Here is a 115,343-nt window from a genome sequence, read left to right on the forward strand (position 1 = left end):
ATTTGTACTGCAGGATTCTTTTCTATTCCAAGGGACCATCCGTGAGAACATCCGCTATGGAAGGATGGATGCAAGTGATGAGGATGTGGAGATGGCAGCAAGGGAAGCGAATGCTCATTCGTTTATCATGAAGCTGCCTGACCAGTATGATACGGTTCTGTCACAGGACGGCGGCGGGATCAGTCAGGGCCAGAAACAGCTGCTCTCCATTGCAAGGGCTATTCTATCCGATCCTTCAATGCTGATTTTGGATGAAGCGACGAGCAGTATCGATACCGTTACGGAAGTGAAAATCCAGGAAGCACTGCAGAGGCTGATGAAAGGCAGAACAAGCATTGTCATCGCCCACCGTTTGAACACCATTCAATCGGCTGACCAGATCCTCGTTCTGCAAAGCGGCAGGATCACGGAAAGGGGATCACATAAGGAATTACTGGAGCAAAAAGGCTTCTACTATGAACTTTATAATAGTCAACTGAGGGAAATTAGTTGAAAAAAAGGGTGTTCAACAAGACGTTGAGCATCCTTTTTGCTTTATAACCGGTGGGTGGCCACGCCGAAATCATGCCAAAGCAGGAACCAACATATCTATTAAAGAGGAATCTGAAAGATAAAGGTGGTTGGTTCGGAATGCTGCTTGCCGGCAAAAAAATTTATATACGCACCCTTGATGAAGGGGATGCTGTTGAATTGGCTGAATTGCTGAAGCGGAATAAAACCTTTTGGGGAGAAACAGAACCTGATTGGGAGGCAGGATATTCTCAGATTAGAAACCAGTTGCACAACATTCACTACTTCCGGGAAGGAATGACTCGAGGCGATCTCTATACATTTGGCATTTACAACAGGAGAGACAATAGGCTGATAGGCATCATCAACCTTTACGACATTAAAAGAGGACCATTTCAATCAGCGTCAGCAGGGATCGCGATAGACAGTAACAACAATTCAAAGGGAGTGGGAACGGACAGTCTCAAGCTGCTCCTTTCGTTTGGCTTCGATACTTTACATTTGAACAGAGTTTCGGCAGAGGTCATGCCAAGGAATGCTGCATCCGTCAGGGTATTGGAAAAGGCAGGTTTCCAAAACGAAGGACTCAAGCGGGATAATATCCTCATCAACGGGAGATGGGAAAGTCATCTGCAGTATGCCCTTTTGAGAAAAGAGTGGAATGGATTGTCAGGTAGAGGAGAATGACCACTTAAAGGATGAAGGCGGGTGAGATGATGGTGATGTTGATCGGCGAACGGGTTTTTTTACGGCCATTTGAAGATGGGGACGCGCGGGCGCTCGTGAAAATCATTATACACAACAGACCATTTTGGGGGAGAACCGAACCGGATTGGCCCGAAAGTTATTATACATTCGAAGGGCAGATTCAAAATATAAGGTTTTTCCGTGAAGGAATTCAAAAGGGACAGCATTATTCATTTGGCATATTTGACAAAAGTACGTACAGATTGATTGGTCTTATCAACCTTTATGACATTAAATGGGGCCCGTTTCAATCAGCTGTGGCCGGCTATTCGCTCGACAAGGAGCATAATGGGAAAGGTTTGGGGACGGAAAGCCTGAGGGTGATCCTGCACTTTGCCTTTAATGCTTTGAAGCTGAACAGGGTGTCAGCGGAAGTGATGCCGCGGAACATCCCTTCCATCCGAGTATTGGAGAAGGCTGGGTTTAAAGAGGAAGGGCTCAGGCGGGAGAGCACTCTCATCAAAGGTATTTGGGAAACACATCTTCAATATGGTCTTTTGAAAAAGGAGTGGGATAAATTGCAGCGTAAATGACTATCCTGAGGTTTACATTTGTAAGGGAGCGTAAATGGATGAAAAGTGTAGAGCGAAATAATATTTCCCATCCAGTCTCCCCGGTTGTTTTAAGAACAATCAAGACAATGCAGCATCATTCAATGGTAAACGGTCAGCCAGCTCAACAAAATACAATTCGTTGAAAAAAGTTTTGGCAGAAAAGTTAAACCAATCAAACGAATCCTGCTGACTCATGTCTGGAGACCATGTTGGTGCCCATGATGAAGTTATGTCCTCGATACTGGTAAGTGATGTCAAGACCCCGATAAAAGGGCGGCAAACCTAAACCTCAAAACAATGGCGGGGAGCACGCATGGGTGAAGGTGATCAAATGGGGACTTTGTTTGCCATTGAGACCACTGGTCACACGCCTGGATTGATATCTTTATATGGGCAATCATCGCAGGAGTTGCGTTTCAAACAAGAGGATGAATAGCCATTACGATCCTTCCCTTTTCCTGCCCTGAGGGAACAAAGAGGCGGCGATTCTAAGTGCCGAAAAGATCAAAAACCATAACCCTTCCCTTCAAGCTGCCGGATATGGCAGAATGCTTGAAAACCCGTATAATGAAATGGCAGAGGCAATTGAAATTATAAAGTGAGCAACAGGAAGGAAGGGGATCTCATGTCACCAAGAATGGGACTAACACGATTGAAAATAGTGGATACAGCAGGAGAAATGGCTGATCTCAAAGGAATTGAATATGTGACCATTGCCAATTTAGCGAAGGAACTGAAAATCCGCCCACCTTCTTTATATAACCATATCAAGGGATTTAATGAATTGAGGACAGAAATGGCTGTTCAGGGGTTGAGAGGTCTTTTTCATGAGATGAAATTAGGTACAGAAGGAAGAAAGGAAGAGGATGCAGTTCAGTCTTTAGGGGCATCTTATATGGATTTTGCCCGCAGGCGACCTGGTTTATATGAATCTGCCTTGCTGGCACCTGATTCAAAGAATCCTGGAGTTCAGGAAGCTGGCAACAAAATTGTCGGCCTGTTGCTGGAGAAATTGGAATATCTAAACCTCTCACAAATAAATGCGCTTCATGCTGTAAGAGGGCTGCGCAGTATGTTGCATGGGTTTGCGGCTTTGGAGCAGAAGAGCGGGTTCGGAATGGACTTGAGTGTAGATGAAAGTCTGAGGAAAATGATCACCGCATTTTTGCTTGGTATAATGGCCTAATATTTTGGCAAAATGAAAAGAACGTCAGAGAAGGCAACTGGTTTCTCAACGTTCTTTTTTTGCGATAAATACATGGTGGAAACCGTACATCAGCAATGATTTGGTTAAAAACACCATCAGCAGCTGCAGTTGATTCATCCTCAGAAGTTTCCAGACACCCAGTTTCTTGAACCATGTATAAAAAGGAAAAACAAAAAAGGCATCCACAGCCAGGTTTAACAGTACAAAGAGAGGAAATCTTCCATAAGTGTATTTTAGAATGAGAATGCTCCCGGTAAAGAACGGCCCGACTGCAAAGGGGGTCATACCGCTGATTTTGGAAGAGAGGTTCGGGTATATTACCCACCATTTAAACTTGGTTGCAATTCGGTCCTCAATCAATAGAAAAATACACATAAACAGGGAGGCCGGTGTAAATCGTTTAACAGATCTCCATCCAGCAAGTGGCAGCATCACCCAGGAAAAGGCTACTAATAGCAGTATGAGAATACGCGACAGTTTCATCATTCATCCATCCTCCTTGGACTTAATTTGTCTTAAACAGGAAGGAATATACATAAGGAAGATAAGCGTAAAAAACAATCCGGGTCCAAACTGCTTGTTTTTCATTCCCAACAGGAAGCCTTATTTCGTCCGATTCGACCGTTCAGTGCGGCATCCTAACGAGAACTCGATATCCCCGGCCCATTTGCGCCCTAAATGGTCCATCACCCCGAGGAGAACTCGATGTTCCCGGCCCAATTCCGCCCTAAATGGTCCGTAATCCCGAGGAGAACCGGATGTTCCCGACCCATTTGCGCTCTAAATGGTCCGTCATCCCGAGGAGAACTCGATGTTCCCGGCCCATTTGCGCCCTAAATGGGCCGTCACCTCGAGGAGAACCGGATGTCCCCGGCCAAATCCCCCCTAAACGGTCCTTTATGGCCAAACACCAATTTACTACCCCTTTAAAGAAAATGAAACGGACATTCGCCCTACCCAGTGGGAAACTATGGAAATCCGAATTGGTTTATTATATCGGCAGAAGGGTAAATTTTTTGTATAAACCTAATCTCAAGCAACATGCTTGCAAGGAGGTAGAACTTGATGGAAAAAAGTATTGTAGGCGCCTATGACTCCACAGCAGAGGTAATGGATGTCATTAACAGCCTGACAAAAGACGGCTATACAGAAGATGATATCCTTGTCATTTCAGAAAGGAAAGACATTGATACATTGGACAAGACTACGGGGCTTCATATAGAGCATCCTGAGGGTCATCATGAAGAAAGAAGCCTATGGGAAAAGATTAAAGATTCATTTGCCGTCCGTGAACATGAAGGATCCAATAATGACTTGTCTCAGTATGAAATACCGCTAAGTCAAGTAGGAACCTACCAATCCAAGTTAGATGATGGAAAAATTCTGGTTGCTGTAACAGAAAAAGATAAATATGTTCTCAACCATGGAGGACATGTGGTGGAAGAGGGAGCGAATATTAAGAGGGCTTCCAATGAGAAAGGAATTTTTGAAGAAGAAGGAGCCAAGGGAGTGAGCGAGGGCAGGACCCAAACCTCCTTAGAAAATGAATTCTTCTCTTCTAAGGAAGGCAAAACTGCTGGCACACATGGTTCAGAACCCGATGAGATAAATAAGGTGAATGAGTTGAGGAACCAAACATCCACCGAAAATTTCAAGAGTTCTCCTACAGTTGATAAGAGTGTTGGAAACCATGGTGCTGAACGTGACGATCTCCGGTCAGGGAATGTCGATACAACCGAAGATACTCTCGGCGGAAATGTCGGGAATACACTTGGAGGAAAGCTTGGAACCGCCAAAAGGCAGTCGACCGGACAGGGTGGACTGGAAAATAGTTCACGCAATCAGACTGAGAAAGAACATCAAGACGAAAAAAATGCTGAACACCTTAAAGAGGAAGAGCAGAAAGAACGATTCAAAGGAAATGATTATAGAGGAGATTTTTAATCTGACAATGAGCCCACTGCTTTAAAAGCAGGGGCTTTTTTTATATCAGAAAATCATATGGGCAACCAGATTTTTCCCTTCATCAAAAATTTTACAAAAAAAGATTGTCTAAAGGTCCAATTATGAAATATAATTCGAATAGAAACAAAATTCAGAATTTAGTAGGGGGAATATGGTTGGAGACAATTGTTAATTGGCTCAATGGGGTATTATGGAGTTCGCCTGTTATTTATTTGATTCTGGCAATAGGACTTGTTTTTTCGATTATGACTCGTTTTCTGCAAGTAAGGCATATCAAAGACATGTTTAAGTTGATGTTCCAGGGCAAGAGTTCAGATGCAGGGGTATCATCTTTTCAGGCTTTGGCACTTTCGTTATCAGGACGTGTAGGTACAGGTAATATCGCCGGTACGGCAACTGCCATTGCGTTTGGCGGCCCGGGAGCTGTTTTTTGGATGTGGACAATCGCCTTTATCGGGGCAAGCTCTGCCTTCATTGAATCGACTCTGGCGCAAATCTATAAAGTAAAGCAGGATGGACAGTACCGCGGGGGTCCTGCCTATTATATTGAAAAAGGCATGGGCTGGAGATGGTATGGCGTCATTTTTGCGGTTGCCTCCATTTTAGCGATGGCCTTACTGATGCCGGGTATTCAGTCCAATTCAATTGCCCTTGGTCTTGAAAATGCATTTGGCCTCAATAAATGGATAACCGCCATTGTTCTAGTCGTACTGCTGGGCGTCATCATTTTTGGGGGAGTAAAACGTATTGCCAAGGTTGCACAGTATGCAGTTCCATTCATGGCAGTGGGGTATATCTTTATGTCACTGATCATTGTCATTATGAATATTGCAGAACTGCCAGGTGTCTTTGCTCTTATTTTTAAAAGTGCATTTGCTCTAGATTCGGCATTTGGCGGGATTGTCGGAATGGCTGTTTCATGGGGAGTGAAACGAGGAATCTATTCAAACGAAGCCGGCCAGGGAACGGGTCCACACGCAGCAGCAGCTGCTGAAGTTTCACATCCTGCCAAGCAGGGGCTGGTCCAGTCTGCATCTGTTTATATCGATACGCTGCTTGTTTGTTCGGCTACAGCATTCATGATTCTATTTACAGGAGCGTACAATGTTGAAAAGGCGGACGGCACAATGATCGTGAACAATCTTGAAGGGATCGAAGCAGGTCCTGGATATACACAAGCTGCCATTGAAAATGTCCTTCCTGGATTTGGTGCAGGGTTTGTTGCGGTCGCACTATTCTTCTTTGCTTTTACAACCATCATGGCCTATTATTATATCGCTGAGACAAATGTTGCCTATATTCTCAGAGGAAAAAATAATAAATGGGCGCTTCCAGCTTTAAAAGTTGTCCTGCTTGGGGCTACTCTGTATGGTGCAGTGAAGACCGCCAGTCTTGCATGGGCGATGGGTGATGTAGGACTCGGAATCATGGTATGGCTGAATATGGTCGCCATAGTCCTGCTTTACAAGCCAGCTTTAAAAGCATTGAAAGATTATGAACAGCAGAAAAAGCAGGGACTTGACCCAGTGTTTGACCCAGTCAAACTTGGAATCAAGAATGCGGATTATTGGGAAAATGAAGCAAAACCAGATCACGAAAAAGTATCTTAATAACCTTAAATACTGTAAAGGGCCTTTTATCTCCGGGGCCCTTTTTTATTATAGGAAACTATAAAAGCCTTAATGCTGATAACAAAGCTTAACTTCTGCATCCAGCTTCAGCATCTCCGCTCAGATAACAAACCGGCTTGTTTAATGCCTGCAGAGGCAGAACAAGGTGTTTTCGCTTTAGTTCTGAGCTTGATTGTTAGTGCTTTAAGAGAGTTACTGCGAAAAAATGTAATTATCAGCAGGTAATTGCCAGAAGTTGTCGTATCTTATGAGTATACTACTAGAGATGAGGAAGATCAGATGCTTGCTGAAAAACAGCTTTTACATGTATTTGTCATATTGGCCCCTATCTTGGTCTACGCCTCCTTCTTTGAAAATCGCCGCATTGGGCGATCTCCGTATTTTATAGGATTGATGTATGGTATATCAGCGATTCTATGTCTCTCAGTCTCTTACTATAGCTATGGTCTTTATTGGGATCACCGTTATGTACCGCTAGTGTTGTCTTTCTTATATGGCGGACCAATAGGACAGTGGATTACCTTCTTGTCCATGATCGGGGCTAGAACCTTCATGAGCGGGGATGCTCTTATGTTTGGGTACATCAGTATTGCCCTGGCTGCTTCCGTTCCATTTTTATATGTTAAGCGTTTTTGGAGGCTGCAGTCGAAGAAAAGAATTATTACGGCGATCTGGCTTGGGATATGGCCATCGTTCATCCTCCAAAGAGGAGAACATACAAAATCAATTCACTCATGTTACGCTTAGACAGCTGGAAAATAATCTTAAAAACGAGAGAAACCCGATTGAACTATAAATAAAAAGGAGCAGGAATTCCTGCTCCTTTTTGCTGCTTCACCGCACTAACGCAGTGGGGGACAGTCCCTCACTGCGTTAGTGCGGTAAAGGATTCATGCTCCCGCTTTGTCCTCTGCTTTGTTTTTCATGAACATATAGAATGAAGCAGCAAAGATGATGATATACCCGGCGATGCTCAGCATGTCAGGGATCTGTCCGAACAAGACGATGCTGATGAGGGCTGAGTATACAACCGTCGAATAAAAGAAAATTGAAATTTCCTTTGCAGGCGCATATTTATAGGCGATGGTGATGCCGAACTGGCCAAGGGTGGCAAAGATACCGGCTAGAATCAGGTAGATAAGCTGTTCCGTTTCCATGGGCTCATAGAACATAATGACAAACGGAAGCATTGCTACTGTTGAAAAGAAAGAAAAATAGAATACAACCGTGTAGAACTTTTCTTTCTGCCCAAGGACCCGTAAAACCGTATAGGCCCCTGCGGCAAAGACAGCCGATAAAAGCCCGGCAAAATAAGGAATGACATCTACTGAAAACTGCGGTTTAATGATGAGCAGTGTTCCAAGGAAAGCAATTACAATTGCGATGATTTGGAACGAGCGGGCCCTCTCTTTCAGGAAAATAGCTGAAAAGATGATTGTCAGGAACGGACTTAATTTATTGAGCATGTCCGCATCTGATAAAACAAGTTCATCAATCGCGTAGAAGAAAAATACAATCCCCAGGGTGCCGAGGGCCGACCGCAAAAGCAGGATCTTCTGATTTTCCTTTTTACCAAAGAGTCTTTCTTTATAGTACATAACAAAACCAAATGAAATGATGGCGGAAATCAAATTCCGGAACAATGTTTTTTGAACGGTAGGCAAGTCGCCTGAAAGTTTCACAAAAGCGGCCATCATGGCAAAGCCGAACGATGAAACAAGCAGGAGAAGGATGCCTTTATTTCTATTTGTCATGGTGTCCTCCATACTCTTTTTATATTCGACGTTTGGGTTGGACCCAAACAGATAGCAAAAGAAACTGCCATTCCAGGCAGTTTCCAATAGTGCTGTAATTACCAAAAACCACTATATCAAATGAATTACTTAAAAGAAAGCTTCTCGCTCCAGCCCTGAAGCAGCTGTTCAAATTTGGGAAAGAAGAACTGCACGATGGATCCTAAAGAGAGCGTAACAATAATGGTGCCGATTCCAACCGCTCCCCCGAAGGCAACAGCGAGCGCAAGTGCCAGAGCTTCACTGATCAAGCGTGAGCTCCTCAAACTCAATCCAAATCTTGCAGAGATTGCCACCATGACTGTATCCATCGGACTGGATGGAAACCTGGCTTGCAGGTACAAAGCAATCCCGACACCGAGTGAAATGATTCCCACAGCCAGCGTTGCGGACTGGACCCCGATATGAATGGGGGCGAAGTCCTTCAGACCAATCAGCAGCCAGAAATCAATCATCAATCCGATGATAAATATGGAGAGGGCTGCAAGGATTTCCGGGCTCTTTTTTAACAAAAATGCATTAATAGAAATAAGGATGATGCCATTGAAAAAGACACAGGTTCCGACGGTGATTCCAAATGTAGTGGCTTCACCGACTGCCAATGCGTCCCAGGAAGATGCGCCCAGACCCGCTTTGATGATGAGGGCAACCCCCAGCGTCAAGATCATTAACCCGACAAAGAAAAAAACCATTCGCTCTTTCATATATTCATTCCTTTATTAATTATTTTTACCTTTACATGAAAAATGCGATAATAAAGAAGCCATGTGGATATGGAAACCGATATTTTAGCACTTTAAAGCGATGGGGGACTGTCCCCACATGCTTTAAAGCGTTAAAGTGGAGGGTTACACTTGTCCCTCTCTGTGAAATATATGTAGTAGCAGGGAAATTATACGAAGGATAGGATGAAATGATGAACGAGTTGATATTGACGGTAAATCAAAAGTTTGAAGATAAATTCAAAAAAGGCTATCCCCTGATCAGTGCTGAGGCTCTTGCCTCTACGGCTGGCCTGGAAGAAGAGGGAAGCATCATCAAGCTTGTAGACCAGCGTAAGCAGTTTATCGCAAGAGGCTATTACGGCAGGCAAAATAAAGGGTTAGGCTGGCTCCTCAGCTGGAAGGAGCAGGAACGCATCGATCAAAGCTTTTTTGAGAGGAAGCTGAAAAATGCCATCAACCAAAGGCTTCAATTCTTTCAGAGTGATGATACGACGGCTTTCCGCGTATTTAATGGAGAAGGAGACGGTATAGGCGGGCTGACCATCGATTATTTTGACGGTTACTATTTGATTAACTGGTATAGTGAGGGAATCTATCAATTCAAAAATGATATAGTCCTCTCGCTCCAGCAGCTGGCAGACATTAAAGGTGTTTACCAGAAGAAGCGGTTTGCGCAAAGCGGCAAATATATCGAAGAAGATGATTTTGTTATGGGAGAACGCCCCGAGTTTCCACTCATCGTAAAAGAAAATGGGGTGAACTTTGCCGTTTATTTAAACGAAGGAGCAATGGTCGGGGTCTTTCTTGATCAGCGCGATGTCAGGAAGCTGATCCGTGACAAGTATGCAGAAGGAAAGACAGTTTTAAACACCTTTTCCTATACAGGGGCATTTTCAGTCTTTGCGGCGGCCGGAGGTGCGGCCAAGACGACAAGCGTAGACCTTGCCAACCGAAGTGAAGCCAAGACCATCGAACAGTTCAGCATCAATGGAATTGATTATGAAGAACAGGATATCATTGTCATGGATGTCTTCAACTATTTTAAATATGCTGTAAAAAAACAGTTGAAATTCGATATGGTCATCCTGGATCCGCCGAGCTTTGCCCGTTCAAAGAAGCATACCTTCTCGGCTGCCAAGGGTTATAAGGATCTGCTTAAGCAGGCCATTGCCATTACGGAGGAGAATGGTGTTATAGTAGCCTCTACAAATGCCAGCAACTTTGACATGAAAAAATTTAAAGGTTTCATAGACAAAGCATTTAAAGAAAGTGGAAGTTCATATAAGTTGATGGAACAGTTCTCACTTCCGGAAGATTTCCGGACAATCAGCCAGTTCAAACAGGGGGATTACCTGAAGGTGGTTTTTATCCGAAAGACTGGTTGATGGTAGGACGTTAGGTGGATTTTTTTAGAAGGCTGATTTCGCTACAATGTTGCTCTCGGAAAAAACCCTATAGCCGGCTTTTTCCCAAGATGCTAAAAGTTTTATTGCTCATCAGGGAGAGCAAAGGTTTTCAGATGAATCAAGGATAGATCCTTCGAAACTGGCATTAATCGCAACAAAGCTCACGAAAAGAGCCTTTAAGAAAAAGGGGGGGAACGTTATGAAGGAAGTTAAGGTATCTGTCAGGAACCTGGTGGAGTATGTCTATAAGAGCGGCAGCATAGATCAGAGGTTCCAGACAACCTCCTCCATGACGGAAGGGACCCGGCTTCATAAAAAAATTCAAAAGACCTACAAAGAAGGAGATCTGGCGGAGGAATACCTAAGCCGGGAGCTGCCTTACGAAGATTTGGTTTTTACGGTCGAGGGGAGATGCGACGGCCTGATATTCGAGGAAGAAACCATCATGATTGATGAAATCAAATCGACCCGCTCTTCCTTGGCAGATCTTCATGAGGAAGCTTATCCTGTCCATTGGGCACAGGGAAAGGTTTATGCATACCTATATGCAAAGGACCACGGTTTGGAAAAGATCACTGTCAGGCTGACGTACATTTCAGTGGATACCGAAGAAACGCTTCACTATCTCAAGTATTTCACCATAGCCCAGCTTGAGGAATTTGTTCTCACAACAATAAAAGAATATTACCCATTCGCCAAATTGGTCACAGACCATAAAGAAAAAAGAAATCAAACTGCGGCGGAGATTGGGTTTCCATTCAGTGAGTACAGAAAAGGCCAGCGAAACCTGGCAGGGGCTGTTTATAAGACAATAACGGAAAAGAAGACCTTATTCGCCAACGCTCCGACAGGTACGGGGAAGACGATTTCAACGATATTTCCCAGTGTGAAGGCGATGGGGGAAGGATCGGTTGATAAACTCTACTACTTAACAGCCAAAACAATAACAAGGACCACTGCTGAGGAAGCTTTTGAACTGTTGGAGACTACAGGCTTAACAGCCAAGACTCTTACCATCACGGCTAAAGATAAGGCTTGTTTAAAGGATGAGACGATTTGTCACAGCGATGTCTGCGAATTTGCAAATGGCTATTATGACAGGGTCAATGGAGCAGTATTGGATATCCTTCGAAATGAAACGCGCCTTACCAGGCCGGTCATTGAAAAATACAGCCGGAAGCATCGCGTGTGCCCTTTCGAATTTTCCATCGATTTATCCTATATTGCGGATGCCGTCATTTGCGATTACAACTATGTCTATGACCCGCGGGTGTCCCTCAAGAGATTAACAGATTCCCAGAAAAAGAGGACGGTCCTTCTTACGGATGAAGCACATAATCTTGTTGACAGGGGACGGTCGATGTTTTCAGCAGAATTGAATAAATCGGCCTTTCTGGAAATCAAGCGCAGTTTCAAGGATAAAAATAACGAAATATACACAAGTGCAAATGATATCAATCGTTATTTCATTGAGTTGCGAAAGCAAGGTGAAGAGAACGGAACAACAGTTTATAAAGAGCAGTTCCCTGAATTGATGGATGTCTTGCAACGATTTTTAGCGGCTGCTGAAATGGAACTATTGGGGCAGAGCGGGGACAGTATCCTGCTGGAAACGTACTTTGCCTCCCATAACTTTGTGAAAGTTGCTGCTCTTTATAATGAAAATTATGTAACCTATGTGGATGCAGGAAGAAGGGATATGGTTATCAAGCTATATTGCCTGGACCCGTCTGATTTGATAAGCCAGACGAGCAGAGGATTTTCATCTGCTGTTTTCTTCTCGGCGACTCTCCTTCCATTTCACTATTATTTTGAATTGTTGGGCGGCCTCTCCGATGATTATCGATTTAAAATTCCTTCTCCTTTCCCGCATGAGAATTGGGAAGTGTTTGTAAAACCGATGTCCACAAGGTATAAGGACAGAGAGAAAACCATTGTGCCCCTTGTGAAATTACCGCAAGAATTGTTAAAGAAGAATCCTGGCAATTATCTGTATTTCTTTCCGTCCTACCGCTATATGAACGAGGTTTATGACGCTTTTATGGAAGAGCTGCCGCCAGATACCGATGTCCTTTTGCAGGCTCCCAACATGACGGAAGAAGAACGGGAAGGCTTTTTGAAGGCATTTCAGCACAATCAGGAAAAATCCCTGATTGGCTTTGCAGTCCTCGGCGGAATTTTTTCAGAGGGAGTCGATCTAAAAGGTGACAGGCTTAACGGTGTCATTGTGGTTGGTGTGGGTCTTCCTCAGCTGGGAGCTGACCGCGATATTATTAAAGACCACTTTAATGCTGCTGGAAAAAACGGGTACGATTATTCCTATGTGTTCCCAGGAATGAATAAAGTACTGCAGGCAGGGGGCAGGCTGATTCGGACTGAAGCAGATACCGGGGTGATTGTCCTGGTGGATGACCGATATCTGACCCAGAAATACAGGGCAATGCTGCCAGAAGAGTGGGAGGATTTCACGGTAATCCAATAACCTTATTTGACCTGAATAAAAGGCTTTCACCCAAAAATAGGGAAAGCCTTTTTCAATTCTTATTGAAATGCAGGATCCATGAGCATGCGGTCCAGTTCTTCCATGTGATGAGTTTCATCAGAAATAAGGTCTTCAAGTTTCACGACCAATTCAGTGTGCCCTAATTCTTCTGCCAGTTCCTTACGTTTTTTATAGCGGTCAATGGTTTCTTTTTCAGCTTGGCGTGCTTCCTGAAGCATCTCCTTGACATTATCAGTCTGCCTAACAGGGGCTGGTGTGGTTGTTGGTGTACCGCCAAGTGTTTTAATTTTTTCTGCTAGGTATAGGGCATGTCCCTGCTCATCTCCGACTTCTCCTTCAAAGAACGGCTTCAACACTGCACGGTGCAGACCGGATACGACTGCAGCATAGTTTGTGTACATGATTTGTGCTGAATATTCATTCGCTAAGTCTTCGTTTAAACCATCAATAAGTTCTTGTGATTTTTGATCCATCTAAAAATCCATCCTTCCAATTTGTCTCTGATACTTTATTAATACCCTTTTGGATAGGGTTTAAACTCCTTCTTCTCATCTGAAGAAATCACTAATATTACATGAAGAAATGGCAAAGACTAAGGCCGGTTATCTAAAAAGCAGTAGTGAGGAGGAAAGGACATGAGCAAGCCGGGCAGAAAAAATCTCGAGCAAACGTCCAAACAGCTGGCTAAGCAAAAAGGAAAAAACGATGTAGAATTCAGTGCAGATGATTTCCAAGTTGGAAACAGCCAGAATCAAAGCCAAAAGAAAAGCGGCAAACAAAAAAACAAAAAATAAAATGAATACCATTGCCAACGATAGAAAATCCTATGAGTATGCTAAGGAGGTGTGGAAACATGTCAAGAATTGGAGTAGAAGAATCTCTTCAAAATGTGGTACAAGCACTTCGTGAAAAAGGCCATGATGTTGTTGAATTGAAGCAGGAGTCTGATGCGCAGAATTGTGACTGCTGTGTTCTAACAGGACTGGATTCCAATGTAATGGGGATCGCAAATGTCGTAACACAAGGGTCTGTCATTGAGGCAGACGGACTAAGCGCTGATGAAGTATGTCAGCGAGTTGAGAGCAAATTGCAATAAAAAGCGGAAGCGGCCGTTCAGCACCGTACGGATTGGAGGGCATCCGCATGAGATAAAGGAATCACGAAGAGCGTCAGCGATTCGATGATGACTTATCGCAAGGAGGGAGCCCGAAATCCGCTAGGAGCTGGTCGTTGGAGCTGGATTGGATAAAAAGCGGAAGCGGCCGTTCAGCACCGTACGGATTGGAGGGCATCCGCATGAGATAAAGGAATCACGAAGAGCGTCAGCGATTCGATGATGACTTATCGCAAGGAGGGAGCCCGAAATCCGCTAGGAGCTGGTCGTTGGAGCTGGATTGGATAAAAAGCGGAAGCGGCCGTTCAGCACCGTACGGATTGGAGGGCATCCGCATGAGATAAAGGAATCACGAAGAGCGTCAGCGATTCGATGATGACTTATCGCAAGGAGGGAGCCCGAAATCCGCTAGGAGCTGGGTGCTGGAGCTGGATTGGATAAAAAGCGGAAGCGGCCAAACAGAAACATATGTATTCCTGGACGCACTATTGGCTAAATCAAAAGCGAAATCAGAGGAGACTTTATCTAACCTTTGATTTCGCTTTTTTATTGTGGATGAACTCTTCGGTCTCAGGTGCAAAAGCCGGATTTGCACCTGAGACAAATTCATTCACATTATTAATATATCAGACGCTCAGCGAAAACTGTTCCTGCTGTAAATACTCCATCAACAAATCAGGAGCAGACAGGTAAAGGAGACCGTTTCCTTCAAGTGACTTCGGATAACCGAGTGGGATTGTCCTTTTTACGAGCTGGGCATATAGCTCGCATTCCGACAGCTTCCGGTCAAAGCTGGACTGCTCCAAGAGTTTAATTAAAGCTAAGGCCCCGGAGACGTGAGGGGCGGCCATGGAGGTGCCGCTGAACTGGGCGTACTTTCCACCCGGGATCGTGGAGAGTATCTTTTCACCAGGAGCCACGAGATCGACTTCATTATTGGAGTTGGTAAAGTAAGATGACTTTCTGTCAAAATCAATGGCCCCGACGGAAATCACTTCGTTATAACAGGCGGGATAGGAGAATTCATCAGTTTCTGCATCTTCATCCCCCTCATTGCCAGCTGCACAGACAACAGAGATGTTCTTGGAGACAGCTTGCTTGATGACATCATTTAGCGGCGGATGATCGGCGGGTCCTCCAAGTGACATGGAAATGACATCCACTCCCTGATCGATGGCATATTGAATTCCATTGACAATCCATTCATATTTTCCGCTGCCATACTCACCAGCCAGGACTTTTATGATCAGCAGGCTTGCTTCCGGAGCCACTCCGACAACACCCCCGCCATTTTCATTTGCAGCGATAGTGCCGGCAACATGGGTGCCATGGCCGTTGTAATCAGTGACATTTTCTTCAGCACCATCATCATCATCTGTAAAGTTCCGCTTGCCGATGATTCGTCCTTTTAGATCTTTATGCTCAAAGTCACAGCCTGTGTCAAGGACAGCAACTTTGATGCCTGCACCTTTCACACCTTGTTTCCACATATTCGGTGCTTGTACCAGGTCCACCCCTGCAGGCATTTCCGAGGCCGTTTCCAATACTTCTTCTTTGACATAAGGAATTAATCTTACTGTACCCTTCATAAGCTTTCCTCCTAAAGTCGTATTAAAAAACTGAACTTTCTGAAAATATACCATAGATTCCAACAAGTTAAAAGAGAGAAAAGTAGTGGTTTTCCAGGTTAGCAGATTTTTTAAAAAGGTTTTTTTGGCTGGTGAGGGAAGAGGTGAAAAGATTTATTGCGTTCCTGTCTTTTCGTCTAACAAGCTCAAGGAATGCACCAAATTCTTGAGCTGCATAGGCTTTTTTGGTGCAATACACGAAGGAATGCACCAAAATCAGACAGGCACTCCGAAAAATTGGTCGATTTCTCGCAGGAATGTACCAATTTTTAACCGGAGGTAAGGGATTTTGGTCTATTACTAAAGGGAATGGGCCAATCATTAAGAGGAAGCAAGTATATTTGGTCTAATAGTAGATGGAATGCACCACATCCTGCAGAGATGCTTAATCTTTTGGTGTAAAACAGAAAGAATGGACCAAATTCTTGAGCTGCATAGGCTTTTTTGGTGCAATACACGAAGGAATGCACCAAAATCAGACAGGCACTCCGAAAAATTGGTCGATTTCTCGCAGGAATGTACCAATTTTTAACCGGAGGTAAGGGATTTTGGTCTATTACTAAAGGGAATGGGCCAATCATTAAGAGGAAGCAAGTATATTTGGTCTAATAATTTGATAGAATGCACCACATCCTACAGTGACACAAAACTTTTTAATCCAATACTTGAAAAACTTCACCGAGACAGTCATTGAGTGCACTTTCTTAATCAAGTGATTGAAATGTATAAGGCTAACCGATATATTGTAGAGAAAAGGTGTTGCATAAGAGATGATTAAACGGTCCATTACAATATTCCCAGAGTTCCAGGATGATAACTCTATACAGGAGCTTAGGAGAAAGTATGATCCGCTGCATAATTTGATACAGCCGCACATTACACTGGTTTTTCCTTTCATAAGCAAAATTACCAGGGAGCAGTTGAAAGAGCATATGGAGGAAAAATTATTCGGGGTGAAACCGTTCGCAATCAGGCTAGAAGAAATAACAGGCGAAAAGGATGAATACTTATTTTTGAATGTAAAAGAAGGAAATGACATCCTCATCAGAATCCATGATTGTTTATACAGCGGGATATTAAAGGAATTCTTAAATAGAAGAATCAGCTATACCCCTCACTTAACAGTTGGGCGGCTTGTAAATAATCAAGAATTTGATGATGCCTTAGAACATACAGAAAAATTTAATGAGGAGTTCAGTGCGGTTATCAATAAGATTACAATCGAAATCATCGAGGAAGACGGCAGATCAAATCCAGAGCTTTGTTATAATTTAGGGTCTTAATCTCGAAAAGCGGTATGGTCTTGCGTTATAATAGAAAGGAAGACTAGCAACTATTTCGAAAGAGAGTGGAAAATATGGGTCGTAAATGGAATAATATCAAGGAAAAGAAAGCCTCAAAAGATGCAAATACGAGTCGTATCTATTCTAAGTTTGCGAAGGAAATCTATGTTGTCGCTAAACAGGGCGAACCGGATCCGGAATCCAATCAGGCATTGAAGTTCGTGCTGGAACGTGCCAAGACATATAATGTACCGAGAAATATCATTGATCGTGCAATTGAGAAAGCAAAGGGCGGAACCGAAGAGAGTTTTGATAATCTCCGCTATGAAGGGTTTGGCCCGAATGGTTCCATGATCATTGTTGATGCCTTGACAAACAACGTTAACCGCACAGCATCCGAAGTCCGTGCTGCTTTCGGTAAAAATGGCGGGAATATGGGTGTCAGTGGATCGGTAGCCTACATGTTCGATTCCACAGCTGTCATTGGCATCGAAGGCAAGAGTGCTGAGGAATCTCTTGAAATCCTGATGGAAGCAGATGTTGATGCAAGAGACATCCTTGACGAAGATGATGCAGTCATCATCTATGCCGAACCCGATCAGTTCCATGCGGTTCAGGAAGCGTTCAGAAACGCAGGGATCACAGAGTTCACCGTTGCTGAATTGACAATGCTTGCTCAAAGCGATATTAGTCTTCCTGAAGATGTTCAGGAGGAATTCGAGAAGCTGATTGATGCGATTGAGGACCTTGAAGATGTACAGCAGGTCTACCATAATGTTGATTTAGGATAATGCCTCTAACAAAAATGCCTCTCCCGTTTCGGGAAAGGCATTTTCTGCTTATAGGTCCAGAACTTTTGGTTCCTCTCCGTTTTTATTCATCAAACGGTATTGGGAAGGATGAACCTCCAGGACAATCAGATCGGGATCATCGGGTCCCTTGAACCATTTTTTCATCTGGTCATTCCAAAGCTTTTCCTTTAAGCTTTCATCTTTGCTTATTTGTACTTTACCTTCAACTTCTACATATGAATCTCCATAGCCTTCACCATCGTAGCCGAGCAGGACATGCACATTGGGATTTTCTTCAATTTCATCCGCTTTATGCGTTTCACTGCTTGTCGGTGTATAAAGTGTGAGGTCATCATTGAAAAAAGTCATGTAACGGGAATGAGGTTTATTCTGCACAACAGTAGCGAGTGTGCCAACCATACTGTTTTCAAGGACTTTCAGAATGTTTTGCTTTAGTTCTGTCTGTGACAAAAATCTCATCTCCTTATAATTGAATTCATTGTATTAATTCCTTTATAGCGGCTCTTCTAAACATCCGGATGTGCCAATCAGAAAAAGGAGCCAGGTACAAAAACGGTGTTTTGTACCTGGCTCCTTTTGGATGAGGGGTTATTGGAGAATGTTTTTCACTCTCCCGACTTGGCCATCTGCCAGGCGGACTTTGATTCCGTGTGGATGGGTTGCCGAGTTTGTCAGGATATCTTTTACCGTGCCCCTTGTCGTGCTGCCTGTTCGCTGGTCTTTTTTCAAGACGATGTCTACTTCAATTCCTAGTGTAATGTTGCTTCGCTGCTTTCCGTCCATTTAAATCCCCGTCCTTTTCTTCTGGTTGTTCGGTTTCTTGGTCAGCTGGTTCTTCAGTGGCTGTGTTGATTTGACGAGCCGATTTTGCTTCCCATTTGATTGTTGTTGCTTTTGCTGTGCAAGTTTTTCTTTCATTGCTTCCGCCAGATTGATTTTCTTTTTTTCTGCTGATGACATAGAAGTCTCTCCTTCAACTGTTTTCTCTATTATAGGCTAAACTTCACGAAGAAGTAAGGGATTCACGCAGCTGGGCGTTTCTACATAGGATAGTTGGCAGAAGCACAAGTGAAGGAGTGATGTAATATGACTTATTATTATGGTTCACAGCAGGGCTATTATTATGGGTATCCGGAATACAGAAATGTCCCTGCTATCTCTTATGCCCAATTGGAAGGAGGTCCCTTGGCGACTGGCCTTAAGGGATACGTCATTTTCAGGGAAGTTCCAAATGGGACGGAGGTGCATGTCGAGGTGAATGGACTTCCGGAGTTCAAGCCAGCTAAAGGAAATCAAGCACCAATCGGGCCGCACGGTTTCCATCTCCATGAAAATGGGAGTTGTGAAATCGGAGATGAAAAAGAGCCTTTTAAAGCGGCAGGTGGACATTGGAATCCAACCGGTCAGCCTCATGGAAATCATGCCGGAGATTTTCCAGTGCTGTTTTCGAACAACGGGTATGCAAGGATGACGTTCTTTACCAATAAATTCAAACCGCAGGATGTAGCGGGAAAAGCGGTCATTATCCATCAAAGTCCGGATGATTACCGGTCTCAGCCTGCAGGGGATGCAGGTAAGCGTCTCGCATGCGGGCTGATAGTCAAATATCAGTGAGAAGGAAAGAGTACATCCGTACTCTTTTTTTAGTGAATTTTATTGAAGGAACTTGAGGAATTTGAAATAATTGGCAGCGAGTTCGATTCTGTGATATTTTGATACTAAACTCCACATGGAAAGGAGAAAGGTATGAAGAAAGTGGTAATCTTCCTAGTCAGTTTCATTGTCATTTATCTTGCTTTGCAGATTGGTTCAGGTCTGGTCCTTACAGCGTTGTATACTCCTGACTGGGAGGCTGCCTGGAAAACGGGGATTCCGTTGTCCCGCGAGGCTGTGCTTCACAGAAACATTACCTACTTAAGTGTGTTCATGTTTCTTATAGCGGGAACAGTCTCTTATTTCATTCTCAGGATATTCAGGACGAGTGCTGATCGATAATGTAAAAAAAGCTCAGCCAAGAGGCTGAGCTTTTATTGCACTAACAACATAATCATCATCAAGCTGATCACAGAAACGGTTAAAGAGGCGACGAATCCTGCAATCAGCGGTTTGAAACCGAGTTTGGCGAATTGCTTCAGGTTCACCTGAAGACCTACCGCTCCCATCACCATGATGATGATGAACTTCGCTATATCTGGTAAGGTCTCTTCAAGTACTGAAGGAATGATTCCAAACGAGTTAACGATGCTTACTCCTAGAAAAAGGAGCACAAACCAGGGAAATGCCTTCCTTGCAGCTTTTGGACCATCCTGTTTTTTGGTTTTTAACAAAAGGGGAAGCACCATGATCAACGGAAGCAAAAACAATGTTCTCGCCAGTTTTACGGTAGTGGCGACTTGGCCGGCATCATTTCCATATACATATCCGACCGCAATGGAGGATGATGTATCATGAACCGCAGTACCGGCCCAAATCCCAAAGGCTGTTGCATTGAGATCAAGGACGTGCCCGATCACGGGATACGTGAAAAAGGCTATCAGATTGAAAAAGACAATGATTGAAATAGCGTAGGCTGTTTCGTTATCATCGGAGTCAATAACCCCTCTCACAGCAGAAATGGCCGTTGCACCGCAAATGCTTGTTCCAACTCCAATGAGCAGGGCCAGTTTACGGTCCATCTTCAACAATCTCCCGAACCACACTGTCATCACAATTCCCAAAATCACAGAGGCGAGAATGATGAAGAGTGATTGGCGTCCGATGTGAAGGATATCCGCAACGCTGAGGCTGACACCAAGCATGACCACAGCTGCCTTTAAAAGTTTTTTCAATGTCAGGGAAATCCCCGGCTGAAATACTTCATGTACCCCAATGGTGTTATTAATGATGATGCCGATTAAAATGGCAAATAGTATACTTCCTATCAGAGGGAAAAGTGTGCCGAGATACTTGGCCGCCCCTGCTATGATGAATAATAATAGTACGCCGCTGCTCCATTTTGGAATCCGGGCAGCCAGCTTGTTTGAAAATACATATTGCACCTTATTCACTGCTCCTCTTCGCTGCTAAACAATCGAACTTTCTAGAAATTCTACACTAGTATCTTAACAGAAGTAAGTGGAAATTAGTTCAATTTCTTGATGTCCGAAATGATTTCTTCAAAAGGGGGGGCACTGACACCTTCGTATTGTTTCAACACTGTTCCCTTATCGCTGACTAAGTAAAAGGATGTTCCATGGATGAATTGATCTGAGCCTTCCACTTTGGCAGCGGGAGAATTGAAAGACCGGTTGGCAAAAAGTTCGACTTCCTCCTGTTTATATCCTGTGAGGAAATCCCATTGCTTTAAATCAGCCTCGTAACGCCCGCTGTATTCTGTTAAGGCTTCAGGTGTATCATTTTCCGGATCGATACTGAATGATATCAGCTTTACATCATCAGCAAGATCATTATCCTTCAGCATCTTTTGCAGCTGAGCCATGTTTGCGGTCATAGGAAGACACACAGTGTCACAGTTGGTAAAGATGAAATCAGCGATCCAGATGCTGCCCTTGAGATCGTCCAAATTTACATTTTCGCCATCCTGATTGACTGCTGAGAATTCCCCTACTTCCATACTCATTGGAAAAGACTCCTCAATTTCCTCCTGGCTTGAACAGCCAGTGAACAACAGGCAGGTCAGCAACAGGAATCCTATCTTAAACCATTTCATATTTTGTCCCTCCATTAAAAACGGCTGATCCGAGTTGTGGATCAGCCGCTGAGTATTATTGAATGAACTGCTTATCGATCAAGTCAGAGAAGTCTGGTTTTTCTTTAAGGAATTTGAGTTCATAAGAAGAATCTGCAAAAGCCTGGATTGCGTCTGAATCCACTTCATACGTAAAACCGATTCTTTCCCAAGCATTGTCAACTACTTCCTTGCTCAGATCCTGTTTTGTAACTTCTTTTACATCTTTGATTGTAATTTGTTTTGCTTCTTCAGGATTTTCCTGGATGAATTCTGTTGCTTTCTTATGGGCGTCGACGATGTTTTGGATACGCTCAGGGTTGTTCTCGATCATTTCGCCGGATGCAACCAAAACAGATGCAGGAAGTGTTTCACCAAAAGAAATTTCATCGGCATTGATGATGACCTTCGCGCCGGTTTCCTGCTCAAGGACAGCTGCCCAAGGCTCTGGTGCAACTGCAATGTCGACTTTGCCTGTTTCAAACATTGCTTGATACTGGGCAGGGTTGCCAGTGATATGTTTCATCGTACCGCCGATTCTTTCAGAAGTGATGCCCATATCCTTTAGGAATGTTTCAACCTGAACGTCATGTGTACATCCTACACGCGGTGTAATGAATGTCTTGCCAGGGAAGTCTTCCACAGATTCAATCCCGCTGTCTGCACGGGCAAGGACCACTGTCCCGCCAGTAGAACCTCCGGCAATGATCTTCACGTCAGCACCAGTAGAGTAGTTGTTCATAGCAGGTCCCGGGCCGACAAGTCCGGCGTCGATATCACCTGTTTTGAGAGCTGTCATGAAGGAAGCGCCATCAGGAAACGTTTTGTATTCTACAGTTGTTCCGTCGCCAAGTTCTTCTGCATAGTAACCTTGATCTTTGGCAATCATTGCAGGGACATGATTGATATTAGGGAAGTAACCAATTGTCACGGTTTCTTTTCCGCCGGATTCACTTGAACCACCGGCTGAGTTTGATGTACCGCACCCAGCAACTAGCCCGGCGAATGTAAGTAGTACGGTGAAAAATAAGAGTATTTTTTTCATAGTTGTACCTCCTGAATAGTAAAGTATTTTGAAAGAAGTTTGATTTCTGCTGCAGGTGGCCGACTCCGCGGGGAGGGCGGTCACCTAAAAAGCGAGAGCGGCCGTTCAGCGACCGACGCGTTGGATGTCTCTCGCATGAGATAAAGGAATCACGACGAACTGGTGAGCCGATGATGACTTATCGAAAGGAGAGAGACTGAAATCCGCTAGTCGCTGGAACTAGATAAGACTCATAGGCTGTGCCCTGTGGGGTTACGTTCCGGTGGGGATGTAACCTTGGTCTCGCCTGTCCGGCTTATACCGCAGGAATTCGTACACCATCTGATCCAATCGTCCTTAGAACTTATAAAAGACCAGATTTGTTATTACGATTGAAGCCCCCAGCGTCTCAACACGGATTTTTCTATACGTGAGAAAATCAGCTGGTCGACGATGGCACCTATGACCCCGATGATGATCATGACGCCGATAACAAGGGACATGTCTCCGAAGTCTGAAGCATAACGGAGCGTGTACCCAAGACCAGGACCGGTACTTAACAGTTCACCTGCCATTAAAGCTCTCCAGGCAAATGCCCAGGCAAGTCTTGCACCTGTGACGGCATAAGGGACGGAAGCGGGGAGTGTCACCCGGATGAAAAGGTCAATCCCCTTAGATCCCATGGTCTGTGCGGCGCGTGTAAACAAAGGCGGCACATTTTTGATCCCCGTACGGATGTTAAGGGCCATGACGAACGTTCCGCCAAGCACGACAACAAAAATGACAGCTGTTTCATTCATTCCAAACCACATGATCGCCAATGGCAGCCACACAATACTTGGCACGCTTTGGAATGCGAGAAGCAGGGAACCGAGTGTGTCATCTGCCGTTTTGGATTTGGCTAGGAGGACACCTATAGAGGTTCCAATCAAAAGGGCGATTCCGAGACCGATAAACAATCGTCTGAAGCTGGCGATCAGGTCATAGACAAGCGTCATGTCGGAGAAACCGATTCTTAATGATTGATAGACATCGGTTGGAGCAGGAAGGATGATTTTCGGCCACAATCCTAATCGTGCACCGCCTTCCCAGAGCAGAAGGACCACTGCAAAGAATATGATTTTTTTAACTATTGGCTTCATAGGCTAATTCCTCGCTGACTACTTTATCGATTTCTTTCTTGAGATGGACCATGATTTCTTCCTCGATTGCGATCATCTCTTCTTTGTGATCTTCACGCGGACGAGGAATATCCACCTTAATATCGGCGATGATTGTTCCCGGGCGGGTCCCCATGACAATGATCCGGTCTGAAAGCTTGATAGATTCAGAGATGCTGTGCGTTACGAACATCACGGTTTTCTTTGTATCCACCCAGATTTGTTCAAGCTGCTGATGCAGTCGTGAACGCGTCTGTTCGTCAAGAGCTCCGAATGGTTCATCCATCAGAAGGATTTCCGGATTCATTGCCAGAGCACGGGCAATGGCGACACGCTGCTGCATCCCGCCGGAAAGTTCATGCGGATAATGGTGAAGGTAGTTGCTCAGCTGCACCATTTTCAAGTATTTTTTTGCCTGTTCTGCCGCGTCATTTTTAGACAGCTCTTTCTTAAGGGGGAACGTGACATTATCCAGAACATTCAGCCAAGGAAATAAAGCCGCTTGCTGAAAGACCATTCCTCTGTCATTGCCTGGTTTTTTAATGGATTGTCCCGCTGCTTCGACAACACCGGATGAAGCGGAAGTCAGCCCCGCAACAATATTCAAGAGGGTGGATTTACCACATCCTGACGGGCCGAGAATGGAAACAAATTCGCCTTTCTCAATGGTCAGATCGATGTCCTTCAGGACTGATATCGGCTGGCCATCCTTATCATGGAATTGCTTATTGAGGCTTTCTATATTTATAAACATATCAATCACCTATTCTTATAATTCATATAAAAAAAGTCGGAATACAAAGGTTAATTATATTCTATTCTTCATGATTGTCAAGGATAGCCTATTTTCCAGGTCGGAAGTCCTTCCTTAAATTGTGAGGAGGAATCCTGTATAATGAAGATACTATGCGTTCATTCGCAAAGGAAAGGATTGTTTTGATTGAGTAAAACATTAGTCTTAGCTGAAAAACCGTCAGTCGGCAGGGATATCGCTGCTGTGCTGAATTGCCATAAAAAAGGAAACGGCTTTATTGAAGGAGATAAGTACATCGTGACATGGGCATTGGGCCACCTGGTCACCCTTGCTGAGCCGGATGCCTATGACAGCAAATACCAGACATGGAGAATTGAAGACCTGCCAATGATGCCGGATAATCTGAAACTCGTCGTCATCAAGAAAACGGGCAGACAGTTTAACGCGGTGAAAAGCCAAATGACCCGCCAGGACGTGAAAGAGATTGTCATAGCGACAGATGCTGGCCGTGAAGGGGAGCTCGTCGCCCGCTGGATCATTGAAAAGGCGCGTGTTAACAAACCGGTTAAGCGCTTGTGGATTTCCTCTGTCACCGATAAGGCGATAAAGGAAGGATTCCGCAAACTGAAGAGCGGGAAAGAATATGAGAATCTTTTTGCCGCTGCCCAGGCGCGGTCCGAGGCAGACTGGTATGTCGGGATGAACGCCACGCGTGCTTTGACAGTGAAGCATAACGCCCAGCTCTCCTGCGGCAGGGTCCAGACGCCGACCCTTGGAATCATTGCCCAGCGTGAAGAGGAAATCAAAAACTTCAAGCCAAAACCGTTTTATGGAGTGAAGGCGAAGAGCCGTGACCTAACTCTGACATGGCAAGACCGCAAAACGAATGAATACCGTACTTTTTCCAAAGACTTCATGGAAAAAGTACTGGGGAACCTGAAAGGCGAGAAGAAAGCTAATGTGACTTCCGTCGATAAGAGTTTGAAGAAAAGCTACTCTCCCCAGCTGTATGACTTAACAGAGCTGCAGCGGGATGCCCATAAAATCTTCGGCTATTCTGCTAAAGAAACACTGTCAATCATGCAGAAGCTGTACGAGCAGCATAAGCTGTTGACTTATCCGCGGACAGATTCACGCCATCTTTCCAGTGATATTGTTGATACACTGAAAGACCGCATCCAAGCGGTTTCCATCAAACCATACAACCAGCTTGCCGCTAAAGCGATGAAGAGTACAGCGAAGTTAGGAAAAGCATTCGTTGATGACAGCAGGGTGTCCGATCACCATGCCATCATTCCGACTGAGCAGACAGCCTTCTTAAATTCATTGAGCGACAAGGAACGGAAAATTTATGACCTGGTGGTTAAACGGTTCCTTGCCATGTTCCTGCCGCCTTTCCAATATGAACAGACTACCATCGAAGCAGAAATCGCCGGGGAGAAGTTTGCCGCAAAAGGCAAACGCATCATCGAGCAGGGATGGAAGGAAATCTTCGACCGCCAAACTGTCAGCGAAGATAATGGAGAAGGACTGGCGGACCAGACTTTGCCTAAGATTGAGAAAGGCGATGTGCTGCCTGTTTCTTCTATTGAAAGAACAACAGGGCAAACCCAGCCGCCGGGCAGGTTCAATGAGGGGACACTTCTATCGGCCATGGAGAATCCAAAGAAATATATGGCTGGTGAAAATCAAGACCTCCTCAAAACCATCAGTTCTGCTGGAGGACTGGGAACAGTCGCTACCCGTGCAGATATCATCGAGAAATTATTCAACTCCGGGGTGATTGAAAATAAAGGGAAGTCAATCATGATCACCTCCAAAGGAAAACAGCTATTGGATCTGGCACCGGATGAATTGAAGTCGCCTGCCCTGACAGCCGAATGGGAGCAGAAGCTTGAAGCTATATCAAAAGGCAAACTGAATAAGAATGCTTTTATTAGTGAAATCAAGGATTATACGAAAAAATCCGTTCATGAAATCAAAAACAGCACCAAGAAGTTCGCTCACGATAACATAACAGGAACCAAATGTCCGGACTGCGGCAACTTAATGCTGGAAGTGAAGAATAAACATGGCAAAAAGCTTGTATGCAAGGACAGGGAGTGCGGCTACAGAAAGAACGTCAGCAAGAAAACCAACGCCCGCTGCCCGAATTGCCACAAGCGGCTGGACCTTCGCGGCGAAGGAGATGGCCAGATGTTCACATGTGTCTGCGGCCACAGGGAAAAACTTTCGACATTTAATGAGAGAAGAAAGAAAGAAAAGAACAGCAAGGTCTCCAAACATGACGTCAATAAGTACATGAAGAAGCAGGATGACGCACCGGTCAACACCGCACTTGCGGATGCGCTTGCTAAATTGAAATTGGATAAATGATCGTTTCTGTCCCCAGGCTTTGGCCTGGGGGTTTTTTCGGGTTGCGGTGGCGGGTTAGGTGCGGCGTGGAGTGGTTGTCGAAACCTGTCGCTTGGTCGAAAAATGACATAGTTGGGTCGATATTCGACAAAGAATAGTTGAAATTCGACAGTATTTGGTTAAAAAACGACAATTTTTAGTCGTAATACGACATGAACCAGTTGTTAAAAAAGAAATCTCATATCTAACAACGAATAATAATAAGCAAATAGAAAAGGAGTGGTGCAATGATCGTTAAACACAGAGAGATACCTATGACAATAGTGCAAATGGAAGCATTAGATCGCCGTCTTCCAGTTCATCATGTGAAAAAGGAACTTGTAGCTCAGCACCTGTTGAACAGATGGACAGGCTTCAGGGGAGAACAAAGTGTCGATTATGCTTTGGGTTTTCTGGCGGAAGAAGAGTTTTATATCTTTCAAGGTATCCGCTTATTCGACGGCCGTCACTATTTTCAGATAGACAATTTGCTTGTCTCCAAATGGTTTATCTTAATACTCGAAGTAAAAAGAATAGCCGGGATTCTACAATTTGATCCCGATTTTAATCAGTTTACCAGAATTACAGAAGACAACTTGAAACAACCCTTCTCTGACCCCATTACTCAGGTGGAAATGCATAAAAACCAATTGACTGCCTGGATCAAGTCCCATAGTGTGAATCTATTGCCTATAGAAACACTCGTTGTAAGTACTTCCAGTAAAGCTATTCTACAAACTTCCCCTGGTGATAAGACAATTCCTGAAAAAGTAATCCACAAAGATTCCCTCTACTTTAAAATTTCCGAACTAAAAAAGAAATATCCCCATGAACGTACGAATGAATCACAGCTTCATTATTTATCTACTTTGCTTCTTCAATCCCATTCCACATTAGTAACAGATATTCTTAAAAGGTATGGGATTCCAAGAAAAGATGTATTAACTGGAGTGCAATGTCAGAGTTGTAAGCATGTTCCTTTAATTAGAAAAAAAGGAGGATGGAGTTGCAGCAAATGTAATAGAACTTCGAAGACTACGCATCTGCAGGCATTAAAAGACTTTTCTTTGCTCATTAATAATAAAATTACAAATAAAGAGGCAAGAGAATTTTTGAATATTAAATCTCAGTCTATTGCCAAACATCTTCTTAGGAGTTCGTGTGCAGGTTCAATTGGAGACACAAAATCCAGGATATATATAATTAATAGCATTTGATTCGAATAGATTTGTTGACCCTGGCTGAAGCCAGGGTTTTAACTTTCTCGTAGTAAGATATAGGCAGCAGCTTACCCGTTTTGTCGATATTCGACATAGTTTAATCGATATCCGACAAACAACAGTCGATATTCGACATAGCTTGATCGATATCCGACAAACCATAGTCGATAAACGACAAACCATGATTGATATTCGACATCGGACACCGCCCGCCTCCGCCTCTCAAACCAAAAATTCACGTTTGCCCATTTGTCATTTTGTGGTACTTATAAGAATAAAGATGATTAAAGGACGGATAGTAGAAAGGGGTCGGTTGATTGATGGCGATGTGGATTTGGATAGCGGTGGCAGCCGTGGTTCTGCTCGCAGTGGTAGAAGAAGTGATTTATTTTGTGTTAAATAAACAGCTGGGATTGGAACGGGAATCGAAATGGAAAAAATGCAAACGCCTCTTCCAAAAAGGAGCGTCCTTTTTTAAAAGAGAGAAAAAACGGCAGGACAGCCAATCGGCATAAAAAAGCTTGAGACCTAGTCTCAAGCTTTTATAATGTCATTTTCATAAATTTGCTGACATCCTGGAATCCCATTTTTGCATACAGCCTCATTGCTTTTTCATTATGTGCGTAGACATTCAGCCTGACGTCATGGTACCCGTTGTCTTGGAACCTTTTAAATGCCTCTTTGATGAGCAGCTTGGAGTATCCTTTCCCGCGATAGTTCTGCTTCACGTACAGATCATTAATCCAGCCGACTTCATTTCCCGTGAGGTAGTCGAATGCTTTGTCTATCATGACCCAGCCAAGGAGATCATCACGTTCTTTTAAACAGAGGAAATAAGCATTGTGCTTCAATGAATGCTCGTAGGATTCTATCATTTTCTGCCGGTTATCTTCTGCATCGATGTTTACAGCTTCTCTCCTGTTATCGCCTGCCAGTTCATATATCTCTTCTAATTCAACTTCGGTTGCCTCTCGAAATTCCATGGTAGCAGTCTCCCAATGTTTTATTTAGATTTTAACATAAGTTTCCTTAATATAGGTGAGCTGGAATCCTTCGCTGCCTGCTGAATGGATAATTGTGCCACTCCGCCGAGAAAGAGTAAAAGGGCTGAAAGTAAAAACAAGACAGCGCCGCCCCATTCCATCAGTATCAATCCTCCCAGGAAAGGTCCTGCCATCCGGGAAATGTCCCAATGAGTGCCATATATCGCAAAGTAGAGGCCGCGTTTAGTAGAAGGGGCTATTTCCGATATATGATTAAGCAATCGGTTTAAGCCAATGCTTTCTGCGATTGTCACAATTAACTGTGTCAGAATGAGGAGCAGCAGGGAAGTTGAAAAGCCGTATGATAAAGCGGCAATGAAATAAAGACTGTAGGAAATGATCAAAATTTTGTTCAGTGAGAATCTATTGCTCCACCTTACCAGGGGGATTTCAAGCAGTATGCACATAACAGCTTTGATGGAAGCGAGAATTGTAAGGACTGCCAAAAATTCAGGAAACAATTCTTCTAGGTATATTCGATAATTGGTTTCTGTTTGTGCATAGAAAAAGCTGATCGGCAGACTGAAAGCCATCAAGCTCAATACATAGGTATGTTGAGATAGAAAAGTCCTCAATTTGATTCTGCCGTTTAGAGTGCCGGTTTCTCCACTTTCAACAGGGATTGTTTCCGGAAGTTTGAAACAAACAACAGCCAGGTAGATGGTCAGTGCCGCAGCCTGCAGTCCAAAGATGATCCCAGGCTCCTGAGTATAAACGAAGTAACCAATCACCGGCCCAAGCGCCATCCCTGCAGCGCCTACCGTATTGATTAAAGCAAAAACCTCAGAGCGAATGCTGTTTTCAACCGAGTCGGCGATTTGTGCCCGTTGTGCGGGGATATATACAGAACGGCCGGCACCATTCAGGATATAGAGTAAGGCAAACAGCCAGACTGATTCAGCAAAGATAAACCCTGCCATTGCTCCTGCCTGCAGGGCAAGGCCAGCAACGATAATTTTTTTCCTCCCGATCCTGTCGGTAAGACCGCCTCCTAAAAAGGTGATGATGATTTCTGAAAGTGGCTGCAAGCCGACAATCACCATCGGCAGCAGTATATTTCCGTCAAGCTTGTCGTAAAGGTAGATAATCAGAAATGGGGCCAGCATGGATCCCGTTATACTGGTCAGCATTTCGCCGAAAACCCGGATCCAAACCAACCCTGGGTAGCGATTCAAAAACTTCCGCATCATAATTCATCAGTCCTTTCTTGTAGATTTATTTTAGTAAGAAGGAAAAAGATGAAAAAGGGTAGAAATACTGTATGAAGTACTTCATCTTTTATGGATGCTCCGCAGAGACTGTTGCTTTCAAACAGGCTCCAAGAGGTTTTTTCTTTCAACAGGGAGAACAGATTTTCTTGCTTACCAGGGTATTTTAGATGAATTATTTTTTGGGAATTGCAGTAAGCAGCAGCAAAGGCTGAGAAAAGCTCCTTTATGAAAGGAAGTTTCCATGACGACATTAGAGCATTATGTACGATTATTTTTATCTTTAAAGACAGAATTGAAAAAGGAAAATGAGATTTCTCTCTCGGGTGTTTCTGAGGTATTGTTTTGTACGCCAAGGAACAGCAAGCTGACTATAGGAAAATGGGAGCAGGAAGGATGGGTGGAGTGGTCCCCCGGCAGAGGGAGAGGCAATAAATCCACCCTGACATTTTTGAAAGAGCCGGCAGATCTCTTGTTTGATGAAAGCAAAACCCTTGTGAAAAAAGGGAAGCTCGCGGGGGCCAAGGAATTGATTAGTGAATACAGCAGGGAAATCAGAGGCTTGAAGGAACAATTCGAGCTCTGGCTTGAAACGCTTTTTGGTTACAGTGCCGAGTCAAAAAATAACAAGCCCCGGGATGTACTGAGGATGAAATATGGAAAACAGCCATTTTTACCGCTTGATCCCATGCTTGCAACCCTCCGATCAGAATGCCATATCCTTAAGCATGTTTGTGACACGCTGGTTTTTTATAATGAAGAAAAAGAGTTGGTTGAGCCCCGTCTCGCCTTTCATTGGGAGCATAATCAAACAGGAGATGAATGGCTGTTCTATATCCGCAAGGGCGTGAAGTTTCACGATGGAACCCGGCTGACCTCTGTGGATATACAGTACAGCATACACCGCTTTCTTTCATATGAGGATAATCCTTATGGATGGATGCTTGCAGATGTAGAAGAGGCGGTTGTCATAAATGAGTATTGCATCAAGCTGAAGCTGAACCGTCCCAACTTCCTGCTTCTTCACATTATGAGCGATGAGCACTTATCCATCATAAGCAAGAGTGCATGCAGTGAAATCTTTCAGCAGTCACTGGTTGGGACAGGCCCATTCCGGCTGGTGAAAAATGATGGTTCGATGCTGGTACTGGAAGCGAATGAACATTACTTTAGGGAGCGGTCATTCCTGGACGCTGTCGAGTTCTGGAATGTTCCGGATGAGCTCAGGGACAGGACACCAGGAAAAACAGAGGTGGAGTTCGGCTACTACCGGGAAAAAGGGAAGGATGACAAAAGCAGAAAAAGGGTAAAAAGGATGGAAAGGAATGTGCAATTCCTGTCATTGAACAGCAGGAAATCAGGGCCGATGGATGATCCTTTGTTTCGTCTTGCTTTTAAAGCAATAGTGGACCCTTCACTTCTGGTGGAGGAACTTGGAGAGTTTCGTCAGGAGGCTGCATCTTGCTTCTTACGGGCTAATTTAGATTTCAGCACCCATCTGGGAGGGAAGGAACTGCTGGACCAAAGTAATTACGATGGAGAGGATTTGATTTTGTATACGTTCCAGGACAGGGATCATGTAGAGGATTCAGAATGGCTGAAACAGAGGTGCAGTCGATTCGGAATCAACATTAAAAATGTCTTTCTTCCTGCAGAGGAGCTTTTAAAAAAGGAGACCATGGAAAAAGCCGATATCATTCACGATAGTGCCACTATCACTGAGCAGGAGGAATTTAGCTTTCTCCAATTGCTTTTTGCTGAAACAAGTCCGGTTTGGCATCACCTCCCCGAGGAGCAAAGAGAGATGGTTTTGAAAGAGGCAGACCACCTAAAAGCGATATCCAACCCAGAAGAACGGATGAAACAGCTCTATATAATAGAAGAAAGAGTACTGAAAAACTATCAGATGCTTCCGTTGTATAAAAATATGTCCGAGTTGGAAAGCGATGAGAGCATCCAGCAGGCATTGATCAACTCGCAGGGCTGGATCGATTTTTACGGTATTTGGTTTAAACGAAAATGAGGATATGCGGGCGATATTGATCGCCTGTTTTTTTATTGATTTAAATTGTGGAATACGCACTAAAGGCTTCCCGTTCCAACGGAGCAGCCATGGAAGAGTCACATTGAACCGTAAGGGAAGACAAGAGGATGTTGGCTCAAAAAGGGAGTAAATAGGACAATGAGAAAGGGGAGCCAAAGGGATGTTGGCCCAAAAAGAGAGAAAATAGACCAATGAGAAAGGTGAAACGAGAAGGTGTTGGTCCATAAAGGATGTAAATGGGCCAATGAGAAAGGTGAAGCGAGAAGGTGTTGGTCCATAAAGGAAGTAAATGGGCCAATGAGAAAGAGAAACGAGGCGAATATAGGCCCTCGATCGAACCCTCACTACAAGATCCCTCCACATCGTCCATAACTCAATGGAAAAACGCTGAAAAAATATAATTTTCAGAAAATATATTGACATTTCAAGGGTTTCACGTTATCTTTTAAATGTAGTTATATAACAAAATAAACATATTACGAATAAAAAGCGTTATACAAAATAGAAGATAAGTAAAGGGAAGAGGGTCATGGTCAAATAAAGGGGGAAACAGTGAGTGATTTTACATGAAATTGAAACCGCTTGCAGGAGCGAGATTGAAAAGATACAGCTTTCGCGTTTGCGGCAGACAGTAAGAAATGTGTACTCTAATGTCCCGTTTTACAAAGAACAGTTTGATCACAGGGGGATGAAACCGGATGATGTTCAATCTTTGGAGGATATTAAGCTTCTGCCTTTCACCACTAAAGCTGATTTGCGGCAGCATTATCCGTTCGGTCTCTTTGCAGTACCCCAGCATGAACTTGTAAGGGTTCATGCTTCTTCGGGGACAAGCGGCAAACCGACTGTTGTCGGCTATACACAACGTGACATCGATATGTGGAGTGAAATCGTCGCGCGTGCAATTGCGATCGGCGGCGGGAAGCCAGGTGAATTCCTGCATAATGCCTATGGCTATGGATTATTCACCGGAGGGCTCGGACTCCATTATGGCAGTGAGCGTCTCGGTTTGGTAACGGTGCCTGTGTCGGGAGGGAATGCGGAAAGACAAATAACCCTCATCGAAGACTTTAAGCCGGCGGTCATTTGCGGTACGCCTTCCTATATTCTCAATATCGCAGAAAAGATGGTAGAGCAGGGGAAGGATCCTGCCAAAACATCTGTTAAATATGGCATCTTCGGCGCTGAACCATGGTCTGAGAAGATGCGGCAGAAAATTGAAGAGAAATGGAACCTTAAAGCCTGTGACATCTACGGACTAAGTGAAGTGGTCGGTCCTGGTGTGGCGATGGAATGCCACGAAGATCAATCAGGACTGCATATTGCAGAGGATCATTTCATTCCTGAGGTCATCAACCCTGTTACACTGGAATCGTTACCGCCCGGTGAAGAAGGAGAGCTGGTTTTTACCTCCCTGACAAAGGAAGCGTTACCGATTATCCGCTACAGAACAGGAGATGTCGCTTCTTTGTCATATGGTAACTGCTCATGCGGCAGGACAACCGTCAAAATGTCCCGTGTGAAAGGACGGGTGGATGATATGCTGATCATCCGCGGAGTGAACGTTTATCCTTCAGAGGTTGAGCATTACCTTTTGACCGTTGAAGAGCTGTCGCCCCATTATCAGCTCCACCTGACTCGTCAGGGAACGCTGGATTCCGTCGAGCTGCATGTGGAAATAAAGGAAGACGTGTTTATTGGTCTTCAACAAAACATGGAACACGAAACCATCTTCCTCCTCACAAAAAAGATAGAGGAAATCATGAAAAGCAGCTGTCTCGTTTCGATGGATGTAAGAATAAATCAGCCAAATTCGATTCCCCGCTCTGAAGGTAAAGCCGTAAGGATACTGGATAAGCGGGAGAGCGAAATTGAAGTGTGAAAAAAATTTGAATTTAAATAGTATCACAACATAAACACACAACGTTGGAAATACGTTATTCAAGGAGGGTTTTACATGAGTGATACAGCATCATTTACCGCGTTGACTGAAGACGAAAAGATGACGCACTTTATGAAGCGGATTGAAGCAGGGGAGAAAATTGAAGCAGATGACTGGATGCCCGATGAGTACAGAAAGACATTGATTAAATTGATTTCCATGCATGGAATCAGTGAAATAATGGGCGCACTTCCGGAAAAAGAATGGGTGCCGAAAGCCCCTACGCTTGGAAGGAAGCTCGGAATCATGGCCAAGGTGCAGGATGAAATGGGCCATGGGCAGCTGCTTCTACGTGTTGCCGAAGATTTAATGAAGCCGTATGGAAAAACTCGAGAAGAAATCATGCAGGATTTATTTTCCGGGGATTTGAAGTTTCATAACGTATTTCATATGGAGGCCCCTACATGGGGAGACGCCGGTTTGATCGGCTGGCTGGTCGATGGTGCTGCCATCATTACGCAAACCAACATGTTGGGGGCGTCTTATGGACCCTATGCAAGAGCGTTGAAACGGATTTGCGCAGAGGAAGTATTCCACGCCCAGCATGGTGAAGCCATCATCATGGCACTGGCAGAAGGAACTCCGGAGCAGAAAACCATGGTACAGGAATCCGTTGACCGCTGGTGGGAATCACTGCTGATGTTCTTCGGTCCTGGAAGTGCGGCTACCACAGGTTCTTCCAAACAGGATATTACCATTAAGTATGGAATCCGTACAAAAACAAATGAAGAGTTGAGGCAGGACTTTTTCTCAAAATACGTACCTAGAATCCTTTCGCTCGGACTGACACTTCCGGATGAAACGATGTACTTTGACAAAGAAAAAGAAGAGTGGATATATCAACAGCCTGATTGGAGCCGATTCAAGGAAATCGTGAAAAATAATGGTCCCAAATCAAAAGAGAGATTAAATCTGCGGAAGATTTCTTATGAAAATAACGCCTGGGTCCGTGAAGCACTGAGCGGAGATACTGCGGCAGGATAAAAGGGGGACGGTGTACATGTCTGATAAGAGCAGGAATTTTTACCAGGAGTATGAAGTATTCAGCAGGAGGACCGATAACGCCCCGATGCAGCATCAGTTCAGCCTGCTGGCACCCAATCAGGAAATTGCGCTTGTGATGGCACAGGAAAATTTCTTGAGAAGGGAGCCTGCAACGGATATCTGGGTTGTGAAGAGAACCGATATCAGAAAGATGGACCAGGAGGAAAAGGAAACGCTTCAGCGTCTGGATAACAAGGATTACCGAAATGCCAAAGGCTACGGATATTTGAAGAAAAAGTGGCGTCAATATGAACAGGAAATGCTGGATGAGAAAGAGATCTTATCCTGGGAAGGGAAGGCGAAGAAATCATGAAGGTGGGCAGTGCAGCGGAAGTGAAAGATCAAGCATACAAACAGGCACTGGTTGAGCTTCTGTATCAATTGGCAGATGATGATTTCATCATTGCCTACCGAGGTTCGGAATGGCTGGGGCTTGCTCCCCATATCGAAGAGGATGTCGCATTCTCATCCATCAATCAGGATACCATGGGGCATGCGGCTATGTTCTACAGGCTGCTTGAAAATCTAGAAGAAGGAGAAATGAACAGCCTGGCCCATGCCAGAGGAGCAGAGGAACGACGCAATGCCATCATTTTAGAAGAAGTCAATGGCCCGGGAACCTATCTGATGGAGCCGAATTACGATTGGGCCTTCGCAGTGGTCAGGAATTATTTCTATACCCAGGCAAAAAAGGTCAAAATCGAATCATTGAAGAATTCTTCTTATCAGCCTTTGGCTGAGGCAGCAGTCAAGGTGAACATGGAACTCTATTATCACCTGCTGCATTGGAAGACATGGTTCTCCCAGCTGATGAATGCGGGCGGTGAAGCAAGAAAACGCATGATGGATGCAGTTGAAAAGACAGCAGCAGATTTTGCAGGAGTCCTGTCCTTGGGAGACCAGGGAGAAGAGATGGCGAAAGCAGGATTGATTGAAGGCGGGGATATGCTCATGGTCCGGTGGAAAAATGCTGTGGAGCCAATTTTTGAATCTTGCAATCTTTCAATTCCCCAACTGGAAATGAAGAGAGGGAACGGCCGGAACAAGGTGCATACACCGGACCTTGAACAGGCCATCGGCACATTGAGCGAAGTCTACAACTCAGATCCAGCAGCGGCCTGGTAAAAGGGAATGATTCAATTGACCGTAAAAGATGAACGCATACTAAACATACTTCAGCAGGTGAAAGACCCTGAGATCGATTCAATCAGCATAGTCGAATTGGGAATGGTTGAACAGGCTGAATTCCAGGGCGGCAAGGCATCCGTAAGAATGCTGCCGACATTCATGGGGTGTCCAGCATTGGAAATCATCAAGGCCAATGTCGAAAAAGCCTTGCTGGCGGATCCAGGAGTCACGGAGACAGATGTGGACTTCCTATTCAGTCCTCCATGGACATCCGACCGGGTAACCGTGGTTGGCAGGGAGAAACTCAAAGAATTCGGCATCGCACCGCCGCCGGAGAAACTGGACGATGACGGCGGGTGGAAGGTTGATTGTCCATATTGTAATTCACCTTACACAACAATGGATAACATCTTCGGCCCCACCGCCTGCAGAAGCATCCTGTACTGCAAACAGTGCAAGAACCCATTCGAAGCAATGAAACCGATATCTACTATTATGTGAAACAGTGCTTGATATCATGGGCTTTTCTAAAGGTTACTTGGTTTTTAAGTAAGAGTTGATTGGAGCGGAAGGTGAGTGATCTCCTGCGGGAGAAGCGGGACAGGTGAGACCCCGCAGGCGCAGCCGAGGTGGCCGGGCGCCCGCCCCGTGGAGTCACTCGCCTGGAGTGGAAATCAACGGTTATTTTCTAATAAAAAGGAGAGATTTCAATGGTAAAACTAATCGCACTTTACAAACATCCTGAAAACAAGGAGCAATTTGACGAGCATTACTTCAATACGCATGCACCGATCACAGCTAAGATCCCCGGTTTAAGAGAAATGAAAGTGACTAAGATTGTCGGCTCGCCAATGGGCGGAGAAGGCAAATACTATCTTATGTGTGAAATGTTTTATGACAGCCATGACGCCTTGAAGACGGCTTTGAAAACTGATGAAGGTAAAGCTTCCGGAAAGGATCTTATGTCTTTTGCCGGCGATCTCGTTACATTGATGATCGGTGAAGAAGTGAATGAATAGGACGTTTGAGCATATCAATGTCGGTGTCGAGAATGGCATTGGTTTAGTCGAACTGAACCGCCCTCAGGTACTGAATGCCATCAACAGGCAAATGGTGTCGGAGATTCTCACGGCCTTTGAACAATTCGACCGCGATCAAAATGTCAAAGTCATTCTTCTCTCAGGTAAGGGGAGGGCCTTTGCAGCCGGAGCCGATATTGATGAAATGGCCAATGACAGTGCCATCGATTTTGAACTGCTGAACCAGTTTACAGACTGGGACCGGATTGCGGCTGTGAAAAAACCTATAATTGGAGCTGTACAAGGCTTTGCATTGGGCGGCGGTTTTGAAATGGCCTTGTGCTGTGACCTCTTGTTTGCTGCCGATGATGCAGAGTTTGGGTTCCCAGAGGTCAATCTGGCCGTGATGCCCGGCGCGGGTGGAACTCAGAGGCTGACCAAGCTTATCGGCAAGACGAGGGCAATGGAATGGCTCATGACCGGTGACCGGATACCTGCCCGTGAAGCCTATCACTTAGGGATCATTAACCGTGTCGTAGCCAGGGAGCTTTTATTGGAAGAAACAAAAAGGTTTGCTGCCAAACTGGCCAAACAGCCTCCTTTATCAATCCGCTTGATAAAGGAGTCTGTCCATAAGGCTGTAGACTACTCGTTATATGAAGGAATGCAGTATGAACGCAAGAACTTCTCCCTGCTCTTCGCATCTGAAGATCAAAAAGAAGGAATGAAAGCGTTCATTGAAAAGAGAAAACCGGACTATAAAGGGAAGTAAAGGAGGGATCAACATGTTTGAGACGATCCTCTATGAAGTCAGCAATGGAGTGGCCTGGATCAAGATGAATAGACCTGATAAACTCAATGCCTTCATTGCACAAATGAACGCCGAGATTGCCAAGGCGCTAAAGCAGTCTTCCCGCGATGAAGCGGTCCGTGCTGTTGTCATTACAGGGGAAGGCAGGGCATTCTGCTCCGGGCAGGACTTAAGCGAAGTCAGTGAAGACATGGATCATGGAGAAGTCCTTAGGAACCATTATGGCCCGATGGTCAAAGAATTGGCTGCCTTTGAAAAACCGGTCATTGCCGCGGTCAATGGGGTTGCGGCCGGGGCGGGAATGAGCCTGGCGCTTGCCTGTGATTTCCGTTTGTTATCAGAGAAAGCCAGTTTCGTAGAAGCCTTCATTCATGTAGGGCTCGTACCGGATTCAGGTAACCTGTATTATCTGACCCGCCTGGTCGGCCATGCCAAAGCATTGGAACTTGCTGTATTCGGTGAAAAAATCTCAGCCGAAAAAGCAGAGGAGCTGGGCCTGGCTAATAAAGTCATCAGTCTTGATGATTGGGAGAACGAAGTGAAAGACTACGCTGAAAGACTTGCCAATATGCCAACCAAAGCAATCGGCTTGATAAAAAGGTATCTTAATGAGAGCTATGATTCCAGTTTGGAAGAGTATCTGGATAAAGAAGCATACGGCCAGAGAATTGCAGGCCAGAGCAGCGATCACCGAGAGGGTGTAACGGCATTCATGGAAAAAAGAAAGCCTGTATTCCAGGGTAAATAAAATGTCTTTCAACTAAATATTGGTGCTTTCACACTGATTCTTCTGGAGTAACATACGAAAGGTTGATTGGAGTGGAAGGTGTGCGATCTCTTGCGGGATTAGCGGGACAGGTGAGACCCCACAGGCTCACCGCCCGCTCCGCGGAGTCGCGCACCTGGAATGGAAATCAACTCTCTCATTAAAAAGTAACAATACGGAAATGATCTAATAAAATTGAGGAGATGAGGAAATGGCGACTGTAAAAGAACAAAATTTCGAAGTCCTTGAAACAAAACGTGAACATTATGGAATGGTAATCAATGGTGAAAGAACAGATAGTTCATCAGGAGAAACATTCACTACATATAACCCGGCCACTGGCCAAGCCATCGCTACTGTCGCGAAAGCAACAACGGAAGATGCAGAACGTGCAGTCCAGGCAGCAAGGGATGCATTTGATAATGGGAAGTGGAAAAAGTTCCCTGTAAACAAACGACAAAGAATAATGATGAAAATTGCCGGCATAATGAGATCCCGTTTTAATGAATTGGTTTCATTGGAGATTATGGACAGCGGTAAATCGTTATCCGCAGCACATGGCCAGGTTATGCAGGCAATCGAAGACTTTGAATTCTATGCCGGTGCAATTGTAGGCCACCGAGGCACAGTAAACAATGTACCAGGTCAGTTCCAGAATGTTGCAGAGAAAGAGCCGGTAGGTGTCTGTGCACAGATCATCCCTTGGAATTATCCAATGATGATGGCTGCTTGGAAGATTGCCCCTGCCATTGCTGTCGGATGTTCCGTTGTCGTAAAGCCGGCATCACTTACACCGCTGACAGCCCTTGTTCTTGGAGAAATCTGTGTTGAAGCAGGTGTTCCTCAAGGGGTTGTCAACGTCATCCCTGGATCAGGATCCACCATCGGGAACTATCTCGTAGAGCATGACCAAGTCGATAAAGTTGCATTTACAGGCTCGACGCCAATCGGAAAAAATATCATGGAAAGAGCTTCCCAGACGCTGAAGCGCGTAACATTGGAGCTTGGCGGAAAATCTCCTAATATCGTCTTTGAAGACGCGGATGTGGATGCAGCTGTGGATGGCTCACTGTTCGGAATTTTCTACAATACGGGTCAATCTTGTGAAGCTCGTTCAAGGTTGTACGTCCATGAGGAGATCTATGATGAGTTCATGGATAAGTTCGTTGAAAAAACAAAGCAGCTTTCGCTTGGAGATCCATTTGATAAAGGAACACACATCGGTGCCATCATTGATGATAGCCAGGTGAAAACAATTGATGGGTATGTTCAGTCTGCCAAAGAAGAAGGAGCGACAATCCTTACCGGCGGGAAACCGGCATCTGTTGAAGGCTTCGAAAATGGGCACTGGTATGAGCCGACCATCATTACTGACGTTAATCATGAGATGAAAGCCGTACGTGAAGAAATCTTCGGTCCAGTCGTTGTTGTCATGAAGTTCGGCAATGAGAAGGAAGCGATCAAACTGGCCAATGATACTGTTTATGGTCTTGGTTCTGCACTTTGGACGACTGATTATGCCAAGGCGACAAGAGTTTCTAAAGCGATCCAAGCCGGTATCGTCATGGTCAACTGCCCGTTCTCTGCATTCCCTGGTACTCCATTCGGAGGCTACAAACAGTCCGGATTCGGCAGAGAGCTTTGTATCGAAACACTTGACCTTTATACAGAAACAAAGAGTATCATATCCTATTTCGGAAGCCGTCCATTAAACCCATTCGGCTTGTAAAATAATCCAGCATTTCTCGGGACTGAGGGTCCATCCGGTTCATCCGGATAGGCACCAGTCCCTTGATGCTTATATTAATGAAGAAACTCGATTTTAGAGGAGGCGGAATGATGAAAAAACTGGCTGTAGTCGGTTCCGGCGTAATGGGAAGAGGGATTGCATATGTCAGTGCAGTCGGCGGATTTCAGACAACGCTTGTTGATGTTGAACAAAGGCAGCTTGACAGTGCTCAAGGGGAGATCCTATCTATTTTTGAAAAAGGAGTGGGCCGCGGGAAAATCTCTAAGGAAGACAGCGTTTCTGCACAAGAAAGATTAACGTATTCAACGGACATGGCCCAAGCTGTTAAAGAAGTAGACCTGGTGATTGAAGCTGTCCCTGAAAAGACGGAAATCAAAAAGTCGGTGTTCGAAAGAATTGATGAGTATGCAAGCGATTCCTGTTATTTTGCCACAAACACTTCAACCATGAGTCCAACGGAGATCGCTTCATTCACAAAGCGCCCCGAAAAAGTCATTGCGATGCACTTTTTTAATCCTGTACATAAAATGCCGTTGGTAGAAATTATCCGCGGTTTGGAAACCAGTGATGAAACAGCCCGTTTTGTGGAAACAGCAGCTAAGCAAATGGGAAAGGAGACCGTTGTAATCAATGAGTTTCCTGGATTCGTCACGAGCCGGATATCGGCCCTTGTCGGTAATGAAGCCTTCTATATGCTGCAGGAAGGACTCGGCACACCTGAAGAAATTGATAAGGCGATCAAATTGGGGTTGAATTACCCGATGGGTCCGTTTGAGTTAGGAGATCTTGTAGGACTTGATGCAAGGCTCAATAACCTGAAATATCTTCATGAAAAGCTTGGGGAGAAATATCGTCCTGCTCCATTGCTTGAGAAATATGTCAAAGCAGGAAGGCTCGGAAGAAAATCAGGGCGCGGAGTCTATGACTACACAAAGTAATAAAGGAGGATCCGCAATGAAAGAAGTAGTGATTGTCGATGCAGTCCGCACACCCATCGGAAAATATAAAGGTGCACTGAAGAATATCCGTCCTGATGATCTTGGTGCAGTTGTCATTAAGGCATTGATGGACAGAAACCCTGGGCTGCCGGCGGAGCAAGTTGAAGAAGTGGTCCTTGGAAATGCCAACGGTGCAGGAGAAGATAACCGTAATGTGGCAAGAATGTCGGCTTTACTGGCAGGTATGCCGGTTGAAACAGGTGCAACCACTATCAATCGTCTATGCGGGTCCGGCCTCGATGCGGTTAACTATGCAGCTAGGGCCATCCTCGCAGGTGAGGGGGATATCTTCATTGCAGGCGGAACCGAGAGCATGACCAGGGCACCATTTGTCATGGCCAAACCCGAAAAGGAATTTCCGCGGGGAAATATGGAAATGTTTGATACAACGATCGGCTGGAGATTCGTCAATTCCAAATTTGCCCAAAGATATGGAACGGACAGCATGCCGGAAACAGCGGAAAATGTTGCTAGGCAATTTAACGTATCAAGGCAGGAACAGGATGAGTTTGCCCTTCACAGCCAACTGAAGGCGAAGGAAGCAATGGAATCCGGAGTCTTTAATGAAGAGATTGTTCCTGTCGTATACAAGGAACGGAAGGGAAATGAAATTACGGTTGACCGGGATGAGCATCCCCGCGCAGATTCCAGCATGGAAAAGCTCTCTAAATTGAGACCGTTATTTGAAAATGGAACTGTGACAGCCGGGAATGCCTCAGGTGTCAATGACGGAGCTTCAGCGCTGCTTTTAATGAGTGCTGAAAAGGCCGGCGAACTAGGGATGAAGCCAATGGCAAAGTATGTCGTATCGGCCACTGCCGGCCTGGAACCATCCGTTATGGGGCTTGGTCCTATATACGCTGCCAGAAAGGCCATGAGCAGGGCGGGGATGAATAAAGAGGATCTCGGTTTGATAGAATTGAATGAAGCGTTTGCCTCTCAGTCCCTTGCTTGCATAAGAGAGCTTGGGCTTGATTCAGCGCGGGTCAATGTCAATGGAGGTGCCATTGCTTTCGGGCATCCGCTTGGAGCAAGCGGTGCAAGAATAATGACCACCCTTTTATATGAAATGAAACGCAGGAAAGTGAGGCATGGACTGGCAACCATGTGTATTGGAGTTGGCCAGGGAATCGCCACAATAGTGGAACGGATCGAATAGTTTCGTCCATAGTATTCCATGGAGGCAGCATGTCTTTATGGAATTTTTTCAATATAATACTCACCCTGCCTGGCAGCATGATATGAGTTTTCATAAAAGTGATAAAAGTCACGCTTTTAAGTTTAAAAGTGACGTTCTATTATGATAGAATAATGGTCAACGTAAATTTGACGTCACAAAATAATTATTTTAACAGAATGTCTTGTTAGGAGTAAGAAAGAGGCGAACAGGTTGAATACAAGATCGATGATTTTCACTTTATATGGAGATTATATCCGCCACTATGGCAATAAGATTTGGATAGGAAGCCTCATCAAGCTTTTGAGGGAATTCGGCCATAACGACCAGGCTGTCAGGGCGGCGATTTCCAGAATGAACAAGCAGGGATGGGTACAGTCCGAAAAGCAGGGAAACAAGAGTTATTATTCATTGACTGGTAGAGGCCTGAAACGGATGGAAGAAGCTGCACATCGTATCTTCAAACTGCAGACCGAAACGTGGGATGGCCAATGGAGAATCCTCATGTATACGATTCCGGAAGAAATCCGCCATGTCAGGGATGAACTCCGGAAGGAACTGGTTTGGAGTGGTTTTGGCACGCTTTCCAACAGCTGCTGGATTTCACCGAACAAACTGGAGAAGCAGGTTTATGATCTGATAGATAAATATGACATCAAGCAATATGTCGACTTTTTCATCGCCAAGTATGATGGCCCCAACGAAGATCAGCGAATCATCAGCAAGAGCTGGGATCTGCAGGAGATCAATGAACGCTATTCGGACTTCATTTCCGAGTACAGCCAGAAATTCATCATTGATAAAAGTAAAATTGAAAAAGGGGAAATGACGGAGGCCGAATGCTTTGTGGAAAGAACCAAACTGGTGCATGAATACCGGAAGTTCCTCTTTGTGGATCCCGGTCTCCCGGAAGAACTGCTGCCGGAAAAATGGCTCGGAGGACATGCAGCCTCCCTTTTCGGAGAGTATTACAAAATTCTCGCGAAGCCTGCCTCCCACTTTTTTGAAGAAGTCTATCAAGAAGGAAATGAACTGACAAATAAAGATCAATCTTATAACATGTTTGATCACCCATTGATATTAGATTAAGCTGCCGTATAGATTGTTAATTTTGAAAGTATCCATCGTACTGGGGGGCCCGCACGAGCCTTTCTTGCTTATCCGCATTTTTCAGGTGGATTACAGTTTTAGATATGTATTAATAGCAGCAAACTTTACTAAAAAGCCTTAGATTGAAAGGTGGCAAAGTACAATGAGCAGCCTAACCGCCATCCTCGGCATTAAGTATCCCATCTTGCAAGGAGGGATGGGGAATATAAGCAATGCGCTGCTTTCCTCAGCTGTCTCGGAAGCGGGCGGCCTTGGCACTATCGGAGCTGGGACAATGTCTGCTGAAGAGGTTGAAGGAATTATTTTGGAAACGAAAGCGCTGACCAAAAAACCGATTGCCCTTAATATTCCCATTTCGGTAACAGCTCATTTAAAAGAAATGGCGGGACTTGTATTAAAGCATGAATTGGAAGCTGTTTCTCTATCTGCAGGCAATCCGGCTGGGCTGGTTCCTCTGTTTAAAGAAAAAGGAATCAAAGTCATTTGTGTTGTCGCTTCAGCAAAGCAGGCTGTAAAAGCAGAAAAAGCAGGAGCGGATATCATCGTTGCGGAAGGGTATGAAGCGGCTGGGATTAATTCCAGCCTTGAGATGACGACTCTGACTTTAATACCGCAAGTTCTTCAGGCCGTTACTGTTCCAGTTGTTGCCGCAGGAGGAATTGGCAGCGGAGGAGGCCTCGCGGCAATGCTTGCCCTTGGTGCTTCTGGTGTGCAGATGGGCACCAGGCTGATTGCGACGAAAGAAGCTCCTTTTCACGTTAACTATAAGAACACTTTATTGGAAGCGGATGATAAAGGGACTGTAATAGTCGGCAGATCTGTGGGACGAGTCCGCAGAATCATGAAAACGGCTTATGCAGAGAAACTCTTAACACATGAACGGGAAGGGATGGCTCCTGAAGATTTTGCGAAGATCACTTCGGAGGACCATCACAAAATTGGCGCACTTGAGGGTAAACTTGAGGAAGGCTTCATCAACGGAGGCCAGGTAAGCAGCCTGATTGCAGATGTACCTTCTGTTAAAGAGTTATTTGAGAGAATGTTGGCAGAAGCAAAGGACTGTTTGGCTGCGGCAGCAAAAATAACAGATTAGAAGGCGGGCCGTTGAGCTCGTCTTTTTTAATTATATCAAGAAAAAAGACGTAGAATTAACTAAGGAAACATTATATAATAATACTGATTTTTAAATTTTCCGAATATTGTTGACTTTCCCACAGCTTCGGTGATACTATAACGTTGTAATTACGCGGAGGTTATTTTTCATCACACTAAAGCGCTGAAGCAAGGAAGTCGGGCCATTCAAGTGAGCGAACCTTATGATCAACAATTCGTCTTTTGCAAAATTTTTTTGATATAGAGGGGTACATGCTCCTGTATATAAATATTAGTGGATAGAACAAAGGGGGATTTCAGTTGAGAAAGAGTTTGCTGTTATTAAGTTCTGTTTTAGCAGGGTCATTGATGCTTGCCGGGTGTTCAAGTGAAAAGGATGCAGCATCGGGGGATAAAACGTACACCATCGGAGTAACCCAGATTGTTGAACACCCATCATTGGATGCAGCTTATGAAGGTTTCAAAAAGGCACTTGCTGAAAACGGATACAAAGAAGGGGACAATGTGGAGTTTGATGTTCAGAATGCACAAAATGATCAAAGTAACTCCCAGAGTATCGCCAAAAAGCTGGTAGGTGACAAAGTGGACTTGATCTTTGCGAACTCGACTCCGAGTGCATTGCATGTTCTGAATGAAACAAAGGAAATCCCTATCGTGTTCACTTCCGTAACTGATCCTGTAGGAGCCGGATTGGTGGAAGCATTTGATAAGCCAGGCGAAAACATAACTGGTACTACAGATACGAACCCTGATGCCATTCCTCAGACAGTCGGCTTCATGGTTGATGAAGCAGGAGCTAAGACCATCGGGGTCATTTACAATTCCGGTGAGCAGAACTCAGAAGTGCAGGTGAAGCAAGTAAATGAAATTGCGAAAGAAAAAGGGGCTGAAGTGGTAGAGGTGTCCATCTCTTCTTCTGCTGAAGTCAAACAGGCAGCCGAGTCACTTGTCGGGCGTGTGGATGCCATCTATATCCCTAAGGACAACACTGTAGTATCGGCTCTTGAATCTGTTATATCTGTAGCTAACGACAAAGATATTCCACTTTTCGTGGGTGAATTGGATTCCCTTAAGCGCGGCGGGGTCGCAGCAAGCGGATTCAACTATGAGGACCTTGGGTACCAAACAGGCTTGATGGCTGTAAAGATTCTGGATGGGGAAAAGAAGCCATCGGAAATCGATATTGAAACTCCTGAAAACGCTGTCTTGACTTTCAACAAGGCTGCAGCAGAGGAGCAAGGGTTGGAGATAAAGGATGAGTGGGCTGATCTGGTAGATTTTCTAGAATAGGCTGTCTTTTATAAATTGTTATTTTTGAAAAACACAAAAGCCGGATTTTTCCCGGGATAAAAAGACTCTCTTTGAAAAGGGGGAGTAGCTCTTTTCTTGCTCCCTTACCAAGACCTTTCCAGGTAATCAGGGTGATGTCTTTAAACATTCTTTTTAGACACAAAGCTTAAGAAAAGGGCCTTAGAATAGGGAAGGGTGATACAACATGTTTACCGCAATTTTTGGTTCCGTTGAATCGGGAATCATTTACGCCATCATGGCACTTGGAGTATATCTTTCTTTCCGGATACTGGACTTTCCAGACTTGACTGTGGATGGAAGCTTTGTAACGGGGGCGGCAGTTGCTGCCACCCTTGTTGTCAGCGGAGTGAACCCATTTACAGCAACCCTCGTATCTGTGTTTGCCGGGTTTGCCGCAGGCTGTATTACAGGAATTCTTCATACCTTTGGAAAAATCAATGCGCTTTTATCCGGGATATTGATGATGATTGCCCTTTACTCGATTAACCTGAGGATCATGGGGAAATCGAACGTGCCGCTCTTGAACCAGGAAACTGCTTTCACACATGTAGAAGGTTTCTGGGCGAAGCTTGGGGTTGATTCTGCAATTGAAAATATGTTCACTGCTATTGGTTTAGGCGGTTTCATCCCGAGTACATGGGGAATCCTTTTCTTCATGGTTATCGTAACATTCCTGATTAAGTTCCTGACAGACCGATTCCTGAAAACGGAGATAGGATTAGCACTTAGAGCAACTGGCGATAACCAGAGGATGATCAGGAGCCTTTCTGCCAATACCAACACACTGATTATATTGGGATTGGGAATTTCGAATGCGATGGTTGCACTTTCTGGAGCGTTGATTGCTCAGTATAGTGGATTTGCAGATGTCGGCATGGGCATTGGAATGATCATCATCGGTTTGGCATCGGTTATTATCGGAGAAGCTTTGTTTGGCACAAAGACAATTGTCCGGACGACACTTGCTGTCATCGGCGGTGCCATTATCTACCGTATTGTTGTCAGTATGGCCCTTAGGGTGGAATTCCTCGAAACAGGTGACATGAAATTGATTACAGCTACCATCGTCATCCTTGCGTTAGTTATGCCAAAGGTCATGGACCGGTATAAAGAGAAGAAACGTAAGGCTGCCAAACAAGCCCAGCGACTCCAGGAGCTTGCGCTTACTCCAAAGGGGAAGGATGATAGCAGTGTTACAATTAAATAGAATTCATAAGATCTTCAATGAAGGCACACCCGATGAAAAAGTGGCCCTAGGCGATGTAAGCCTGATAATGAATCCCGGTGATTTTGTAACGGTTATCGGAAGTAACGGGGCGGGAAAGTCGACTTTGATGAACATGATTTCCGGAGTGCTCACACCTGATACAGGAGAAGTCATCATTGATGACAATGATGTCACCAGGGTATCGGAATTCAAACGTTCCAGGCTGATCGGCAGGGTGTTTCAGGATCCGATGGCAGGTACTGCCCCGACTATGACCATTGAGGAAAACCTGGCTATGGCTTATGCACGAAACAAGAAAAGGACACTGAAAAGCGGTGTGACCAAAAAACGCAGAGAGTACTTTAAACAAGTACTGGAATCGCTGCACCTCAACTTGGAAGACCGCCTGAATGCGAAAGTGGGGCTGCTGTCCGGCGGAGAACGACAGGCACTTTCCCTCCTGATGGCTACATTCACAGAACCGTCGATCCTCCTGCTGGATGAACATACAGCTGCATTGGATCCATCACGGGCAGAACTGATTACCAACCTGACTAAGGAAATCGTTGATAAATATAATTTGACGACACTGATGGTCACCCATAACATGCAGCAGGCGATTGATCTTGGCAACAAGCTGATCATGATGGATAAGGGCGAGATCATTCTGGAAGTGAACGAAGAACAGAAAAAAGATTTGACCGTCGAGGGCTTGTTAAAAGAGTTTCAACGTATCAGAGGAACCCAGATGGCAAGCGACAAAGCGATACTTGCTTGAATGGAAAAAGGATGGAGACCCCATCCTTTTTTATTATGGTGATTTTTAATTTTTAGAGCTGGTGAGGGTCTTGGCTATATTGTTCATTGGGGCCAATGGGTACTGCGAAGTACTTCGAAGGCAGCCAATATGGGAATCGGCCGCGTCATAGAGTGCCAATAGAAATCAATAATGCAAACTCAACAGTCTATTCCTTAGTATTATCTCATAAACTGCCACTGATATATTCAAAACCTGCAATCTAGTGTTCCCGAGTTTGTTAATTTAAGCAACACTACCATCAACCTACTAGTGTATGTTTCAGAAAAAAGATTATTAATGTTTTAAATTTTTACAATTTATTGACTATTCATAATACAAAATGTTATTATATCGTTGAATTAACGTTATATGTTTTTTGTTTTTTAAAGGCTGTTTTCGCATTAATTGTTGCTTTCGGAAAAATGCCAAGAGCCGGATTTTTCACCTGTATTCCATGGATTTCCCCTCTGAACAGGGAGAGCAGCTCTTTTATTTCCTGTTTTGCAGAGGTTATAAGGTGAATGACCAAAATAGTATTTGATATTCCTATTGATAGCAACAAAGTTTACGAAAAGAGCCTTTTTAAAAGGTTTTGAAAAGGAGGGGGCAATTTGAAGTCTGGCATGATGGTGGGGCAGACAGCATCTGTGACTGCCACTGTTACACCTGATATGTTTGCCCAATTCGAAGGGCAAGTTGTCCACCCGGTCTACTCGACAGTTTCAATGGTCTATCATATGGAATGGGCTTCAAGGAAGATCATCCTGCCCTTTTTGGAAGAAGGAGAAGAGGGGATGGGAGGAGCCGTGTCGATGAAGCACATCGCTCCCAGTGGTGAAGGCACGATTGTTACCATAACCGCAACGCTAACCGAACTGCGGTCAAATGTTGTAATGACAAAAGTCGAGGCAAGAAATGAAAACAGACTGATTGGAATAGGTGAAGTTAAGCAAGTGATCCTACCAAAAGAGAAAATCAATAGGATGGGAAAAAAGGGAGAAGAATGAACCCTGTCAAAATTTATCAGAATTTGTAAGCGGTTTCAACTAAGTATGAGGAGATGATTTCATGGATATGTTTGAAAAAATTCGTGAGCATGAACAAGTGGTTTTCTGCAATGATGAGGAAACCGGTTTAAAGGCAATCATAGCCATACATAATACAACGCTTGGCCCTGCATTAGGAGGCTGCAGGATGCGGCCGTATAAGTCTGTAGATGAAGCATTGGAAGATGTCTTGAGGCTGTCAAAGGGGATGACTTATAAGTGTGCTGCAGCCGATGTTGATTTTGGCGGAGGGAAAGCGGTCATCATCGGTGATCCGCAAAAAGATAAGAATCCTGAGCTGTTCCGCGCTTTCGGTCAATTCGTAGAATCATTGAATGGGAGATTCTATACAGGAACGGACATGGGAACCACACCGGAGGATTTTATCTATGCATTGAAAGAGACAAACTGCATAGTTGGTGTAGATGAGGAATATGGCGGAAGCGGGGATTCATCCGTTCCAACGGCAATGGGTGTCATTTACGGGCTGCAGATCACCAATAAAACAGTATGGGGAGAAGAAAATCTGGGAGCAAGGAGCTATGCCATCCAGGGGCTTGGAAAAGTTGGCGTGAAAGTGGCTGAACGCCTGATGGATGAGGGAGCGGAATTGTATATTACAGATATTAATCAACATGCGATAGACGACCTTGTTTCAAGGGCAAACGAGAAAGGCGTGGCCATCAAAGTGGTGTCCGGCGAAGAAATTTATTCGGTCGAAGCAGATGTCTTTGTTCCTTGTGCCATCGGAGGCATCATCAATGACGACACAGTCGAGCAGCTTAAAGTCAAGGCAGTCGTAGGGTCAGCAAACAACCAGCTGCTGGACACAAGACATGGAAAAAGGCTGCATGAACGAGGAATCCTATATGCGCCTGATTACATTGTCAACGCAGGCGGCCTTATCCAGGTGGCAGATGAATTGTATGAGCCCAATAAGGAACGGGTCCTGCAAAAGACACGGACGATTTATAATTCCTTGCAAAGGATCTATGCTCAGGCAGAAAAAGAAGGAATTACATCAGAAGAGGCTGCGAATCGTTACTGTGAAAACCTTATTCAAACACGGTCCCGACGGAACAGCTTTTTCTCCCATATGAAACGGCCGAAGTGGTCAGTTCGGACATAACCATCATTCCAGTTTAGAGATAGAGGTGAAGAAATGGAAGAACAGTTTCCGATTTACAGGATAATAGATAATGACGGCAATCTTCTTGGCAAACAAGACACTGGCATCACCGAATCGCTGGCAAAGGAATTTTATCGTCACATGATCAGGATCAGGACATTTGATAAAAAGTCGATCAGTTTACAGAGGCAGGGAAGAATCGGAACTTATGCCCCGTTCGAAGGTCAGGAAGCTTCACAAGTCGGCAGCTCCGTTGCCCTGCAGACTGATGACTGGATGTTCCCATCTTACAGGGACCATGGTGCAGCGATGACGTTCGGCCATTCACTTAAGAACATCCTGTTGTTTTGGAAAGGCAGAAACGAAGGCTGCGTTCCGCCTGAAGGCAAAAAGATTTTTCCGCCGGGCATCCCGATTGCTACACAGCTCCCGCATGCAGCAGGGGCCGCATACGCAGAAATGCGAAAAGGGACCCTGAATGCTGCCATTGTTTACTTTGGTGATGGAGCAACATCGGAAGGGGACTTTCATGAAGGCTTGAATGTCGCAAGTGTCCTTAATGCCCCTGTTGTCTTTTTTAATCAAAATAATGGTTTTGCTATCTCTGTACCCGTCAAAAAACAGATGAAAACCAAAACGATTGCGCAAAAGGCACTTGCTTATGACATACCGGGAGTCCGCATAGACGGAAATGACATATTCGCTGTTTACTTTGAAACCCTGAAAGCGTTGGAAAGGGCCAGGAATGGAGAGGGCCCAACATTGATTGAAGCAGTGACGTGGAGATACGGTGCCCATACGACAGCTGACGATCCGACAAAATACAGAAATCAGTCTGAAAGTGATGAACGCAGAAAGCTTGGCGACCCGATTGCCCGCCTTCAGCGATTCATGGAGAAGCAAGGCTGGTGGGATCAGGAGTGGGCGGATTCTGTGAAAAAAGAATATACAGCAGAAGTGGACCAGGCAGTAGAGGATTTAGAGGTCTATCCTGAAGCAGATCCCGAAGTGATTTTTGATTATGTATTTGAAAAGCCGACCTGGACAATTTCTGAACAGAAAAACCTGCTGCTTCAGCAGTTAAGGGGTGAAGAATGATGAAAACGGCTGTGAAAACGAATAAGCTGACAATGGTTGGTGCCATCACGGATGCCATGAGAGTCATGCTTAAAGAAAAAGAGAATGTCCTGCTTCTGGGAGAAGACATTGGTACCAACGGAGGGGTTTTCCGGGCTACGGATGGTTTGCAGGAGGAGTTTGGAGAGGACAGGGTAATGGATACACCCTTAAGTGAAGCAGGTTTTATCGGTGCCGCCATCGGCATGGCAGCGAATGGCTTCATACCGATAGCAGAAATTCAGTTCCTCGGCTTCATCTACCCTGCCTACGAGCAGCTGATGACCCATGCATCCCGCTTGCGGGCAAGGACCATGGGACACTTTACATGTCCGCTTGTCGTCCGTGCCCCATACGGAGCGGGAGTCCGCGCTCCGGAAATCCATTCCGACAGTACCGAAGCCATATTCACCCATATGCCGGGACTTAAGGTGGTCTGCCCTTCCAATGCGTACGATGCAAAAGGATTGCTGATTGCAGCGATTGAAGATCCGGATCCCGTCCTTTTCCTCGAGCCTATGCGGATTTACCGGGCAGCAAAACAGGATGTACCGGAAGAAAAATATTCCATTGAACTTGGCAAGGGAAAGATTGTCAAGGAGGGAGAAGATGTCACGATCATTGCTTGGGGGGCAATGATCCCAGTGGCATCGCAGGCGGCAAAAGCAGCGGAAGAAAAGGGAATCAGCTGCGAAGTGATCGACCTTCGGACACTTTATCCGATTGATAAAGATATCATTGCGGAATCGGTACAAAAAACAGGAAGAACCGTGATTGTCCATGAGGCCCATGCGACGGGAGGGGTCGGAAATGATGTCCTGGCCATCATCAACGATACATCCTTCCTGTATCAGAAAGCACCAGTTGAGAGGGTAACCGGATTTGATACGCCTGTACCATATTTTGGTTTTGAAGATTACTATCTGCCTACTGCAGAAAGAGTTTTGAAGGCAGTTGAAAAGGCAGCGGACTTTTAGGAGGTGAAGAGGTTGGAAGTTAAACTGCATGATATCGGTGAAGGAATGACAGAAGCGCATGTCAGCCATTTCTTCGTTAAAGCCGGTGACTCCGTAAAAGCGGACCAGCCATTAGTCGAAGTACAGACGGACAAAATGACAGCTGAAATCCCTTCTCCTTCTGAAGGGACAGTCAAGGAGATTCTGGTGTCAGAAGGGACCACGATTGAAGTGGGAACCGTTGTGCTGCTTATGGAGGCTGCAGGAAAGAAATCTGCAGAAAGGGTAGAAAAGGCAGAACCAGTTTCAGCCGCGCTCTCCAAGTCAACTGCACCTGATGTTACACGGAATCGAAAAAGAATCCTTGCCTCTCCGTATACAAGAAAAATCGCCAGGGAGAACGGCATCGATATTACAGAGGTAGAAGGAACAGGTGCAGCAGGCAGGATAACAGATGAAGATGTTACAAGATTCATAGCCGGCGGAAATACAATCCATCCTCAAACAGCTGAGAAAGTAACAAAAGTATCTGCACCAGAAGAGCAAGCGGAGACTGCAGCCATTCAAGAAAGCATCCCTTTCAGGGGCAGACGCAGACAAATCGGGATGAAGATGAAATCTTCGCTTATGACGATTCCTCACTGCACTCATTTTGAGGAGATCGATGTTACGAACTTGGTGGAATTGAGGTCTCAACTGAAACGAGTGGATACGAATATTTCCGCATCTGCTTTCTTTGTGAAAGCCCTTTCCATTGCCCTGAAAGAGTTTCCGGTTTTCAACAGCAGGGTGGATGAAGAAAAGGAACAAATCACGTTTATTAAGGAACACCACATAGGGATCGCAACCGATACCGAAGAAGGGCTGATAGTCCCTGTTGTAAAAAATGTTGAGAAAAAATCCTTAAAGGCTATCCATTCTGAAATGAAGGAGTACACCTTAAAAGCGAGAGAAAACAAGCTTTCCTCAAGGGAGGTGACAGGCGGCACTTTCACAATTTCCAATGTAGGACCGATGGGCGGTTCGATCGGGGCAACACCGATCATCAATTACCCGGAAGCGGCACTGGTTTCCTTCCACAAAACCAAGAAAAGACCGATGGTTAATGAACATGATGAAATTGTCATCCGGTCGATGATGAATATTTCCATGTCATTCGATCATCGTGCGGCTGACGGAGCAACAGCAGTTGCCTTTACCAACCGGTTTGCCGAGCTGGTCGAAAATCCAAATCTGATGATCGTGGAGTTGATGTAAATGGTAGTGGGTGAATTGGCAGAAGAAGCTGAGCTGGTCATCATCGGAGGCGGCCCTGGAGGTTATCACGCTGCCATAAGAGCAGCTCAGCTTGGGTTGTCTGTCCTGCTGATCGAAAAAGAAGAACTTGGCGGTGTCTGCCTAAATAAGGGGTGCATTCCGTCAAAGGTCTTTACACAGCTGGCAAAGAAGCACAAAGAACTGGATCACTATCGGAAAATGGGCCTGGATACAGACTCTGTTTCTGTGAATCTACCAAGACTCCAGGATTACAAAACAGGGTTGATTGCGCAATTGAAAAAAGGAGTAGATTCGCTATGCAAGGCCAATAAAGTCGAAGTAGTAAAAGGGACAGCTTCATTTCTGGCCGAAAATAAAATCGGTGTGGAAAACGGACATCAATTTACGGTATATTCTTTCCAATCTGCCATCATTGCAACCGGAGCGCAAAGAGAGGCTCCGCCATTCCTTTCCGGGTACAGCGGCAGGATGTTGAATGAGTTTTCCATCTATGAACTGAGTGAACTGCCCCAGGAGTTAATTATCTATGGAAGCAGTTACATTGAACTTGAAGCTGCCTCCAGCTTTGCTGCACTAGGGACCAAAGTGACGCTTGTCATGAAGGGGGAGCTTCCGTTCGATGAATCGATCAACAAAGAGCTGGCCAGGGTGTTGAAAAAAATGAAGGTCAAGCTGATGGCCGGCTTCCAACCTGAAGGAGTAACCGAATCAAGCGCGGGAGTATCAGTTACCTTTGTAAAGGAAGACGGAGATTCTGTCACACTCGAAACTCCTTATTTTTTCATCACAACCCGCCCAACGGCCAATATCGCCGAATTAGGAATAGACCGTTTAAAGATGAGCCTTACGGAAGATGGATTCATTGAAATTGATGAATCCTGCAGGACGTCCCTTCAGGGCATTTATGCCATCGGTGACGTGACAAGCGGTCTGCCTCTTGCTGTCAAAGCGATCAGGCAAGGAAAGGTGGCCGCAGAGAATGCTGCGGGTGTTTCGGCTGAATATGACGATTCGCTCCTGCCTGTCATCGCCCAAACGATTCCGCCGATTGCTTCGATTGGAATGACGGAAAAGGAAGCATCCCGGGACCATGAAGTGTCCGTAAGCAGTTATCCAATGGGCGGCAACGGATTCGCCCAGCTTGCTGGCGAAAGAGAAGGGGTTATAAAAGTGGTCGCCGACAACGAAAGTGATTTGATTCTGGGAATCCACATCATGGGAAGCGGTGCCGTCGAAATGATCCCAGGAGCAGCAGTAGGAATGGAAATGGCAGGGAGGGATGAAGATTTCTCTTATCCATATTATCCACATCCGAATACAAGCGAGAGTCTCCAGGAAGCGATGGAATCATTAAAAGGCAAGGCGGTGCATCTTCCGCCGGTAAAGCAAAAGCAGCGAGAGGTTTCGAAAGGTTAAATGCTTTACCGCGGTGATGCGTTTCTGCTTTAACTCCCGCTCTTGAGAAAAGATTACTCAGAAACTATTATAATATTTAGAATAGTAAATAAAATATAATGGAGGTTGTTATTATGCAAGGTAAAATGGCTGAAGTAAATCAAGGACAAAAGGTAGAAGATTTCTTTCCGGTAAGAGACGTAGACTTTCTGGAATATTACACAGGAAACGCGAAACAGGCAGCACACTATTTCTGTACGGCATTCGGATTCAAGATTGTTGCTTATTCGGGACTGGAAACAGGAAATCGTGAAACCGTGTCTTATGTGTTACAGCAAAACAAAGTCCGTCTTTTGATTACAGGCTCTCTTAAAGAAAGCACACGTGTAGCGGTCTTTGTCAAAAAGCATGGAGATGGAATCAAAGATATTGCCCTTGCTGTTGATGATGTTGAAAAGGCTTACAGTGAAGCTGTTGCCCGCGGTGCCATTGAAATAAGCCCTCCAATGACATTGTCCGATGATAACGGAACAATCAAAAAAGCGGTCATCGGTACATACGGCGATACCATCCATACACTTGTAGAACGCAAAGACTACAAAGGTGTGTTCATGCCTGGTTTCGAAGCAATGGAAATGAACATCCCCGTTAAGGATGCCGGCATCATTGCCGTTGACCATGTGGTAGGCAACGTTGAAAGAATGGAAGAGTGGGTTTCCTATTATGAAAAAGTAATGGGCTTCAAAGAAATGAGACACTTCACAAATGATGACATCAACACTGAGTATTCAGCACTGATGTCCAAAGTTATGCACAACGGTGGAAGAGTTAAATTTCCAATCAATGAACCGGCGGAGGGCAAGCGTAAATCACAAATCGAGGAATACCTTGAATTTTTTAACGGACCTGGTGTCCAGCATATCGCCATCCTGACAGAAGATATCGTGCAGACGGTTGCTATCCTGAAGGAAAATGGTGTCGAATTCCTTGACACGCCTGACACTTATTATGACATGCTGTCAGAACGCGTAGGCGAAATCGATGAAGAGATTTCCAGGATTAAAGAGTTGAAGATTTTAGTTGATAGAGATGATGAAGGTTACCTTCTGCAAATCTTTACAAAACCTGTAGTAGACAGACCTACATTTTTCATTGAAGTGATCCAGCGCAAAGGGGCTAGGGGCTTTGGTGACGGTAACTTCAAAGCACTGTTTGAATCTATCGAACGTGAACAGGAACGCCGCGGCAACCTATAAAAATAGTCTGAGACGCCCTTTAGAAGAGGTGTCTCCCCATAAAGGGACGTCCCAAACAAGGAGCGGAGTCACACTGAAATCCTTCAGAAGAAGAGTGGGGCCTTGAGGGACGCCCTTTTATTAAATATAGCATTAGTAATGACACGGTATTTCTTTAAGGATTGGCAGTCCATACATCATACATTTAGCTTTTGACATTTGCACTAGGTTGATTGGAGACGAAGGTACGCGATTGATCTCCTGCATGATTAGCGGGGCCAGCCGAGTTTCAGCAGCCTGCAATTAGCGGCTTTTGGGCTCCTTCCCAACGGTCCGCCATTTACCGGCAGCTCCCACATTGGGCAGGTGAACCCCGCAGGCGCAGCGGAGGAGGCTCAACGCCAGTACCGCGGAGGCATGCAACCTGGAGTGGAAATCAACCGACACGTTTCAATAAAGATGTTACAGAGAAAGCGGGGGTCAAAGGTGGTCGTGAAATTTAAAACAAGAAAACGAGTCGAAGAAATAGCACCCTATGTCCTGGGAAAAAGCATAGAGGATATCAAAGCAGAACTCGGTCTCTCGGAAATCCGCAAACTATCGGAAAATGAAAATATATATGGATGTTCACCGGGAGTCAAAACGTATCTCCGTACAGGCGGTGCTGATATATATCTCTATCCTGACGGCATGGCCAAGGAATTGAAAAATAAAACCAGTGAATTTTTGAAGGTCAGGCAGGAACAGCTGGTATTCGGAAATGGATCGGACGAAGTCATCCGTCTGCTGACCAGGGCTTATATCAATGAAGGCGACGAAGCAGTCATGGCAGATGTTACGTTTCCAAGGTACCAAACCAACGTATTCCTTGAAGGAGGGTCGCCAGTCAGTGTCCCACTGATTGATGGGGTCCACGACTTGAAAGGGATGCTCGATAAAATTACAGACAAGACGAGAATGGTATTCGTCTGCAATCCTAATAATCCAACGGGAACGATTAATGGAAAAAAAGAGCTTCTTACATTTTTGGAAAGTGTCCCTTCTCACATTTTGGTCATTGTAGATGAGGCTTATGTGGAATATGTGACGACGGACGACTATTTACATTGCATTCCGCTTCTCGAACAGTTTGATAATCTGATTGTTCTGAGGACATTTTCGAAAATTTACGGACTGGCTGGCCTCCGTGTCGGTTTTGGTGTGATGAATGAAGAGATTGCAACACAGCTGACAAAGGTAAAGGATGTTTTCAATGTCAGCAGGCTGGCACAGGGAGCAGCCATCGCCGCAATGGAAGACCAGGAATTCATAAAGCAATGTGCTGCCATGAACGAAAAAGGCAGGAACTACCTTCAATCTCAATTTGTAAAGATAGGATTATCCTATTTTCCTTCTCAATCCAACTTCATCATGGTGGATTGCGGAATTCGTGGAGATATTGCCGCAGCAGGACTGTTAAAACATGGAATTATCGTCCGTGCTGGTACCTTGCTTGGATACCCGACAACGGTGAGAGTGACAATCGGTACGGAAAAAGATAACCAAACATTCATCGAAGGCTTGAAACAGGTTATTGCAGAAGTGAAGGAGGGATTTCATGGAGATTAAACCGGATACGCTTGAGTGGAAGGAGGCCTATAAATTACTGGTGGGATCAATCGTTCCCCGTCCGATAGCATTCGTCTCCACTATAGATCATAACGGAAAAGCAAACCTCGCCCCTTTCAGTTTTTTCACGGCCATCAGCGCCGACCCGATGCTCGTCTGTTTTTCGCCGATGAGACGGGGAACCGACGGAAGCAAGAAGGATACACTCCATAATATTGAGGAAACGAAGGAATTCGTGATCAATGTCGTCAGTGAAGAGTTTACGGAACAGATGAATAACACGGCCATCGAATTTGAAGCAGGTGTCGATGAGTTTGAGGAAACCGGTTTGACCAAACATGATTCTGTCATGGTGGCTCCTCCAGCTGTAAAAGAAAGTAAAGTCAAGCTGGAATGCACCCTCCATCAAGTCCTTCACTTTGGGGAAGGTCCCGGTTCCGGAAGTCTTGTCATAGGGAAAGTCGAGTATGTAAGAGTGGCTGATGAGCTCTACTTCAATGGCAAAATCGATTCAGAACAATTGAAACCAGTGGGAAGAATGGCCGGCCAGATGTACACCAAACCGATGGCAGATACATTTGAAATGGTCAGGAAAAGGTGATTCTATGAAGTTCATTACTTATCAAGACCAAGCAGGAAAAGGAAGGCTCGGTTATCTGCAGGATGAACACACAGTAGTGGATGTGCATGAAGCAAGCGGAGGGTCACTGCCCGATAATATCCTTTCTTTTTTGGAAAACAGTGACGATAACATGAAGTTGTTAAAGGGGATGGAAACTGGGGGTGAAGGCACCTATTCCGTTAATGATTTATCCATTAAAGCACCGATTCCACGCCCGGTGAGTGTCAGGGATTTTTATGCATTTGAAGACCATGTCAAAACAGCCAGAAGCAATCGCGGGTTGACTGTTGTTCCAGAGTGGTATGAAATGCCGGTTTTTTATTTTACCAATCACCTTGCAGTAAAAGGTGATGGCGACTCCATCCAGCGGCCGGCAGACTGTAAGTGGCTGGATTATGAATTGGAAATCGCCTGTATCATTGGGAAGGAAGGACGGAATATCAGTAAAGAAAAGGCTGATGAGTACATATTCGGCTACTGTATTATGAATGATTGGAGCGCCCGGGATATTCAGCGGGAAGAAATGAAAGTCGGATTGGGACCAGCGAAAGGAAAGGACTTTGCCACCTCGATCGGACCTTATATTGTAACGAAGGATGAACTGGAGCCTTACCGTGAAGGTAACCGCTACAATCTGCGTATGACTGCGAAAGTCAATGGGCAGCAGTTATCTTCAGGGAACTTCAAAAGTATCCATTATACATTTTCTGAAATGATAGAGAGAGCATCCGCCGATGTAACCTTATATCCCGGTGAAGTCATTGGGTCCGGAACGGTTGGCACAGGCTGTATCCTGGAGCTCGGAACGGATGTCCACCGCTGGCTGGAGCCGGGAGACGTTGTGGAATTGGAGATTACCGGATTAGGACTATTGAGAAATAAAATCAGGGAAGGAGGAGTTTAATGTATTACCGCACACTGGGGAAAATCCCGCATAAACGACATACGATGTTCAAGAAAGAGGACGGAAGCCTGTTTCGTGAACAGGTAATGGGGACGAAAGGATTCTCGGGTACGCAATCCATTTTGTATCATCATCATATGCCGACAGAGGTGGCAAAAGCTGAACTGATCGGTTCTTATCTCCCGGAGTATGAGGAAAGTCAGGAGCTGAAGCATAGGCACCTGCTGACAGATAATGTTTCAAAGTCAGGAGATGCCTTAAACGGAAGAGAATATCTGCTGGGTAATGAAGATTTGCTGATTGGCACCGTCTTTGTTACAGAAAAAATGGAAAACTACTATCGTAATGGTGATGGCGATGAAATGCTCTATATCCACCGTGGAAGAGGAATCGTGGAAACCATGTTCGGTACCTTGACGTACCGTCCTGGAGATTATGTCGTCATCCCAATCGGCACCGTCTATCGAGTCATCCCTGAAGAAGACACCAAAATCCTGTTCATTGAGTCCTTCAGCCAGATTACCACACCAAGACGGTACCGCAATGAGTATGGACAGCTGCTGGAGCACAGCCCATTTTGTGAACGTGATATCCGGGGGCCGGAAAAACTCGAGACGCACAGCCAAAAAGGGGAATACGAAGTCATCACCAAATCCAGGGGATTGTTGAATTCACATGTGTTGAATCATCACCCGCTTGATGTCGTGGGCTGGGATGGCTATCTTTATCCTTGGGTTTTCAATATTGAAGATTTTGAGCCGATTACGGGACGTGTCCATCAGCCGCCTCCGGTCCATCAAACTTTCGAGGGTCATAACTTTGTTGTTTGTTCGTTTGTGCCGCGCCTGTATGATTATCATCCTGAATCAATCCCGGCTCCGTACTACCACAGCAATGTAAACAGTGATGAACTCCTCTATTATGTAGAAGGGAACTTCATGAGCCGCAAGGGAATCAGTGAAGGATCTATCACCCTTCACCCAAGCGGGATTCCTCATGGGCCTCACCCTGGTACAACGGAAAAAAGCATCGGTAAGAAAGAAACCTTGGAGCTGGCGGTCATGATCGATACTTTCCGGCCTCTGAAAGTAGTAAAGAAAGCGCACGACGTTGAAGATGAAAAGTACATGTACACGTGGATGGAATAACCGATAAGGAGGGATGGGCGAAAGCAGCCTGTCCCTTTTTTGATGTAAATAAAAGGGATAATGGATAATACCTTGAATATGGTTAGTAAGAGAAATTTAAGGAGTGACAACATGCTGGGGTTTAAAAAGAAAACAGAAGGATTTTTTTGGAGTAAGGCCTTACATGGAAATGGGATCGAGGTATTGAACATTGATACCTCCTCAACAGAGATCGATATTTTCACAGGTTCTGCTGATGACATACAAATTGAATTGAAAGGTGAAATAAGCAGCAAGCTGAAAGAAAATGTCCAGGTTGAAGCAGTCATAAACGGGAACACATTGAGTGTAAAAGTGAGTGTGGAACGAAACAGCAGTTTCAGTATGGGGATCGACGTCATTAAACTGGCACTGAGTGTCGAAGTGCCTCAGAAGCTGTATGAAAAGGTCAATGCTGAAACTTCTTCCGGCGGGATTGCTGCCAGGGACTTGGAAGGAAAAGAAGTTCATTTCAGAGCGGGCTCTGGAGAAGTGGAAGCCTCCGGAATAAGAGCACATAGCGAATTTAAAAGCAAAACCAACAGCGGCAGTATTGAACTAAAGAGAATTGAGGCACCTTCCATTTATGCGAAAGCTAACAGCGGGACACTCATACTGCAAAATCTAGTGGCGGAAAAGATTCAAGCGAAAGCAGCCTCAGGGAATATTATTGCCAAGAAATGGAGGGGAGATTTCTTGGCGGAAACCAATTCAGGGGAAATCGAGCTTCATGCACCTGCACTCACCGGAAATATTGATGTTGAAGCCTCCAGTGGAGATGTCATGCTTTACTTCGATAAAAAACCGGAATCGTTCAAATTGGATTTTACAGGAAATTCTGGGGAAGCCAGACTGGATATGAACGATTTACAGTATCAGGAAAGGGGTGATCACCGGGTTCTGGCAGAAGAAGGTGACGGAAAGTATGCCATCACAGTAAAAACCTCTTCCGGGGATTTAGATTTTAGTTCCAAAGGCCTGTAAACCGAAAAGCCGTCTGGCAATTTTCAAAAGAACACAAAAAGCCTATGAAGGACAGTTCATCCCACTTTTAAAGGGACTCCCCGGCAAGGAGGTCCCTTTTTACATAAGACTGTTTTCGCATATATTGTTGCTTCTGGAAAAATCCTAAAAACCAATTTTTCCCCCTGCATACTACGTTTTTCGCTCTTGCCAAACAGGTTTTTTTTCCGGCTCATTACTCCACTATCAGATAGCAACAAAGTTCACGAAAAGAGCCTTATATAAACAGATTTCCTCAAAGCTAATCTGTAATATCCACAAAGATTTCTGCAGGCTTAACCTTCTCTGTCAACAGTCCGGTTTCTTCAAGCCAGGCTGCGGTTTCCTGCCAGGACTCATCACTCTGGCTTCCAAACGGTTCGCCGTCCATTTCCATTTTCGGCAGCAGGATCTCCAAGCTTTTCTGTTCCACTTCCTCAACAAGCGGGAAATTGGCTTCATCCTGGTTGGTCAACAAAATCTGCAGGGCTTCATCAGGATTTTCCTTCATGAATTCATAGCCTTTTGCAGCAGCACTCCAGAAAGCACGGATGTTATCTTCTTTTTCATTCCATGTTTCATCATTTGTAACTAATACCAGCTCGTAAAAATTGGGAACTCCATAGTCTACCGGATTAAAATGCCGGGTTTGATAGCCTTGATTAGCGAGTACAGGTACTTCATGATTGAGGAAAGCGCCGATCACTGCGTCTGTTTTTTCGCTTACAATAGATGAACCAAGCTCAAAGCCGACATCGATTGTATTCAACCTTGCAGGGTCGCCGCCATCCGCTTTCACCATTGTCTCTAAGAGAGCTTCATTTAATGGAATTCCCGGATACCCGACTGTTTTTCCTTCAAGATCCTTAGGTGATTGGATTGGACTATCTTTCAAAAAAATAAGATGGTTCAAAGGGGAACGGACAATGGCTGCAACAGACTTAACTGGAATATCTTCGTTTGCCCTCGCCATGATGACATCAGGCTGATAAGAGATACCGAGATCAATCTTGCCGGCGGCAGCAAGGTTGATAGGATCAGTAGGATTGGCAGGAAATTTTATTTCTACATCCAACCCCTCTTCTTTGAAATAGCCTTTATTTTTTGCTGCATAAAGATAGCTGTGTACCGCATTGGGATACCAATCCAGCATAATCGTCATTTCTTCGAGATCAGTCTCTTTGACTTCTATTGCATTCTCCTGTTGGGAGCAGCCGCTTATCACGAGAAGAAACAGACTGAGCAGGAAAAGAAGTATTTTTTTCATAAGGATTTCCTCCATTTAAAAATGATATTTTCTAACCATGTAACGAACAGAAATAACGATATTCCTGCAATGGATAAGAGGACGATCGGGGCAAAGACAGCTGCACCATTAAATTGTGTCATCATCCTGCGGCTGAAATACCCCAGTCCGGCTTCGGCTCCCAGCCATTCACCGATAGCAGCACCAATCACACTCAAGGTAACAGCTACCTTCAATCCTGCGAAAAAATACGGAAGTGCGGAGGGAATGCTCAACTCCCGCAAAATATGCCGTTCACGAGCACCCATCGTCAGCATCAGCTCCTTTAGATCCTTATTAACGGACCTCAGGCCATCAAAAGTACTGACCGTAATGGGGAAGAAGGTAATAAGAATCGTTACCGCTACCTTGCTCCAGATGGAGTAGCCAAACCAAAGGACGAATATCGGCGCCAGGGCGATGATGGGGATGGTTTGTGATGCAATCAATATCGGATAAAAAGTCCTTTCAATGGCTTTGCTGTAATTCATGGACATGGCAAGGGAAACCCCCAGAATGATAGACAAAGCCAAACCGATCAAAATGATGAAAAGAGTGGCCGGTAGGTGTTTGCCAATCAAGATTCCTTTGAGCTCCCAAAGTTCTGCAAGGATACCACCGGGAGTCGGCAGGATGAACGGTTTGTTATATGAGTTTGCTCCAATCTGCCAGACGGCCATTACAGAAACAATCATCAGACTTGAAGCAATATAATTTTTCCACTTATTCATGAAAGAGACACCAGTCTTCTTAACTCCGAAATCAGGTCAGTTTTAATCGTTTGTACGCCTGCATCTGTTAAATCCCCAAACTTTCGGGGACGGGGAAGCGGAACCTTTATTTCCTTTAGAGATGTTACGGGCATTTGGCTGAAGATCAGGATGCGGTCTGACAGGAATAGTGCTTCTTCCACATCATGGGTGATGAATAAAATCGTCTTTTCCCGCTTGGTCCATTGATCCAAGAGCCATTCCTGCATGGAGAGCCTTGTGATGGCATCCAATGCACTGAATGGTTCATCCAGAACCAGGAGGTCATTCCCGCTTGTAACAGCCCGCAAAAAGGAGACTCTTTGACGCATGCCGCCGGATAAATTATGTGGATATCTGTCTTCGTAACCTTTCAGGCCAAACTCCCCCAGCAAACCACGAGTCTGATCTTCGGCTTTTTCTTTTTGGACTCCCTGAAGCTGGAGGGGAAGAATTGCATTTTCCATCACGGTCCTCCATGGCAGCAAAAGGTCCTTCTGAGGCATATATCCCACATGTCCAAGCCGGTCCTCGATGGCTTCTCCTTTCAAAAGGATTCTGCCTTCAAGTGGTTGTTCCAAGCCGGTGATCAGCCGGAATAATGTGCTTTTGCCCGAACCGCTCGGACCGATGATCGTAACAAATTCTTTCGGTCTGATAGAAAGAGATAATCGTTCAAGTACTGGAACTGAGTGTGGTATCTTGTCTTGCGGATAAGAAAATGAAATATCCTCGAGTTGGAGCAGGCCGCTATTCATCTGTCGGCCACATCTCTTCTTTATGGACCATATCCCAAAACATGTATTCAAAACGGCTTGTGTTAAGGAAAATCTCTTCAAGGCGGTTCAATTCAGCATCGTCTTTTCCAACGGTTATTTCATTGAGCAGAGCAATAAGCCAGGTTGAAAGTGAACCAAATTCATCTGAGGAATACATCGAAACCCATTCCCCGTAAAATTCATGATTTATGGCTCCCTCCATTTTGCTTAATTCTTTTCCGATTTCCCAATAACTCCACATGCAGGGAAGAAGGGAACAAACCAAATCTGCGAGAGTGCCATTTTCAGAGACGTGCAGCATGTAGTGTGTATAAGCCAGTGTCACAGGAGAAGGCTTTGCATTTTCCAAATCATCTGCAGAGACTCCGAGCCTCTCAGTATATTGACGGTGAAGCGCCATTTCTTCATTCAGTGTGGAATCGAGCAACTTTGCAAATTTCCCCATTGTCCTAGTATCCTTCGCTTTGACAGATCCCAATGCAAACAGTTTAGAAAAGTCCTTTAAATAAACATAATCCTGCACCATGTAAAAACAGAATTTATTCTGGTCGAGTGTTCCTCGCCCGATCCCCTGAACAAAGGGGTGCTGATGGCTTTTTTGCCAGATGGGTTTTGCCTTTTCAAACAATCTGCCGGTAAACTGCATTCCTTCTCCTCCTTTAATTGACAACAAAAAAACCACTTTCAAGAAGAAAGTGGCCAGGTGCAATCTGAATATGTAAAGAGAAACACAGGCAGTAGAATCCCACTGTCTGTCATTGCATACATATGTCCGCCACTTCCCTTCGCTAGTATTACCTAGATCAGGTAGTCAGGGTTAAGACATAGAAATGTCTCTCTCAGCTTTAACGCACCCCTAGTGTTGTGAAAAATTATGAAATTATCGTATATTACATATCTATCATACATTAAATCTTTCTGCAACACTTAAAAAAATATTTATGTTCATGCAGGAATACATGAAAACATGCTGAATACATTTTTAAAATACCAAAAAGGAGGCTGTTAATTGGAAAAGATATCAATAGGACTATTGGGCCTGGGCACCGTTGGCTCAGGGGTAGTGAAGGTAATACGGAACCACCAGGATAAATTGGTTCATGGAGTCGGCTGCTCCGTGCAAATAAAGAAAATTTTAGTGAAGGATGCTGCAAAAGAGAGGGGGGGCGAAGTTGATGCTGCAATGATCACGGTACATTCCGATGAAATCATAGATGATCCGGCCATCGATGTGATCGTCGAAGTAATGGGAGGGATAGAAGAGACGCGCACGCTTCTCCTGAAAGCCCTTGGAAATAAGAAACACGTCGTCACGGCTAATAAGGATTTAATGGCGCTTCATGGTCCGGAACTATTGGAAGCGGCATCAACAAATGGATGCGATTTATTCTATGAAGCCAGTGTAGCCGGGGGGATACCGATTCTCCGGAGTGTCGTTGACGGGTTTGCTTCTGACCATATCCATAAAATCATGGGAATCGTCAACGGGACAACCAACTATATTCTCACCAAAATGAGTGACGAAGGGAAATCGTATCCGGACGCGTTAAGGGAAGCCCAGGAGCTGGGATATGCAGAAGCTGATCCAGAAGCAGATGTGGAAGGGATCGATGCAGCAAGGAAAATGGCGATTTTGTCAACCCTCGGGTTTTCTATGAATGTTGGCCTCAGGGATGTTCGTTGTAAAGGGATTGCCAGTGTAACTCAAGAGGATATCTTTTATGGAAAGCAGCTGGGATATACGATGAAGCTGATCGGAGTGGCCGAAAGAGAAAACGATAGGATTGATGTTTCAGTACAGCCGACACTGGTTTCCGATTCGCATCCGCTTGCTGCTGTCAAAAATGAGAATAATGCTGTGTATGTGTACGGAGAGGCAGTTGGAGAAACAATGTTCTTCGGACCTGGCGCCGGCAGCCTTCCTACAGCAACCGCGGTGGTATCCGATCTTGTCGGTGTCATGAGGAACATGAGGCTGGGAGTAAATGGCCATAGTGCTGCCCTTCCGCAATTCCCGAAGAAACTAAAGAAAACAGATGAAGTTTTTAAGAAGCACTTCCTCAGACTTGTGGTCGAAGATGAAGTAGGTGCGCTTGCGGAAATAACCACTTTACTTTCAACTGAAGGAATCAGTGTTGAAAAGATCTGGCAGAATCCGAAAAGAGGAAGCATCTCGGAGATTATTCTTGTCACCCATAAAGTTTCACAGAAAAGCTTTGAGGATATACTTGCTAAATTGAATGATTCCCGGGTTGTCAGGATGGTGGGGAGTTCATACAGGATTGAAGTATAACGAGGAAAACCAGTTTAAAATACTGGTTTTTTTTGTTGGTCTTAAGAAGGCCGGCAAGGGAATAGAACGGGTGAATATAAAGCCCGATTTTGTTGTGAATGACACAGTTAGGCTCTATAGAACCCAGATTATCGACAACTTTTACTCGAGAAGATTAAACGAGCAGCATATAAAAAGCGCTCTTCGAACTGATCAGAATGAACCCGAATGTAAAATTGACAAAACAAGAAAAAAACAGCAACAATAGGAAATAACAAAAAGAAAAGATGGTGGCTGAAAAAATGTTCTCTGAAGAAAGAAGAAAGTAGATTCTTGAGATGCTGGAACAGAACGGGAGAATTCTGGTGAAAGAGATGCCGTACACTTTGATGTCTCAATCGATTCCATACGAAGGGATTTATCCATCATGGAAGAAGAACAGCTGACTCATGGCGGTGCTATTCCCCTGGGTGAAGTCAGGGAAATGCCAAGAAAGAACGAGGAACGATTCGGCATAAGCACTCCATGTTTACACATTCTCTCAATTGATAAGCGATTTCCACAGAATTATTAGCACTACAGTAAAGGAAAAGTGCCTTGGGAGGTAGGGCAGCATGGCAAAATGGATGGATGCCCCTCCAAAAAACACCGTCTGGTCCGGGACGATGTATACAGCTGCCTTTGCGGCAATCCATTGTTGGCAATAGATATGTGATCGGCGGGAAGATGAAAGCTTCCGGCAATATCACTGATCCGCTTGGTGCCAAGTTCGCCGAACGCTTCCATTATGATTTGTGTTTTGCAACGGGTGGAGGACTGACCACAAGAGGATTAAGTACGGCTACCCCCGAAGCAGCGCTGTTCCATGAAGAGGTGTATGAAAATTCCCGCCGGATCATCACACTTGTCGAGCATACAAAAATGGGTGTTGATTTATTCGTCAGCATGTATCCACTTAGGAAACTGGATATCATATTAACCAATGATGGCACAACTGAAGATCAAATAAATGAATTAGAAGCTCATGGAGTTAAGGTCATAAAAGTCCCGAAGAATGGATAAGTGCTGATTCTGTGAGTGAAGTGAACGTCTGCTTCACTTTTTTGGTTCTTGTGCATCCTATAAAAATAGAGATTAAATCACTTTCAAGATGAAGCATTTGTCTTTTTCATCAACAAACAGGCAAAATTCTTTATGAGGATGAATGCCGCTGAGATCACGGATTTCCTTTGGAATATGGATAGCGCCTTTTTCAGAAATATAACGTTTATTGTTTGTGCTGTGTTGTTCAGGTTTTTTTATGACAATCGCATCTTCATCATAGCTGATTTCCGCCTGCCTCCCTGGAACCAGTCCGAACTGCTGCCTCCATTGATTAGGAAGAGTGACGTTCCCGGTCTTGCTGAAGTCCCTGCACCTGTATTTTCTATACATCTCTCTCACCTCACTTATTGTCTTAAATATCCTTATGCAGGCAGGATGAAACGTTCAATAAGGGGGACAAGAATATACGAGGTAACATAAATTGGGTGAAATGAGGTAATATAGAGGTATAAAATCACCTGAAACGACAGAGGAAGTTGACTATGGAAGAATCAAGAAAAATTGCAGGGAGAATTGCCATTGTATATGTAATAATTGGTGCATTGTGGGTTATCTTCTCTGATAGGCTTTCATTGGTGCTGGCCCATAATGATATGAGGGTTTTCATCTTTTTTCAGCAGTACAAAGGCTGGTTTTTCATATTAATGACCGGAATCCTTATCTATTTCCTTATCTTTAAGCGGGCATCGAAATTGGTGGAGTCAGCCGAAAGATTGAGAAGTAAGGAGAAACAGCTTCAAAAAAGCAATCAACATTATCAATCCCTATTTAACAATAATCCAGATGCGGTCTTCGAAATTACCCGGGATGGAAATCTGGCCGCCTTGAATCCTGAAGGAGAAGTAATTATTGGATATGATGTTCGTGAGCTTAAGGGACAGCCTTTGACCTTTCTGATTCATCCTGAAGACAGGGAAGACGCAGGTCGGATGTTCAGCAACACGATTTCAGGTAATCCGGAGAAATTCGAAATGAAAATCATCAGCAAGACTGGCAAGGAAAGGCTGCTTCGCTGTTCACTTCTTCCCATTGTAGTTGATGGAAAAATCATCGGTGTGTTTGGAATAGGAAGGGATATCACGGACTATAGGGAAAACGAAGAAATGATGATTGCTTCTGAGAAGTTATCCGTCATCGGTCAATTGGCAGCAGCTGTTGCCCATGAAATCCGCAATCCCTTGACCTCTTTAAAAGGATTTGTCCAACTGATGCAGGTAACGAACGAAGCTGAGGATGAACATCTTTCTGTCATGCTGTCTGAAATAGAACGGATCAACCTTATTTCAGGAGAGATGTTGATTTTGGGCAAACAGCAGGACATCGATTTTGGCAAAGAAGAAGTCAATGACATCATCAGGCAGGTTTTGGTACTGATGGAGGCACAGGCTAATCTGGATAATGTTAAAATAGAATTTCACCCGAATATGGGGCCGCTGCATGTCAATGCAGATCAGAATCAATTAAAACAGGTATTGATCAATCTCATCAAGAACGGGGTAGAAGCCATAGAAGAAAAGGGAATAGTGACGGTGGATACCTTGAAGGACAGCAATAGGGCGATTGTCAATATCAAGGATAACGGAATAGGAATGGAACAGGAATGGATCGACCGTCTCGGTGAGCCTTTCTACTCTACAAAGGAGAAGGGGACGGGCCTGGGTCTGGCGGTCTGCAAGAAAATCATTGAACGCCATCATGGAGAGATCATATACAAAAGTGAAAAGGGAAGAGGCACCACCGTCACAATATCTTTGCCGCTGACATGATGTTTTTTCTTTTGAGCATCGTGTAAAATGAACTACAGGATCTTTAATAGAGAGAGGAATTATCAAATGGAAACAAATATGAAACCGTTTTTGCAGGAAGCATGGCAAAACGCTGAATTTACAGAATTAACCGAGGTCCAGCAAAAAGCAATCCCTGAAGTTCTGGAAGGGAAGAATCTTGTCTGCGAATCTCCTACAGGGACAGGTAAAACATTGGCCTACTTACTGCCGATCCTTAACAGTATTGACGAGAAAAAAATGCAGGCGCAGGCACTGATACTTGCTCCTTCTCGTGAACTTGTCATGCAAATCCACCAGGAAATACAGAAATGGACAAAAGGAACGGGAATCACCAGCATAGCACTGATTGGCGGTGCCAATGTGAAAAATCAAATTGAAAAGCTGAAAAAGAAACCGAGAATCGTTGTTGGCACCACAGGCCGCATAACGGAATTAATCAAGATGAAAAAATTGAAGATGCATGAAGTTGGAACCATTGTTGTAGATGAATTTGATCTTATGATCGGCAATGAACACATAAACAATATCAGGCAGATCATTAAATCAACAATGGCTGACAGACAGCTTCTATTCTTTTCGGCCACTCTTTCAGATGTCACTGATCAGGTAGCATCTGAGTTAATGGAGAACTATGAAGTCATCCGTGTAAACCAAGGGGTGGTCTCCTCTGCCAAGGTTGAGCATGGATACCTGTTATCAGAACAGCGGGATAAAATAGAAATTCTCCGAAAACTATCAAACGTGAAAGACCTGAAAGCCTTGGTCTTCTTCAATAACTTGGAAAAGTTATCAGAAGCGGAAGAAAAGTTGAAGTATCAAAAGACCTCCCTTGAGGTGCTTGCAGGTGAATCCAAAAAAATGGAACGTAAGCATTCATTGGATCGATTCAGGGCAGGGAAGGTGCCGATGCTGCTGACGACAGATGTTGCAGCGCGTGGCCTCGATATCAGCGGGGTAACACATGTCATTCACTTTGAATTTCCTACAGATGCCAAACAATATATCCACCGCTCAGGAAGAACCGGGCGGATGGGTGCATCAGGAACAGTCATATCGATTGTAACCAAAAGAGAAGAAAGCTTTTTGGGAAAATTGGCTGAGGAGTTAAATTTAAAGGTTGTGAAGAAACGCCTCCATGGCGGGGAAATAGTAGAAGGGTAACAAAAAAGGCCGGATTGATCATGTTCAATCCGGCCTTTCATTATCGTTTGCCCCTATTCGCAATGAGTTTGTACACAAGGACAATCACAGCGATAACGAGAAGAATGTGTATGATACCGCCGGCGATTTTAAAAATAATTCCTAAAATCCATAAAGCAATTAATATTCCGATAATCGTCCAAAGCATTTTCCGTACCTCCTTTGCAGGGATAATCCTATCTTTCCCTACACTGATTCAATTTATGAAGCCCTGCACACCGAGTGGAAATCCGTTTGGTATATAAATCAGTGGCGGTGATGGTCCTTCGCTTCACCAAGTGCTTCATGGACTTTTCCTTCACCTTTGTCCTTCATGCCCTCGCGCTGCATTTCAGGATTATCAGCTGCTTGTCCCGTTTTCTCTTTCACTTCCCCTTCAGCCTTCTTTGCTGCGCCTTTTAGCTTTTCTTTCATGCCATTATCTTTTGTCATGTAAAAACACCCTTTCGAAAATTGTATTATTCTTTTTCCTTAATTAAGGGAGGTTAAACAAAAGAACCAGGTTAGTGAATAAATAAAGTGGGGAATACAAATAAAACTTTCACATATTAGTTGAATAGAGTTCGTTCAGCTTACGAAATGAAAAATGTGAAATAATAGAAGCTAAGCTTTATATAGAAATCATTTAAACCTAAGGGATTGGTCATATGAAAAGAAGGCTGGAATTTTTATTTGTCATTATACTGATAGCTTGTGTATACATGTTCCTTTTCAGCGGATTCCATGCATACATAAAAACGGGGGCAGCCGTGGCTTATATACTCATCATCCTGATTACCGTGTTTTCGCTGATCCTGGAGAACAGGTCGGCACAGCACACACTCTTGTGGATATATGTATTGGTCTGCTTTCCGGTCTTCGGGTACTTCTTTTATTTGTATTCAGGCCAGTTATACTTAAAAGGATATCTGTTCAAGACTAAACGAAAGAACGATCGTGAAGAATGGCAGCGGCTTCTCAAAAACGAGATTACACCTGATTTATCCTTCCTGCAAGATAACCAAAGAAGCTTTGCCAGCTTTGCAAACAAAGTGGCATGGTCACCGATCAGCACTTCTTCCTCGACCCAGATACTTAAAAATGGCGATGAGACATTCAGTGAAATCAAGGAAAAACTTAAGAATGCGAAACAGTATATCCATATCGAATATTATATTTTCCGGTCGGACCGCCTAGGAAAGGAAATCATCAGCATCCTGATTGAAAAGGCCAGGGAGGGGCTTGAGGTCCTGTTTATTTTTGATGCAGTGGGCAGCATGCATTTATCCTCTAAGGATATCCGGGCAATGCAGGAAGCCGGGGTGCAGGTACAGCCTTTCCTCCCGTTGAAATACGGCTTTTTTAATCAGAAGTTCAATTTTCGGAACCACAGGAAAATCATTGTTATAGATGGTATCGTCGGATTTGTCGGCGGCTTGAACGTCGGAGTTGAGTATCTGGGAGAAGACGAAAGGTTCGGTTTCTGGCGGGATACTCATATGATGCTTGAGGGTGGCGCAGTCTTCACGCTGCATACTGTATTCCTGCTTGATTGGGAATACGTGTCTGGGGATATGATACTGGAAAAATATCAGGAGCATCCTGAAATTCCATCTGAAGACCTGGACGGTGCTGTCCAAGTCGTTGCAAGCGGACCGGACACACAACTGGGTATCATGAGTGATCTGTACTATTCCTTGATTTCTTCGGCGACGAAATCCATTTGGATTGCAACGCCATATTTCGTGCCAACTGAATCAATTAGGACAGCTCTGCGTGTCGCAGCTTCAAGAGGGGTTGAGGTCCGGATCATGGTTCCCGAAACCAATGATGGTTTCCTGACTCAATATGCAACCAGGTCTTATTTTTCAGAGCTGATCCGCTGCGGAGTCGAAATTTATTCTTATAAAAAAGGATTCATGCATCAAAAAATCATTATTGTTGACGGAAACCTTGCCTCTGTCGGAACCGCAAATATGGATATGCGCAGCTTTCATTTGAATTTTGAAGTCAATGTATTCTTGTTAGGAAATAGTTCCATCCGGGATCTTTCTGCACATTATGAGAAAGATATGACGGACAGCGTCAGGGTAGGACCGGTTGAATATTATAAACGAGGAGTCATAGAAAGGGCGAAGGAATCGTTTGCAAGATTATTTTCCGGAGTTCTTTAAGAGAAGAAAAGCTCAGGCGCAGCCTGAGCTTTTTTCATTTATTGAGGAGCTGTGGATCATTCTTCTTATAGACAACCTTGCCATCCATTATGGTAAAAAGGACTTTTGCCTCTTTGATTTCTTCTGAATGCCGTTCGAACAGGTTGCGGTCGAGGATGACAATGTCTGCTTTTTTGCCGGTCTCCAAGGTCCCGAGATCAGTTTCACGGAAATTTCCATATGCCGGTGATTTTGTATAGTGTATCAAGGCTTGCGCAAGGCTTATCTTATGCTGGGGATTCCAACCTCCTGCAGGTGTGCCATCTTCATGTTTTCTCGTGACTGCCCGATAGATTCCAAGCATGGGATTCAAATCAACAATCGGATAGTCGCTGCCGAAAACAAGCTTGGCGCCATTTTGTTCTAATTCCCCGATCGGCCAAGTATGGTTGATTCTATCAGGTCCCAGCCGTTCCATATATTCATGGGTTTCCATCGAACTTGAAGTGAGATGCTCCGGCTGCATGGATGGCAGGACGCCAAGCGTTGAAAATCTCGGAATGTCTTCAGGATGAATGACTTCAATATGCTCGATGGTATGGCGGGAATCTCTTTTGCCATTGATGGCCTGTGCATGCTCGAAGGCGTCAAGTCCCAGCCGCACTGCTGCATCTCCGCAAGCGTGAAGCCTTATCCTGTATCCCAGTCTATCCGCTTTTTCAATCCACTTGAAGTACGTTTCTCTGGGGTAGATGGTCCCGCCTTTCGTTGACGGGCGGTCTGTATAGGGATCCAAAAGATAACCTGTATAGGTAAGAGGCACTCCATCAATGAATTGCTTCAGACCGGAAAATTTAAGTTTATCGGAATTGAAGCTTTCATAATAGGATAAATTTTTCAAATTGCCATCAAGCGGAGCGAGGAAGTGGATGCGGACCGACAATCTATTTTCCTCGTCGTATTTTCTGTATTCCTCTAAGTCTCCAAGTGTGAACCCAGGCAGTGGAAGCATATCGCCTACAGAAGTAATCCCGTATTCGCCCGCTTTTTTCATGAATGAATCCAGCAGACGGGCTTTTTTATCAGCGGGAAGATCAAAAGCGCTGGCTGCCAGCCCAACAGCTGTTTCATAAAGAAAGCCGGTTGGGAATCCGGCTCCGTCCTTCTCGATTTTTCCGAATGGAGGTTCGACCGTATTTTCATCAATGCCGAGCATTTCCAACGCTTTCGTATTCAGCCACGCACTATGGGCTTCTTCATTGAGAAGAAATACTGGCCGGTCTGGAATAAGGCGATCCAGTGAATGACGGGAAGGGAGCCTTTGGCCTGGCCACCTGACGTGGTGCCATCCGAATCCGATCACCCAGGGGTCGTCTTGATTCTCTTCAGCATATTTGGCAATCATATTGGCCGCTTCCTCTTCACTGCTGCAGAAGGTTAATGAAGTGTATTCCTGAAACATTGCCCCAAGCCACAAGTGGACATGAAAATCATGAAAACCGGGGAGTACCAGCTTGCCGTATGCCAAAATCTCTTTTGTGTGAACTCCTTTATAGTGTTCCATGTCTTCCTGTGAACCCATCGCGATTATGGTTCCGTCCTTGATAGCGAGTGCACCTTCAACCGTTCCTTGGCTGTCCGCGGTGAAAATGGCATCACTTTTGATAATCAAATCGGCTGAATGTATAATCAAAATGCATTTCTCCTTTTGAATTTTGAGAAAATTATGGAAATCATCTATTAACCATGTTACTATAAACTGGTTCTTATTTAAATCAAAAGGATAGTAGTATGAATGTTCAAGTTCTCCTGTGGGAGGGCTTTTTTTATCCGGGCAGAACTCGCTCTTATGAGTGATGATGGGAAAAAAGAAGGCTGTTTTCACAAAAGTGACTGCTTATGGAAAAATCCAAGTGTCTTGGGTACTGGGTGTCTCTCCACCAGGGAGGGCAGCTATCTCTTTCTTGTTTACCGTGATCTTTTAGAAGCATGATGGCAATGATTTTCGACTTCCGGATTCAATAGGAACAGAGTGTAAGAAAAGAGTATAAAAAGAAATATGAAACATCAAATATGAATACAGGCAAAACAGTTTCCATAAAATCGATTAATTTTTTTTAAGGGGGCATTGCGATGAGAGTGGTCAGAGCAGGGATTGAACATCTGGACCTTGTTTCAGATGTTTTTAATCAATATCGAGTTTTTTATGATCAGGAAAATGATGTCGGGAGCTGCCGCGAGTTTTTAAAAGAGCGGATGGAGAATGATGAATCTGTAATCTTCCTGGCTTTAGAAGAAGGTGAAGAAGAGTTAAAGCCCCTGGGTTTTACCCAATTGTACCCCATCTTTTCATCTGTTTCATTGAAAAGGCACTGGCTCTTGAATGATCTATTTGTCACAAAGAATGCGAGGAGAAGAGGGGTCGGGGAAACACTTCTTACTAACGCAAAACAGCTTGCAGAAGAAACAGGAGCTAAGGGACTCACCCTTGAAACCAGCCATGATAACTATAATGCGCAGAAGCTGTATGAGAAATTCGGGTTTAAGAAACATACCGAGTTCCATTATACCTATCCGCTGTAAAGAGGAATAGCGAAGGCCGGAAACCAGCTAGTGGATTCCGGCCTTTCAGCTTTCCGGTCAGGCACCGGATCTGTCCGTTGCTCCGAATTCGACAGCCTTATCGATTGCCTCAAAAGGTTTGCCATTTTCATTTTCGATTGTGTATACAGTTTTTCCTGTCTGCCACTGAATCACGGTGTCAGGAGAGTCCTTAAATCCATTGATGCTGATCATCCCTCGGTCTTCAGGGGCCGGAAGGTAATGGCTTTCCAGGTGCTCCACCACCTTTTTGGCAAGTTCAACTCCCTCGGGATAAGGCTCATAAGCATATTGCGGGTCGGTAGGGAAATTCATCTGTATAAGCCAGCGCCCTTCGTTCCAGGATATATATTGATGGCCGGTGGCACCTTCTACAAGTGCCTGTATGGAATGCCCCAAATCGGTGTTGGTCTGTTTTACTTCACGATAGTTCTCAATTGCTTGAGCTGCTTTGCTTGCACTTTCATAGTTTGTTTGCTGGACGCCATCGGGCAGCTCATTGGAAGTATCAGTGCTTTGTGAAGGTTCCCCGTTATTGTTATCCTCCTCTGAAGCCGCCTGGTTCCCTTGACTACCGGATGATGCATTTGAATCTTCTTCAGGGGTATCAGGAGAGTCCGCTTCTTCAGCAGTTGTGCTGGAACCGGTATCGCTTTCAGCAGCATCGGCATTATCTTGATTCATATTGGAATTATCGGCTGTGTTTCCTTCGTTATTGCACCCTGCTAATAGCAGGCTGGATGTTAATAAAAAGGCAGTTCCTGCTGTTTTGAACTTCATGCTATCCCTCCAATTGTAAATCTGTAATTACCTTTTCCCTTTATACCGATTCATAACCTTCATTTTCCCCAAAAGTAAAATAGGCTTTAGAAGGGCAGCAGACAGCGGGATTGCGGCTGCCGGCTGATCCATCTTAAAGCCGTTTATTTATATGTTAAAAAACCTTCGTTGTCCAAGATTCACAGTTCCAAAGGTCTGTGGCAATGTCCTGATAGAATTCAGGTTCGTGTGAGATGAGCAGGATGCTTCCTTTGTATTCCTGTAAGGCTCTTTTGAGTTCGGCTTTTGCTTCTGCGTCCAAATGGTTGGTGGGCTCGTCGAAGACTAATAGATTCGTTTCCTTGTTGATCAACTTGCATAGTCTGACTTTTGCTTTTTCACCGCCGCTCAACACCTCGACCTTGCTTTCAATATGCTTGGTCATCAACCCGGATTTTGCAAGCGCAGCCCTTACCTCATATTGAGTGAAGGAAGGGAACTCGCTCCATACTTCCTCAATGCAGGTATTGTAGTTAGCGTTTTTAATCTCCTGTTCGAAGTAGCCGATATGGAGATGGTCCCCACGTTCAACCTCACCTGAAACAGGTTTGATTTCACCTAGGATGCTTTTGAGCAGCGTTGTCTTTCCAATACCGTTTGCTCCGTATAGGGCGATTTTCTGTCCCCGCTCCATGCGCAGGTTCAGAGGCTTTGAAAGCGGTTCGTCGTATCCTATAACCAGGTCACGGGTTTCAAAGATCAATTTGCTGGAAGTCCTGGCAGGTTTAAAGTGAAACTCAGGTTTAGGCTTTTCACCTGCTAATTCGATGATCTCCATTTTATCCAGCTTCTTTTGGCGGGACATGGCCATATTTCTTGTTGATACCCTGGCTTTGTTTCTTGCAACAAAGTCCTTGAGTTCAGAGATTTCCTGTTGCTGTCTTTTATAAGCGGATTCCAGCTGCTGGCGTTTCATTTCATAGACCTTTTGGAAATCATCATAGTCTCCGGCATAGCGGTTAAGCTCCTGGTTTTCCATATGATAAATGAGATTGATGACGCTGTTAAGGAAAGGAATATCATGTGAAATCAGGATGAAAGCATTTTCGTATTCCAGCAGGTACCTCTTCAACCAGACAATATGCTGTTCATCAAGGTAGTTGGTCGGCTCATCCAGCAATAAAATATCGGGTTTCTCGAGGAGCAGTTTTGCCAACAGGACTTTAGTTCTTTGTCCTCCGCTGAGATCCTGAACTTCCCGCTCAAGGCCGATTTCATCGAGTCCAAGTCCTCTTGCAATTTCCTCCACTTTTGCATCTATGACATAGAAATCATTATTCGTCAGAGCATCCTGGAGGGTCCCTGTCTCATCTAAAAGCTTTTCAAGTTCTTCTGGAGAAGCCTCTCCCATTTTTGCGAAAAGTTCGTTCATTTCTGTTTCCATATCGAATAAATATTGAAATGCAGTCTTCAGGACGGCCCTGATGGTCATTCCTTTCTCAAGGGAAGTATGCTGATCAAGGTAGCCGACGCGTACACGCTTTGCCCATTCGACTTTTCCTTCATCGGGCTCAAGTTTACGGGTGATGATATTCATGAAGGTTGATTTTCCTTCCCCGTTTGCCCCGATGAGTCCGATATGTTCGCCTTTCAGGAGACGAAAGGATACATCATTGAAAATGGCTCTGTCTCCAAAGCCATGGCTTAAATTCTTAACTGTTAATATACTCATGTAACCTGCACCTTTTCTATTGTTTTCTTATTATCTCTTCATATTATAAAGGTGTTAAAAGCGGATGGGTAGGGGTGGAAAAATTTAATTGCGGGTAAGTTCGGCACCCTGGTATAAAAAAGGGGAAGTATACCTGTATTCAGCCTCGGCTCCGGCGGTTAATGTACTGCTGTTCTGAACCAAGTTCTCTGTTGAGGAGCAGCTCCATTTCTTCAAGGTGCCGGCGTGCAACTATAGGGTCCTGGGCAGACCAATAAACATTGTAGATAAAATAGTAATCCTTGATTCTCCTGAACAGGACCATTGAGTGCGGGAAATGGTCAAAGCTTGCTTTAATGTTGTATCTCCTGGAATAACTCCATTTTATAAGTTTCAAGTAGGCCGCCCCCTTGTAGCTGTTGGTTTCTTTTATTCCCGGATGTCCTTCATCCGCAAACGTAATAATCCGTTCTGACCGTTTGATCAAGCTGCCTAATGTGTAAATTAAAAAAGGATAATAATGAAAGGGGGAAAGCGTTATGACGGATAAGAGAAACGGCTGGTTGATGAAGCAGACGTGGGAACATCTATTATTCCTGCATTGGGAAGAGAAAGCTGGCATTGTGCAAGAAATGATTCCGCGGGAACTGGAACTTGACACTTATCAGGGGAGCGCATGGATTGGGATTGTGCCGTTTGCTGTTAAGCATATGCGCGGGCACGGGATGCCTGAAATCCCTTTTGCCCGGTCTTTCCTTGAATGCAATGTTCGTACATACGTCACTTACAAGGGAGAGCCGGGTGTTTATTTTTTCAGTCTTGATGCTGACCATGCTCCTGTAATAGCTGGTGCCCGCAATTTTTTTCATCTGCCGTACTATCGTGCAGAAATGGAGATGTTCATCGGTCATGAAACCATTCAATACAGCACCAGGAGAACTCATAAAGGAACGAACGGTGAAAGTCTGAAGATGGATTATACCCCTGGAAGTCCTCTTCCTGAAAAGAAAAGTCCGCTGACGGACTGGCTTACCGAACGATATTGCTTATGGACGGTGAAGGATGGAAAGGTATATAAAGGAGAAATTGCTCATGAGCCCTGGGAGCTTTATGAGGCAGAATCCGTGATTTATGAACAATCGTTATGGCAGGGAGGAACATTTACTAACAAGAGGCTCCATCAATGCTATTCACGGCAGCAGACAGCTTATTTCTGGCCTCTGAGCCGAAAAGGATAAAGGAATGAAGTGAGAATATGGTCCTTATTATCCGGTTAAAAAGTAACAAAAAAGTTTTGGGGTTCCTTTAACCGGGTAAAGGGCACAGTGAGCAAATGTGTTGCTATTAAAATATATTTTCTGGAGAATAGCAGATGTTATCAAAACATGCATTTGTTTGAATAAATGGAATAGGGCGATGACATGAAGGAACCTAATTACTTAAAGACTTCACTGCTTGGTTTGACAGCTTTTTCCCTTTTGTTTCTTGGGTGGATCGTCTATTTTGAAGGAAACGTCCAGGCATTCGGTGTAAGTATACTGGCTGCAGCAGCGATTGCAGTCACATTGATGCTTCAGATTCTTGCTTTTAGAAAATCAGAAGGGATGCTGCGCACATTTTTGGGCTTGCTGGTATTTGGGACTTTTCTTTATGCAGGGGCTGACTTGGTTTGGTTTTATGAAGAAAAACTTAAGGGTGATTTTGTTTCTGTTCCACTTGGAAGCAACTTGCTTTACATATTTAGTTCACTAATGATGATAGCAGCATTCTCGCTGTTGACTATGGCTGTGAAAAATCGTTATCAAGTGGTTTATTTTTCGATCGATATTCTGATCATTTATTTTTCTATTACCACGATTTTGTGGGTTTACTGGTTTCACCCGTTGTACAATGAAGCTGGAGTTTCCTATGGATTGGGACTGACATCTTTTATTTATCCGGCATTGGAATTCCTTCTGCTGTTTGCCTTAGCTGCCGCAATGTTTGTGAAGAAATACTTTTTCCCCCGGATGCCAATGGCGTTATTTGCCCTTTCCCTTGGTTTATTTTTTATAGGGGACAGCTTTCACGTCATGGAACTGTATTATGGAAGCTTTGAACCTAACAGCCTGCTGGAAGTGCTGTGGAATTCTGCCCTGATTTTACAGGGAATTGCTTCGGTTGAGTTACTGAGGAGTAAGGCATCCTTCAATAAGAGGAAAAATTCATTCAATTATGATGCCGGGGCCTATCCAGCTGTCAGGAGCATGGTGAATATAGGGAGCATCATCATTCTGTTGCTGATTGCAGGTACGAGCCGGGAAATGGTGGCTGGCGCATCTCTCCTGCTGATTATAATCCTTGTCTATTCCAGGCAGCTTTTGGCCAGTTCCCAGTTGAAGGAGATCACGAAATCTTATCAGGACCTTGCCAGGGACTTGGAAAATCAAGTGAATAAGCGGACAGAGGAACTGCGGAAGAAAAATTCAGAGCTTGAAAAATCAACTTCCCGGTTAAAGCACATGGCTCTTCATGATCAGTTGACGGATATTTGGAACCGCCGAGCGTTGGAAGGCAGGCTGAAAACGCTATTTGAGAGGTCTTTGGAAGATGAAGATGTAATGTTTACTGTTATCTTTATTGATATTGATAAGTTCAAAGCCATTAATGACAGTATGGGTCACTCGTATGGAGATGAACTGCTGATCCAATTCACCCAAAGAATCAAATGTGTGTTTCCACAAGATGCATTCATTGCAAGGCAATCCGGCGATGAATTTGTCGTCCTTCTTGATGGCCGGCATAAAAAGGAGGATGTCGAGAGCATCATCCAGAATTTCTTTGCGGCGAATGAAGAAGGCTACAGAGTTTTTGGAGAGAAGGTCCGGATTACCTTCAGCCTGGGGGCAGCCTTCTTTCCTGACGACAGCCGTGATACAGATGAGCTTCTTCAGGCCGCTGACATGGCGATGTATGCGGTAAAGCAGCAGGGGAGAAATAATTATCAGATGAATCAGGGAAAACAATTTTCTTGATAGATTCATGTATTCGTATTAGAATTAATTGTTGCGACATAAATAGGGACAAATTAGTTAGTGCTTATTTGTTTTCAGTGGAATATAATGATACTAATACTTTTTTGGGGGAGGATGCCTGATGAATCGATTTACGTTTTTGATGGGCTTCATGATATTCGCGATCCTCACAAACAGTATTGGATATGCTCATTTTTCGGTGAATGCGGTGCAGGAAAGTACCTTATCGGACCACCACTTAACCGATTCTGTTCAACATGGGGATCATTTTGATTCTGGCAAAAGCAAGGCTGTATTCTATGTAACACAGATCCTGCTTATATTCTTGATTCTTTGCCTGGCGATCGCCAGCAACCGGAATGCATCTTTGTTCCGGAGGCTGATTATGCTCATCCCGGTTTTTCATCAATCTAATTACGTGGATAGTTCCCTTTTGAATAATCAATCAACCAATTGATATCAAAAGGGGGGAAAGATATGTGGATTCGTTTTTTAATGATGGGAGTGTTTTCATTCACTGCTTTAACACTTTTATCTTATCAAGCTATCGAAATCTACCAGGCTTTCATTGACTTTTTCCACCAAAAATAATAAATTCACGAAGAGTGTAAAGAATCAGTAACCTTCTTTACACTCTTTTTTGTTATAGGGCACAAGCTGAATTCTTAAAAATGGATTTGCCTGTGGGTTCCACCTGTCCCGCTAATCACGCAGGAGTTGTACCCTCCCACTTCAATCTAGATTATTTAAAAATGAAAAAGGTTTAAACTAAGGACCACTTTTTTTATCTATGATGCAGAACTGGCATTATATGCAAGATAAAGTTCTAACCTAATCAATGCAGTTTGCATTGCAAAAAAGATACAGTATACTATCGGATATCAAATAAGATCTGGGTGACTAGAAATGAATAATTTTTCCAACAGGCCATTCGGCATTTCGTCCCGAGTGATGCCCAATGCAGAGATTTACCATTATGAACATCAACTAAAGCAAGACAGACAGAGTGAGGATGACGCCTTCTTTCAATTGCTTGAACAAGGGGGAATCCGTTTAAATGATGCTCAAATGAAAGCGGTCCGGCATTTGGAAGGGCCATGCTTGACTTTGGCAGGGGCAGGATCGGGGAAGACATCAGTGCTTGTTTCGCGGACAGGCTATCTGCTGGAGGCGAAGAGTGTTCCGCCTGAAAATATCCTGCTTCTGACCTTTTCAAAAAAAGCGGCGATGGAAATGAAACAAAGGGTTGCACTGCTGCCAGGGATAAACAAGGGAGTGCAGAGAATTCAAGCCGGCACGTTCCACTCCTTTTTTCTTCACATCTTAAGGAGCAGGGGATTCAAACAGGAAATACTCGGTAATGAGCGTTTCAAGCACATTCAGCTAAAGCAGATACAAAGAAAAATAGGGATACAGGAACCCTATCAGCCAGAAACACTGCTTTCAACTTTGTCCAATCTTAAAATGAATAGGAAATCACTTGAAGACCTTCCAGAAAAAACAACAGGGGAAAAGGAAATCAAAAAGATTTTACTGATGTTTGAGGAATGGAAGGAAAGAAATGAGAAAATGGATTTTGATGATATTTTGGTCAAAGCATATGAACTGCTTACCGAAGACCAACTTCTTCTGGAGGCGCTGCAAAACAGGTTTCATTATGTCATGGTGGATGAATTTCAGGATACCAACTGGCTTCAATATGAACTGATTAAAATGATTTCTCATCGTTCACTGAACTTATTTGTTGTCGGAGATGATGACCAGACGATTTATTCATTTAACGGAGCAGACCACTCTTTCATCCTGGACTTTGATAAAGAGTTTCCAGATGCAACTGTCATTACATTGGATATCAACTATCGCTCGAATAGTCATATCGTCGGACTTGGAAATAAGGTCATCAGCAGAAACAGGTATAGACGCAAGAAGACCCTTAAGGTTGTGAAGGAGGAGTTGGACAAGCCTCAGTACAGCCGCCCTTCCAATTCTGATGAGGAAGCAGAGTGGCTACTGGCAAAAATTAAAGACTTGATTTCAAAAGGGGATCTGGAATACAAGGATATAGCAATATTGCATCGGACGGTCAGCAGCAGCAGGGCGGTTTTTGAAAAATTGGTCATGGACGAAGTCCCATTCTTCTCATACAATCTTGGGGATCAGCATTTCTATGAACACTGGGTCGTCAAGCCGTTGATTGACCATTTGAGACTTTCACTCGTCCCAAGGAATTTCTCAGCAATAGAGGGGATTCTCGGAACACTTTATATCAACAGGGATACAGGGATGAAGTTCATTTTTAACCAAGAAGAGTCGGCCAGGAAGAAGTATCCGTTGATTCATTTGACAAAACTGGACCAGCTTCAGGAGTTTCAAAAAGAAAAGGTGAAAGGCAGGATCAAACTGATCAAAGATCTTGCTGCTGAACCTCCTGCTGCAGCCATCAAGCAAATGCGCAGAAATTTCTATGATCATTATATGGATACAAATGAACGTGTCTCTGTCTCTGAACATAAGGAAGCCATTAAAGAAACTTTATCGGAGCTTGAAGCGTCCGCAGCCAGGTTTCAAACTATTTCCGCCTTTATTTCATTTATTGACAGCATGACGGATAAACACGAAAAAATGCAGCAACAGGACCATAAAGCGGCTGCTCCCTTTGTTGAGGGGAGGTGAGTCTCTTTAATGATAGAAACAGCTGATGCACTTCAAATTATGATTGCGTTCGGGACACTGACAGTAGCGATCATCGCGGTCACACAAAAAAAGAAGTAACCCCCCGCCGGCTCTCAACCTTGGGAGGTTACTTCAGTATCTAACTAAATATTTTGCTGCTGCTTCCTGCAGTGTATGCTAGGATGGGAGTTCCGGTGGCAGCCGGCACTCTCATGTCACCTTTTATTCTTATAGTAATAATTATACCCAATATCTCATCATGAAGTAAAGGAACTTGAGAGATGAAATACAGAAAAGTTCATGACTACCGGTCAATGAGCACAGCCCTGACTGGACACCCATCAGCTTCTTCGATGGATAATGGAAAGGCGGCAAGTTCATAAGTCTTCTCCTCGACCCCATCAAGGTCGATTCCTTCCAGAATGCCAATGCCATTGAGCTGTAATGAATGGTGGGCAGGAAGCTCTTTGCTGTCCAGTGGATCAACAGAAGGAACATCCACTCCGATTAACTGAATGCCATTCTTTTGTAGAAAAGGTCCAATATCGCCCCGAAGATAAGTGATTTCTAAAGGGAAAACACTTCTATCCTTCCAGCTGCCGGTGCGCAGCAAAAGGATTGTGACTTCTTTCAAATCAAATCCTTCCAGTTCTTCGGGGCCGATGGATTCTTTGCCGGAGATATCTACTACTAATGCTCTTCCAAAGAAGTTTTCCAGCGGGAGCTCTGCCACTCTCTTTCCATTGTCATCAAAATGAAATGGGGCATCAATATGTGTTCCCGTGTGAGCGCTGAACATCATATTCCCGACATTGACGGATCCGGTATCGCTTTTGGACCAGTTCAATGAAAAGGTAAACGGTGTATCACCGGGCCAGACAGGGGTACTGTCATTAAGGCGTTGTGAGATATCAATCAATTTCATTGCAATCCTCCTTAAGCTACAACATTCCGGCCATTTTCAAATTGTTTGTATTGTTCATCTTCCATGATGGCTTTTAAGATTTGGACAGTTTTCCAAACTTCCTGATAAGTCGTATAGAGGGCAACCGGTGCCAGCCTGATTACATTTGGTGCGCGAAAATCAGGTATGATGCCATTTTTTTTCAATGCTTTACAAATGCGGGCAGCTTCTTCATGCTGCAGACAGACATGTCCTCCTCGTGAATGGTCATCCTTGGGATTCGAAGTGGTAAAGCCGAACCCTGACAAGCAGTCCTCAATAAGGTTCATAAGGTACCTGGTTAGCTTCAACGACTTTGCCCGTATATTTTCGATACCCGCCTCTTCAAAAATTTGAAGTGACCCGAGCAGGGGGGCCAGGCTGAATATATGCGGCGTTCCAATTTGAAAGGCTCCCGCTGTCTCGGCATGTGTCATGGTATGTTCCATATCAAACTGCTTTTCTTTCTTCGAACCGAACCAGCCTGCAAGGCCAGGTTTCCTGCCCAAGTGTTCTTCATGTACGAATAGCCCGCCGACTCCTCCAGGCCCGCTATTTAAATACTTATAGTTGCACCATACAGCAAAATCCACATCCCACTCATGAAGGGTGTGCGGGATGGCGCCAATGGAATGAGCCAAATCAAACCCGATGATAATGCCCCTGTTATGAGCTTCTTCTGTCAAAAGCTTCATATCCAGGAGCTGACCGGACCGGTAAAGGACAGAAGGAAGCAGGATCAGAGCGATATCATCCGTCATGGCAGCAATGATATCTTCTTCCCGGAGAGTGAGGCCGTCCCTGCTTTTCACTTGCACCAAATCTGCTGCGGGATCTTGCCCCTTTAACTCGAGTTGACTTTTTATAGCATAAATATCTGAAGGAAACGTCAGCTCATCTGCCAGTATTTTCGTTCTTTTTCCGTCAGGTTTATAAAACGAAGAAATCATTTGATGAAGATTCGTTGTGATTGATCCCGTCACGATCGTTTCCTGTTCTTTGGCTCCTATAAGCGGAGCTGTCATTCTTCCGAGTTTTTCAGAGTAATGGAACCAAGGTTCCCTGCCATCCATCCAGCCGTCTATCCCATGCTGCTTCCAATCTTCCAATGACATCAAAAGTGATTTCTCCGCTCTTTTGGATAGCAGGCCAAGTGAATTCCCATCCATATAGTAACAGTCTTTCTTTATGTAAAATTCATCTTTGAAGTGAGAAAGCGCATCTGTTTTATCCTGCTCAACCGCGTACGCCTCGTTCATGCTGTAATCCATGTCCACCCCGCCTTTATTGTTTTGTATAAATAAATGGTAAAGGAAATTGCGGGAATAGTAAAATTATTTCTTTGCTGAATAGAATCTTGAACGCTTATTTCAGCATGTGGGAAAATAGTAGAAGCTGTTTCCAGAGGACAAAAATACTAAGAGGACTTCGTTCCTGTGTGTCCATGGTTTCAAAGGAAGGGGACACAACACTTCCTTTGTTGAGAAAATGCCAGAGATTGCTGCAGATATCCGGGATATCAAAAAGGCCAGCAGAGACGGCTTAGAGTCCAAAAGCGAGAGAGAGGAGATTTAATCACAAAGGTATTCAGGAGGCACCTAGAGTCGAAACGATTGAAAGAACAATCTACAAACACAGCTCGTTGGTTTGAAAAAAATCCTAAACTGTAAACTTCCGTCATAAGATAGGGCATGTACTTATTTCGGAGGTTGAAAAAATGAAGTTATTTATTCGGGGAATATCCTTTTTGATAATTACTGCTTTTTTCGGGGAATGCCTGGAGTTTATCATCAATATGATTTTGGCAAGGGAACTTGGAGAGCATGGAATGGGGATTTATATGTCGATTTTGCCTTCTATCTTTTTGATCGCAATCATCGCCAGCTTGGAGCTTCCGGTTTCGCTTTCGAAATTCATAGCAGAAAAGGAAGTTGTCTATCACCGGAATATCCTTTCCCAGGTATGGAGATTGACGATTGTTTTCACCTGTATCTTCTTGCTGGCAGCGACTGTGCTGTATTCCGTTTTTCCATTTTTGGCTGAATATCATCCGAGTGTACGCTGGCTGACACTCCTGCTGATCCCGATTATTTCTTTTTCTTCCATAGCAAGAGGCTATTTCATGGGGGTTCATCATATGGGGAAGATTGCAGCTGCCAATTTTTTAAGGAAGATTGCGCAGCTGATCCTTTTGGTAATCGTTTATCAATTATTTTCATTCGAAGTGAACATCGCGATTATCATTGCACTCTGTACCTTCATCGCCAGTGAAGGAGTGGTCTTCCTTTATTTCATGCAAGCCTATGTATTGTCTGTAAGGAGTTTTAAGAGAATCTCCTCAAAGGATGCAGATAAGAGGGAAGTGGGCAGGGCATTATTATCAGTTTCGTTTCCCACTACTGTTCTCCGCATCTTCCATGCTGTCACGCATGCCATCCAGCCGTTTCTGATCAAGGCCGCCCTCCTGCATTCTGGGCTGACGGAGGTAGCAGCAACAGAACACTTCGGAGTGCTGGCCGGCATTGCACTGACAATCGGGTTCTTCCCGGCATTTATAGCCCATTCACTACTAGTTGCCCTCATTCCGATTGTATCAGAAAAGGTTTCAAAAAATGATATTAAAGGTATACACTCTATACTTAGACAGGTAGTGTGGATTACATTAGGGTACGGGACTCCGGCCGTCATGGTTTTCTATATTTGGGGAGACGATCTGACAAATGTATTTTTTCATTCAACTTCAGCTTCCTACTATTTGAAGTTACTCTGGCCATATTTCTTTTTCCACTTTTTTGTAATGCCGCTGCAGGCTTTTATGATCGGGTTTGGACTGATTAAGGACGCTTTGTATCATACTATATGGGCAACGGTTGTGTCGTTTTCACTTATATACTTTCTAGGTTCGCTTCCACAGTTCGGGATGGCTGGGGTGCTTATCGGGATGAATACAGGGGCTGTATTGCTGACGCTGCTTCACTACAACACAGTCTGCAGCCGCATCGGATTGACCTTCTGGTTTAAAAGCACTGTCAGTTATAAATGAAACAGTATTAGATGTAAGTAAATGAAGAAAAATTCGATCCTTATTAAAGGAGACACTAAATGATTGATTCGATATTATTCAACTTGATGCTTATCGGACTGCTGGGGATCTTTTCACAGTGGGCAGCTTGGCGCTTCAGGCTGCCGGCTATTGTTGTCATGTCCATCGCTGGACTTTTGGCTGGTCCGTTATTAGGTATCATCAACCCGCAAGAGGAATTTGGGGATTTATTTAAACCGATTATTTCGATGGCTGTAGCCATTATCTTATTTGAAGGCAGCCTGAACCTGGACTTCCGTGAAGTGAAAGGTCTGGGAAGGCCGGTTTTCCGGATTGTAACAATAGGGGCATTCCTTGCCTGGGTCCTGGGATCTTTAGGAGCACATTACGTAGCTGGACTTTCGTGGGCCGTTTCGTTTGTCATTGGCGGATTGTTCATTGTCACGGGACCTACTGTCATACTGCCGCTTTTAAGGCAGGCAAAGTTAAAACCGCGGCCGGCGGCGATTTTGAAATGGGAAGGAATCATTGTTGACCCATTCGGAGCTCTGCTGGCTGTTTTCGCTTTTGAAATCATTCTCTTTTTTACATCAGAGGAAGGCGGAGCGAATACACTGCTGATGTTCTTTCTCGCTTCCCTTTTTGCGGTAGTCTTTGGCTGGCTGTGCGGCAAGGGTGTCGGCTGGGTATTTGAAAGAGGGCATGTTCCGGAATTTCTGAAGTCACCTGTGGTATTCGTAGTCGTTCTTGCATGCTTTACCATTTCTGATCAAATCACTCATGAGACAGGACTTCTAGCTGTAACGGCGATGGGGATGACTCTCGCAAATATGCATATTTCTTCCATTGAAGATATGCGCCATTTTAAAGAAAACATATCCGTTTTGCTGATCTCCACCATCTTTGTCATGCTGACGGCCTCGCTGTCGCTCGATACACTTATTGAAATCTTTAATTGGAATATCATAGGGTTTGTCCTGTTAATGCTCTTCATTGTCCGTCCATTGTCCATTTTCCTATCCACAATGGGGACGGACCTTTCCTGGAAGGAGAAGACGCTTGTCGGGTGGATTGCCCCCAGGGGGATTGTGGCGCTGACTGTATCAAGTTATTTTGCTTCGATCCTTCTTGATACAGGATTTGAAGACGCAGCCGTCTTGACATCAGTGACATTTGCACTTGTATTCGGTACCGTTGTCGTCCATGGGTTTTCAATTAAATGGCTTGCAAAGAAGCTGGATCTTGCCATTAATGAAAGGCCGGGGGTTCTGATTATTGGAGGAAGCAGTTTTTCCACTGAACTTGCGAAAATCTTAAAGGAACTCAAAACACCTGTCATGATTGCCGATTCCTCATGGAAGAGGCTTTTTTCAGCAAGAAAAGCCGGCGTCCCTTTTTTCAGGGGAGAGATCCTATCGGAACAGACAGAGTATCATATGGATTTAACGCCTTATGAATATTTGCTCGCAACAACAGAAGTCGATTCATACAATGCCTTGGTTTGTACAACTTTTATTCCTTCGATTGGGAGAACCAACCTTTTTCAGTTGTCCTTGAAAGGAAAAAGAAGCGATGATATTGAGGATCTCGTGCACACGCTGGGCGGCAGAATCCTTTTTCAGGAGGATGCCACCTGGGATGAATTGAACAAGCGGATTGAACGCGGAGATATCATCAGGAAGACCAACATAACTGAAAAGTATTCATTTGAAGCCTATTTACACGAAAGAGAAGAACATACCATCCTTCTCTTTGTATTGAAACCATCTGGGAAAATTGAGTTTTTCTCTCCGGATGGTCCAGGCAAGGCAGAGGCGGGTGACATCGTTGTCAGCTTGACCCAGCCATGCAAGGAGCTAAATAAGATTCAAGAAAAACTTGTGGAACAGCGGGAAAAGCCTTTGAAGCAGGGGAAGGAAAATAAAATGAGCCGTCAATGAGAAACCTCTTAGGAGTTTTTAGAGGGGCTCACATTTATAAAAGAAATACAGAAAACAGGCTGAACGTTCAGCCTGTTTTCTTTTTATTTTTTTGAAAAATCAGTAAGATAGATTATTTTAGATCCAGAAATAAATGATATGATTTATTGGCATATATGACGTCTGCGTCCCTAATGTTTTTTGTAACAAAACTCCTTTATCCTGGTCTTATTTATGAAAGGAGGTTGAAATGTGACAGAGTTCGAGAGTATTTACGATCAATATTTCAAAGATGTTTATTTATTTGTCCTATCCTTAAGCCGTAATGAAAAAATCGCAGAAGAAATTACACAGGAATCTTTTTTTAAGGCACTCAAAAGTATTGATCAATTCAAGGGCCAATGCAAAATTAATGTGTGGCTCTGTCAAATTGCCAAGAATACATATTTCACATATTTGCAGAAACAGAGACGATACGATGAGACCGCTGAGGTTCCAGAAGGCAGAACATGTGACAGCAATATTGAAGCGATAGTAATGAATAAAGAGGAGACTTTGCGTATCCACCAAATCGTACATAAATTAAATGAGCCATATAAAGAAGTTTTTACCCTTAGAGTGTTTGGGGAACTATCATTTAAACAGATAAGCCAGTTGTTTGAGAAAACGGAAAGCTGGGCAAGGGTCACATTTCACCGGGCGAAATACAAAATTCAAAGTAAGTTGGAGGAGGATTGAAAATGAGTGATGTACCGTGTGAGATCATCAAAGATTTGCTCCCCTTGTATTTTGATGACGTTTGCAGTGAAGACAGCAGGAAAATGGTCGAGTCACATCTCTTAGAATGTGAGGGATGCAGAAGAGAACTGAGGAAAATAGAGGAGGATATCAATATCCCTAAAGAAGAAATGGAAAAGAATCGAAAAGATGGCACAGTTGTTAAAAATATATCCACTCTTTGGGAACGTTCACGATTTAACTCTTTTCTCAAAGGCGGAGTAATTGGATCATTGGTCATTGCCCTGCTCATCCTTGGGTATTATGGTTTGTTTCATTGGGAAATCAAGTCGGTACCCACAGAAGTGGTGGAAGTTAAAGATGTTAGACTGATGGATGATGGTAAAATTGCTTATCATGCAAAGATAAATGATGATTACAGCTTGAGCACATTGAAATATCATATGGACGGGAAAGGAAACTTTTACATCACTCCTTTGCGCCCAGTTATTAAGCAAAGAAGAGAACAACCAGTTGGAATATTAGAGAATGGATATGACTTTATCGATATTGAAGACCAGGAAGCCTATCGTTCAAAGGATATACAGAAGATATATTATGGTACTCCCAAAGACAGAATCCTGATTTGGGAAAAGGGAATGGAATTGCCAGAGGCGAGCGAGGAACTAGAGGAATACTTTGGGTTTTGAAAGATAGAATCATTAACCATACATTAACTCCAAGGAAATAAAGCTATAAAGGAGTTTGGTTTCAATATTATTTTTGATTTTCAACGTTTTATTGGAGCGGAAGGTGTACGACCTCCTGCGGGATTAACGGGACAGGTGAGACCCCGCAAGCGCAGCGAGGAGGCTCACCGCCCGCCCCGCGGAGTCGTACGCCTGTAGCGGAAATCAACTATTCATTCGAGCCATATCAATTAATGTCATGGACATTGTTTACAAACTGAAACCCAGACCATAAATCTGGGTTTCCTATGTGTAGTGCAGTTGCACCTCAAGATCCTTTTCCATGAGAAACGATAGTCAGTCCTTCTTGCTTTTTTCAGTGATTAACTGCTTTACCTGATTGTAAGAAAGACCCGACTGGGAATTAAGCCTTTTAACTTCTTCGATGTCCGTACCAGATGCTGTGAATTTTTTCTTGTTTCCTTCTTTCATGAGACACCTCCATAAGCTTATGTTGTACATCCGTTCTTTGAACTATGCTGAGGGTACTGGTGAAAACGACCATTAATAGAACAATCACGGCAACGGCATAGCTTATCCAGGACAGCATGGGGTGATCGCTTGGATTATTGACGCCTATGAACAGCCCGCACAATAACTAGATGATAAACCCAATCCCTTTTTCACCCTGAAAAAGATAGCTGAAGTAACAACCATCAAAAGAAGGAAGAGGGCCAGTAGAGATAGCCCTGATCCAAATCCGTCCCCTTCCAGATAGATGAGGAAATGGCTGATGTCGGTAATGGTCGCAACGCCGATCCATCCCAGCTAAACGAAGAAAGGCATCTGGCAAAAAAATGCTTTTTCAAAAACAAAAGCAAGAATAGTCGGAAAATGGTAAACTGTACATATACATAGAAAAATTACATATTTAAAGGGGAGAATTTCAAAATGACGTATTCTGATGTCTGGGATTTGGATGTATTTTTTGAAGGTGGCAGCAGTTCGCCTCAACTAAGGGAACACTTGGAGACACTGGATAGAAAGAAAGCAGCATTTGCCCAAAAGGAGAAAGGATTTCAAGCACCGCAAGGGCAAGAAGACAGCATACAGGTAGCAGACCTGATTGAAGACGCTAAAGAAATCATGCTGTACCTTCGCCAGGCAGGAGCATTCATCGGCTGCCTCGAAGCTCAGGACATGAAGGACAGAAAAGCAAACACACTTCGCGGGGAACTGACTACAGCCAGTGCTGATTTCCAAGTATCCTTCAACAGCTTTCAGCTGAAGCTATCCGAGACACCTGAGAAAGTCTGGGGGGAGCTTCTTCAAACTGATCAACTTTCAGAATTGACATTTGTGTTGAACGAGTGGCGCGAAAAAGCCAAGGATAAGTTATCAAGCGAGGAAGAAGCACTGATCCAGGCTCTTTCAATTGATGGATATCACGGATGGGGACAGATGTACGACACGATTGTCGGCAGCATGGAAATCCCTTATGACGGGGAAATGCTTTCAATCGGACAGGCGAACAATCTGAGCTCTCATCCGGATGAAAAAGTAAGGAAAGAAATCTTCGCCAGCCTTGAAAAAGCCTGGGCCGAGAAAGAAGAACTCTTTGCGAAAACCCTGAACCACCTTGCCGGTTTCCGTTTGAATGTTTACAAAAAGCGCGGATGGGATGAAGTGCTTAAGGAGCCTCTTGAATATAACCGCATGCAAAAGGAAACTCTTGATGCCATGTGGGGCGCGATCTCAAACAATAAAGCTCCTTTTGTAAAATACCTCAACCGCAAGGCAGAGATGCTGGGCAAGGAAAAAATGGATTGGTATAACATGGACGCTCCTGTAGCAGAATCGACGTCAACCATGTCGTATAACGAAGGGGCAGCATTCATCCTGAAACACTTTGCGCGTTTCGGGACGGAGATGGCCGAGTTTGCCCAAAAGGCTTTCGAAGACAGATGGATTGAAGCAGAAGACCGTGCAGGCAAAAGACCTGGCGGATTCTGTACTTCTTTCCCATTAAGCGAGGAGTCACGTATTTTCATGACCTATTCAGGCAGCATGTCGAACGTAGCTACATTGGCACATGAACTCGGCCACGCTTTCCATTCGTATGCTTTAAGACCGATGCATACGTTGAATCGGAACTATGCCATGAACGTAGCAGAAACCGCTTCAACGTTTGCAGAAATGATTGTAGCAGACGCAGCGGTTAAAGAAGCTCAGACAAAAGAAGAACAAATCGCCTTGGTGGAAGATAAATTACAGAGAAGTGTTGCGTTCTTCATGAACATTCATGCGCGCTTCCTGTTTGAAACACGCTTCTATGAAGAGAGGAAAAACGGATTGGTATCCGCTGATAGACTGAATGAGCTGATGACGGAGGCTCAAAAAGAAGCATACGCAGGAGCCCTTGATGAGGCACATCCTCACTTCTGGGCATCAAAGCTGCATTTCTATATTTCCGGTGTACCGTTTTATAACTTCCCTTACACATTCGGTTATCTATTCTCACTAAGCATCTATGCAAAAGCCTTGGAAGCGGATGAGAATTATGAAGAGAAGTATATGGCCCTTCTTCGTGACACTGCTGTCATGAGTGTTGAAGAGCTTGCAATGAAACATCTTGGAGAGGACATCACGAAAGAGGCGTTCTGGGAAAAAGGAATCGCCCTTTGCATCAATGATGTGGAAGAGTTCTTGAGTTTAACTGAATAAACATCGATAACCGGTCCGCAAGCGGGCCGGTTTTAAATATCTTTAGAGAAGGTGCTGCTGGAAAGCTGGGGGCTATCGGCCCGTTTGTGTCGGATATCGAGCACCGTGTGTCGAATATCAACTCAAATGTGTCGAATAACAACCAACCACTGTCGGATATCGCTCAAGATTTGTCGAATTACGATATTAAACAAAGGGCGGGCCTCTCCATATTGTTCCTAGCATAAATGAAAATAAATCCAATCATTACCCTTGTAATACGATGTAAGTCGTATTACAATATGAAGAGAGGAAAATAAAGGGAGTGAATAAATGAATAAAGAATTAATGAAAGGCAGTATCGACATTTTACTGTTGTCCCTGATTTCTAAGAAAGATATGTACGGATATGAAATGGTGAAGAGACTGAAGGAAACAAGCGGTGATCTTTACAATATGAGTGAAGGGACTCTGTATCCTGCTTTGAAGAGGCTGGAAAAAAATGAGTGGGTCACTTCTTATTGGAACGAAACGGATAAAGGCAGCAGAAGGAAATATTACCGAATCACCGAGAGAGGGGCAGAAGAATTATCCCTTAAGCTGAAAGATTGGCAGGCAGTACACCGCCTGATTGATAAGACGCTTGGAGGTGCAGGTACGGAATGATGACTATTGAGAAGCATATCAATAGTGTTTTGCAGCATGTGGAAGGTACTCCTGAAGAAAGACAGGAGCTTGTTGATGAAATGAAAGATCATTTATTGTCTGCAAAGGAAGAGTATATTGAGCAAGGCTATTCAGCAGAAGAAGCGGAACAGAAGGCAATCGCCGACTTTGGCGGGGACGTTGAAGTCGGCGGCCAGCTTCAGGAAAGCATCTCCCCCCGCCGTAAAGACGTGCTGATAGGACTGGGGATTTCCACCGTTGTATTTGCCGTGAGCGTCTTTTTACATGGAGTCATCGAAATAAGTGAGCCTCATCCGATCTGGCTGGCCATTCTATTCAGCCTTGGTGTGTTTATGACTATTGCGGGTTTTTATCCTTCAATTGCAGCCGGCCGAAAAATTTTGATGACCATTTTGTTTTTTTTCTATTTTCCCTTGGTTTTTTGGGGGCTTTTGATTATAGATACCACAGATAATTGGTATAAAGGGCCGCTTGAAATCGTAGCAGGAATCATTGGTTTGCTTATAATCATTTCACTGTTTATGACCTTAGTAAGAAGCGGCAGTGCAGTAAAATTGGATAGTGCCACGAGAAAGAAAAGGGTCATTTTCCATACGATAAATATCCTTCTCGGAATTGTCATCGTTCCATACTCTTTCATTTTTGGAATGGGCGTTCTGATTTTTGGAGGAATGAACCCGCTGCTTCTTGTTTCTTTCGGGTTAATTTTACTTTGGTCCATTTCCTATTGGGCTCAAATAAAGTACTACCAGAGGCGTACTTTCATTTCAATCGGGTTTCTATCCGCTGATTTTCTTGCCATCTTTTTGGTTATTTTAAAGTACATCAATTAAGCCGCTGAAGGAGGGATAAGGTGAGAAAGAAGAAATTCCTGATAATGATTCTTACTTTTAGCGGTGCTGTTTTGGCCTCGCTGTTGATATTCAGCAATATGTACCTTGCAGAGGAAGAGATAGGCAGTACTTATCAAAGCGGCACTTTGGCAGCTGCTAAAGGGAAAATTGCTTTTGTAGTGAATGATGATGAAGAGAGGAAGTCCCTTATTCTTGCAAATGAAATGACAGGAGAAGTTGTCACGCTGCTGAACGCTCAAAAAGGTGAAGAGATCAAGAATCCAGAATTTGATGCAAAAGCGAGGAAATTAACTTATCTAGTAAACTCCCCAGACAAATCATCACTATACTCAATTGATCTTGACACCCATGAGACAGATGAGCTTATGACAGAAAAGGCACCTGTTCCCGATGCAGTTAAAACGGAAGGGGAAATTTATTATGTAAAAGGAGAGTTCCAGCATGAAACCGATGATGGAGATCCTTTTCATTACTATGACCTGTATGCCTATGATCTTAAAACGAAGGTCAGCGAGCGCATTACCGAAAAAAATGCTTTTTTCATTTCTTCCCTCATCTATGACCAAGAGAATCAAAGACTTTTTTTCAACATGCACCACTCCGAGAGCGGAAATCCGTTTGAAGCTGATCAAAGCTTATATGAATTTTCTCTTCGTGACTCTTCTATCAAAAAAATCGATACAAGAGTGAGAGATGTTTTTGAAATGACCTATTCTCCGGAACGGAATGAGCTGGTGTTTAAGGGCATTGCCAATCCTGACTCCGATTCCTCGTTTAAGTATGAACTGTTCAGCTTGAATCTTGAAAATAAGCAAACGAAAAGGCTGACGTTTTTAGAAGCCTATACGGAAGACCCTGCCTTTTCTAAGCACGGACAGGAAGTCTACTTTTCGTATAATGATAAAATTCCAGGGAAAAATGACTCAGGCTATGAATTGTATAAACTTGATAGAGAGACGCTAGAAGCAGAACTAACAACCATTCAATTCAACATGGACCAGGGTGATTGAACCCGGTCTTTTTTTTGTCGTATTTTAACCTGTGTCCACTCCCGATAATTCACAGTCCTAATTCTTCTAAGCCTCAGGTCTTAGTTGAAAATAAAGCTCAGGCTCGTTATGAAATATATACAGAAAAGGTACGATAGGAACATGAAAACGAAAGAACAAAACATTCTTTCGGAAACAGGCTGAATACTCAGCCGTAAGGAGGAAGGAACATGAAGAAATTTGGTTTACTGGTTTTGGGAGGAGTCGCTGCGATTGTGCTTTTGGCTAATATGGGGCCAATGATCGGCCTCGCGATCAGTCTCTTGATCCTTTATTACTCATTCAAACAATTTGTAAAGACCGATTCGACTTTTGCAAAAGTCATCTGGGCTATCATCGGGCTTGCAGCACTTAGCGCATCAGCTTCAAACTTCCCTGCCATCATCGGCATTGCAGCCATTTACCTGCTATATGTCGTCATCAAGCAGTGGAGACAAGAAAAGCCTGAGATCATCGAAAGCGATGACCCCTTCACAAACTTTGAAAAAGAATGGGCAAACCTGAAAAATAACTAAATGAATTAAAGAGAAACACGTATAAAATGGGTGAACATAAAAAAGGAGAGATAAAACATGGGAAACTTATTCAACCGATTAAAAGACTCTATTACTTCAGATTTTCATGAAATACTTGATCAAAAGGAAAAGAAAAACCCAATCGCAATGCTGAACCAGTACCTGCGTCAATGTGAAACAGAGGTGGAGAAAGTAAGAAAGCTGGTGGAACGCCAATATCTATTAAAACAAGAATTCGAAAAGAAATATGCCGAAACCCGAAAGCTTGCAGACAAAAGAAAGTACCAGGCAGAAGTTGCTTCACAGGCCGGTGAAACAGAATTATATGAATTTGCCATCCGTGAACACGAACATTTTTCTGAAAGAACCGAGCGAATCCAACATTCATTGAATGAAGCTGTAAGCGGACTGGAAGAGCTTGAGAAAAAGTATGAAGAAATGAAACATAAACTGAAAGATATGTACATCAAGCGGATGGAATTAATGGGACGTGAAAATATTGCCCGTGCCAACCATCGAATGAACAAGGTCCTGGAATCTTCAGAGGGATATTCAGATAAATCATTCTCCCGTTTTGAAGAAATGGAAGCATATCTGGAGCGCCTTGAGCATGGAGTGAACACATCCTATTATCGCAACAGCATCGACGGCAGGATCGCCCAGTTGGAAAAAGAAATGAAAAAAGAAGAAACGCATTCTATTTCATAGTCAAATCATGGTATTCTAAAAAGGCGCAGTCTTCTGCGTCTTTTTGGGAGTTTTAGATTCGAAACCTATAAAATTTAATTGAAAGGAGGATTCCCCCATGCTGAATAAATTCAGGACGGAACGATTCAGCTGGATACTGTTGATCGGCATCATCATGCTGCTGTTTGAAATGTCCTTTTATGATGGGGGAGTCGTTTTCTTTCTGCTAACCACTTTTGGATGCATATACCTGGGAAGAAAAAGGCTTCCGCGTACATCAGGGAAACTATTATTTTGGTTTGGGGTCATCAGCCTGTCCTTGACCATCCTCAATACGATGGCTTTCAGATTCTTTTTGCTGGCTCTGTTAGTCATGGTCATCCTCCGTTTTGCTGATTCAAAAAAGAATCCTGCTAAGGTGGAACCGGAGATAAAACAAACCATTCATGACGGGGAGGAACCTGTATACATTAAGAGGGCGACCCTGCAGAATGTCTGGTTCGGACGCCAGCAGACATCAGAAAATGTATATGAGTGGAATGACATCAATATACAGGGCGGTATTGGCGATACGATCATTGATTTGGGGAATACTGTACTGCCGAAAGGGACATCCGTAATCTCTGTGCGCCACATACTGGGAAATATCATCATCAAGGTTCCTTATGATATTGAAGTGAGCGTCCATCATAATGGCTTAGCTGGCGCAATCACTATTTTTGACAGAGTTGAACCAAGATCATTTAATCAGTCCGTTTATTATCAAACTAACGACTATGATCAGGCTCCAATGAAGGTTAAAATTATTACATCTCTGGCTGTTGGAGATCTTGAGGTGAAAAGAATATGAGTATTCTTAAACGCCAGGTTCTCTACAGCCTTACTCTATCAATCGTGTTGCTGGTCGTGTTTACAGTCATTTTCACGTTCATCTTTCCTCTCCCCGATTGGCAATTTTTTATCAGAAAAGAAATCATGGACATTCCTTTGATTGTTTATATCCCTGTCATCACGATGATTATAGGCTTAACAGGAGGATTCTCGACAGCCCTGCCTTTAAGAAAGAAGCTTTATGAAATTCAATCAGGGGTTTCGGACGTCGAACAAGGACGCCCTATTGAACCAGGAAGAATGTTTAATATTGCTGAATTATCAGGGGTGTGGAACGGACTAATTAAAGTTCAGGAACAAAACAATAGAAGGACAAAGCAATCGCAAAAGCTCGTCAACGAGAAAGCGGAGGAACAGGAAAAGCGGATCCAGGAAATCGTCTCGCAGGAGAGAAACAGGCTTGCAAGGGAGCTCCACGATTCAGTCAGCCAGCAATTGTTCGCCGCGTCCATGATGATGTCAGCCATCACAGAAGTAAGGTCTGTGGAAGCAAATCCAATTGAGTCAAAACAGCTGAAGATGGTTGAAGGGATGATTAATCAGTCGCAACTAGAAATGAGGGCGCTTCTTCTCCACTTGCGACCCGCAGCTTTGAAAGGAAAGACCCTGCAGGAAGGGATTAAAGAGCTGTTAGTTGAATTATCTAACAAGGTACCTATGGAAGTAGACTGGAAAGTGGAAGAAATCAATCTGGATAAAGGAATTGAGGACCATCTATTCAGGATACTGCAGGAGTCTGTATCAAATACGCTGAGACATTCTAAAGCAACATCTTTGGAAGTACTCTTGATTGAAAGAGATTCTCTTGTCATCTTAAGGGTGATGGACGACGGCGTTGGATTTGACAGTGAAAAAGAGAAAACCGGCTCATATGGCCTGCAAAATATGCAGGAACGCGCTTTGGAGATTGGCGGTTCGTTAAAAATTGTCAGTGTGCCAAATAAAGGAACCAGACTTGAAGTGAAAGTTCCGCTGGTGGAAATAGAGGGTGGTAAAGGATGATTAGAGTACTATTTGTGGATGACCATGAAATGGTAAGAATCGGGGTCTCTTCTTATTTGACGGCCCAGAAAGATATCGAGGTGGTGGCGGAAGCGGACGATGGCAGTACTGCGATTGAGCTTGCACTGGAACATAGACCCGATATTATATTAATGGACCTCGTCATGAAGGAAATGGATGGCATCGAAGCTACCCGGCAGATTGTTGAGAAATGGCCGGAAGCTAAAATCATCATTGTTACAAGCTTCCTGGATGATGATAAGGTGTACCCTGCTTTAGAAGCTGGTGCCACAAGCTATATGTTGAAAACATCAAAGGCAAGTGAAATTGCGGATGCGGTTCGGGCAACCTACCGGGGCCAGACTGTCCTAGAGCCGGAGGTCACTGGGAAAATGATGATGAAAATGAGGGGGAAAGTCACATCGCAGCCACACGAGGAATTAACAAACCGGGAAATGGAAATCCTGCTGCTCATGGCAGAAGGGAAAACCAACCAGGAAATTGCGGATGAGCTGTTCATTGCCTTGAAAACGGTCAAAACCCATGTGAGCAACATTCTTGGCAAATTAGATGTTGCTGATCGGACCCAGGCAGTCATCTATGCTTTTAAACATGCGCTCGTTGAATAAATCAAGGCTGTCTCATCCAGGTGATCGCCGGAATGTGACAGCCTTTTTGTATTGTAAGGGATTTTTAAATTCACCTGTGATAGTCATCTTTAGATCAAGCGGCTATCCTGGCAAGTCGCATACGCACACCTGCCAAAAGGGCTGAAGGCAGCCTTTTGGCAAGCTTATCTAATACCTTGTCCTGCTGGGCAGGCGCTTTCACCTTGAGCCTAACTGCTCGATTGATGTTCTTTGTTCCATTTCTTCTTTTTCATGAAAAAGGCAGCAATAGCGATCATGGCCACAAGAATCAGGGAGATGAAGAAGCCGAGCCGTATCTCTTTTTCCACTATTGTCCCGCTGACAGCAGCCAGGAGTAAGACCATTCCAACAATGGCCAATACTTTCCCCCACATTTTATTCTCCAGAATTTTAAGGCCGGAAATGATGATGAAGGCCCAGTTGTACAAAATTAAGATTCCAGCTGCTGTTGTGATATATTCATAAATCTTGCCCGGCACGACCAACGCAGTAATGACGGAAAGCAGCAGCCCTGCCGCAGCCAGGCCAAGGGAAGGGAGAGGAAGTTTTTTAAACTTCTCCAGCTTCTTGGAAAATAGCTTAGGAGCATCCCCATCCTTTGCCATTGTAACCAGGAGGTTGGTTACCCCGAAGAGTGCGGCGGTCATGGTTGAAAAACCGGCTATAATGATAGCACCATTGAATACGTGAGGGAAAAACTTCAGATTGGTATCATTCAAGGCTGTCACAAATGGACTTTCATCAGGTGTGAATTTATCATAATTCACAAGGAGCACAGTGAGACCGAGAGAAAGGACATATATGGTCAAAAGTACAATCAGCATGACTTTTCCTGCTTTTGGAGCATCCTCTTTGTTTTTCAGCTGCATGGCCATGAGGCCGATGACTTCTATTCCTCCATATGCATAGAAAGCATAAATCAATGAAGACCAGAACCCCTTGAAGCCTTCCGGAAACAGCTTGCCCGCTGAAGAGGGAAAATCAGGTTTGCCGCCACCGCCATGTATCCAGCCAAACATCACAGCTGCTGCGAGTATGATAAACATGATGATGGCCGCCGTTTTGATGACTGCTAAAATATCCTCCACTTTATCAAAACCCTTGGTTCCGAGCAATACAACAAGTATCGACAGAACAGCATAGCCTGCGGCAAATACCCAAAGGGGGACTTTCTCAAACCAGAATTGCGAAAGAAGCGAAAGGGCCATTAACTGGCTTCCCATGATTAAAATATTTGAGGACCAATAATTCCAGCCGCAGCTGAATCCAGCCCATTTTCCATAAGCTTTATTGGCATAATAACAAAATGATCCTTCCTGCGGATCCTCCGCAGTCATTTTTGCCAGCAGATTGAACACGATATAAGTTCCAAGTGCAGCCAATATAAAGGCAAACACAATGGAAGGCCCGCTGTGTTTGATCCCGATGCTTGAACCTAAGAAATACCCTGTTCCAATTGTACAGCCCACACCGGTAAGTGAGAGCTGCCACCACTTTAAATGTCCTTTTTCAGAACTGCCGCCGCTCTTGTCCTGGCTATTGCTGCCGGTCCCGCATCCTGCACTGCTCATAAAAATATCCTCCTTCAGAAACATTCGAAAATACTCATCATCTAGCTTGTGTGAAAGCGAGAGATAATATCGGTGGAAAAATCATCCTGAAGGTTGCGATACCTTATTGTGATGCCAGGTGCCAAAGGGAGGAAATATACCAGAAAAGACATCTTTAAAAGAAGCGAAACATTATCCAAGGATAAATGGCTGGAATAAATGACAGATATTTCTTAAGTGTGTGATAATGAAAATGAGGTGATTGTAATGAGGTCAATTCAGGAAGAAACCGTGATGCACAGTTATCCGGGGATGGTGGCACTGGTGACAGTTTCCTATAATGGTGAAGATAACATTATGGCGGCAGGCTGGCATTCCTATATTTCCTATGAGCCCCCAATTTATGGTGTAGCCATAGGCAGGGAAAGGCACACTTATCATTTAGTGAAAGATGCTGGAGAGTTTGCGATTAACTTTCTGCCTGCTCAACATGCTGGTTTCATTCAGGAATCCGGGGTTTATTCAGGTATGGATATAAATAAATTTACCACAGGGGACATGAAGTTTGAACGAGGAAAAGAGACAAATGCCCCGATTTTGAATGAAGCCTATGTAGCGTATGAATGTAAGACAATCGATGTCCATTCATATGGAGATCATGATTGGTTTACAGCTACTATTACAGCCTTTTATAGGGATGACGAGCTCTTTAATGAAAAAGGGCTGCCGGATTTTGAACGGTTGTCCATTCCGCTTTACCTGGGCAGGTCACAATATGCAATTATGGATAAAACCATCAAGATAGAGGATCATGTAGTGAAGGGGAAGAAATAACAGCCGGAACATTGGATAGATCCGGCTTAGATGTCACTCCATTCCTGGAGCTTTCTTAATCTCTAAGTATAGGATGAATGCGGTGACAGCATGTGTAACAATCCGTACATAGGGAAAAAAGTTTGTGAAAGAAGCGACAATTCCAAAAGCACTTCCAAGTACTGGTTGATTCTCTGATTTGGAAACCATTAATACACAAGCATGCCATACAGCAACGAAGCAAAGATAAAAAGGCATTATTTCAGACGCGACTCCTCCGAAGATAGGGAGTGCCAGGAGTGCTTCGATAGAGAAAGACAGCCATTTGATGCGTGATAGCAAAACAACCACCTCCTTCTTCCTACAATATGAAGAAAATGGGTAAGTGGTGTATTGAAAATGAAAGAAAAATGGAAGCCTATTTTAAGCAACGCGGCGCAAAATGTTTATTGGAATTGGAGGAGAAGAACGAGTGAAGCCGAGAATAGTTGAAAAAGAGGGATTTAAAGCTTTGGGCTTTAAATGGCAGGGAACATTTGACGAGGCCGCGCAAGGAGGGATCGAAAAATTGTTTCCTGAACTAAAAGCTGTGTCGGATGGTATAGAAAACAAAGTGAACCCAGCAGTTGCAATAGGATTATCCTACCATAATCTGACCGGAGGGCTCACCTATTATTTATGTAATGAAGTAAGCGAGATTGGCGAGATTCGGTATGGTCTTGAGATTGTGGAAGTTCCTGCATATACATATGCCGTACTCGAACATGCAGGACCGGAAATCATGGCATCTTACCAGCGCTTATACAGTTGGATAGAGGATAACGGCTTAAGCCTGAACCAACAAATCCTCGAGCATATGGAAGAGTATCCTGCTGATTATCAATCAACGAATGATGAGTTGAACGTGAAGATCCATATTCCTGTTGAAAAATAAAGTGGCTGGGACAAAAGATATGTAGTTAACGAAGGATCTTTTCGCAAAGAGTGTGGCTTATCTAATCGTATGGATTTCCGCTCCAGGTGCACGACTCCGCGGGCGGGCGTTGAACTAAAAAGCGGAAGCGCCTTGATCAGCCCCGACAGGCATAAGACGAGCCGGCAGGAAGGTTGGCTCTTTAACCTTCTTGCCGGATTGGCATATGACCCCGAGGGGCTAGGAGCTGGAGCTGGATTGACTAAAAAGCGGAAGCGCCTTGATCAGCCCCGACAGGCATAAGACGAGCCGGCAGGAAGGTTGGCTCTTTAACCTTCCTGCCGGATTGGCATATGACCCCGAGGGGCTAGGAGCTGGAGCTAGATTGACTAAAAAGCGGAAGTGCCTTGATCAGCCCCGACAGGCATAAGACGAGCCGGCAGGAAGGTTGGCTCTTTAACCTTCTTGATGGATTGGCATATGACCCCGAGGGGCTAGGAGCTGGAGCTGGATTGACTAAAAAGCGGAAAGACCCGTTCAGCTGCGTACGGACTGGACTGGGTACATATGAGATAAAGGAAGCACGAAGAGTGGAGCGATTCGATGATGACTAATCACAAGGAGGAGCCGGGAAGTACGCTAGCAGCTGGGCTTTGGAGCTGGATTCGCAAGGAAGGAGCCTGAAATCCGCTAGTCGTTGGCCGCTGGAACTAGACGAGTCCCGCTGGAGATCGCACGCCTTCCACTCCAATCCTTCTAAAAAGGGAGGAGAAAAAAATCATTCAAAAATAATAACCGTTTAGAAAAATACTTTAACGAAAAAAACCGAACTTTTTCTAAAACTCTAAAATAGAGCCTCTGAAAAGTTCGGTTTTCTCATTTGTTTTGTATTGGGAACTTACAATTATACGGCTTTTAGAGGGAATACTTTAGTTCTGTCCCAACCTCTTTATTTCTATGATAGATGAAATCCATTTTGTTGAATGTTTTCTTCTACTTCTTTCCTGGAGATACTGTTTGTGTCATAAGTGATCTTCACTTCTCCGTCTTCGGTGTCCACAAGTGCCCTTTCTATACCATTCAACTTCAGTAACATATTCTCCAGGTTCTGGATGGAACCACGGTCTACAGCTTCTTTCACATATAGAGTCAATTCTTCAGACAAGAGTGATTCTCCTTTCCTTGATGTTTCTGCTAATTATATATACCCTTCTGGATAAGAAGTATGTATCTTTTGAGATTTTAGAAAGGGAGAAAAAAAGAGCAGCCAATGAAAATGCATGTCTGCTCTTTTTGGGTTATGTTATTTTTCAGCTGTTTCATATCCCGAAGCTACTAGATCCAATTTTCCCGTAGATGGGTCGATGACAAGTCCATGGACTGGAACCTCATCATGCATCAATGGATGGTTGCGGATCATGTCTACACTATGCGCAACACTGTCTTCAACATTTGAAAAACCAGTCAGCCACTCATCCAAGTTGATTCCGGCATACTCAAGGGTATCAAACGTATTTTCGGTAATGCCTCTTTCTTTCATGCTGGATTTAACTTTCTCAGCGCTCAGGCCGCCCATTCCGCAGTCATGGTGGCCAATGACCAGTACTTCGTCAGCTTGAAGTTCATAGACGGCAAGCAGCAGGCTCCTCATGATACTGCCGAATGGATGCGAAACAACTGCACCAGCATTTCGGACAATTTTGACATCACCGTTTTTCATGTTGATTGCTTTGGTTACCAGTTCAACCAGTCTTGTGTCCATACATGTCAGTATGACTAGGCGTTTGTCTGGAAATTTTGTTGTGATGTAATCTTCGTACCTTTTCTCGGAAACAAATTTTTCATTAAACGTTAAAATATCATTCAATAGGGACATTATGTAACCTCCATCATTTATTGGTCATGACAATTTTATATTATTTTTAAGTGTTTCTTCAATTCTCATGCATTGCTGAACCAAATGTTTATTGTCCGCAGGCAGGTCTTCAATATCTGCTTTCAAACGGTTCAGCTGATGGATGGCAGCCTGTATGTCGATTTCTTGTTTGCGAATTTGGCCGGCAGCGGAATCTAAATGAAAGGAGCTTGGATGCAGCTGTTTTTGGTAGGAATCTTCTTTATTGGGATTCCAAAGCTGTTTTTGAATTCGGTCCAGTTTTTTCGAGATATCAGTGTAGTTATGTGCTTTACTGATGACTGCTACAAAATATTGCTGTTTACCTTCGACAAACTGAAAATAGACGTCATGCAGATCCGGCATTTGGGAATCTGTCGTTGATTTGATATTGATCTCCAGTGTTCCAGAGGAGTGACGGTGAAAATATTTTGAGAACTTGGTCGAACTTTCTTTTTCAATCATGTCCAGAAAACTTGGCCCTTTCATCAGCTTTGTTCCTTTTGAGGAGGCCTCGAGTATATTGAGTTTGGCATCCAGAATGAACATCGGGATGGGGATGTAATGAATTTCTTCCATTATCGCTCACCTTCAGGCAGGACAAGTTCTGAATTTCGTATGCATCTTGAGGCAATGGATTCTATGTCATTGAGATCATTGCACAGGCGAACATTTTTGACGCCAAAGTCTTCCAGGTTATAGAGCGAGACAACCCGTCCTCCTACGAAAACCTCAAAATCTTTCTCTAATTCATCTATTAAGCTCAAACATTCTTTTAATTTGGGCAGCAATGGTGAGAGAGCCACCGAAATTCCAATAGCATCAGGTTCCCATTTATTGATTGTTTTGATGACTTCTTCTGTAGGGACACTTGATCCAAGGAATTTAACATTCCATTTATATTCCCTGAAGACATCAGAAACCATTTTCAAGCCTAGGGAGTGCTGCTCACCCTCTAGACAGAATAATAGAATCGAAGGTGACTTCTTCAAAAGCTCAGGGTGCAGAATTTGATACCGTAGCTGTGTCATAAGATAATCGATGCTTGCTGTCGCCAGATGTTCTTCAGCGACAGTAATCTGATTCTTTTCCCAGAGCATGCCGACTCTTTCCATTACAGGCTTTAATAACTTTTCATAAAAATCTATGGTTGTCTGCGAGAGGCCCCGGTTTTGTTGATACCATTTATGAATCTCAGGGAGGTCACCGGCAATCGCCATTTCAGTTAGTTTTCTCACTTGTTTTTGCAAAGGAGACACTCCAGTAAATTATGACTTATTCTTATTTTAACAGAATCAATGTATCTTTCCTATTATCGTACGTTATTCCGTATATGAAGAGCGGGCAAACAATCTGATTATGATCAAGAGAAAAAGGATCCCGGATGAGGGACCCTTCATGTCAGTTTTCGTTTTTGGCTGAAAAAGCAGGTGCCAGCTTATTGATCGCTTTTTTGACTGCTGCTGTTTTCTTTTTATATCCTTTTTCTAGATAACCAGCATACTTCTTGTTCCAATGTTTTAGAGCAGTCATGATGAGAATTCCAGCTGCGACTATAATTCCACTAATAATCGGCCAGAAAACCACTGAAACAACCCCTCCACTGTAGGCCAGGCCAATTGGAGAAAATATAACATATACAACCGCCACGCTGGCAAGGAGGATGATTGACATAGGCAAAGCATATTTCCAAGGAGTCATGGCGACCTTGGAATCTGCCTGATAGTGATAAGCTTTTTCAAGCGGCTTCCACTTTCCAATGACGATCATCATCAACACTTCAATAGTAAACAGGATGCCGTAAATATGGATGAAATTGATGCCAAGTCCAAAACCGAATAACTGATTGGTGCCCCAGACAAGCATGTAATACGTAATCACATGGAAAATGATAACGGTTTTAGCTGCAACAGAAGGGATACGTTTAGACAGAACACCTACGAGAAGGATGACGACAATCGGAATGTTGAAGAATCCCGTGAATCGTCTGATCAGATCCCATAGTCCTTCTGTTGCATTCATCAGCATCGGCGAGATGGTCATTGAAATGACAGCCAGCAGTATACCAAATTTTTTGCTGACCGAAATCAGCTGTTGGTCGTTAGCACTCTGATTAAAATGAGGCTTATAGACATCAAGTGCAAATAGAGTGGCTGCACTGTTCAAAAGTGAATTGAATGAACTTAAAACAGCTCCAAGAAGGACAGCCAGGAAGAATCCGGTCAAGTAATTTGGCAGGATGTTTGCAATTAACGTTGGATAAGCCAAATCGACTGTTCTTAGAGAATCCCCGTATAAGTGAAAGGCAATTACGCCGGGAATCATCATCATGAATGGAACCAGGAGCTTATAAAATCCTGAGAAGATGACTCCTTTTTGTCCTTCAGCTAAGTTCTTGGCCCCAAGTGTCCGCTGAATGACATACTGATTTGTTGCCCAGTAAAAAAGGTTGGCAAAAATCATTCCGGTAAAGATAGTTGAAAAAGGGACAGAATCTTCACTCGAGCCAATGGAATTCAGTTTCTCAGGGCTGCTGGTGGCAATTTCTTTCATGCCGCCGACGAAATTACCGTCCCCAAGGGCAAAGAACCCCAGAATGGGAACGAGGATCCCGATGATGAGGAGTCCGATCCCATTCAACGTATCAGAGACGGCTACAGCTTTTAATCCGCCAAAGATAGCGTAAATGGCACCGATGATGCCGATGACCCAGATGACAACCCACACCGATTGGGTATAGCTGATGCCGAGGAGGGCAGGAACATCAAATAATTTCAAGACAGCCAGTGCACCGGAGTACAGCATGGAAGGAATGGTCACAAATACATAACCAAGCATGAAGAGGAGGACGGTATACTTTCGGACTCCTTCATCATAACGCTGGCTCAAAAATTCAGGAAGTGTGGTAAAACTCCTTCCCAGGTATTTGGGCAAGAGGTAGAGTGCCATAATAATGATTGCAAAAGCAGCCGTTACTTCCCAAGCCATGTTTGATAAGTTGGCCCGGAATGCCTGTCCGTTCAATCCGACCAGCTGTTCAGCTGATAAGTTTGTGAGCAAGAGGGACCCGGCAATGAAGGTTCCAGTCAATCCTCTTCCCGCAAGAAAATATCCATCAGAATCATTGACTGATCCTTTCGTTTTTATGTATGAGATCCATGCTACTAGCCCCATGAAAAAAAGACAAGAAATAATGGTAAATGTTAACCCGTTGAACATGAAATTTCCCTCCACATCAGTTGATATTGTAAAATAATATATAACCAGTAGAAGAGAAGTTAAAACCTGATTTAGATAGATATATGAGGAAATAATAGTTATATCATGATTGTAATCGTTTTCTTATTTTAATATTGACAATTCAATCCGACTCCCATACTATAGTAGATAATGAATTAAATAGTTTCCTATCGCAGGAGAGGTTCATAGCCCAAACCCTCTATAAAAAACTATGGATGAGTCTTACATTTGTAGCCATATCCATGAAGGATATGGTTTTTTATTTGGCCCATCATAAACGTTGGCTGTGAATTCTCCTTATAGGTTTGATCAAAGGGAGGATTTTTTTATGTCTGGAAGAAAAGATGAAGAACTTCAAGATGTTACATTATTAGGAAATCAGGGGACGGAATACCTATTCGAGTATGCTCCACATATATTGGAGACATTCGATAACCAGCACCCGAACAGAGACTACTTCGTGAAATTCAATTGTCCAGAATTTACAAGTCTATGCCCTAAGACAGGACAGCCGGATTTTGCGACGATATACATCAGCTATATCCCTGATATCAAAATGGTCGAAAGTAAATCATTAAAGCTGTATTTATTCAGTTTCCGCAACCACGGGGACTTCCATGAGGACTGTATGAATATCATTATGAATGACCTGATTTCACTAATGGATCCCCGCTATATTGAAGTGTGGGGCAAATTTACACCAAGAGGCGGAATTTCCATCGACCCTTATTGCAACTACGGCAAGCCGGGGACCAAATTTGAAAAGATGGCGGAGTATCGCATGATGAATCATGATCTGTATCCGGAAACCATCGACAACCGTTAAGGGGGCAGAAGAATGCTTATCTATTTAAATTCCCTCTTCGTGGGCCTCTTGATTTTGTCCAATATCTTAGCCGTGAAGCTTTTCAGTCTTGGCGAATGGGCTGTCCTTCCGGCTGCGGTGATGGTTTATGTCTTCACGTATCCAATCACAGATGTCATCGGAGAAGTATACGGAAAAGAGACAGCACGTGCTACTGTACGTGCAGGTTTGCTGACACAGGTGTTTGCTCTACTATTTATCGCGATTGCTATCAATTTGCCGTCAGCTCCTTTTTTTGGGATGCAGGCAGAATTCGAATCGATCCTGAGCGGAAGCTTCCGGGTAACGCTTGCAAGCCTGATCTCTTATTTTGTCAGCCAAAACCTGGATGTTTCAGTTTTTCATAAGCTGAAAGCCAAGCATGGAGCTGATAAACTCTGGCTCCGCAATAACTCATCAACGTTGTTGAGCCAGCTTGCAGACACGGCAATCTTCATTAGTATTGCATTCGCTGGCACAATGCCGCTGGGTGCTTTACTTGGATTAGTTGGAACACAATATCTGTTTAAGCTTGTTGTCGCAATTATTGATACCCCGCTGGTTTACCTGCTGGTACGGGTTGCCCGTAAAGAACAGGAGCGCGGTGTAGAGGTAGTTGGATAAGTTGTTTTGAGCCATCCTTTTGGATGGTTTTTTTTGTGGGTGGGGACCTGTTGAGAAACTACTTGGAGCACTTCAGGAAATATGGAGGTGAATTCTGTCTATGATCAAGAAGAAATGGACATCAGGTAATCGAGCCGATTTTTCTGAAGTAATACAGCAAAGGCCGATTCCTCGGAGAATAGACCTTTTTTTGCAGGGGGCGGATCTGGGGCGGATTTCTCTAAAGAATAAATCAATGTATGGAGAGGTGGGGAGTTTTTCCTTTAAAGGAAGGACCCTGATTCATTTGAAAAGCTGGTGCATCCTTCACGGGATTCCAAACCCGCATCCTGGTCGCCTTCACTTAGGGTGTATTGTTGCGCTTATTCAAAAAACGCGACAGATTGATTGTGTCTCAGTTGGTTTTAGTCCCGATTCAAGGGTAATCGGAACACGATTAGCTTCTCAAGGTCCTAATCTGTCGCGATTTCCTTGGAATCGCGACACGATCGGCTTCTCAAGACCCCAGTCTGTCGCGATTTCCCCGGAATCGCGACACCCAGCTCGTCCTTCCAAGGATTCTAGTCCCGATTCAGCCTTAATCGGGACACGATCGGCTTCTCAAGGTCCTAGTCTGTCGCGATTATCCCGGAATCGCGACACCCATATCGTCCTTCCGAGGATTCTAGTCCCGATTCAGCGGTAATCGGGACACGATCGGCTTCACATGAGTCCAGTCTGTCGCGATTTTCCCGGAATCGCGACACCCACATCGTCCTTCCAAGGATTCTAGTCCCGATTCAGCGGTAATCGGGACACAATCGGCTTCTCAAGACCCCAGTCTGTCGCGATTTCCCTGGAATCGCGACACCCAGCTCTTGCCACCGAGGATTCTAGTCCCGATTCAGCGGTAATCGGGACACGATCGGCTTCACATGAGTCCAGTCTGTCGCGATTTTCCCGGAATCGCGACACCCACATCGTCCTTCCAAGGATTCTAGTCCCGATTCAGCCTTAATCGGGACACGATTAGCTTCTCAGGGTCCTAGCCTGTCGCGATTTCCTTGGAATCGCGACACCCACATCGTCCTTCCGAGGATTCTAGTCCCGATTCAGCCTTAATCGGGACACAATCGGCTTCTCAAGACCCCAGTCTGTCGCGATTATCCCGGAATCGCGACACCCAGCTCGTGCCACCGAGGATTCTAGTCCCGATTCAGCTCTAGTCGGGAAATATTCTTCTCCAACCCAGCAATTTCTGTCCCGATTCCATTTGACACTTCAAAGCCATGCTGCAGAATGTTGAATGCTTTATAAAATATAATCTAGTTTTAGAATGTTTGGTTCTCCATCACTCTGAGAGTTACCAATGAAAACCTTTGCAATTTTTTCAATAGTTAAACCTTGATTATAACCCTTTACAAAGGTATTTATGACCTATATAATCCCGTTGTCAAAGAAAATAATAATCCATTCATTTAATATATAAAGGAGGTTGCAGTGATGCGGAAAAAGCTGATGTCGTTTTTACTTATGAATCTCGGTGCATTTTTTGTTGCGGTGAATGTTCACTTCTTTCTTTCGCCTAATAACTTGGCAACAGGAGGAGTCAGCGGTTTATCTATCCTGCTGAATTCTGTCATGCCTGGCATGTCAATCGGTATGTTTATGATCTTGGTTAATATTGTGTTATTTATAGTTGGCATCATCTTTCTGGGCTTCAGCTTTGGGGCCAAAACAGTCTATGCCAGTTTTGCTCTCTCCGGATATGTTTGGCTGCTTGAAACCGTTGCGCCGTTAAAAGCGCCACTGAGCGAGGACATCCTGATTCAGTTGATCATTGGGCAGTGCATCGCTGCAACCGGTATGGCGATTGTGTTCAATCAAAAAGCATCAACAGGCGGAACAGATATCATTGCCATGATCCTTAATAAATACTTTAATATTGAAATCGGGAGGGCCGTACTGTTTTCCGATTTGGCGATCGCCCTGTCGTCCACATTCCTGTTTGGGACACAGGTCGGAATGTACGCGTTCTTCGGGGTCATTCTTAACGGATTGGTCATTGACTATACGCTTCAGCAGTTCAATACGAACAAAGAAGTGGTCATCATCAGCAATCAGAGCGATGAAATCCGCACCTACATTGTAAAAGAACTTGGAAAAGGTGCTACGATTCATACGGCCAAAGGAGCTTTCACTTCCGACAGCAAAGAAGTCATTACAACGATTCTTGGCAGGAAGGATTTTTCCAGGCTGAAAGGATTCATCACAGAAGTTGATAAGAAAGCGTTCATAACGGTCCACAATATGAATGAAATACTTGGCCAGAACTTCAAGCGCCTTGTATAAATTGAAAGGATTTGCTCTTCATGGGCAAATCTTTTTTTTAGTGCTTTAAAGCGGTGGGGGACTGTCCCCCACCGCTTTAAAGGGGTAAAGGATTCGGGCGGCCGACTTATTTTACAGAAATCCCTTGATTAAAGTTTTCAAAAAATTGTATACTATGGATATACTTATGATTTGAAGGAGGTGTGTATTGAGATGAAAAGTTCTGTCGGGTTGCACGGTCAATTTTTAGAATACATCTACATTTGTCGTGCGATTTTTCATGGTTATGCTATCAACGGGATACGTATGCCCTTTTTTAGCAATTCCATATAGAACAGAACGGTAAGAGGTCTCAATACCCACACTTTTTATAGAAACGGGGGGAGAGCGCGTCACGCTTTCCTTTTTTTATGCCCGAATTCAAAAAGCCATGGTATAAGTCTTACTTATACATGGCTTTTTTATATACTTTTGAGGTCCTCTTGCTCATTAAACTAATGAGAGCAGAAAGGATAGAAAAAAATGATTATATGCAGCGTACAGCAAATCAGTAAAATGTTCGGGGGAAACCTTGTATTTGAAAATTTATCATTTGAAGTACATGAAGGAGACAGGATTGGCTTTGTCGGCAGAAATGGAACCGGTAAAACGACTGTCTTCAAATTGATAGCCGGTGTCGAACAGCCGGATACAGGTGAGATCCATACCAAAAAAGGAGCAAGGGTCGGTTACCTCTCGCAGATTCCGAAATACGATGGAGGGACAACTGCCAAAGATGTACTGAATTCTGCGTTTCAGGGTCTATTCGAGATAGAGGCAAGATTAAAGGAATTGGAAACCAGAATGGGTACGGAACACAACCCGGAAAACCTTCAGCGGCTCTTGGAAGAGTACGGCCCGATGCAGGATAAATTTACGAATGGCGGGGGCTATGAGATTGAGTCTGAGATAGCGAAAGTGGCGAATGGCCTCGAGATCAACGGTCTGCTTGGCCAGCACTTTAATGCCCTCAGCGGAGGGGAACAAACCAAAGTTTGTCTCGGCTTGATCCTTTTGAAAAAGCCAGATCTCCTGCTCTTGGACGAACCGACAAACCACTTGGATATCAGAGCAGTGGAGTGGCTGGAAGGCTTCCTGAAAGAGTACAGCGGCTCTGTGATGATTGTCTCGCACGACCGCTACTTCCTCGATGAAACGATCAATAAAGTCATTGACTTGGAGGATGGGGAAGTTTGTCTTTACCACACCAACTATTCTCAATTTGTGAGAGAGAAAGAAGAGAAGCTTCTCCTTGAATTCCAGCAGTATCAGGAGCAGCAAAAAAAGATCAAGAAGATGAGGGAAGCGATCAAAAGGCTGAAGGAATGGGCCAATCAGGCAAATCCCCCAAACGCGGCCCTTCATAAAAGGGCAAGAAATATGGAACGTGCCTTGGAAAGAATGGAAAAATTGAAACGGCCTGCCCTGGAGCGTAAGAAGATGGGGCTTGAGTTTGAAAATGGGGACCGCAGCGGTAAAGTGGTTTTCAGTATGAAAGATGCCAAAAAATCATTTGGCGAAAACATCCTTTTTAATGATGCATCCCTTGAGGTCCTTTTTAAGGACCGTACAGCTATTGTCGGGAAAAATGGAACCGGCAAATCTACAATTATCAAAATGCTGTTAGGGGAAATGCATCATGATGAAGGAGAAATCAAACGGGGAAGCAATGTCAGAATCGGCTATTTGTCACAGCATTTCACTACAGCAGATCCCACTATGAGATTGATTGATGCCTTCCGGGATGAAGTATCCGTGACCGAGGGAGAAGCAAGGCATATCCTAGCAGGGTTCTTGTTTTACGGAGGAGCCGTTTTCCGTAAAGTGGGCCAGCTCAGCGGCGGGGAAAAGATGCGTTTAAGGCTGGCCCAGCTCATGCACCAGGATATCAACTTCCTTGTACTCGATGAACCGACAAACCATCTTGACATCGATTCCCGTGAAGTCCTGGAGGATGCTCTTGAAGGCTTTAATGGGACTATACTAGCTGTTTCGCATGATAGATATTTCTTAAATAAACTGTTTGGAAAGACATATTGGATCCACTCCGGAAAACTATACTTCTTTCCTGGCAGTTATTCCTGGGCAAAAGAAAAACTGGCTGAATTCCAAATGAAGGATGAACCGGCCAGCAAACCTAAAGAGCCGATCAGCAGGGATGTCCGAGTCAAGAAGCAACATGGAGGGAATCCTGTGTCTATCGATTCTTTAGAAGAGGAACTTCTTGTGATTGAAACGGAAATTTCTTCAATAGACCAGCAGCTTGCAAAGGAGACAGATCTCGAAGTCCTTCAAAAGCTTTATGCTGAAAAAGAGGAGAAAGAAAAAGAAAGGGATGAAAAGTATGCTTCCCTGGAGCTGCTTCTATGAAGGTCAATGTGCTTGGAACGTTTCATCATTTCTGTATGAGGGAATAATCCGACTAAAAGGACATGGAGGTATGACGTCATGGAAGAAATTCACGGTGGAAACAGAGAAGAATCGCTTGATGAAATTCACGAAACCTTGGTAGATGGATTGCAGAGGGAACTCCATCCCGATGAAAACAAGCTGATCACAGAGTGGACGGCTACATTCAATCATGAGGAACGCGCAACCGTCATCAATATGTTGAAGG

118 protein-coding genes and 2 riboswitches (2 of these 120 only partly in view) are annotated in these 115,343 nt (G+C 44.2%); of the genes, 81 read left to right on the forward strand and 37 right to left on the reverse strand.

The features are described 5' to 3' along the window. From AC4E8A_RS04465 to AC4E8A_RS04480, 4 genes are all read left to right on the forward strand, one after another. On the forward strand, window positions 1-493 hold the final stretch of the coding sequence (locus AC4E8A_RS04465) for an ABC transporter ATP-binding protein (protein ID WP_490197091.1). The gene continues 1,286 nt to the left of window position 1, outside the view; 493 of the gene's 1,779 nt are visible here — the last part of the coding sequence; its start codon lies beyond the left edge, outside the window; it ends in the stop codon at window positions 491-493. A 71-nt stretch (window positions 494-564) separates the two neighbouring features. After that, complete coding sequence (locus tag AC4E8A_RS04470; RefSeq protein ID WP_490197092.1) at window positions 565-1,197, forward strand: GNAT family N-acetyltransferase; 633 nt, start codon at window positions 565-567, stop codon at window positions 1,195-1,197. Between the two features lie 26 nt (window positions 1,198-1,223). Further along, complete coding sequence (locus AC4E8A_RS04475) at window positions 1,224-1,790, forward strand: GNAT family N-acetyltransferase (protein ID WP_490197093.1); 567 nt, start codon at window positions 1,224-1,226, stop codon at window positions 1,788-1,790. Between the two features lie 646 nt (window positions 1,791-2,436). Continuing rightward, window positions 2,437-2,997 carry a TetR/AcrR family transcriptional regulator gene (locus tag AC4E8A_RS04480; protein WP_490197094.1) on the forward strand — a complete coding sequence of 187 codons (561 nt, stop codon included), beginning with the start codon at window positions 2,437-2,439 and terminating at the stop codon, window positions 2,995-2,997. A gap of 45 nt (window positions 2,998-3,042) precedes the next feature. Here the strand turns inward: AC4E8A_RS04480 and AC4E8A_RS04485 are convergent, their stop codons facing one another. Then, window positions 3,043-3,504 carry a hypothetical protein gene (locus AC4E8A_RS04485; protein WP_490197095.1) on the reverse strand — a complete coding sequence of 154 codons (462 nt, stop codon included), beginning with the start codon at window positions 3,502-3,504 and terminating at the stop codon, window positions 3,043-3,045. Window positions 3,505-4,083: 579 nt separating this feature from the next. On the opposite strand from AC4E8A_RS04485, the gene AC4E8A_RS04490 reads away from it, so the two are divergent. The 3 genes from AC4E8A_RS04490 (at window position 4,084) to AC4E8A_RS04500 (ending at window position 7,361) form a co-directional block, all read left to right on the forward strand. After that, window positions 4,084-4,962, forward strand: a complete 879-nt coding sequence (locus tag AC4E8A_RS04490; RefSeq protein ID WP_490197096.1) for a general stress protein — start codon at window positions 4,084-4,086, stop codon at window positions 4,960-4,962. Between the two features lie 176 nt (window positions 4,963-5,138). Further along, window positions 5,139-6,593 (forward strand): alanine/glycine:cation symporter family protein, encoded by a 1,455-nt coding sequence (locus AC4E8A_RS04495; protein ID WP_490197097.1) that lies wholly within the window; start codon window positions 5,139-5,141, stop codon window positions 6,591-6,593. 246 nt (window positions 6,594-6,839) lie between these two features. Continuing rightward, window positions 6,840-7,361: a hypothetical protein gene (locus tag AC4E8A_RS04500; RefSeq protein ID WP_490197098.1), complete on the forward strand. Its 522-nt coding sequence runs from the start codon at window positions 6,840-6,842 to the stop codon at window positions 7,359-7,361. 143 nt (window positions 7,362-7,504) lie between these two features. Here AC4E8A_RS04500 and AC4E8A_RS04505 read toward each other — a convergent pair whose 3' ends face one another. Next, window positions 7,505-8,368, reverse strand: coding sequence for a DMT family transporter (locus tag AC4E8A_RS04505; RefSeq protein ID WP_490197099.1), 864 nt, complete (start codon window positions 8,366-8,368; stop codon window positions 7,505-7,507). A 125-nt stretch (window positions 8,369-8,493) separates the two neighbouring features. After that, on the reverse strand, window positions 8,494-9,111 hold the full coding sequence (locus AC4E8A_RS04510; RefSeq protein WP_490197100.1) for a YczE/YyaS/YitT family protein: 618 nt from the start codon (window positions 9,109-9,111) through the stop codon (window positions 8,494-8,496). 209 nt (window positions 9,112-9,320) lie between these two features. Between AC4E8A_RS04510 and AC4E8A_RS04515 the strand changes: the two genes are divergently transcribed. Both AC4E8A_RS04515 and AC4E8A_RS04520 read left to right on the forward strand, forming a co-directional pair. Beyond that, window positions 9,321-10,517: a class I SAM-dependent rRNA methyltransferase gene (locus AC4E8A_RS04515; protein ID WP_490197101.1), complete on the forward strand. Its 1,197-nt coding sequence runs from the start codon at window positions 9,321-9,323 to the stop codon at window positions 10,515-10,517. Between the two features lie 220 nt (window positions 10,518-10,737). Beyond that, window positions 10,738-13,020 carry a helicase C-terminal domain-containing protein gene (locus AC4E8A_RS04520; protein WP_490197102.1) on the forward strand — a complete coding sequence of 761 codons (2,283 nt, stop codon included), beginning with the start codon at window positions 10,738-10,740 and terminating at the stop codon, window positions 13,018-13,020. 59 nt (window positions 13,021-13,079) lie between these two features. Here the strand turns inward: AC4E8A_RS04520 and AC4E8A_RS04525 are convergent, their stop codons facing one another. Further along, window positions 13,080-13,514, reverse strand: coding sequence for a ferritin-like domain-containing protein (locus tag AC4E8A_RS04525; protein WP_490197103.1), 435 nt, complete (start codon window positions 13,512-13,514; stop codon window positions 13,080-13,082). Window positions 13,515-13,676: 162 nt separating this feature from the next. On the opposite strand from AC4E8A_RS04525, the gene AC4E8A_RS04530 reads away from it, so the two are divergent. Further along, window positions 13,677-13,835 (forward strand): hypothetical protein, encoded by a 159-nt coding sequence (locus AC4E8A_RS04530; protein ID WP_490197104.1) that lies wholly within the window; start codon window positions 13,677-13,679, stop codon window positions 13,833-13,835. 59 nt (window positions 13,836-13,894) lie between these two features. Further along, window positions 13,895-14,137: a YkuS family protein gene (locus tag AC4E8A_RS04535; protein ID WP_490197105.1), complete on the forward strand. Its 243-nt coding sequence runs from the start codon at window positions 13,895-13,897 to the stop codon at window positions 14,135-14,137. Window positions 14,138-14,781: 644 nt separating this feature from the next. Here AC4E8A_RS04535 and AC4E8A_RS04540 read toward each other — a convergent pair. Continuing rightward, a complete protein-coding gene (locus AC4E8A_RS04540) occupies window positions 14,782-15,744 on the reverse strand; it encodes a S8 family peptidase (protein ID WP_490197106.1) in 963 nt (320 codons plus the stop codon). Between the two features lie 809 nt (window positions 15,745-16,553). Here AC4E8A_RS04540 and AC4E8A_RS04545 point away from each other — a divergent pair. Continuing rightward, window positions 16,554-17,066, forward strand: a complete 513-nt coding sequence (locus tag AC4E8A_RS04545) for a 2'-5' RNA ligase family protein (protein ID WP_490197107.1) — start codon at window positions 16,554-16,556, stop codon at window positions 17,064-17,066. A gap of 74 nt (window positions 17,067-17,140) precedes the next feature. Then, window positions 17,141-17,857: a YebC/PmpR family DNA-binding transcriptional regulator gene (locus AC4E8A_RS04550; protein WP_490197108.1), complete on the forward strand. Its 717-nt coding sequence runs from the start codon at window positions 17,141-17,143 to the stop codon at window positions 17,855-17,857. A gap of 48 nt (window positions 17,858-17,905) precedes the next feature. Here AC4E8A_RS04550 and AC4E8A_RS04555 read toward each other — a convergent pair whose 3' ends face one another. The 3 genes from AC4E8A_RS04555 to AC4E8A_RS04565 form a co-directional block, all read right to left on the reverse strand. Beyond that, window positions 17,906-18,328 carry a pyridoxamine 5'-phosphate oxidase family protein gene (locus AC4E8A_RS04555; RefSeq protein WP_490197109.1) on the reverse strand — a complete coding sequence of 141 codons (423 nt, stop codon included), beginning with the start codon at window positions 18,326-18,328 and terminating at the stop codon, window positions 17,906-17,908. Between the two features lie 138 nt (window positions 18,329-18,466). Next, window positions 18,467-18,661 carry a YwbE family protein gene (locus AC4E8A_RS04560; RefSeq protein ID WP_490197110.1) on the reverse strand — a complete coding sequence of 65 codons (195 nt, stop codon included), beginning with the start codon at window positions 18,659-18,661 and terminating at the stop codon, window positions 18,467-18,469. Continuing rightward, window positions 18,662-18,838 carry a hypothetical protein gene (locus tag AC4E8A_RS04565; protein ID WP_490197111.1) on the reverse strand — a complete coding sequence of 59 codons (177 nt, stop codon included), beginning with the start codon at window positions 18,836-18,838 and terminating at the stop codon, window positions 18,662-18,664. It lies immediately after the preceding gene. A gap of 126 nt (window positions 18,839-18,964) precedes the next feature. Between AC4E8A_RS04565 and AC4E8A_RS04570 the strand changes: the two genes are divergently transcribed. After that, a complete protein-coding gene (locus AC4E8A_RS04570) occupies window positions 18,965-19,492 on the forward strand; it encodes a superoxide dismutase family protein (RefSeq protein WP_490197112.1) in 528 nt (175 codons plus the stop codon). 132 nt (window positions 19,493-19,624) lie between these two features. Beyond that, window positions 19,625-19,873, forward strand: coding sequence for a hypothetical protein (locus tag AC4E8A_RS04575; RefSeq protein WP_490197113.1), 249 nt, complete (start codon window positions 19,625-19,627; stop codon window positions 19,871-19,873). A 32-nt stretch (window positions 19,874-19,905) separates the two neighbouring features. On the opposite strand, the gene AC4E8A_RS04580 is transcribed toward AC4E8A_RS04575, so the two are convergent. The 5 genes from AC4E8A_RS04580 to AC4E8A_RS04600 all read right to left on the reverse strand — a co-directional run bounded on the left by AC4E8A_RS04580 (window position 19,906) and on the right by AC4E8A_RS04600 (window position 24,543). Beyond that, window positions 19,906-20,925, reverse strand: coding sequence for a YeiH family protein (locus tag AC4E8A_RS04580; protein WP_490197114.1), 1,020 nt, complete (start codon window positions 20,923-20,925; stop codon window positions 19,906-19,908). 74 nt (window positions 20,926-20,999) lie between these two features. Beyond that, window positions 21,000-21,587, reverse strand: a complete 588-nt coding sequence (locus tag AC4E8A_RS04585; protein WP_490197115.1) for an SCO family protein — start codon at window positions 21,585-21,587, stop codon at window positions 21,000-21,002. Between the two features lie 55 nt (window positions 21,588-21,642). Continuing rightward, window positions 21,643-22,650 (reverse strand): aliphatic sulfonate ABC transporter substrate-binding protein, encoded by a 1,008-nt coding sequence (locus AC4E8A_RS04590; RefSeq protein ID WP_490197116.1) that lies wholly within the window; start codon window positions 22,648-22,650, stop codon window positions 21,643-21,645. 365 nt (window positions 22,651-23,015) lie between these two features. Next, on the reverse strand, window positions 23,016-23,771 hold the full coding sequence (locus tag AC4E8A_RS04595; protein WP_490197117.1) for an ABC transporter permease: 756 nt from the start codon (window positions 23,769-23,771) through the stop codon (window positions 23,016-23,018). Next, window positions 23,755-24,543, reverse strand: coding sequence for an ABC transporter ATP-binding protein (locus tag AC4E8A_RS04600; RefSeq protein WP_490197118.1), 789 nt, complete (start codon window positions 24,541-24,543; stop codon window positions 23,755-23,757). The genes AC4E8A_RS04595 and AC4E8A_RS04600 overlap by 17 nt, the downstream gene beginning before the upstream one ends. A 186-nt stretch (window positions 24,544-24,729) precedes the next feature. Between AC4E8A_RS04600 and AC4E8A_RS04605 the strand changes: the two genes are divergently transcribed. The 3 genes from AC4E8A_RS04605 (at window position 24,730) to AC4E8A_RS04615 (ending at window position 28,672) form a co-directional block, all read left to right on the forward strand. After that, the gene (locus AC4E8A_RS04605; RefSeq protein ID WP_490197119.1) at window positions 24,730-26,919 is read left to right on the forward strand and encodes a DNA topoisomerase III; all 2,190 of its coding nucleotides are present in this window, start codon (window positions 24,730-24,732) and stop codon (window positions 26,917-26,919) included. A 266-nt stretch (window positions 26,920-27,185) separates the two neighbouring features. Beyond that, on the forward strand, window positions 27,186-28,154 hold the full coding sequence (locus AC4E8A_RS04610; RefSeq protein WP_490197120.1) for a nuclease-related domain-containing protein: 969 nt from the start codon (window positions 27,186-27,188) through the stop codon (window positions 28,152-28,154). A gap of 323 nt (window positions 28,155-28,477) precedes the next feature. Further along, window positions 28,478-28,672: a hypothetical protein gene (locus AC4E8A_RS04615; RefSeq protein ID WP_490197121.1), complete on the forward strand. Its 195-nt coding sequence runs from the start codon at window positions 28,478-28,480 to the stop codon at window positions 28,670-28,672. Between the two features lie 27 nt (window positions 28,673-28,699). Here the strand turns inward: AC4E8A_RS04615 and AC4E8A_RS04620 are convergent, their stop codons facing one another. Next, window positions 28,700-29,140 (reverse strand): GNAT family N-acetyltransferase, encoded by a 441-nt coding sequence (locus tag AC4E8A_RS04620; RefSeq protein ID WP_490197122.1) that lies wholly within the window; start codon window positions 29,138-29,140, stop codon window positions 28,700-28,702. Window positions 29,141-29,160: 20 nt separating this feature from the next. Continuing rightward, window positions 29,161-30,390, reverse strand: coding sequence for an MDR family MFS transporter (locus AC4E8A_RS04625; protein ID WP_490197123.1), 1,230 nt, complete (start codon window positions 30,388-30,390; stop codon window positions 29,161-29,163). A 262-nt stretch (window positions 30,391-30,652) separates the two neighbouring features. Here AC4E8A_RS04625 and AC4E8A_RS04630 point away from each other — a divergent pair, with 262 nt between their 5' ends. The 29 genes from AC4E8A_RS04630 to AC4E8A_RS04770 all read left to right on the forward strand — a co-directional run bounded on the left by AC4E8A_RS04630 (window position 30,653) and on the right by AC4E8A_RS04770 (window position 62,066). After that, window positions 30,653-32,431, forward strand: coding sequence for an SgrR family transcriptional regulator (locus AC4E8A_RS04630; RefSeq protein ID WP_490197124.1), 1,779 nt, complete (start codon window positions 30,653-30,655; stop codon window positions 32,429-32,431). A 577-nt stretch (window positions 32,432-33,008) separates the two neighbouring features. Continuing rightward, window positions 33,009-34,334, forward strand: a complete 1,326-nt coding sequence (gene paaK / locus AC4E8A_RS04635) for a phenylacetate--CoA ligase PaaK (protein ID WP_490197125.1) — start codon at window positions 33,009-33,011, stop codon at window positions 34,332-34,334. Between the two features lie 75 nt (window positions 34,335-34,409). Beyond that, on the forward strand, window positions 34,410-35,378 hold the full coding sequence (paaA, locus tag AC4E8A_RS04640) for a 1,2-phenylacetyl-CoA epoxidase subunit PaaA (RefSeq protein WP_490197126.1): 969 nt from the start codon (window positions 34,410-34,412) through the stop codon (window positions 35,376-35,378). 16 nt (window positions 35,379-35,394) lie between these two features. Further along, a complete protein-coding gene (paaB, locus tag AC4E8A_RS04645) occupies window positions 35,395-35,751 on the forward strand; it encodes a 1,2-phenylacetyl-CoA epoxidase subunit PaaB (protein WP_490197127.1) in 357 nt (118 codons plus the stop codon). Further along, window positions 35,748-36,563 carry a 1,2-phenylacetyl-CoA epoxidase subunit PaaC gene (gene paaC, locus AC4E8A_RS04650; protein ID WP_490197128.1) on the forward strand — a complete coding sequence of 272 codons (816 nt, stop codon included), beginning with the start codon at window positions 35,748-35,750 and terminating at the stop codon, window positions 36,561-36,563. Before paaB ends, paaC begins: the two co-directional genes overlap by 4 nt. Before the next feature lie 6 nt (window positions 36,564-36,569). After that, the gene (gene paaD, locus AC4E8A_RS04655; protein ID WP_490197129.1) at window positions 36,570-37,067 is read left to right on the forward strand and encodes a 1,2-phenylacetyl-CoA epoxidase subunit PaaD; all 498 of its coding nucleotides are present in this window, start codon (window positions 36,570-36,572) and stop codon (window positions 37,065-37,067) included. 209 nt (window positions 37,068-37,276) lie between these two features. Then, window positions 37,277-37,585: an EthD family reductase gene (locus AC4E8A_RS04660; RefSeq protein WP_490197130.1), complete on the forward strand. Its 309-nt coding sequence runs from the start codon at window positions 37,277-37,279 to the stop codon at window positions 37,583-37,585. Further along, window positions 37,578-38,357 carry an enoyl-CoA hydratase/isomerase family protein gene (locus AC4E8A_RS04665; RefSeq protein ID WP_490197131.1) on the forward strand — a complete coding sequence of 260 codons (780 nt, stop codon included), beginning with the start codon at window positions 37,578-37,580 and terminating at the stop codon, window positions 38,355-38,357. The genes AC4E8A_RS04660 and AC4E8A_RS04665 overlap by 8 nt, the downstream gene beginning before the upstream one ends. Window positions 38,358-38,370: 13 nt before the next feature. Beyond that, window positions 38,371-39,144 (forward strand): enoyl-CoA hydratase-related protein, encoded by a 774-nt coding sequence (locus tag AC4E8A_RS04670; RefSeq protein ID WP_490197132.1) that lies wholly within the window; start codon window positions 38,371-38,373, stop codon window positions 39,142-39,144. Window positions 39,145-39,373: 229 nt separating this feature from the next. Further along, window positions 39,374-40,891, forward strand: coding sequence for an aldehyde dehydrogenase family protein (locus AC4E8A_RS04675; protein WP_490197133.1), 1,518 nt, complete (start codon window positions 39,374-39,376; stop codon window positions 40,889-40,891). Between the two features lie 107 nt (window positions 40,892-40,998). Continuing rightward, window positions 40,999-41,850 carry a 3-hydroxyacyl-CoA dehydrogenase gene (locus AC4E8A_RS04680; RefSeq protein ID WP_490197134.1) on the forward strand — a complete coding sequence of 284 codons (852 nt, stop codon included), beginning with the start codon at window positions 40,999-41,001 and terminating at the stop codon, window positions 41,848-41,850. Window positions 41,851-41,866: 16 nt separating this feature from the next. Continuing rightward, window positions 41,867-43,069 (forward strand): acetyl-CoA C-acyltransferase, encoded by a 1,203-nt coding sequence (locus AC4E8A_RS04685; protein ID WP_490197135.1) that lies wholly within the window; start codon window positions 41,867-41,869, stop codon window positions 43,067-43,069. A 231-nt stretch (window positions 43,070-43,300) separates the two neighbouring features. Then, a complete protein-coding gene (paaX, locus tag AC4E8A_RS04690) occupies window positions 43,301-44,176 on the forward strand; it encodes a phenylacetic acid degradation operon negative regulatory protein PaaX (protein WP_490197136.1) in 876 nt (291 codons plus the stop codon). 163 nt (window positions 44,177-44,339) lie between these two features. Next, window positions 44,340-45,290 carry an NAD(P)H-dependent flavin oxidoreductase gene (locus AC4E8A_RS04695; RefSeq protein ID WP_490197137.1) on the forward strand — a complete coding sequence of 317 codons (951 nt, stop codon included), beginning with the start codon at window positions 44,340-44,342 and terminating at the stop codon, window positions 45,288-45,290. Window positions 45,291-45,610: 320 nt separating this feature from the next. Further along, window positions 45,611-46,600 (forward strand): ABC transporter substrate-binding protein, encoded by a 990-nt coding sequence (locus AC4E8A_RS04700; RefSeq protein WP_490197138.1) that lies wholly within the window; start codon window positions 45,611-45,613, stop codon window positions 46,598-46,600. Between the two features lie 205 nt (window positions 46,601-46,805). Beyond that, window positions 46,806-47,828 carry an ABC transporter permease gene (locus tag AC4E8A_RS04705; protein WP_490197139.1) on the forward strand — a complete coding sequence of 341 codons (1,023 nt, stop codon included), beginning with the start codon at window positions 46,806-46,808 and terminating at the stop codon, window positions 47,826-47,828. After that, window positions 47,812-48,606, forward strand: coding sequence for an ABC transporter ATP-binding protein (locus AC4E8A_RS04710; RefSeq protein ID WP_490197140.1), 795 nt, complete (start codon window positions 47,812-47,814; stop codon window positions 48,604-48,606). Before AC4E8A_RS04705 ends, AC4E8A_RS04710 begins: the two co-directional genes overlap by 17 nt. Before the next feature lie 632 nt (window positions 48,607-49,238). After that, window positions 49,239-49,634, forward strand: coding sequence for a thioesterase family protein (locus AC4E8A_RS04715; protein ID WP_490197141.1), 396 nt, complete (start codon window positions 49,239-49,241; stop codon window positions 49,632-49,634). A 61-nt stretch (window positions 49,635-49,695) separates the two neighbouring features. Beyond that, the gene (locus tag AC4E8A_RS04720) at window positions 49,696-50,802 is read left to right on the forward strand and encodes a Leu/Phe/Val dehydrogenase (protein WP_490197142.1); all 1,107 of its coding nucleotides are present in this window, start codon (window positions 49,696-49,698) and stop codon (window positions 50,800-50,802) included. A 33-nt stretch (window positions 50,803-50,835) separates the two neighbouring features. Beyond that, on the forward strand, window positions 50,836-51,900 hold the full coding sequence (pdhA, locus tag AC4E8A_RS04725) for a pyruvate dehydrogenase (acetyl-transferring) E1 component subunit alpha (RefSeq protein WP_490197143.1): 1,065 nt from the start codon (window positions 50,836-50,838) through the stop codon (window positions 51,898-51,900). Next, entirely contained in the window at window positions 51,900-52,895 is a 996-nt protein-coding gene (locus AC4E8A_RS04730; protein WP_490198770.1) for an alpha-ketoacid dehydrogenase subunit beta, read from the forward strand. The genes pdhA and AC4E8A_RS04730 overlap by 1 nt, the downstream gene beginning before the upstream one ends. A 12-nt stretch (window positions 52,896-52,907) precedes the next feature. Beyond that, window positions 52,908-54,131 carry a dihydrolipoamide acetyltransferase family protein gene (locus tag AC4E8A_RS04735; protein WP_490197144.1) on the forward strand — a complete coding sequence of 408 codons (1,224 nt, stop codon included), beginning with the start codon at window positions 52,908-52,910 and terminating at the stop codon, window positions 54,129-54,131. Continuing rightward, window positions 54,132-55,568, forward strand: a complete 1,437-nt coding sequence (locus AC4E8A_RS04740) for a dihydrolipoyl dehydrogenase family protein (protein ID WP_490197145.1) — start codon at window positions 54,132-54,134, stop codon at window positions 55,566-55,568. 98 nt (window positions 55,569-55,666) lie between these two features. Beyond that, window positions 55,667-56,803 (forward strand): 4-hydroxyphenylpyruvate dioxygenase, encoded by a 1,137-nt coding sequence (gene hppD, locus AC4E8A_RS04745; protein ID WP_490197146.1) that lies wholly within the window; start codon window positions 55,667-55,669, stop codon window positions 56,801-56,803. Window positions 56,804-57,268: 465 nt separating this feature from the next. Continuing rightward, entirely contained in the window at window positions 57,269-58,390 is a 1,122-nt protein-coding gene (hisC, locus tag AC4E8A_RS04750) for a histidinol-phosphate transaminase (protein WP_490197147.1), read from the forward strand. After that, window positions 58,380-58,991: a flavin reductase family protein gene (locus tag AC4E8A_RS04755; RefSeq protein WP_490197148.1), complete on the forward strand. Its 612-nt coding sequence runs from the start codon at window positions 58,380-58,382 to the stop codon at window positions 58,989-58,991. Before hisC ends, AC4E8A_RS04755 begins: the two co-directional genes overlap by 11 nt. A 4-nt stretch (window positions 58,992-58,995) precedes the next feature. After that, window positions 58,996-59,916, forward strand: coding sequence for a fumarylacetoacetate hydrolase family protein (locus AC4E8A_RS04760; protein ID WP_490197149.1), 921 nt, complete (start codon window positions 58,996-58,998; stop codon window positions 59,914-59,916). Then, window positions 59,916-61,064 carry a homogentisate 1,2-dioxygenase gene (locus tag AC4E8A_RS04765; RefSeq protein WP_490197150.1) on the forward strand — a complete coding sequence of 383 codons (1,149 nt, stop codon included), beginning with the start codon at window positions 59,916-59,918 and terminating at the stop codon, window positions 61,062-61,064. The genes AC4E8A_RS04760 and AC4E8A_RS04765 overlap by 1 nt, the downstream gene beginning before the upstream one ends. 111 nt (window positions 61,065-61,175) lie before the next feature. Then, window positions 61,176-62,066 (forward strand): DUF4097 family beta strand repeat-containing protein, encoded by an 891-nt coding sequence (locus tag AC4E8A_RS04770; protein WP_490197151.1) that lies wholly within the window; start codon window positions 61,176-61,178, stop codon window positions 62,064-62,066. Between the two features lie 280 nt (window positions 62,067-62,346). Here the strand turns inward: AC4E8A_RS04770 and AC4E8A_RS04775 are convergent, their stop codons facing one another. The 4 genes from AC4E8A_RS04775 to tenA are packed head-to-tail and all read right to left on the reverse strand — an operon-like array spanning window position 62,347 to window position 65,543. Next, window positions 62,347-63,351 (reverse strand): ABC transporter substrate-binding protein, encoded by a 1,005-nt coding sequence (locus AC4E8A_RS04775; protein WP_490197152.1) that lies wholly within the window; start codon window positions 63,349-63,351, stop codon window positions 62,347-62,349. Beyond that, a complete protein-coding gene (locus tag AC4E8A_RS04780; RefSeq protein WP_490197153.1) occupies window positions 63,348-64,100 on the reverse strand; it encodes an ABC transporter permease in 753 nt (250 codons plus the stop codon). The genes AC4E8A_RS04775 and AC4E8A_RS04780 overlap by 4 nt, the downstream gene beginning before the upstream one ends. Then, window positions 64,097-64,876: an ABC transporter ATP-binding protein gene (locus tag AC4E8A_RS04785; RefSeq protein WP_490197154.1), complete on the reverse strand. Its 780-nt coding sequence runs from the start codon at window positions 64,874-64,876 to the stop codon at window positions 64,097-64,099. The genes AC4E8A_RS04780 and AC4E8A_RS04785 overlap by 4 nt, the downstream gene beginning before the upstream one ends. Further along, window positions 64,869-65,543 carry a thiaminase II gene (tenA, locus tag AC4E8A_RS04790; protein ID WP_490197155.1) on the reverse strand — a complete coding sequence of 225 codons (675 nt, stop codon included), beginning with the start codon at window positions 65,541-65,543 and terminating at the stop codon, window positions 64,869-64,871. The genes AC4E8A_RS04785 and tenA overlap by 8 nt, the downstream gene beginning before the upstream one ends. A 117-nt stretch (window positions 65,544-65,660) precedes the next feature. Then, window positions 65,661-65,765, reverse strand: a riboswitch (TPP riboswitch). Between the two features lie 141 nt (window positions 65,766-65,906). Between tenA and AC4E8A_RS04795 the strand changes: the two genes are divergently transcribed. From AC4E8A_RS04795 to AC4E8A_RS04810, 4 genes are all read left to right on the forward strand, one after another. After that, on the forward strand, window positions 65,907-67,190 hold the full coding sequence (locus AC4E8A_RS04795; RefSeq protein WP_490197156.1) for a homoserine dehydrogenase: 1,284 nt from the start codon (window positions 65,907-65,909) through the stop codon (window positions 67,188-67,190). Then, complete coding sequence (locus AC4E8A_RS04800; RefSeq protein ID WP_490197157.1) at window positions 67,180-67,437, forward strand: hypothetical protein; 258 nt, start codon at window positions 67,180-67,182, stop codon at window positions 67,435-67,437. Before AC4E8A_RS04795 ends, AC4E8A_RS04800 begins: the two co-directional genes overlap by 11 nt. Before the next feature lie 159 nt (window positions 67,438-67,596). Further along, a complete protein-coding gene (locus AC4E8A_RS04805; RefSeq protein WP_490197158.1) occupies window positions 67,597-67,743 on the forward strand; it encodes a hypothetical protein in 147 nt (48 codons plus the stop codon). A 23-nt stretch (window positions 67,744-67,766) separates the two neighbouring features. Beyond that, a complete protein-coding gene (locus AC4E8A_RS04810; RefSeq protein ID WP_490197159.1) occupies window positions 67,767-68,231 on the forward strand; it encodes a DeoR/GlpR family DNA-binding transcription regulator in 465 nt (154 codons plus the stop codon). A 72-nt stretch (window positions 68,232-68,303) separates the two neighbouring features. On the opposite strand, the gene AC4E8A_RS04815 is transcribed toward AC4E8A_RS04810, so the two are convergent. Further along, window positions 68,304-68,603: a hypothetical protein gene (locus tag AC4E8A_RS04815; protein WP_490197160.1), complete on the reverse strand. Its 300-nt coding sequence runs from the start codon at window positions 68,601-68,603 to the stop codon at window positions 68,304-68,306. 152 nt (window positions 68,604-68,755) lie between these two features. Between AC4E8A_RS04815 and AC4E8A_RS04820 the strand changes: the two genes are divergently transcribed. Then, window positions 68,756-70,039: an ATP-binding protein gene (locus AC4E8A_RS04820; protein ID WP_490197161.1), complete on the forward strand. Its 1,284-nt coding sequence runs from the start codon at window positions 68,756-68,758 to the stop codon at window positions 70,037-70,039. Between the two features lie 66 nt (window positions 70,040-70,105). Then, window positions 70,106-71,221 (forward strand): DEAD/DEAH box helicase, encoded by a 1,116-nt coding sequence (locus AC4E8A_RS04825; RefSeq protein WP_490197162.1) that lies wholly within the window; start codon window positions 70,106-70,108, stop codon window positions 71,219-71,221. 40 nt (window positions 71,222-71,261) lie between these two features. Here the strand turns inward: AC4E8A_RS04825 and AC4E8A_RS04830 are convergent, their stop codons facing one another. Then, complete coding sequence (locus AC4E8A_RS04830) at window positions 71,262-71,408, reverse strand: lmo0937 family membrane protein (protein ID WP_490197163.1); 147 nt, start codon at window positions 71,406-71,408, stop codon at window positions 71,262-71,264. 98 nt (window positions 71,409-71,506) lie between these two features. Further along, on the reverse strand, window positions 71,507-71,692 hold the full coding sequence (locus AC4E8A_RS04835; protein WP_490197164.1) for a CsbD family protein: 186 nt from the start codon (window positions 71,690-71,692) through the stop codon (window positions 71,507-71,509). Window positions 71,693-71,907: 215 nt separating this feature from the next. Between AC4E8A_RS04835 and cls the strand changes: the two genes are divergently transcribed. Continuing rightward, window positions 71,908-73,413, forward strand: a complete 1,506-nt coding sequence (gene cls / locus AC4E8A_RS04840; RefSeq protein ID WP_490197165.1) for a cardiolipin synthase — start codon at window positions 71,908-71,910, stop codon at window positions 73,411-73,413. A 34-nt stretch (window positions 73,414-73,447) separates the two neighbouring features. On the opposite strand, the gene AC4E8A_RS04845 is transcribed toward cls, so the two are convergent. After that, window positions 73,448-75,085 (reverse strand): amidohydrolase, encoded by a 1,638-nt coding sequence (locus AC4E8A_RS04845; RefSeq protein ID WP_490197166.1) that lies wholly within the window; start codon window positions 75,083-75,085, stop codon window positions 73,448-73,450. Window positions 75,086-75,525: 440 nt separating this feature from the next. Here AC4E8A_RS04845 and AC4E8A_RS04850 point away from each other — a divergent pair, with 440 nt between their 5' ends. Further along, on the forward strand, window positions 75,526-75,975 hold the full coding sequence (locus AC4E8A_RS04850) for a GNAT family N-acetyltransferase (protein WP_490197167.1): 450 nt from the start codon (window positions 75,526-75,528) through the stop codon (window positions 75,973-75,975). A 57-nt stretch (window positions 75,976-76,032) separates the two neighbouring features. Here the strand turns inward: AC4E8A_RS04850 and AC4E8A_RS04855 are convergent, their stop codons facing one another. The 3 genes from AC4E8A_RS04855 to AC4E8A_RS04865 form a co-directional block, all read right to left on the reverse strand. Next, window positions 76,033-76,773 carry a hypothetical protein gene (locus AC4E8A_RS04855; protein ID WP_490197168.1) on the reverse strand — a complete coding sequence of 247 codons (741 nt, stop codon included), beginning with the start codon at window positions 76,771-76,773 and terminating at the stop codon, window positions 76,033-76,035. Between the two features lie 154 nt (window positions 76,774-76,927). Beyond that, a complete protein-coding gene (locus AC4E8A_RS04860) occupies window positions 76,928-78,484 on the reverse strand; it encodes an ABC-F family ATP-binding cassette domain-containing protein (protein ID WP_490197169.1) in 1,557 nt (518 codons plus the stop codon). A 139-nt stretch (window positions 78,485-78,623) separates the two neighbouring features. Next, window positions 78,624-78,860 (reverse strand): hypothetical protein, encoded by a 237-nt coding sequence (locus tag AC4E8A_RS04865; RefSeq protein ID WP_490197170.1) that lies wholly within the window; start codon window positions 78,858-78,860, stop codon window positions 78,624-78,626. A gap of 142 nt (window positions 78,861-79,002) precedes the next feature. On the opposite strand from AC4E8A_RS04865, the gene AC4E8A_RS04870 reads away from it, so the two are divergent. The 5 genes from AC4E8A_RS04870 to AC4E8A_RS04890 all read left to right on the forward strand — a co-directional run bounded on the left by AC4E8A_RS04870 (window position 79,003) and on the right by AC4E8A_RS04890 (window position 84,249). After that, a complete protein-coding gene (locus tag AC4E8A_RS04870; RefSeq protein ID WP_490197171.1) occupies window positions 79,003-79,701 on the forward strand; it encodes a YqjF family protein in 699 nt (232 codons plus the stop codon). Window positions 79,702-79,884: 183 nt separating this feature from the next. Further along, entirely contained in the window at window positions 79,885-81,477 is a 1,593-nt protein-coding gene (locus AC4E8A_RS04875) for a diguanylate cyclase domain-containing protein (protein WP_490197172.1), read from the forward strand. A gap of 121 nt (window positions 81,478-81,598) precedes the next feature. Then, window positions 81,599-81,934, forward strand: coding sequence for a hypothetical protein (locus tag AC4E8A_RS04880; protein ID WP_490197173.1), 336 nt, complete (start codon window positions 81,599-81,601; stop codon window positions 81,932-81,934). 449 nt (window positions 81,935-82,383) lie between these two features. Continuing rightward, window positions 82,384-84,150 carry an ATP-dependent helicase gene (locus AC4E8A_RS04885; RefSeq protein WP_490197174.1) on the forward strand — a complete coding sequence of 589 codons (1,767 nt, stop codon included), beginning with the start codon at window positions 82,384-82,386 and terminating at the stop codon, window positions 84,148-84,150. A gap of 9 nt (window positions 84,151-84,159) precedes the next feature. Next, entirely contained in the window at window positions 84,160-84,249 is a 90-nt protein-coding gene (locus tag AC4E8A_RS04890; protein ID WP_240628577.1) for a putative holin-like toxin, read from the forward strand. 205 nt (window positions 84,250-84,454) lie between these two features. Here the strand turns inward: AC4E8A_RS04890 and kynB are convergent, their stop codons facing one another. Then, a complete protein-coding gene (gene kynB / locus AC4E8A_RS04895; protein ID WP_490197175.1) occupies window positions 84,455-85,075 on the reverse strand; it encodes an arylformamidase in 621 nt (206 codons plus the stop codon). An 11-nt stretch (window positions 85,076-85,086) separates the two neighbouring features. Next, window positions 85,087-86,364 (reverse strand): kynureninase, encoded by a 1,278-nt coding sequence (gene kynU / locus AC4E8A_RS04900; RefSeq protein WP_490197176.1) that lies wholly within the window; start codon window positions 86,362-86,364, stop codon window positions 85,087-85,089. A gap of 446 nt (window positions 86,365-86,810) precedes the next feature. On the opposite strand from kynU, the gene AC4E8A_RS04905 reads away from it, so the two are divergent. The 4 genes from AC4E8A_RS04905 to AC4E8A_RS04920 all read left to right on the forward strand — a co-directional run bounded on the left by AC4E8A_RS04905 (window position 86,811) and on the right by AC4E8A_RS04920 (window position 91,482). Beyond that, window positions 86,811-88,136, forward strand: a complete 1,326-nt coding sequence (locus AC4E8A_RS04905; protein WP_490197177.1) for an oligosaccharide flippase family protein — start codon at window positions 86,811-86,813, stop codon at window positions 88,134-88,136. A 59-nt stretch (window positions 88,137-88,195) separates the two neighbouring features. Beyond that, window positions 88,196-90,076, forward strand: coding sequence for a cation:proton antiporter (locus tag AC4E8A_RS04910; RefSeq protein ID WP_490197178.1), 1,881 nt, complete (start codon window positions 88,196-88,198; stop codon window positions 90,074-90,076). Window positions 90,077-90,307: 231 nt separating this feature from the next. Next, a complete protein-coding gene (locus AC4E8A_RS04915; RefSeq protein ID WP_490197179.1) occupies window positions 90,308-90,793 on the forward strand; it encodes an RNA polymerase sigma factor in 486 nt (161 codons plus the stop codon). 2 nt (window positions 90,794-90,795) lie between these two features. Then, on the forward strand, window positions 90,796-91,482 hold the full coding sequence (locus AC4E8A_RS04920; RefSeq protein WP_490197180.1) for a zf-HC2 domain-containing protein: 687 nt from the start codon (window positions 90,796-90,798) through the stop codon (window positions 91,480-91,482). A gap of 336 nt (window positions 91,483-91,818) precedes the next feature. Here the strand turns inward: AC4E8A_RS04920 and AC4E8A_RS04925 are convergent, their stop codons facing one another. Beyond that, a complete protein-coding gene (locus AC4E8A_RS04925; RefSeq protein WP_490197181.1) occupies window positions 91,819-91,953 on the reverse strand; it encodes a hypothetical protein in 135 nt (44 codons plus the stop codon). Between the two features lie 459 nt (window positions 91,954-92,412). Here AC4E8A_RS04925 and AC4E8A_RS04930 point away from each other — a divergent pair, with 459 nt between their 5' ends. The 9 genes from AC4E8A_RS04930 (at window position 92,413) to AC4E8A_RS04970 (ending at window position 100,478) form a co-directional block, all read left to right on the forward strand. After that, the gene (locus AC4E8A_RS04930) at window positions 92,413-94,185 is read left to right on the forward strand and encodes a M3 family oligoendopeptidase (RefSeq protein WP_490197182.1); all 1,773 of its coding nucleotides are present in this window, start codon (window positions 92,413-92,415) and stop codon (window positions 94,183-94,185) included. A gap of 312 nt (window positions 94,186-94,497) precedes the next feature. Further along, a complete protein-coding gene (locus AC4E8A_RS04935) occupies window positions 94,498-94,830 on the forward strand; it encodes a PadR family transcriptional regulator (protein ID WP_490197183.1) in 333 nt (110 codons plus the stop codon). Further along, window positions 94,827-95,684: a permease prefix domain 1-containing protein gene (locus AC4E8A_RS04940; protein WP_490197184.1), complete on the forward strand. Its 858-nt coding sequence runs from the start codon at window positions 94,827-94,829 to the stop codon at window positions 95,682-95,684. The genes AC4E8A_RS04935 and AC4E8A_RS04940 overlap by 4 nt, the downstream gene beginning before the upstream one ends. Window positions 95,685-95,704: 20 nt before the next feature. Further along, window positions 95,705-96,715 carry a TolB family protein gene (locus AC4E8A_RS04945; protein ID WP_490197185.1) on the forward strand — a complete coding sequence of 337 codons (1,011 nt, stop codon included), beginning with the start codon at window positions 95,705-95,707 and terminating at the stop codon, window positions 96,713-96,715. Window positions 96,716-96,924: 209 nt separating this feature from the next. Further along, entirely contained in the window at window positions 96,925-97,269 is a 345-nt protein-coding gene (locus AC4E8A_RS04950; protein WP_490197186.1) for a lmo0954 family membrane protein, read from the forward strand. Between the two features lie 57 nt (window positions 97,270-97,326). Then, a complete protein-coding gene (locus tag AC4E8A_RS04955; protein WP_490197187.1) occupies window positions 97,327-97,977 on the forward strand; it encodes a PspA/IM30 family protein in 651 nt (216 codons plus the stop codon). Window positions 97,978-98,074: 97 nt separating this feature from the next. Beyond that, a complete protein-coding gene (gene liaF, locus AC4E8A_RS04960; RefSeq protein ID WP_490197188.1) occupies window positions 98,075-98,806 on the forward strand; it encodes a cell wall-active antibiotics response protein LiaF in 732 nt (243 codons plus the stop codon). Next, on the forward strand, window positions 98,803-99,849 hold the full coding sequence (locus AC4E8A_RS04965; RefSeq protein WP_490197189.1) for a sensor histidine kinase: 1,047 nt from the start codon (window positions 98,803-98,805) through the stop codon (window positions 99,847-99,849). The genes liaF and AC4E8A_RS04965 overlap by 4 nt, the downstream gene beginning before the upstream one ends. Beyond that, window positions 99,846-100,478, forward strand: a complete 633-nt coding sequence (locus AC4E8A_RS04970) for a response regulator transcription factor (protein ID WP_490197190.1) — start codon at window positions 99,846-99,848, stop codon at window positions 100,476-100,478. The genes AC4E8A_RS04965 and AC4E8A_RS04970 overlap by 4 nt, the downstream gene beginning before the upstream one ends. 209 nt (window positions 100,479-100,687) lie before the next feature. On the opposite strand, the gene AC4E8A_RS04975 is transcribed toward AC4E8A_RS04970, so the two are convergent. Beyond that, window positions 100,688-102,070 (reverse strand): amino acid permease, encoded by a 1,383-nt coding sequence (locus tag AC4E8A_RS04975; RefSeq protein WP_490197191.1) that lies wholly within the window; start codon window positions 102,068-102,070, stop codon window positions 100,688-100,690. A 246-nt stretch (window positions 102,071-102,316) separates the two neighbouring features. Between AC4E8A_RS04975 and AC4E8A_RS04980 the strand changes: the two genes are divergently transcribed. Further along, the gene (locus AC4E8A_RS04980) at window positions 102,317-102,883 is read left to right on the forward strand and encodes a flavin reductase family protein (protein WP_490197192.1); all 567 of its coding nucleotides are present in this window, start codon (window positions 102,317-102,319) and stop codon (window positions 102,881-102,883) included. A 33-nt stretch (window positions 102,884-102,916) separates the two neighbouring features. On the opposite strand, the gene AC4E8A_RS04985 is transcribed toward AC4E8A_RS04980, so the two are convergent. Continuing rightward, window positions 102,917-103,204 carry a hypothetical protein gene (locus AC4E8A_RS04985; RefSeq protein WP_490197193.1) on the reverse strand — a complete coding sequence of 96 codons (288 nt, stop codon included), beginning with the start codon at window positions 103,202-103,204 and terminating at the stop codon, window positions 102,917-102,919. Between the two features lie 130 nt (window positions 103,205-103,334). On the opposite strand from AC4E8A_RS04985, the gene AC4E8A_RS04990 reads away from it, so the two are divergent. Continuing rightward, complete coding sequence (locus tag AC4E8A_RS04990) at window positions 103,335-103,796, forward strand: GyrI-like domain-containing protein (RefSeq protein WP_490197194.1); 462 nt, start codon at window positions 103,335-103,337, stop codon at window positions 103,794-103,796. A 934-nt stretch (window positions 103,797-104,730) separates the two neighbouring features. Here AC4E8A_RS04990 and AC4E8A_RS04995 read toward each other — a convergent pair. The 5 genes from AC4E8A_RS04995 to AC4E8A_RS05015 all read right to left on the reverse strand — a co-directional run bounded on the left by AC4E8A_RS04995 (window position 104,731) and on the right by AC4E8A_RS05015 (window position 108,888). Next, window positions 104,731-104,940 carry a heavy-metal-associated domain-containing protein gene (locus AC4E8A_RS04995; RefSeq protein WP_490197195.1) on the reverse strand — a complete coding sequence of 70 codons (210 nt, stop codon included), beginning with the start codon at window positions 104,938-104,940 and terminating at the stop codon, window positions 104,731-104,733. Window positions 104,941-105,078: 138 nt separating this feature from the next. After that, window positions 105,079-105,651 (reverse strand): beta-class carbonic anhydrase, encoded by a 573-nt coding sequence (locus AC4E8A_RS05000; RefSeq protein WP_490197196.1) that lies wholly within the window; start codon window positions 105,649-105,651, stop codon window positions 105,079-105,081. Between the two features lie 24 nt (window positions 105,652-105,675). Further along, window positions 105,676-106,248: a hypothetical protein gene (locus tag AC4E8A_RS05005; protein ID WP_490197197.1), complete on the reverse strand. Its 573-nt coding sequence runs from the start codon at window positions 106,246-106,248 to the stop codon at window positions 105,676-105,678. Then, window positions 106,248-106,919, reverse strand: a complete 672-nt coding sequence (locus tag AC4E8A_RS05010; RefSeq protein ID WP_490197198.1) for a cobalamin B12-binding domain-containing protein — start codon at window positions 106,917-106,919, stop codon at window positions 106,248-106,250. The genes AC4E8A_RS05005 and AC4E8A_RS05010 overlap by 1 nt, the downstream gene beginning before the upstream one ends. A 151-nt stretch (window positions 106,920-107,070) precedes the next feature. Next, entirely contained in the window at window positions 107,071-108,888 is a 1,818-nt protein-coding gene (locus tag AC4E8A_RS05015) for a solute:sodium symporter family transporter (RefSeq protein WP_490197199.1), read from the reverse strand. Window positions 108,889-109,081: 193 nt separating this feature from the next. Continuing rightward, window positions 109,082-109,128: riboswitch (PreQ1 riboswitch) on the forward strand. Window positions 109,129-109,237: 109 nt separating this feature from the next. Here AC4E8A_RS05015 and queF point away from each other — a divergent pair. Together queF and AC4E8A_RS05025 are read left to right on the forward strand one after the other, a co-directional pair. Further along, on the forward strand, window positions 109,238-109,735 hold the full coding sequence (queF, locus tag AC4E8A_RS05020) for a preQ(1) synthase (RefSeq protein ID WP_490197200.1): 498 nt from the start codon (window positions 109,238-109,240) through the stop codon (window positions 109,733-109,735). A 12-nt stretch (window positions 109,736-109,747) separates the two neighbouring features. Further along, window positions 109,748-110,377 carry a queuosine precursor transporter gene (locus AC4E8A_RS05025; RefSeq protein ID WP_490197201.1) on the forward strand — a complete coding sequence of 210 codons (630 nt, stop codon included), beginning with the start codon at window positions 109,748-109,750 and terminating at the stop codon, window positions 110,375-110,377. Between the two features lie 768 nt (window positions 110,378-111,145). Here AC4E8A_RS05025 and AC4E8A_RS05030 read toward each other — a convergent pair. Continuing rightward, entirely contained in the window at window positions 111,146-111,331 is a 186-nt protein-coding gene (locus AC4E8A_RS05030) for a hypothetical protein (protein WP_490197202.1), read from the reverse strand. 528 nt (window positions 111,332-111,859) lie between these two features. Between AC4E8A_RS05030 and AC4E8A_RS05035 the strand changes: the two genes are divergently transcribed. The 4 genes from AC4E8A_RS05035 to AC4E8A_RS05050 all read left to right on the forward strand — a co-directional run. Then, window positions 111,860-112,708, forward strand: a complete 849-nt coding sequence (locus AC4E8A_RS05035) for a YitT family protein (protein ID WP_490197203.1) — start codon at window positions 111,860-111,862, stop codon at window positions 112,706-112,708. A 192-nt stretch (window positions 112,709-112,900) separates the two neighbouring features. Further along, window positions 112,901-113,020: an RAxF-45 family protein gene (locus AC4E8A_RS05040; protein ID WP_490197204.1), complete on the forward strand. Its 120-nt coding sequence runs from the start codon at window positions 112,901-112,903 to the stop codon at window positions 113,018-113,020. Window positions 113,021-113,209: 189 nt separating this feature from the next. Then, complete coding sequence (abc-f, locus tag AC4E8A_RS05045) at window positions 113,210-115,096, forward strand: ribosomal protection-like ABC-F family protein (protein WP_490197205.1); 1,887 nt, start codon at window positions 113,210-113,212, stop codon at window positions 115,094-115,096. Between the two features lie 78 nt (window positions 115,097-115,174). Beyond that, window positions 115,175-115,343, forward strand: partial view of a hypothetical protein gene (locus tag AC4E8A_RS05050; protein WP_490197206.1) — the 5' portion only. The gene runs 32 nt beyond the window's last position; only the first 169 of its 201 coding nucleotides appear in the window; the start codon lies at window positions 115,175-115,177; its stop codon lies beyond the right edge, outside the window.

The organism is Bacillus sp. SRL337 (assembly GCF_984799155.1).

Bases quoted from the DNA above. Each gene is read 5' to 3' on its own strand.
- AC4E8A_RS04470 (WP_490197092.1), top strand. From the start codon at position 565: ATGCCAAAGCAGGAACCAACATATCTATTAAAGAGGAATCTGAAAGAT.
- AC4E8A_RS04475 (WP_490197093.1), top strand. From the start codon at position 1,224: ATGATGGTGATGTTGATCGGCGAACGGGTTTTTTTACGGCCATTTGAA.
- AC4E8A_RS04480 (WP_490197094.1), top strand. From the start codon at position 2,437: ATGTCACCAAGAATGGGACTAACACGATTGAAAATAGTGGATACAGCA.
- AC4E8A_RS04485 (WP_490197095.1), bottom strand. From the start codon at position 3,504: ATGATGAAACTGTCGCGTATTCTCATACTGCTATTAGTAGCCTTTTCC.
- AC4E8A_RS04490 (WP_490197096.1), top strand. From the start codon at position 4,084: ATGGAAAAAAGTATTGTAGGCGCCTATGACTCCACAGCAGAGGTAATG.
- AC4E8A_RS04505 (WP_490197099.1), bottom strand. From the start codon at position 8,368: ATGACAAATAGAAATAAAGGCATCCTTCTCCTGCTTGTTTCATCGTTC.
- AC4E8A_RS04510 (WP_490197100.1), bottom strand. From the start codon at position 9,111: ATGAAAGAGCGAATGGTTTTTTTCTTTGTCGGGTTAATGATCTTGACG.
- AC4E8A_RS04515 (WP_490197101.1), top strand. From the start codon at position 9,321: ATGATGAACGAGTTGATATTGACGGTAAATCAAAAGTTTGAAGATAAA.
- AC4E8A_RS04520 (WP_490197102.1), top strand. From the start codon at position 10,738: ATGAAGGAAGTTAAGGTATCTGTCAGGAACCTGGTGGAGTATGTCTAT.
- AC4E8A_RS04525 (WP_490197103.1), bottom strand. From the start codon at position 13,514: ATGGATCAAAAATCACAAGAACTTATTGATGGTTTAAACGAAGACTTA.
- AC4E8A_RS04530 (WP_490197104.1), top strand. From the start codon at position 13,677: ATGAGCAAGCCGGGCAGAAAAAATCTCGAGCAAACGTCCAAACAGCTG.
- AC4E8A_RS04535 (WP_490197105.1), top strand. From the start codon at position 13,895: ATGTCAAGAATTGGAGTAGAAGAATCTCTTCAAAATGTGGTACAAGCA.
- AC4E8A_RS04540 (WP_490197106.1), bottom strand. From the start codon at position 15,744: ATGAAGGGTACAGTAAGATTAATTCCTTATGTCAAAGAAGAAGTATTG.
- AC4E8A_RS04545 (WP_490197107.1), top strand. From the start codon at position 16,554: ATGATTAAACGGTCCATTACAATATTCCCAGAGTTCCAGGATGATAAC.
- AC4E8A_RS04550 (WP_490197108.1), top strand. From the start codon at position 17,141: ATGGGTCGTAAATGGAATAATATCAAGGAAAAGAAAGCCTCAAAAGAT.
- AC4E8A_RS04560 (WP_490197110.1), bottom strand. From the start codon at position 18,661: ATGGACGGAAAGCAGCGAAGCAACATTACACTAGGAATTGAAGTAGAC.
- AC4E8A_RS04565 (WP_490197111.1), bottom strand. From the start codon at position 18,838: ATGTCATCAGCAGAAAAAAAGAAAATCAATCTGGCGGAAGCAATGAAA.
- AC4E8A_RS04570 (WP_490197112.1), top strand. From the start codon at position 18,965: ATGACTTATTATTATGGTTCACAGCAGGGCTATTATTATGGGTATCCG.
- AC4E8A_RS04575 (WP_490197113.1), top strand. From the start codon at position 19,625: ATGAAGAAAGTGGTAATCTTCCTAGTCAGTTTCATTGTCATTTATCTT.
- AC4E8A_RS04585 (WP_490197115.1), bottom strand. From the start codon at position 21,587: ATGAAATGGTTTAAGATAGGATTCCTGTTGCTGACCTGCCTGTTGTTC.
- AC4E8A_RS04590 (WP_490197116.1), bottom strand. From the start codon at position 22,650: ATGAAAAAAATACTCTTATTTTTCACCGTACTACTTACATTCGCCGGG.
- AC4E8A_RS04595 (WP_490197117.1), bottom strand. From the start codon at position 23,771: ATGAAGCCAATAGTTAAAAAAATCATATTCTTTGCAGTGGTCCTTCTG.
- AC4E8A_RS04600 (WP_490197118.1), bottom strand. From the start codon at position 24,543: ATGTTTATAAATATAGAAAGCCTCAATAAGCAATTCCATGATAAGGAT.
- AC4E8A_RS04610 (WP_490197120.1), top strand. From the start codon at position 27,186: ATGATCGTTAAACACAGAGAGATACCTATGACAATAGTGCAAATGGAA.
- AC4E8A_RS04615 (WP_490197121.1), top strand. From the start codon at position 28,478: ATGGCGATGTGGATTTGGATAGCGGTGGCAGCCGTGGTTCTGCTCGCA.
- AC4E8A_RS04620 (WP_490197122.1), bottom strand. From the start codon at position 29,140: ATGGAATTTCGAGAGGCAACCGAAGTTGAATTAGAAGAGATATATGAA.
- AC4E8A_RS04625 (WP_490197123.1), bottom strand. From the start codon at position 30,390: ATGATGCGGAAGTTTTTGAATCGCTACCCAGGGTTGGTTTGGATCCGG.
- AC4E8A_RS04630 (WP_490197124.1), top strand. From the start codon at position 30,653: ATGACGACATTAGAGCATTATGTACGATTATTTTTATCTTTAAAGACA.
- paaA (WP_490197126.1), top strand. From the start codon at position 34,410: ATGAGTGATACAGCATCATTTACCGCGTTGACTGAAGACGAAAAGATG.
- paaB (WP_490197127.1), top strand. From the start codon at position 35,395: ATGTCTGATAAGAGCAGGAATTTTTACCAGGAGTATGAAGTATTCAGC.
- paaC (WP_490197128.1), top strand. From the start codon at position 35,748: ATGAAGGTGGGCAGTGCAGCGGAAGTGAAAGATCAAGCATACAAACAG.
- paaD (WP_490197129.1), top strand. From the start codon at position 36,570: ATGATTCAATTGACCGTAAAAGATGAACGCATACTAAACATACTTCAG.
- AC4E8A_RS04660 (WP_490197130.1), top strand. From the start codon at position 37,277: ATGGTAAAACTAATCGCACTTTACAAACATCCTGAAAACAAGGAGCAA.
- AC4E8A_RS04665 (WP_490197131.1), top strand. From the start codon at position 37,578: ATGAATAGGACGTTTGAGCATATCAATGTCGGTGTCGAGAATGGCATT.
- AC4E8A_RS04670 (WP_490197132.1), top strand. From the start codon at position 38,371: ATGTTTGAGACGATCCTCTATGAAGTCAGCAATGGAGTGGCCTGGATC.
- AC4E8A_RS04675 (WP_490197133.1), top strand. From the start codon at position 39,374: ATGGCGACTGTAAAAGAACAAAATTTCGAAGTCCTTGAAACAAAACGT.
- AC4E8A_RS04680 (WP_490197134.1), top strand. From the start codon at position 40,999: ATGATGAAAAAACTGGCTGTAGTCGGTTCCGGCGTAATGGGAAGAGGG.
- AC4E8A_RS04685 (WP_490197135.1), top strand. From the start codon at position 41,867: ATGAAAGAAGTAGTGATTGTCGATGCAGTCCGCACACCCATCGGAAAA.
- AC4E8A_RS04695 (WP_490197137.1), top strand. From the start codon at position 44,340: ATGAGCAGCCTAACCGCCATCCTCGGCATTAAGTATCCCATCTTGCAA.
- AC4E8A_RS04705 (WP_490197139.1), top strand. From the start codon at position 46,806: ATGTTTACCGCAATTTTTGGTTCCGTTGAATCGGGAATCATTTACGCC.
- AC4E8A_RS04720 (WP_490197142.1), top strand. From the start codon at position 49,696: ATGGATATGTTTGAAAAAATTCGTGAGCATGAACAAGTGGTTTTCTGC.
- pdhA (WP_490197143.1), top strand. From the start codon at position 50,836: ATGGAAGAACAGTTTCCGATTTACAGGATAATAGATAATGACGGCAAT.
- AC4E8A_RS04730 (WP_490198770.1), top strand. From the start codon at position 51,900: ATGAAAACGGCTGTGAAAACGAATAAGCTGACAATGGTTGGTGCCATC.
- AC4E8A_RS04740 (WP_490197145.1), top strand. From the start codon at position 54,132: ATGGTAGTGGGTGAATTGGCAGAAGAAGCTGAGCTGGTCATCATCGGA.
- hppD (WP_490197146.1), top strand. From the start codon at position 55,667: ATGGAGGTTGTTATTATGCAAGGTAAAATGGCTGAAGTAAATCAAGGA.
- AC4E8A_RS04755 (WP_490197148.1), top strand. From the start codon at position 58,380: ATGGAGATTAAACCGGATACGCTTGAGTGGAAGGAGGCCTATAAATTA.
- AC4E8A_RS04760 (WP_490197149.1), top strand. From the start codon at position 58,996: ATGAAGTTCATTACTTATCAAGACCAAGCAGGAAAAGGAAGGCTCGGT.
- AC4E8A_RS04765 (WP_490197150.1), top strand. From the start codon at position 59,916: ATGTATTACCGCACACTGGGGAAAATCCCGCATAAACGACATACGATG.
- AC4E8A_RS04770 (WP_490197151.1), top strand. From the start codon at position 61,176: ATGCTGGGGTTTAAAAAGAAAACAGAAGGATTTTTTTGGAGTAAGGCC.
- AC4E8A_RS04775 (WP_490197152.1), bottom strand. From the start codon at position 63,351: ATGAAAAAAATACTTCTTTTCCTGCTCAGTCTGTTTCTTCTCGTGATA.
- AC4E8A_RS04780 (WP_490197153.1), bottom strand. From the start codon at position 64,100: ATGAATAAGTGGAAAAATTATATTGCTTCAAGTCTGATGATTGTTTCT.
- AC4E8A_RS04785 (WP_490197154.1), bottom strand. From the start codon at position 64,876: ATGAATAGCGGCCTGCTCCAACTCGAGGATATTTCATTTTCTTATCCG.
- tenA (WP_490197155.1), bottom strand. From the start codon at position 65,543: ATGCAGTTTACCGGCAGATTGTTTGAAAAGGCAAAACCCATCTGGCAA.
- AC4E8A_RS04805 (WP_490197158.1), top strand. From the start codon at position 67,597: ATGGAAGAAGAACAGCTGACTCATGGCGGTGCTATTCCCCTGGGTGAA.
- AC4E8A_RS04815 (WP_490197160.1), bottom strand. From the start codon at position 68,603: ATGTATAGAAAATACAGGTGCAGGGACTTCAGCAAGACCGGGAACGTC.
- AC4E8A_RS04820 (WP_490197161.1), top strand. From the start codon at position 68,756: ATGGAAGAATCAAGAAAAATTGCAGGGAGAATTGCCATTGTATATGTA.
- AC4E8A_RS04825 (WP_490197162.1), top strand. From the start codon at position 70,106: ATGGAAACAAATATGAAACCGTTTTTGCAGGAAGCATGGCAAAACGCT.
- AC4E8A_RS04830 (WP_490197163.1), bottom strand. From the start codon at position 71,408: ATGCTTTGGACGATTATCGGAATATTAATTGCTTTATGGATTTTAGGA.
- AC4E8A_RS04835 (WP_490197164.1), bottom strand. From the start codon at position 71,692: ATGACAAAAGATAATGGCATGAAAGAAAAGCTAAAAGGCGCAGCAAAG.
- cls (WP_490197165.1), top strand. From the start codon at position 71,908: ATGAAAAGAAGGCTGGAATTTTTATTTGTCATTATACTGATAGCTTGT.
- AC4E8A_RS04850 (WP_490197167.1), top strand. From the start codon at position 75,526: ATGAGAGTGGTCAGAGCAGGGATTGAACATCTGGACCTTGTTTCAGAT.
- AC4E8A_RS04855 (WP_490197168.1), bottom strand. From the start codon at position 76,773: ATGAAGTTCAAAACAGCAGGAACTGCCTTTTTATTAACATCCAGCCTG.
- AC4E8A_RS04860 (WP_490197169.1), bottom strand. From the start codon at position 78,484: ATGAGTATATTAACAGTTAAGAATTTAAGCCATGGCTTTGGAGACAGA.
- AC4E8A_RS04870 (WP_490197171.1), top strand. From the start codon at position 79,003: ATGACGGATAAGAGAAACGGCTGGTTGATGAAGCAGACGTGGGAACAT.
- AC4E8A_RS04875 (WP_490197172.1), top strand. From the start codon at position 79,885: ATGAAGGAACCTAATTACTTAAAGACTTCACTGCTTGGTTTGACAGCT.
- AC4E8A_RS04880 (WP_490197173.1), top strand. From the start codon at position 81,599: ATGAATCGATTTACGTTTTTGATGGGCTTCATGATATTCGCGATCCTC.
- AC4E8A_RS04885 (WP_490197174.1), top strand. From the start codon at position 82,384: ATGAATAATTTTTCCAACAGGCCATTCGGCATTTCGTCCCGAGTGATG.
- AC4E8A_RS04890 (WP_240628577.1), top strand. From the start codon at position 84,160: ATGATAGAAACAGCTGATGCACTTCAAATTATGATTGCGTTCGGGACA.
- kynB (WP_490197175.1), bottom strand. From the start codon at position 85,075: ATGAAATTGATTGATATCTCACAACGCCTTAATGACAGTACCCCTGTC.
- kynU (WP_490197176.1), bottom strand. From the start codon at position 86,364: ATGGATTACAGCATGAACGAGGCGTACGCGGTTGAGCAGGATAAAACA.
- AC4E8A_RS04905 (WP_490197177.1), top strand. From the start codon at position 86,811: ATGAAGTTATTTATTCGGGGAATATCCTTTTTGATAATTACTGCTTTT.
- AC4E8A_RS04910 (WP_490197178.1), top strand. From the start codon at position 88,196: ATGATTGATTCGATATTATTCAACTTGATGCTTATCGGACTGCTGGGG.
- AC4E8A_RS04920 (WP_490197180.1), top strand. From the start codon at position 90,796: ATGAGTGATGTACCGTGTGAGATCATCAAAGATTTGCTCCCCTTGTAT.
- AC4E8A_RS04925 (WP_490197181.1), bottom strand. From the start codon at position 91,953: ATGAAAGAAGGAAACAAGAAAAAATTCACAGCATCTGGTACGGACATC.
- AC4E8A_RS04930 (WP_490197182.1), top strand. From the start codon at position 92,413: ATGACGTATTCTGATGTCTGGGATTTGGATGTATTTTTTGAAGGTGGC.
- AC4E8A_RS04935 (WP_490197183.1), top strand. From the start codon at position 94,498: ATGAATAAAGAATTAATGAAAGGCAGTATCGACATTTTACTGTTGTCC.
- AC4E8A_RS04940 (WP_490197184.1), top strand. From the start codon at position 94,827: ATGATGACTATTGAGAAGCATATCAATAGTGTTTTGCAGCATGTGGAA.
- AC4E8A_RS04950 (WP_490197186.1), top strand. From the start codon at position 96,925: ATGAAGAAATTTGGTTTACTGGTTTTGGGAGGAGTCGCTGCGATTGTG.
- AC4E8A_RS04955 (WP_490197187.1), top strand. From the start codon at position 97,327: ATGGGAAACTTATTCAACCGATTAAAAGACTCTATTACTTCAGATTTT.
- liaF (WP_490197188.1), top strand. From the start codon at position 98,075: ATGCTGAATAAATTCAGGACGGAACGATTCAGCTGGATACTGTTGATC.
- AC4E8A_RS04965 (WP_490197189.1), top strand. From the start codon at position 98,803: ATGAGTATTCTTAAACGCCAGGTTCTCTACAGCCTTACTCTATCAATC.
- AC4E8A_RS04970 (WP_490197190.1), top strand. From the start codon at position 99,846: ATGATTAGAGTACTATTTGTGGATGACCATGAAATGGTAAGAATCGGG.
- AC4E8A_RS04975 (WP_490197191.1), bottom strand. From the start codon at position 102,070: ATGAGCAGTGCAGGATGCGGGACCGGCAGCAATAGCCAGGACAAGAGC.
- AC4E8A_RS04980 (WP_490197192.1), top strand. From the start codon at position 102,317: ATGAGGTCAATTCAGGAAGAAACCGTGATGCACAGTTATCCGGGGATG.
- AC4E8A_RS05000 (WP_490197196.1), bottom strand. From the start codon at position 105,651: ATGTCCCTATTGAATGATATTTTAACGTTTAATGAAAAATTTGTTTCC.
- AC4E8A_RS05005 (WP_490197197.1), bottom strand. From the start codon at position 106,248: ATGGAAGAAATTCATTACATCCCCATCCCGATGTTCATTCTGGATGCC.
- AC4E8A_RS05015 (WP_490197199.1), bottom strand. From the start codon at position 108,888: ATGTTCAACGGGTTAACATTTACCATTATTTCTTGTCTTTTTTTCATG.
- queF (WP_490197200.1), top strand. From the start codon at position 109,238: ATGTCTGGAAGAAAAGATGAAGAACTTCAAGATGTTACATTATTAGGA.
- AC4E8A_RS05025 (WP_490197201.1), top strand. From the start codon at position 109,748: ATGCTTATCTATTTAAATTCCCTCTTCGTGGGCCTCTTGATTTTGTCC.
- AC4E8A_RS05035 (WP_490197203.1), top strand. From the start codon at position 111,860: ATGCGGAAAAAGCTGATGTCGTTTTTACTTATGAATCTCGGTGCATTT.
- AC4E8A_RS05040 (WP_490197204.1), top strand. From the start codon at position 112,901: ATGAAAAGTTCTGTCGGGTTGCACGGTCAATTTTTAGAATACATCTAC.
- abc-f (WP_490197205.1), top strand. From the start codon at position 113,210: ATGATTATATGCAGCGTACAGCAAATCAGTAAAATGTTCGGGGGAAAC.